We start from the raw sequence: 114925 nt of genomic DNA, 5'->3' as shown, positions 1-114925 counted from the left end.
CGTGGTGGGCTCGGTAGCATCAAGCACCGGCACGGAGTGCACGCCTGCCCTTCCATCGCCGGTCAAGCAGCCGGAGGTGCCCCCATGAGCGCAGAGGCCACCAACCCTGGTGCCCACAGCCGCAGACGCGGCCGGCCCAGGATCGACCTCCGCAGGCTGGGCCGCGCCGCGCTCCTCGGCCCGGCCGCCCGGGACCGGCTGCCCGACGCGATCGGGCATGTCGCCGATGCCCACCGCGCGCACCACCCCGACGCCGATCTCGCCATCCTGCACCGGGCGTACGTCCTGGCGGAGTCCTCCCACCGCGGACAGTTCCGCAAGAGCGGCGAGCCGTACATCACCCACCCGCTCGCCGTAACGCTGATCCTGGCCGAACTGGGCGCGGAGACCACGACGCTGACCGCCTCTCTCCTCCACGACACCGTCGAGGACACAGAAGTGACGCTCGATCAGGTACGCGCGGAGTTCGGCGCGGAGGTCTGCTATCTGGTCGACGGTGTCACCAAACTGGAGAAGGTCGACTACGGCGCCGCCGCCGAGCCCGAGACCTTCCGCAAAATGCTCGTCGCCACCGGCAACGACGTGCGAGTGATGTCGATCAAACTCGCCGACCGGCTGCACAACATGCGCACTCTCGGCGTGATGCGCCCCGAGAAGCAGGCCCGCATCGCGCGGGTCACCCGTGACGTGCTCATCCCCCTCGCCGAACGGCTCGGCGTACAGGCGCTCAAGACCGAGCTGGAGGACCTGGTCTTCGCGATCCTCCATCCCCAGGAGTACGAGCGCACCCGCGCCCTCATCGCGGACAACGCCACCGCGGGCGACGCGCTCGGCGCCACCGCGGAGGACTTCCGGGCGGTGCTGCGGGACGCCGACATCACGGCCGAAGTCCTCATCAGGCCACGGCACTTCGTATCCGTGCACCGCACCCGGCTCAAACGCGGCGAGATGCGCGGCACGGACTTCGGGCGGCTGCTGGTGCTGGTCGGCGAGGACGCCGACTGCTACGCCGTCCTGGGCGAGCTGCACACCTGTTTCACGCCCGTGATCTCCGAGTTCAAGGACTTCATCGCCACCCCCAAGTTCAACCTGTACCAGTCGCTGCACACCGCGGTCGCCGGCCCGGACGGCACGGTCACCGAAGTCCTCATTCGTACGCACCAGATGCACAAGGTCGCCGAGGCCGGAGTGATCGCCCTGGGCAACCCGTACGTACCGGTTGATGCGGATACCGCGGACACCGGGGATGCCGGGGATGCCGCGGAAATGGACGCGGCCGGCACAGGGGCGGAACCGGCCGACGGCGAGCGTGCCGACCCCACCCGGCCCGGCTGGCTCTCCCGCCTCCTCCAGTGGCAGGAGTCCACCCCTGACCCCGACGCCTTCTGGACCTCCCTGCGCGCGGATCTGGCGCAGGACCGCGAGATCACCGTCTTCCGCGCCGACGGCGGCATGCTCGGGCTGCCTGCGGGAGCGAGCTGCGTGGACGCCGCCTACGCGCAGTACGGAGAGCGGGCGCACGCCTGCATCGGCGCCCGCGTCAACGGCCGCCTGGCGACGCTGAGCACGGTGCTCAGGGACGGCGACACCGTGCACCTGCTGCGCGCCCATGACACGCAGGACGCCGCCTCCGGGCCCTCACCGGACTGGCTCGACCACGCCCGTACGCCCGCCGCGCGGATCGCGATCACCAGCTGGCTGAAGGCGCATCCGGAGGAGGCGAGGATCCCCGCGGCCACCCCCGGCAGGGCCGCCGCCCCCATCACCGCGGACCGGCCAGGAGCCGCGAACGCCGTCGCCGATCTGCCGGACGCGACCGTACGCCTCGCCGGGTGCTGTACGCCGGTGCCGCCCGACGCCGTCACCGGCTTCGAGGTACGGGGCCGGGCCGTCCGCGGCCGGGCCGTGACCGTCCACCGCGAGGCCTGCCCCGCAGTGGCCCGTATGAAGGCACTCGACCGCAAGCCCATCGCGGTGAGCTGGGGCGATGCCGCCGAGTGCCGGGTCACCCTGGTCGCCGAGTCCTTCGGCCGCCCGCGCCTGCTCGCCGATCTGACAGAGGCCATCGCCACCGAGGGCGCGGCGGTCGTCGCCGCCACCGTCGAGCCGCCCAGCGAACAGCGCGTACGCCACACCTACACGCTGCGCCTCCCGGACGCGGCCGGTCTTCCCGCGCTGATGCGGGCCATGCGCGATGTGCCGGGGGTGTACGACGTGAGCCGCGCCCAGCACCCGGCGCCCACCGCCTGAGCGCCTGAGCCGCATGAGCCCTTCGGGCCCTGACCCTTCGGGCCCTGACCCTTCGGGCCCTGAGCCGTTCGGTCCTTGATCCCTTTCGGACCCCAACCCCCGTTCGGGTGGACCCGACGCGCGCCGCCACTGTCCACACCGGCCGCGCTGATAGCGGTAGTCCATGCTGCACACTTCCCGGCTCACCTCCCGGCTCACGCCTCGGCGCGGCCTGCGTGCCGCCCTGCTGGCCGCCGCCTCGGCCACCCTCGTCGCCGCGGCCCTGCCCTCCGCGCCGCCCACGCCACTCGGCATCGGCGACCGCCTGTTTCCGCACCTCGGCAACCCCGGCTACGACGTCTTCGCGTACGACATCGCCTTTACCTACCCCGGCAGCAACACCAAGCCGCTGAACGCGCTCACGAAGATCGACGCCTGGACGACCCAGGACCTGGACCGGATCAACCTCGACTTCACCCACGGCGCCGTCCGCGGTGTCGAAGTGAACGGCAGGCCCGCCACGTTCGCGACCGCCGGCGAGGACCTGGTCGTCACCCCGCCGGACGAGATCGAGGAAGGATCGCCGCTGCGTATCGCCGTCAGGCACACCAGCGACCCGCGCGGGACGAACGACGACGGGGGCTGGGTGCGCACCTCCGACGGCCTGGCGATGGCGAACCAGGCCGACGCCGCGCACCGGGTCTTCCCGTGCAACGACCATCCCGCCGACAAGGCGTACTTCACCTTCCGGATCACCGCTCCCAGCGCGCTCACCGCGGTCGCCAACGGGGTGCGGCTGGCGAAGGCCACCAAAGGGGCCACCACCACCTGGGCGTACCGGAGCAGCCACCCCATGGCCACCGAGCTGGCTCAGGTGTCGATCGGCCGCTCGTCCGTCGTGGGCCGCGAGGGGCCGCACGGGCTGCCCGTACGCGATGTCGTGCCGACCGCGGACCGCCGGCTGCTGGAGCCCTGGCTGAAGAAGACGCCGGGACAGATCGAATGGATGGAGCGGCAGGTCGGCGGCTATCCCTTCGAGACGTACGGATTGCTGGTCGCCGACGCCACTACCGGTTACGAGCTGGAGACGCAGACGCTCTCGCTGTTCGAGCGCGCTCTGTTCACCCGGCAGTACCCCGCGTGGTACGTCGAATCGATCATGGTGCATGAGCTGGCCCACCAGTGGTTCGGCAACAGCGTCTCGCCCCGCGCCTGGTCCGATCTCTGGCTGAACGAGGGCCACGCCACCTGGTACGAGGCGACGTACGCCCACGAGAAGGGGGACCAGTCGCTGGAGGTGCGGATGCGCGAGGCGTACCAGCACTCCGACCAGTGGCGGGCGGCGGGCGGACCCCCGGCGGCGCCCAAGCCGCCGTCGCCGGGCCAGAAGATCAGCCTGTTCCGGCCGGTGGTGTACGACGGCAGCGCGCTCGTCCTGTACGCGCTGCGCCGTACGATCGGCCAGGACGCGTTCGGGCGGCTGGAGCGCGCCTGGGTGCGCGAGCACCGCGACGGGACGGCGACGACCGCCGATTTCACGGAGCTGGCTTCGCGCGTCGCAGGGCGTGACCTGTCGGCATTCTTCAAGGGGTGGCTGTACGGGCAGCGCACACCGCGGATGCCGGGACACCCGGACTGGCGCAGCACGACTCCGGCGGCCCGCGCAGGCCGCTGAAACTGGGATGACGGCCCCGGTAGGCCCGTGCGACCATCAACGGGTCGGCGACGCTGCCGGGGCCGGGTTCTCTTCGGGAATCATCCGGACCTGTTACGCGTTGTGACGGGTGTACCGGAGATTTCCGGCACCGGGTTTCACCGGGTTCTCCCGGGGTTATACCGATCTGGCAGTACGGAGTCTCATCGACTCCCCTGTGTCTCATTTCTCAGCTTTCTCAATCGACGTAAGGATCCAATGACCTCCTCTTCATCCCTTTCCCAGAACGAGCAGAGCTTCGACGAGCGGCCCGAGCAGCCCGAGCAGGGCGTCGATGAGCAGAGCTTCGCGGAGACGCGCGCCGAGAGCCTTCGGGCCGATGCCCTGAGGGAAGAGGACGTCGTCTGGAGCCAGGACACCGACGGAGAACGGGACGGCGATCAGTTCGACCGCTCCGACCGTGCCGCGCTGCGGCGCGTGGCGGGCCTCTCCACGGAACTCGAGGACGTCACCGAGGTCGAGTACCGGCAGCTGCGCCTGGAGCGCGTGGTGCTGGTCGGCGTATGGACCTCGGGGACCGCGCAGGACTCGGAGAATTCGCTCACGGAGCTGGCGGCACTGGCCGAGACGGCGGGCGCGCTGGTGCTCGACGGCGTCATTCAGCGCCGTGACAAGCCCGACCCGGCCACCTACATCGGCTCGGGCAAGGCGCTGGAGCTGCGTGACATCGTGCTCGAAACGGGCGCCGACACCGTCGTCTGCGACGGTGAGCTCAGCCCGGGCCAGCTGATTCAGCTCGAAGACGTCGTCAAGGTCAAGGTGGTCGACCGTACGGCCCTGATCCTCGACATCTTCGCCCAGCACGCCAAGTCCCGAGAGGGCAAGGCGCAGGTCGCGCTGGCTCAGATGCAGTACATGCTGCCGAGGCTGCGCGGCTGGGGCCAGTCGCTGTCCCGGCAGATGGGTGGCGGCGGCAGTGGCGGCATGGCCACCCGTGGCCCCGGTGAGACCAAGATCGAGACGGACCGGCGTCGGATCCGCGAGAAGATGGCGAAGATGCGCCGGGAGATCGCGGAGATGAAGACGGGCCGCGACATCAAGCGGCAGGAGCGCCGGCGCAACAAGGTGCCCTCGGTCGCGATCGCCGGTTACACCAACGCGGGCAAGTCCTCGCTGCTCAACCGCCTCACGGGCGCCGGTGTCCTGGTGGAGAACTCGCTGTTCGCCACCCTGGACCCGACCGTCCGCCGGGCCGAGACCCCGGGCGGCCGGCTCTACACCCTGGCCGACACCGTCGGGTTCGTACGGCACCTGCCGCACCACTTGGTCGAGGCGTTCCGCTCCACCATGGAGGAGGTCGGCGACTCCGACCTGATCCTGCATGTGGTGGACGGAGCGCATCCGGCGCCGGAGGAGCAGCTGGCCGCCGTGCGCGAGGTGATCCGCGATGTGGGCGCGATCGACGTGCCCGAGATCGTGGTGATTAACAAGGCGGATGCGGCCGATCCGCTCGTACTGCAGCGGCTGCTGCGTATCGAGCGGAACGCGATCGCGGTGTCGGCGCGGACCGGCCAGGGCCTTGATGAGCTGCTCGCGCTGATCGACGTCGAGCTGCCGCGGCCTGAGGTCGGGGTCGAGGTGCTCGTGCCGTACACGCAGGGCGGGCTGGTCTCGCGGGTGCACACCGAGGGCGAGATCCTCTCCGAGGAGCACACCACGGAGGGCACGCTGCTCAAGGCGCGAGTGCATGAGGAGCTGGCGGCTGCGCTGGCGCCGTACACACCGGCGACCGCTCACTGATCACTCCAGGCAGGACGGAAGGCCCGCTCTTCTCGACGAACTCGTCGAGAAGAGCGGGCCTTCCGCCGTCTCCGGCCCCAGGTGCTCCCGGGCGGCTATCAGCCCGCGAACTTGTCGCTCATCATGGTGTAGATCTGCTGGGCGCCCTCGCCCAGGCGCGGACCTGCCAGCCGGCCCGAAGTGATCGGGCCGATGGAGGTGTTGGAGACCAGTGCCGGCATGCCGTTCGGCTGGGTGGCGAGCCAGCCTCCGCCGGAGGAACCGCCGGTCATGGTGCAGCCGATGCGCCACATGGCCGGCGTGCCGGGAGAGATCGACAGACGGCCGGGACGGTCGACGCACTTGTGCATGATCGCGCCGTTGTACGGCGGTGCGGCCGGGTAGCCCCAGGCGCCCATCGAGCCGATGCTTTGCACATCGGGCACCCGTGCCGCCCGTCGGGCCGCCCTGGCTGATCCACTCACCGGAGGTCGAGACCCAGTCGGCCCCGTACGCGCCGTACGGCGCGATCTCCTGCGGCTACGCGTTCTCCAGCGCGGCGGGGGTTTTGCCCTTGTCGTTGTAGGCGGGGACGAAGGCGATAGTGCGGTACCAGCCGCCCGCCCGGCCGGTGTGGACGCAGTGGCCCGCGGTCCACACCAGGTTGGACCTGCCCGGGTTCTTCGGGTCCTTGACGACGGTGGCCGAGCAGACCATCGAGCCCTGGGGTGAGTCGAAGAAGACCTTTCCGACCGGGGCCGCGTTCTCGTGGTACGGCTTCTTTTCCTGCTGTGCCTGGACCGGACGCGGCTCCGGGTCGGTGACGCTCTGGCCGCCCGTGATGTCGCCGGACGCGAGCGTCTTCGTCGGCGCCTTCGCTGTCGTCATCCGCTCGGGCTTCCACAGCCCCTCGATCACCGGGTTGACGAAGTCCTTGGCCTCACGCAGCCACTTGTCCTTCTCCCAGTTCTTCCATAGGCGGTGGCCGTCAGCGCGAGGGCCGCGGCGGTGGAGGCAGCGGTCAGCAACGGACGTATGGATGGCATGGAAACAATTCCCCCTGAAGTGCCTTGGACAGCAGGGGCCCTCGCCTGCTCGGCGAAGGCCCCTGCACTTACTTACTTGCCTGTCTGTCTGGTTTGCCTGGCCCGTCTGGTTACCGGCGCTTACTGGCCCGCGAACTTCTTGCTGACCGCGTCGTAGATGCCCTTGGCCTCGTCACCCAGGCGCGGACCGGCCAGCCAGCCGGCCGTCACGGGACCGATGGAGGTGTTGGACACCAGGGCGGGCTTGCCGTCCTGCCCCTTGGCCACCCAGCCTCCGCCGGAGGAACCGCCGGTCATGGTGCAGCCGATGCGGTACATCGTCGGGTCGTTGGCGCTGAGCGAGAGCCGACCCGGCTTGTCGGCGCACTGGAAGAGCTTCTGGCCGTCGTACGGGGGCGCGGCCGGGTAACCCGTAGCCGCCATGGTGTCGATCTCCGGTACGGCCGGGGCGTCGAAGTCGACCGGCAACGCCGAACCGACCGTCTCCTCAAGCGACTTGCCCGTGCTGCCCTTCTCGGGGGTGACATGGATGACGGCGAAGTCGAAGGGAGCGCCCTGGCCGCCGGTCTCGGCCCCCTGGGAGATCCACTGGTCGGAGGTCTGGGCCCAGTCGCCCCACCACACTCCGTACGGAGCGATCTGCTCCTTGGGGGCCTTCTCCAGCTCGGCGGTGGACTTGGCGCTGTCGTTGTACGACGGCACGAAGGCGATATTGCGGTACCAGCCACCGCTCTTGCCGGCGTGCACGCAGTGACCGGCGGTCCACACCATGTTCGACTTACCGGGGTTGGTCGGGTCCTTGACGACGGTCGCGGAGCAGACCATCGACCCCTGCGGGCCGTCGAAGAAGACCTTGCCGGCCTCCGCGGCACTGGAGTGGTACGGGGCCTTCACGGCCTGCGCCTTGACCGGCTCGGGCGTCGGGTCGGTGACACCCTCGTCGCCCGAGATGTCGTTGTCGACGGGCTTCTCCGGCGGCTTCTCGGCTTCGCGCATCCGGTCCGGGTCCCAGAGGTCCTCGATGATCGGGTTGACGAAGTCCTTGGCCTCACGCAGCCACTTGTCCTTCTCCCAGTTCTTCCACTCGCCGTTCTTCCACTTGTCCAGGTCGATCCCGTGCTCCTTGAGCTGGTCCTTGAGATCGTCCGGGATGGTGATTTTGCCGTCGGCGCTCTCGCCGGCGGACGCGCTCGGCAGGCCGCCCGCGTTGTCCTCGCTCGGACCGCAGGCGGTGGCAGCCAGCGCGAGGACGGCGGCGATGGAAGCCGCTGCCAGCGTCGGGCGAATGGGTCGCATGTCGTGATCCCCCTGGGACTTCGGAAACTCTGAACTCTGAACCGAACTACTTGAAGCGAACTGCTGAACCGAACTACTCAACTGCTTCTGGGCACCTGAGCTGCCGGAGCCGCGCAATCATCGCTCATCCCGGCAGCGGTGGACCGGGCCGGGGTACGGCGGGCCCTCACTGTGCCGGTGCCGTTGGGGACGGCGCGCGGCAGGCCCACGGTTCCGCCACCGTAAGGATCTTCCGATATGCCCGTGATCCTCGGCCTCTGGCGTCGTTTGTACGTACGGGGGTTACGTACGGGGACGAGGTCAGCGGTCAGCGGTCAGCGCGGCGTTGGTGCGTACGACCGGCCGCCGCGACCGCCGCATCGATGTGCAACGCAACAGTTACAGCTGGAGGACGAACAGCCGTGGCCGTGACCGAACCCGCTCCGGCGGCCGAACCCGCTCCGGTGGTGCTGCCCCCCGCGCACGAGGGGATTCTGCGCCGTCAGTCACTCCGTGAATCAGCCGCCCGCACGTATGCGCGCTCGCTGCCCATCGTCCCCGTACGGGCCAGAGGGCTGACGATCGAGGGAGCGGACGGGCGGCGCTATCTCGACTGCCTTTCCGGGGCGGGCACCCTGGCGCTCGGGCACAACCACCCCGTGGTTCTGGAGGCGATCAGAAAGGTGATCGACTCGGAGGCGCCGCTGCAGGTCCTCGACCTCGCCACCCCGGTCAAGGACGCGTTCACCACCGAGCTGTTCGCCACGCTGCCACGGCAGTTCGCCGACAATGCCCGAGTCCAGTTCTGCGGGCCCGCGGGCACCGACGCGGTGGAAGCGGCCCTCAAACTCGTCCGCACGGCCACAGGTCGCAGCGGTCTCCTCGCCTTCACCGGCGCGTACCACGGGATGACGGCCGGCGCGCTGGCCGCCTCCGGCGGCGCCACCGACGTACGCGTGACCCGGCTGCCCTTCCCGCGGAACTACCGCTGCCCCTTCGGTATCGGCGGCGAACGTGGCGCCGAACTCGCCGCCCGCTGGACCGAGAGCCTGCTCGACGACCCCAAGGGCGGAGTGCCCACGCCTGCCGGGATGATCCTGGAACCGGTGCAGGGGGAGGGCGGAGTGATCCCCGCGCCCGACGCCTGGATGCGCCGCATGCGGGAGATCACCTCGGCCCGCTCCATCCCCCTCATCGCCGACGAGGTGCAGACAGGAGTCGGGCGAACCGGCGCCTTCTGGGGTGTCGAACACAGCGGGGTCGTGCCCGATGTGATGGTGCTCTCCAAAGCGATCGGCGGCTCCCTTCCCCTTGCTGTGATCGTCTACCGGTCCGAACTCGACGCCTGGCAGCCCGGCGCCCACGCCGGCACCTTCCGCGGCAACCAACTCGCCATGGCGGCGGGCGCTGCCACCCTCGCCTTCGTACGCGAGAACCGGCTCGCCGACCGCGCCGCGACGCTCGGCGCGCGCATGCTGGGCAGGCTCCAGGGGCTGGCCACGGCCCATCCCCGGATCGGAGACGTGCGCGGCAGGGGGCTCATGATCGGCGTCGAACTCGTCGACCCGGACGCCGCAGCCCCCGCCGCCTTGTTCCCGCCGCCCGCACCCGCCCTCGCCGCCGCCCTCCAGCGGGAGTGCCTCAGCCGCGGCCTCATCGTCGAACTCGGCGGACGCCACTCCGGTGTCGTACGACTGCTCCCTCCTCTCACTCTCACCGACGAACAGGCCGGGGCCGTCCTCGACCGCTTTGCCGACGCCCTGGCCGCCGTCGAACGCTCCACGCCGCCGCGCCCCAGCAGCGGGCAGCCGTACTGACCCCGGACACACCACAAGGAAGCCCCCTCGTGAATCCCACCCACGCACCCGGTGCGCCCGAGACCGACGGCCGTCCCACCGACCACCGAGAATCAGGAGGAAGGCGGTCCGGCCCCCTCACGGTCCAGACAACGACCGTGCCCGGCCAGCAGTCAGGCGGCCCCGGCGGACCCACCCTCCGCGAAAACGCCCCCAGCTCCACTCCGGGCCCGCCCGCCACAGCCCGATCCCGATCCCGATCCCGAGCGGCGGAGTTCCTAGACCATCCCGACCCGCACCGCGCTGCGGACGCTGCGACCGTCGAGAATCTCCTCCGCTGCTGGGTACGGGAGAACGACCTCGCCAAACCGGACGGACCCACCCTGCGCATCCCGCTGCACGCCAGCGGCACCGCACTGCTCGTCCCCGTCGGGTACTGGTCGGCCACCGGCTGGCACCGCTTCGGCCGGCCCACCCTGCAGGGAGCACCACGCGACGCGGCCGGCGCAGACGCCGTCACCGTCGCCGCGCTGCTCGGCCGGGAAGCGGGCCAGACGGAAGGAGCCGGCCTGGTCGGCCGCGTCGCCGACTCGGTACGGCGCACCGCCGACTTCATCACCGCCCGCCGCGACCACCCCGGCCCCGCGCCCGGCGCGGATCTCTTCCTCACCGCCGAACAGTCACTGCTGCTCGGCCACCCGTTGCACCCGACGCCCAAGAGCCGCGAGGAACTCTCCGACGCCGAAGCGCGTCGCTACTCACCAGAGCTCCACGGCTCCTTCCCGCTGCACTGGATGGCCGTCGACCGATCCGTCCTGGTCACCGAATCGGCCTGGACCACCGAACAGGGCCGCGCCGTGCCGGCCGAACAGCTCACCGCCCGCCTCTGCGGGGACCTCCAGCTCCCCGACCACACCGTCGCCTTGCCGCTCCATCCCTGGCAGGCCCGTGAACTGCAGCTCCGCCCCGCCGCTGCCGACCTCCTCCACGCCGGTCTGTTGCATGACCTGGGTCCCTACGGCGGCCCCTGGCACCCCACCTCCTCGATCCGCACTGTGCACCGTCCGGGTGCTCCGGTCATGCTCAAACTCTCTCTCGGCGTACGCATCACCAACTCCCGTCGTGAAAACCTCCGCAAGGAACTCCACCGCGGCGTCGAGGTCCACCGGCTGCTGCGCACCGGTCTCGCCAAGGAGTGGCATGCGGTCCACCCCGGGTTCGACATCGTCCGCGACCCCGCATGGATCGCCGTCGACACCGCCGACGGCGAACCCGTCCCCGGACTGGACGTCATGCTGCGCCACAATCCGTTCGCCCCCGGGGACGACGCCGTCTGCGTCGCGGGACTCACCGCGCCCCGCCCCTGGCCCGGCCGGACCGGGCTGCACTCGCGCCTCGCCGACATCGTGGAACGGCTGGCCGCGCGCACCGGCCGCCCCACCGGAACGGTCGCCGCCGAGTGGTTCCTGCGCTACCTCGCCCACGTCGTACGCCCGGTGCTCTGGCTGGACGCCACCGCCGGTATCGCGCTCGAGGCCCACCAGCAGAACACTCTGGTGATCCTCGACCCCGACGGCTGGCCCATCGGCGGCCGGTACCGCGACAACCAGGGCTACTACTTCCGCGAATCCCACCGAGCCGCACTCGAGCACCGCCTCCCCGGCATCGGCACCGTCAGTGACACCTTTGTCAGCGATGAGGTCACCGACGAGCGTTTCGCCTACTACCTCGGCATCAACAACGTCCTCGGGCTGATCGGAGCCTTCGGAGCGCAGCGCCTCGCTGACGAACGCCTGCTCATCGCCGCATTCCGGCAGTTCCTCACCGCGAACGAAGGCCTCGGCTCACCGCTGCCCACTCAGCTTCTCGACGCGCCCACTCTGCGGTCCAAGGCCAACCTGCTCACCTGTCTCCGCGGGCTCGACGAACTCGTCGGCCCCGTCGACACCCAGTCCGTCTACGTCACCATCACCAACCCCCTTCGTCCCTGAACAGCGAGAGGAGAGCGTCACTGTGCTTCCCACCGATGCGAGCACCGACGCCGGAGCCGGTCCCACACCCGAGCTCGGTGCGTGTGCCGAGGACACAGTGGACCCGCGGTCGGGATGCGCGGAGGACACACTGGACCTTCGGTTCACCGATGAGCTCCTCGCGCTCTTCCAGGAGGACGAGCCGGCACCCGGCCCGCGGCAGGCGGACGGCGCGCCCGGTGAGCTTCTGGACACCCCCGGAGACTGGGGGCCGGCCACCACCCATGTCGGGGTCGTGCGACTCGTCCCCGTACGCGTCGAACGCGATGTCCCGCTGATCAGCCGCTGGATGAACGACCCCGCCGTGGCCGCGTTCTGGCACCTGGAGGGACCGGAGCCCGTCACCGCTGCCCATCTTCGAGCCCAGCTCGACGGGGACGGACGCAGCGTCCCCTGTCTGGGTGTGGTCAGCGGCATTCCCATGAGCTACTTCGAGATCTACCGGGCCGACCTCGATCCCCTGGCGCGGCACTACCCGGCCCGTCCTCATGACACCGGTATCCATCTCCTCATCGGCAGCGTCGCCGACCGTGCCCGTGGTATCGGCTCCGCGCTCCTCAGGGCCGTCGCCGACCTCGTTCTCGACAATCGCCCCCGGTGCGCGCGTGTCATCGCGGAACCCAATCTGCGCAACAGTCCCTCCATCTCCGCTTTCCTCTCCGCCGGTTTTCGCTTCTCGGCCGAAGTCGACCTCCCCGACAAACGAGCCGCACTGATGGTCCGCGACCGCGCCCTCCGCGACCTGCTGTGAACGACCCGCTGCCTTACATACACCGCTCGACCCGCATCGGTTCCACTCCAGGAGTCCCCGTGCCGAAATTCCCCGCCGCCCACGACTCCGCACACCTGACCGTGGTTCCGTTCAGCCCGTTCACCCCTGTCAGGCCGAACCGGCGGGGCCGGGATCTGCTCGCGACGAACCGGCGCGTGATGGCGTTGTCAGTGGCGCACCGTAGGGTGGTCGGGCTATGACGAAGCCATCCCTCCCCGAGCTCCTGCACGCCGCCGTCACCGCCGTCGGCGGCGTGGAGCGCCAAGGCCAGGTCACCATGGCCGAGGCCGTTGCCGAAGCCGTCGACGACAATTCCCATCTCCTCGTCCAGGCCGGCACCGGCACCGGAAAGTCCCTCGGCTATCTGGTGCCGGCCCTGGCACACGGCGAGCGAGTCGTCGTGGCCACCGCCACCCTGGCTCTCCAGCGCCAGCTCGTGGAGCGTGACCTTCCGCGTACGGTCGAGGCGATGCACCCGCTGCTGCAGCGGCGCCCCGAATTCGCGATGCTCAAAGGGCGTTCCAACTACCTCTGTCTGCACCGTCTCCACGAAGGCGTTCCGCAGGAAGAGGAGGACGGGCTCTTCGACCAGTTCGAGGCCGCAGCGCCCACCAGCAAGCTGGGCCAGGACCTGCTGCGGATGCGTGACTGGGCGGACGAGACCGAGACCGGGGACCGTGACAACCTCACCCCCGGAGTCTCCGACCGGGCATGGGCGCAGGTTTCGGTCTCCTCGCGGGAGTGTCTCGGCGCGACGAAATGCGCGTACGGCGCCGAGTGCTTCGCCGAGGCGGCCCGTGAGCGGGCCAAGCTCGCCGATGTCATCGTCACCAACCACGCGCTGCTCGCGATCGACGCGATCGAGGGCGCTCCGGTGCTCCCTCAGCATGAGGTGCTGATTGTGGACGAGGCCCATGAGCTGGTCTCCCGAGTCACCGGCGTGGCCACCGGCGAGCTCACTCCCGGCCAGGTGAACCGTGCCGTGCGCCGCGCGGCCAAGCTGGTCAACGAAAAGGCCGCGGACGCTCTGCAGACCGCCGCCGAGACCTTCGAGCGGCTGATGGAGCTCGCGCTGCCCGGTCGACTTGAGGAAATCCCCGAAGATCTCGGGTATGCGCTGATGGCCCTGCGTGACGCGGCCCGCACGGTGATCCTTGCTCTCGGTTCCACCCGCGACAAGTCCGTCCAGGACGAGGACGCCGTACGCAAGCAGGCCCGCGCCTCCGTCGAGACCATTCACGACGTCGCCGAGCGCATCACCCAGGGCTCCGAGTACGACGTCGTCTGGTACGAGCGCCACGATCGCTTCGGCTCATCCCTGCGGGTTGCTCCGCTCTCCGTCTCCGGGCTGCTGCGCGAGAAGCTCTTCGCCGAACGGTCGGTGGTGCTGACCTCCGCCACCCTCAAGCTCGGCGGTGATTTCAACGGCGTCGGCGCCTCGCTGGGCCTCGCTCCCGAAGGCACCGAGGGCGAGGACGTCCCGCAGTGGAAGGGACTCGACGTCGGCTCCCCCTTCGACTATCCGAAGCAGGGCATTCTCTACGTCGCACGCCATCTGGCGACGCCCGGCCGCGAAGGTTCCCGCGGCGACATGATGGACGAGCTCGCTGATCTGGTGGAGGCGGCCGGCGGTCGTACGCTCGGTTTGTTCTCCTCCATGCGAGGAGCCCGGGCGGCGGCCGAGGAGCTGCGCAGCAGGCTCGACAAGCCGATCCTGCTACAGGGCGAGGACACCCTTGGCGAACTGATCAAGGCGTTCGCCGACGACGCGGAGACTTGTCTGTTCGGCACGCTCTCCCTCTGGCAGGGGGTCGATGTGCCCGGGGCCAGCTGTCAGCTGGTGGTGATGGACCGGATCCCGTTCCCGCGCCCCGACGATCCGCTGATGAGCGCCCGGCAGAAGGCCGTGGAGCAGGCCGGGGGCAATGGGTTCATGGCCGTCGCCGCGACGCATGCCGCACTGCTGATGGCTCAGGGCGCGGGGCGTCTCGTGCGGACGACGGGCGACCGTGGTGTCGTTGCCGTACTCGATCCGCGGCTGGCCAACGCCCGCTACGGCAGCTATCTGCGCGCCTCACTGCCCGACTTCTGGTACACCACGGACCGTAACCTGGTCCGTCGCTCCCTTGCCGCGATCGATGCCTCAGCCAAGGCCAAGGAGTCGTAGTTCGGGAGCCGCAGCTAGTGCGAGTTGGTAGTAACCGCAACCATCGATTGAGTAACCCCAACGGCGCCCAGTCACATCCGCGAAAGCGGCTGGGGGCACCTCCCAGCCCGCCAGGGCTAGGGGGGAGGTTTAGCCGCAAAAGACGAGCCCCGGGACCGGCGCAGTGGGTCCCGGGGCCCGGTCACAGCGGGCGGGTCGCTCACACCCGCCGCAGCACCGCCACCACCTTGCCGAGGATCGTCGCCTCGTCACCGGGGATGGGCTGATACGCGGCATTGTGCGGCAGCAGCCACACATGGCCGTTCTCCCGCTTGAACCGTTTGACCGTGGCCTCGCCGTCCAGCATCGCGGCCACAATGTCCCCGTTCTCCGCGACGGGCTGACGGCGTACCGTCACCCAGTCGCCGTCGCAGATCGCGGCTTCGATCATCGAGTCGCCGACGACCTTCAGCACGAACAGCTCGCCGTCCCCGACAAGCTGGCGGGGGAGCGGGAAGACGTCCTCGACGGATTCCTCGGCGAGGATCGGGCCACCGGCCGCGATCCGGCCGACGAGCGGGACATACGACGCGGCGGGCTTGCCGGTCGTGTCCGTCTGCTGGCTGCTGGGCTGGTCGGAGCCCCGCACCTCGTACGCCCTGGGCCGGTGCGGGTCCCGGCGCAGGAACCCCTTCCGCTCCAGCGCCATCAGCTGATGGGCGACGGAGGACGTACTGGACAGCCCTACTGCCTGACCGATCTCACGCATCGACGGTGGGTATCCCCGCCGCTGCACGGAGTCCCGGATCACCTCGATGACCCGCCGCTGCCGATCCGTGAGTCCGGAGCTGTCCGCCCGGATCCCTGGAGGTCGGCCGGGCAGTGAACGCGTGGGCTTGGGACCCTCGGGGGTCGTGGCTGCGTCATTCATGGCATGCACCGGCTCGAATCGGTTCTGGGAGCGGTCCTGGGCAGTGATGGTGGCACTGTCTGCGGTGGTGGTCACGTCGGCCCCTCTCGAATGGTCTCCCTAGCTGGACAACGGTAGTTCGTTTCGAAAGGTTGCGCCAAACACACGTTCGAGTGAAAAATTACAAATGACCTGGCGTGAGCGTCTGGCTGGGTGTATGTGCGAACGATCGGTTCGCGGGGCAGGGCGCGGCGGTGCGGGCCGCTCCACGCTAACCTTCCCCGCCGGGGACGGCTGCGGCAGGGTGATTCCAGTCTGGCAGCCGGCCGGCCGGAAGCCCTGGAGCCGCGCGACGGCGCTCCGTCCGCGTTCCCGGCCGCGTCCCTGTGGGCGTGCCCGTCGGTCAGCAGGGCTCCTGTCGGTACTTCCGTCGCGCGACACGCGCCGGGAGTCGATTGTGCGGCAAAACCCCAGATCTAGTGGTTGGATTGTGTCCGCAGCCCAGAGGTTGTGGTCCCCGTCCTTCAAGGCCGTGGTCATCGCCTATGCTTGGGGCTGCTTCGAACGGGGCTTCGGCCACCTGCTGAGGCTATTCAGTCGTGCTGTGAAGGAGGGTTGGGGAGCCATGCACTGTCCCTTCTGCAGGCATCCCGACAGTCGTGTGGTCGACAGCCGCACCACCGACGACGGAACCTCGATCCGTCGGCGTCGGCAGTGCCCCGACTGCTCCCGCCGGTTCACGACGGTGGAAACCGCCTCGCTGATGGTGATCAAGCGCAGCGGCGTGACCGAACCATTCAGTCGCACCAAGGTCATCTCCGGCGTGCGCAAGGCGTGCCAGGGGCGGCCGGTCACCGAGGACGCCCTCGCCAAGCTCGGCCAACGGGTCGAGGAAGCGGTGCGCGCCACCGGAAGCGCCGAGCTGACCACCCACGACGTGGGTCTGGCCATACTCGGCCCCCTGCAGGAACTCGATCTTGTCGCGTATCTGCGCTTCGCGTCCGTGTACCGGGCTTTTGACTCACTCGAAGACTTCGAGGCCGCCATCGCGGAACTCCGCGAACCACGGCCTCCCGCGGCGGGACGCGGGCCCGGCGAGACCCACGAGGTCCCCGAGCCCGCCACCGTCGCCACCCTTGCCACGGCCGACTGAGCGACATCGGCCGACCGGCTCGGGCCCGCGAAACGGCCCGTATGAGGGCCCCGGAACGGCCCGCGGGATTCCCCGCGGAACGGTCCGCGGAGCCTCCGCGCGGCAGAGCCCGCGGAAACGGCCGTCCGACCGGCTGCGGAGCGGCGAAAAGACCTGCTCACGGGCGCTGTGTATGGCGTCCGGGGCGTCAGAAACAACATGTGCCACGGGAAGATCTGGGCACTTCAGGGCGTTTTTGCCCATGTATTGGGAGGCGGCATGACAGAGACGGCGAGCGGCCCGGCACGAGGTTCCCGAGCCAAGGGTTCCAAGACGAGCAAGGGTCTGCGTATCGAGCGAATCCACACCACCCCCGGCGTGCATCCGTACGACGAGGTTGTCTGGGAGCGCCGGGACGTCGTCATGACCAATTGGCGCGACGGCTCGATCAATTTCGAGCAGCGTGGCGTCGAGTTCCCCGACTTCTGGTCGGTGAACGCGGTCAACATCGTCACCAGTAAGTACTTCCGCGGGGCCGTGAACACCCCGCAGCGCGAGACCGGTCTCAGGCAGCTCATCGACCGGATCGTGAAGACGTACCGGAAGGCCGGCGAGGACTACAACTACTTCGCCTCGCCCGCCGACGCCGAGATCTTCGAGCATGAGCTGGCGTACGCCCTCCTGCACCAGATCTTCAGCTTCAACTCTCCGGTGTGGTTCAACGTCGGCACGCCTCAGCCGCAGCAGGTCTCCGCCTGCTTCATCCTGGCCGTCGACGACTCCATGGAGTCGATCCTCGACTGGTACAAGGAAGAGGGCATGATCTTCAAGGGAGGCTCCGGCGCAGGCCTGAACCTCTCCCGGATCCGCTCCTCCAAGGAGCTGCTCTCCTCCGGTGGCAACGCCTCCGGTCCGGTCTCCTTCATGCGCGGCGCCGACGCGTCCGCAGGAACGATCAAGTCCGGTGGCGCCACGCGCCGCGCGGCCAAGATGGTCATCCTCGACGTCGACCACCCCGACATCGAGAACTTCATCGAGACCAAGGTGAAGGAAGAGGAGAAGATCCGCGCGCTGCGTGACGCGGGCTTCGACATGGACCTGGGCGGCGACGACATCACGTCCGTCCAGTACCAGAACGCCAACAACTCGGTCCGCGTGAACGACGAGTTCATGAAGGCCGTCGAGGCCGACGGCAAGTTCGGGCTGCGCGCCCGGATGACCGGTGAGGTCATCGAGGAGGTCGAAGCCAAGTCGCTCTTCCGCAAGATGGCCGAGGCGGCCTGGGCCTGTGCGGACCCGGGCATTCAGTACGACGACACGATCAACAACTGGCACACCTGCCCGGAGTCGGGCCGGATCAACGGCTCAAACCCGTGCAGTGAGTACATGCACTTGGACAACACCTCGTGCAACCTCGCCTCGCTGAACCTGATGAAGTTCCTCAAGGACGACAGCGAGGGCCACCAGTCCTTCGAGATCGAGCGCTTCGCCAAGGTCGTCGAGCTGGTCATCACCGCGATGGACATCTCCATCTGCTTCGCGGACTTCCCCACGCAGAAGATCGCCGAGAATACCCGCGCCTACCGTCAGCTGGGCATCGGCTACGCGAACCTCGGCGCCCTGCTGATGGCCACGGGCCACGCGTACGACAGCGACGGCGGTCGCGCGCTCGCCGGCGCCATCACCTCGCTGATGACGGCCACGTCGTACCGGCGCTCCGCCGAGCTCGCCGCGGTCGTCGGTCCGTACGACGGCTACGCCCGCAACGCCGAGCCGCACATGCGCGTCATGAAGCAGCACTCCGACGCCAACGGCAAGGCCGTCCGCATGGACGACCTGGACTCCCCGGTCTGGGCCGCCGCCACGGAGGCGTGGCAGGACGTGATCCGCGTCGGCGAGAAGAACGGCTTCCGCAACGCGCAGGCCTCTGTCATCGCGCCCACCGGCACCATCGGTCTGGCGATGTCCTGCGACACCACCGGCCTTGAGCCCGACCTCGCCCTGGTCAAGTTCAAGAAGCTGGTCGGCGGCGGCTCGATGCAGATCGTCAACGGCACCGTTCCGCAGGCCCTGCGCCGCCTGGGCTACCAGGAGGAGCAGATCGAGGCGATCGTCGCCCACATCGCCGACCACGGCAATGTGATCGACGCTCCCAGCCTCAAGCAGGAGCACTACGAGGTCTTCGACTGCGCGATGGGCGAGCGCTCCATCGGCGCGATGGGCCACGTCCGCATGATGGCGGCCATCCAGCCGTGGATCTCCGGCGCACTCTCCAAGACCGTCAACCTTCCCGAGACGGCCACCGTCGAGGATGTCGAAGAGGTCTACTTCCAGGCGTGGAAGATGGGCATCAAGGCGCTCGCGATCTACCGCGACAACTGCAAGGTCGGCCAGCCCCTCTCCGCCAAGACCAAGGACAAGGGGAAGGCCGAGACCGGCGCGGTCGCCGCGAAGGCCGAGGAGACGATCCGGACCGCGGTCGAGAAGGTTGTCGAGTACCGACCGGTCCGCAAGCGCCTCCCGAAGGGCCGTCCCGGCCTCACCACCTCCTTCACGGTGGGCGGCGCCGAGGGCTACATGACCGCCAACTCCTACCCGGACGACGGTCTCGGCGAGGTCTTCCTGAAGATGTCGAAGCAGGGTTCCACCCTCGCGGGCATGATGGACGCCTTCTCCATCGCCGTCTCGGTGGGTCTGCAGTACGGCGTCCCCCTGGAGACGTACGTCTCGAAGTTCACCAACATGCGCTTCGAGCCGGCGGGCATGACGGACGACCCCGATGTGCGGATGGCGCAGTCGATTGTCGACTACATCTTCCGCCGCCTGGCGCTGGACTTCCTCCCCTTCGAGACCCGCTCGGCGCTGGGCATCCACTCGGCCAATGAGCGTCAGCGTCACCTGGAGACCGGCTCGTACGAGTCCTCCGACGAGGAGATGGACGTCGAGGGGCTGGCCCAGTCCGCCCCGCGCCACCAGGAGCCTCTGAAGGCCGTCTCCGCCCCGCAGGCCGAGGTTCCGGCGCAGGCGCCGAAGCAGGTGCACACCTCGGCGGAGCTCGTCGAGATGCAGCTGGGCATCAGCGCGGACGCGCCGCTGTGCTTCTCCTGCGGTACGAAGATGCAGCGGGCCGGCTCCTGCTACATCTGCGAGGGCTGCGGCTCGACCAGCGGGTGCAGCTGATACCGGGCACCACCCGGGTGTGAACCTACTGTTCAAGGGCGGTGGCGCCGACTTCTCGGCGCCACCGCCTTCGGCGTCTGCTCCCGGCCCTGGGCGCGCGGCGGCGCGCGTTCACCCCGTCAGCGCTCGCCGACGGTCGAGGACAGGCCGAAAACATTACCCAGAGCGGTGATCGAGACCATGCTGATGCCGACGCTGAGAAGGGCGGTGAGCAGCGGCAGCCCGGCGGCGGCCAGCGAACCGAAGGTGATCAGCAGCACCACCGCGGCGATGACGACGCCGATCACCTCGCTCATCCGGGCCGCGGCCTCGGTCTCCAGCGCGGCCCCGCCGACTTCGACGGTCAGGCCCGCGTCCCGAGCTTGCTCGATGGCGCCCTCCAGCGCCTTCTTACTGGCATCGCTGACGTCGTCGTCCTTCACCTCGTAGGTGACGGTGGCGTACGCCGTCGTCGCGTCCTTGTTCACCCCCGATCCGTCGAAGGGATTCACGACGTCGGCGACCTGCGGCCCGTCGGCCACCTCGGTCACCAGCGTGTTGATGGCCGAGCGGTTCTCGGTCGCGGTGACCTTCTGGCCGTCCGGTGCGACGAAGACGATCCGGGCGCTCGACCCCTTCGGCCTCGGCACCCGGGAACTGCTCGTTGATGAGGTCGTAGGCCTTGGGACTCGATCCCAGGCATTGAGGACGAGTCGTCGGGAGGATCGGAGGCGTTGACGGCCCCGAACGTGACGACGGCCAGGACCGCCACCCACAGCAGCCCGACGTAACGGCGCCGCCGGAAGGCCCAACAGCCCCGTCGATACAAAAAGGTGGCCATGGAAAGAGGTCTCCGTATCTGCTCTCGGGGACCTCACCAGCCTTTCCGGACGGACCCCGTCCCGTCGTCCTCCATGGGTACGATGACTTCCCCCTCCGGGCCTGCCGTGCTCAGTAAGTACTGTCGCCCATTACCGCGATGAAGGACTGCGGATCGGCGTCGAATCCACGGACGGCCTGGCGGAATTCCCAGGCGCCGGACTCGCTCCGGGTGAACTCCGCGACCACCGCGGCGGTGGATCCGATCACCTCGGCGAAGTCGGTCCTGCCCAGTTCGGTGTGTCCCTCGAGAATCCGGACGTCGGTGTTGGCTATGTCGCCGAAGACCTTCCGTTCGTCCCGCTGCTGGATCACCACACCCACGACCACCCGCTTGTACGTGGCCGCCAGCCGGTCGAACTCCAGAGTCATGACCTCGTCGGCGCCGAAGCCCTGGCCGGTCTTACTGTCCCTGGTGAGGATGATCGTCCCGTCGGGCGAGCGACTGTCGAAGTGGACGACGTACGACGGCGCGCCGTGAGGGGCATCCGCCCGGTAGGTCGCCGCGACGATGTCGAGGTCATGGGCGGGCTCACCCAGGGGGCTGGGATCCCACCTGAGTGTCACCTCGGCCTTTTGGACCCCTTTGTTGAGACTGCTCACCATTTTCCCCTTCTCCGGTGACTGCGGTAGCCGCGGCAACTGCGATAACTGCGATAACTGCCGGGAGCTTTATGGCCGTTGACCATGCTGTCACGCTCGGCCACCCGCAGCCCCGCGTACACCCGGAAAGACGGGCGTCGGTGCGTGGGTTTGGTACCGGCACACTCCGGCGGAGAGTGACCAGGGCCACGTATCGCGCCGTACGATGGCGCGGTGCTGGTCAAGTGGATTCGCTGCACCGTCGTGGACCGTCGAGGGTTCGAGCGGGGGCAGCGGAAGTGGGCGGGGCTGCTGGGTGAGCCGGGATTCCGGGGCCAGGGCGGTGGGTGGAGCAAGGGGCGGCCCCAGGTCGCCCATGTCTTCACCTTCTGGGAGAGCCGTGCGTTCTACGACTCGTTCATGGCGCGCGCCCACGATCGCCTGGCGTCCGGGCAATCAGGGACGTACAAGGATATTCAGGCCAAGCTGTTCGACTACCGCTTTGATGTGAAGACGGGGTTCGAACCGCGGTTCACGGACGTCGACGTGGTGCGTGTCGCCCACTGCCGGGTGCATGAGGACCGGGTCGAGCACTACGCGCTGATGCAGGAGAAGGTGTGGAACCCGGCGATGGCGGGGTCGCCCGGGATGGTGCGTGGGCTGTTCGGAGAGGCGCCGGGGAGCGAGTTCCTGGTGATGTCGATGTGGCAGTCGGCGGCCGAGCACGGGAAGTACCGCACCGAGCGGGTCGAGCGGCTGCTGCTGCGCGCGCAGACCGAGGCGGATGTCGCGGCGCTGGCCGGTGACGTCGTACAGCTCGAACCGTCCTGGACGGTCTGATCGCGTCCTTCTCCAGCGGGCGGGCCGCCGGCCGGCGTGGCCAGGCGGCAGACCGGGCCAGGCGGCAGACCGGGGTGGCGGCCCGGGTCCTGCGGCGCTCGGGCCGCTGCTCCACCCCCCGGCTGCGCCGGATGGACTTGGCCCGCCCTCTCGGCCGCGTTCGGACCGATCTAGGGTTCATTGCATGGCACGACCGCGACGTATCGTCCTCGTCCGGCACGGTGAGTCGGAGGGAAACGCCGATGACTCGGTGTACGAACGCGAGCCCGACCATGCTCTGCGGCTGACCCGGACGGGATGGGCCCAGGCGGAGGAGACGGGGGTGCGGCTGCGTGAGCTGTTCGGGAACGAGCGCGTCAGCGTCTACGTCTCGCCCTACCGCCGCACCCATCAGACCTTCCGGGCGTTCGACCTCGACCCGCGGCTGGTGCGGGTCAGGGAGGAACCGCGGCTACGCGAGCAGGACTGGGGAAACTGGCAGGACAGGGAGGACGTACGGCTGCAGAGGGCGTACCGGGACGCTTACGGCCACTTCTTCTACCGCTTCGCGCAGGGTGAGTCGGGGGCGGATGTGTACGACCGGGTCGGGGCGTTTCTGGAGAGCCTGTACCGGAGCTTCGAAGCACCCGATCACCCGCCGAACGTACTCCTGGTCACGCATGGGCTGACCATGCGGCTGTTCTGTATGCGCTGGTTCCACTGGTCGGTCGCGGACTTCGAGTCGCTGTCCAATCCGGGCAACGGTGAGACCCGGATGCTGCAGCTGGGGGACGACGGGCGCTACGCGCTCGACCGGCCGTTCGGACGCTGGCGTACCCCCGAGTCGTACGGCGTCACCGGATAGAGTGGCAGGAAGATGACCGTTGATTCCTCTGACTCGTCTCGTGACCCGCGTTTTGAACGCGCCCTGGGCAGCCTTCGAGGGCTGTCCGTGGGAGACGCACTGGGCTCCCAGTTCTTCGTACCTTCGAACTATCCACTGCTGAAGCGGCGCCGGCTGCCGGAGGGTCCCTGGCAGTGGACCGACGACACCGAGATGGCCTGCTCGGTACTGGCCGTCCTCGCGGACCACCAGCGTGTCGACCAGGACGCGCTCGCCCGCTCCTTCGCCGTGCACCACGACTTCGACCGTGGCTACGGCCCCGCCGTCAACCGGATGCTCCGGCTGGTCAGGGAGGGCGGCGACTGGCGAGAACTCGCCGCCGCTCTCTTTCAGGGGCAGGGTTCGTGGGGCAATGGCTCCGCGATGCGTATCGCGCCGCTCGGCGCCTGGTACGCCGACGACCCGGAGCAGGCCACCCACCAGGCGGAAATCTCCTCGTACACCACGCATCAGCATCGCGAGGCAGTGGTCGGCGCCATGGCTGTGGCGGCTGCCGCCGCGTTCGCCGCGGATCCGGCCGGATCTCCGGCCCCCGCCGACCTGCTCGACGGCGTCATCGCGCTCGTACCGCGCAGCGCGGTGGGCGCCGGTCTGCGCCGGGCACGGGACATGCTCGACTACAAGGATGCCGGGACCGTCGCGGCCGTCCTCGGCAGCGGCCGGCGCACCAGCGCGCATGACACCGTGCCGTTCGCGCTGTGGTCGGCGGCGCGCTCGCTCGGCGACTTCGAGCGGGCCTTCTGGACGACGGCCCAGGTGGGTGGTGATGTGGACACGACGTGTGCCATCGCCTGCGGTGTGGTGGCGGCGGGCAGGGCGGGACAGCCGCCCGCCGACTGGCTGGGGCGGACTGAACCGCTCCCGGACTGGGTGCCCGGCCACCGGGTCCGCTGAGCTTGTGTGTACGGCAGTTGTTGATCCTCGCTGATCGTCGGCGCTGAGGCGGGAGGGGTACGGGCCGACCCCGCGCACGGCCCGTACCCCTGGATCCGCCGGTCTGTGCCGCCGGAGTGCCGAGCTGGCCGGACAGCCGGATAGTGAATGGCTGGGTCACCGGGTCACCGGGTCACCGGGTCGCCGGGTCGCCGGGGCGCCGCGCGTCTATGCCGCTGGGCCGTCCGGGCCCACCGATCCGCCGAGCGCCTCCAGGTCGCTCTTGCGTACCCGGATGACGAACACCGCGGCCAGCACGGCGAGTACCACCAGGCCCACCCCGGCCCAGAACGCCGTGGCGATGCCTTCGGCGAGCACCTGGTGTCCCCACGGAGGCGGCAGCTCGTGCGTCTTCTCGAAGACTGCCTTCTGCGCGGGCGTCGATTCCGCGAGGAACGACGGCATCAGGCGTTCGGCCTCGTCGCGGCCGGCGGTGCTGAAGACAGTCAGAAGAATCGACAGCCCCAGGGAACCACCCACCATCTGTGTCGCGTTGAGCAGACTGGAGGCCGCACCTGATTCGTGCTGTGCCACGCCCGAGACCGCCGTGAGCGTCGCCGTCACGAACACCAGACCCATGCCGAAACCGAAGAGCAGCATCGGACCCAGCACCGCGCCCACGTACGAGCTGTCCGGGTCGATCGCGGTCAGCCATGCCATACCGCTGCCGGTGAACAGGGCACCCGCGATCAGGAACGGCTTGGGGCCGAGCACCGGCAGCAGCTTCGAGGAGAGTCCGGCAGCCACCACGATCGTCACCGTGACCGGCAGGAATGCGAGGCCGGAGCTGATCGGGCTGTAGCCCAGTACGTTCTGCACGAACAGGACAATGAAGAAGAACATGCCGAACATCGCAGCAGCGAGGCTCATCATGATCGCGTACGTGCCCGAGCGGTTGCGGTCGGCGAACATCCGCAGCGGAGTGATGGGCTCCCGCGCCCGCCGCTCGGTCAGTACGAACGCCGTGAGCAGGACGACCGCAGCCGCGAACGCGCCGAGGGTGAGCGCGTCGCCCCAGCCGTCCTCGGAGGCCCGGATGAAGCCGTAGACCAGGGAGGCCATGCCCGCGGTCGAGGTGAGTGCGCCCGTGAAGTCGAACCGGCCGGAATGCCGCTCGGACTCATTGATGAACACCGGCGCCAGAAGGGCGATCAAGATGCCGATCGGCAGGTTCACATAGAACACCCAGCGCCAGTTCAGCCACTCGGTGAGCATGCCTCCGGCGAGCAGGCCGATGGCCGCGCCGCTGGCCGAGACCGCTGCGAAGATACCGAAGGCGCGGTTGCGTTCGGGCCCCTCACGGAAAGTCGTGGTGATGAGAGCGAGCGCCGTGGGCGAGGCGATGGCGCCGCCGATGCCCTGGAGCGCGCGGGCCGCGAGCATCTGCCAGGGTTCCTGGGCGACTCCGCACAGGAGCGAGGCGAACGTGAAGAGGAGTACACCGAAGACGAACACCCTTCGGCGGCCGAGGATGTCGCCCGCCCGGCCTCCGAGAAGCAACAGCCCGCCGAAGGTGAGGGTGTAGGCGTTGACCACCCAGGACAATTGCGCCGTGGTGAACTCGAGCGCGCCCTGGATGTGCGGGAGCGCGATATTCACAATCGTGGTGTCGAGGACCACCATGAGCTGCAGGGCGGCGATGACGGTGAGAGCGATCCCGGGGCGTCCCTGCCTGCGGGCCGCTCCCGGCGTGCTTGGAGTTTTTATTTGAGAGGTCGTCACTAGGGAACCCCCACAAGTGAATTAGTGAACGCAGCCGTTCACTGACTCGGCAACCGTAGAGAGTACCCGCCAGTGAACGCAAGCGTTCACTGATCCCCCTGTTCCCAATGGAGAGAAGACGATGGCCAATTCGCGCTGGACTGCCGCGGCAGAGACGCCCCCGGTCCTGCTGCGCCGTCGAGGGCCTGTGCTGGAACGCGCGATTCTCGATGCCGCTCTGGAGCAGTTGAGTACGGTCGGCTGGGGCGGGCTCACGATGGAAGGAATCGCCGCCCGGGCCCAGACCGGAAAGGCTGCCGTCTACCGGCGCTGGCCGTCGAAGGAGGACCTCGTCGTGGACGCCCTGCAGGCCGGGCTGCCGACGCTCGACGAGGCAACCGATCACGGCAGCATTCGCGAAGATCTCTTTCAGCTCTGCCGACGCGTGCGCGACGCCATGTTCTCCACGTCCGGCTTCGCGCTTCGCTCTGTGCTTTACGAGTGCGACACCTCCACCGCCGAGCGCTTCCATGGGGTGATTGTGCGGCGGGTGATCGAGCCGTCCACGCAGCTCTTCCGGGAGGTGGTGTGCCGTGGCATCGCGCGCGGCGACGTCCGCTCCAACGCCACTCATGAGCTGGTTTTCGATGTGATTCCCGGGCTGATGATGTACCGGTCAAAGATGTGCGGAAGCGAATGGCCGGACGAGGACATCGCCGAGATGATCGACCAGGTCATGGTGCCGCTGCTCTGTCCGCGTACCGGCTGAACGCGGTCCGCGGCCGCGGTCGGCCATGCTCCGGAGCCGCGGCCAGCCGTGCTCTGGAGCCGCGGCCAGCCGTGCTCTGGAGCCGCGGTCAGCCGTGCTCTGGAGCCGCGGTCAGCCGTGCTCTGGAGCCGCGGTCAGCCGCCGTCCGGAGCCGCTGAGGGAAACCCGGTGTCGCGGGCGGCGTCCGGCGGCGTAACCTGACTGACGCTATGGAGTATGAACCGCCCACCCACAGAGTCGAGCGCTCGATCCGAGCCACCACCGGCGCCAAAATCGTCGCTGGTGTCGACGAGGTCGGACGCGGGGCCTGGGCCGGTCCGGTCACGGTGTGTGCGGCGATCACCGGACTGCGCAGACCCCCTTTGGGGCTCACCGACTCCAAACTGATCAGCCCCAAGCGCCGTACGGAATTGGCCCCGGAACTCGAGCGATGGGTCACGTCCTACGCCCTGGGGCACGCCTCGCCGGAGGAGATCGACGACCTCGGGATGACCGCGGCGCTCCGGCTCGCGGCCGTACGTGCGCTGGAGGGCCTGCCAGTACGTCCGGACGCGATCATCCTCGATGGCAATTACGACTACCTGGGGCTGCCCTGGCAGGTCCGTACGGTCATCAAGGGCGACCAGTCCTGCGTCGCCGTCGCCGCCGCTTCGGTGATCGCCAAGGTGCGCCGGGACGCGATGATGGCCGAGCTGCACGGGGAGTTCGCCCCTTTCGACTTCGCCTCCAACGTCGGCTATCCCGCGCCCCTGCACAAGGCGGCGCTCGTGGAGTGGGGGCCCACCCCCTACCACCGGCTCTCATGGTCCTATCTCGACGCGCTGCCCCAGTGGCGGCACCTCAAGAAGGTCCGCGTCCCCCTGACGGCGGACCCCCTCGCCACGGAGGTGCAGGCCCTCTCCGCGGAGGCGGACGCACTGGAAAGCGGGGGCCAGCTCGGCTTCGACTTCTGAACCCGCTCCAGCAGCAGGGTCGCACTTATGTGCCCACCCGCCGATGCCTTTCGCATCGGCGTTTGATAGACATCCACTCATGCCTCTCATCCCCGAGGAGCCTCAGATTCACGAGAGCGCCCAGGGTCCCCGCGTCACTCCGGCCACAGGCCGCACCGCGCCGACCCCTCGTCCCGTACCCGGTCCGCGTTCCGCGGCCTCACCGCGGCCTGGACATCCGGGCTCCGGTCCCGCCAGGCCGGGGCCGCCGGCACCGCGTACGCCCACCTCTGCCGTGCAGCCGCAGGCCGCCCGGCCGACGACTCCTTCCCTTCCTCAGATCCAGCTGATACCCGCCCCGGCGGACGGCGCGCTCGACGCCGCCGACGAGGCGGTCGACCTGCTGCTCGACTCCGGCCGCGCACCGGGCGACGTCCTGGTGCTCACCACTGGTGAGCAGCACCCGTGGGCCCAGCACGAACTGTCCTTCGGCGATGCCGCCTACTGGGCACAGCACGACGCGGGCGACGACGTCTTCTACGCCGACGCCGCCGCTGTGGGACGTGCCTCGGCCCGGCCCGTGGTGGTCGTCGCGTTGAACGGCGGCGCTGACGATGCAGCCGTAAGCGTGCTTCCGGCGGCCAAGGCGAAGGCGACCGTGCTGATGATCGTGTGCGGCGAGCCCGAGCGGATCAACACCGTGCTCGCCACGGGCATCTGAGCCTTACCAGTCGTCCTCGGTCGTACGGCCGGTATGGGCCGACTGGGCCGTTGGCCGTAGGGCCTTGGCCGCTGGTCCGTCGTGATCCGGCTGCCCATCCTGTGGGCAGCCGGAGGGGCGGCACCTTCAGCGAGCCGCTGTGCGCCGAAGCGCCTCAGCCGCGCCGCCGGCGGTACGCAGCGGCAGCGGCTCGCCGTCCACCCGGGCGTCGGCCAGAAGGCCGGGCGACGACGTGGAGTTGGGCTGACGGCCCCCGCGGCCCTCGCCCAGCACCTGCCAGCCCCCGCGTGTCAGCGTGATGTACGCACCGCAGCGCAGCCCATGCAGAGTGCAGGCGTCCCGCAGCCCCCACATCCACGCCCCGTCCTCCTCCGTCCAGCGCTCGTCGCCCTCGCGGCAGTAGAGCAGCATGGCGGTACGCACGGGTGCCCGGCGACGCAGATCGTGCGGGATCACCCGGCGCAGATGAGCCAGCAGCACGTTGCGGAACTCCCAGCCGTCGACGGGAACAGCGCGCCGCGAGAACGAGGCGCTGGCGGCGAGTCGTTCTTCGTGGTCGAGCACGGCGACAACGGCAGTGCTTGGCGTCGGCGAGTGCAGGGCGTGCAGTCCACTGACCACCTCGCGCGGGTTGCGCAGCAGGGGTATCCCGGCTGCTGCCCATTCTGCGGGCTCAAGCATCCTGGCGAGGCGGCTGGCGGAGCCGGCAGACGTGGTGATCGAAGTGGCTGCGGACGGAGCGAATCCGAAGGTCACGGTCCTCCCTTCGCATACGCGCCCACAGTGCGGGCAGGGTCGGGTGGGGGCGCACCGCGGCACGGCCTTTTCGGACCGCGAACGAGCCGTGCGGGGAGCGTTCCAATTCTCGCCGCCGCGTGTCCCTGCGGCAACGAGCAATTCTGCGTCACCGACGGGAATCGGCGGGTATGACGTTCATATCCCTGCCCAGCTTCTCCCACAGTGACCCCCCGTGTCATGTCTGGACGGCAAGGACCAGCGGAAACACCCCCTTCGCACCCGCTCTGCGGAGCAGCCGCGCCGCCACGGCGAGGGTCCAGCCACTGTCCGAAAGATCATCGACCAGCAGCACGGGCCGCCTGCCGCGGCCAGTGCCGCGGCCAGTGCCTCGGCCAGCTGGGGCGGCACCGTGAACGCCTCGTGCAAGGCTCGCACGCGCTGGGCGCTGTTGGTCCGTGAGATCCGGGCCTCCGCCGCCTCGGGCACGTAGGCGACAGAACCGAGCAGCGGCGTCCGGCCGACTTCGGCGATCCGTATGCCGAGAGAACCGACCAGCTGAGGCCTGCTGCGCGACGCTATGGTCACCACGCCGACGACCGGCCGGGGCGGTGCGTCCGCCGTGCCGGAGGCCCAGCCGCCGGGCCCCTTGGCCCAGTCCGCGAGCACGGACACCACGGCCTTCACCACCTCCTCCGGCACGGGACCGTCCGGGGGCCTGCGGCGCGAGCATCGGCCGCAGCCGGTTGCCCCAGCCGATGTCGGAGAGCCGCCCCAGCGCCCGTCCCGCGAAGGACTGCTCCCCTTCGGGGATACGGCCCTTGAGGTTGACGCCCACCGCCGCCAGCCCGGTCGGCCACATCTTGCGGGGCTCCACCTCCACGCCCGGCCTGCCCAGCTCCCCGCGCGCGGCGTCCAGGGCCGCCGCGGAGACCTTGTCGCTGAAGCGGGCTCCTGAGCAGTTGTCTCAGCGCCCGCACGGCGCGGCTTCCGCGTCGTCCAGCTGCCGCCTCAGGAACTCCATCCGGCAACCGGTCGAGCCCACATCGTCGCGCATCGCCTGCTGCTCGCTCTCCCGCTGCCGCGCGACCCAGGCGTACCGCTCGGCGTCGTACGACCAGGGGCGGCCCGTGGAGATCCAGCCGCCCTTGACCCGGTGCACCGCGCCATCGACATCGAGGACCTTGAGCATGGTCTCCAGCCGGGTACGCCGCAGCTCGACCAGCGGCTCCAGCGCGGGCAGCGAGAGAGGCCTGCCCGCCTGCGCCAGTACATCGAGGGTGCGCCGCACCAACTCCTCGGGCGGAAAGGCGACCGAAGCGAAGTACTGCCAGATCGCCTCGTCCTCCCTGGCGGGCAGCAAGAGCACTTCCGCGTGCTCCACGCCATGGCCCGCACGGCCCACCTGTTGGTCATAGGCGATGGGGGAGGAGGGAGAGCACATGTGCACGACGAAGCCGAGATCGGGCTTGTCGAAGCCCATGCCCAGCGCGGAGGTGGCCACCAGTGCCTTGACGCGGTTGGCGAGCAGGTCCTCCTCGGCCTGCTGCCGGTCGGCGTTCTCTGTGCGGCCCGTGTACGAGGTGACCGTGTGCCCGCACTGCCGCAGATAGGCCGTGACCTCCTCGGCCGCGGCGACCGTGAGGGTGTAGATGATTCCGGAGCCGGGCAGCCCGCCGAGATGATCGGCGAGCCAGGCCGGCCGGTTCGCCGCATCGGGGAGCCGCAGCACGCTCAGGCTGAGGCTCTCCCGGTACAGCGGGCCGCGCAGGACGAGGGCGTCCGTGCCGGCTGCCTGTGCCGAGCTGGTCGGCGACGTCCGCGGTCACCCGGGCATTGGCCGTGGCGGTGGTGGCCAGTACCGGGAGCCCGGCCGGCAGCTCCGCCGGCATGGTGCGCAGCCGGCGGTAGTCGGGCCGGAAATCATGGCCCCAGTCGGAGATGCAGTGCGCCTCGTCCACCACCAGCAGACCGGTGGCGGCGGCCAGCTTCGGGAGCACCTGGTCACGGAAGTCCGGGTTGTTCAGTCGCTCGGGGCTACAGAACTGGGAAGGCATTCAAATTCCAGGTGAGATTGGAGCCCTGACCTGCGTAAACGCGCCGATGGAGGATGGTCGTGGCCGAGCGCTCTGCCCTGGACATCCTAGGCCGGTGGGTGGTCGGTTGACCGTTCGTGAGCGGGTAGTGACGGTGAGTGAGGTGGCTTATTGTCCTTGCCATCGGGTTGCATGGGGGCATGGACAACCTGGAGCTCCGCGCTGAAGCCGATGCCATCCTCGCTGAGCTCGTCGGTGCCCCTGGGAGTTCGGCGCGGCTGCGGGAGGATCAGTGGCAGGCGGTGGCGGCTCTGGTGGAGGAGCGCCGGCGTGCGCTGGTGGTGCAGCGCACCGGCTGGGGAAAGTCGGCCGTGTACTTCGTTGCCACCGCTCTGCTGCGTCAGCGCGGCTCCGGCCCCACAGTGATCATCTCGCCGCTGCTGGCACTGATGCGCAACCAGGTCGAGTCGGCGGCGCGGGCCGGTATTCAGGCGCGCACCATCAACTCGGCCAACCCGGAGGAGTGGGAAACGATCTACGGGGAGGTCGAGCGCGGCGAGACCGATGTTCTCCTCGTAAGTCCGGAACGTCTTAATTCTGTAGATTTTCGCGATCAGGTGCTGCCCAAGCTTGCGGCCACGACCGGTCTGCTGGTGGTCGACGAGGCGCACTGCATTTCCGACTGGGGCCATGACTTCCGCCCGGACTACCGTCGGTTGCGGGCGATGCTGGCTGAGCTGCCCGCGGGTGTGCCGGTGCTGGCCACCACCGCGACGGCCAACGCGCGGGTCACTGCGGATGTGGCCGAGCAGTTGGGTACCGGTGCCGGCGAAGCCCTGGTGCTGCGCGGTCCGCTGGACCGGGAGAGCCTGCGGCTGGGTGTGGTCCAGTTGCCGGACGCCGCCCACCGCCTGGCCTGGCTCGCCGAGCACCTGGACGAGCTGCAGGGCTCGGGGATCATCTACACGCTGACGGTGGCCGCGGCCGAGGAGGCCACCGCCTTCCTGCGGCAGCGCGGCTTCAAGGTGGCCTCCTACACCGGGAAAACGGAGAACGCCGACCGGTTGCAGGCCGAGGTCGACCTGCAGGAGAACCGGGTCAAGGCGCTGGTCGCGACTTCCGCGCTGGGCATGGGCTACGACAAGCCGGACCTGGGCTTCGTGATCCATCTCGGCTCGCCGTCCTCGCCGATCGCCTACTACCAGCAGGTGGGGCGTGCGGGCCGCGGTGTGGCCCACGCCGATGTGCTGCTGCTGCCGGGCAAGGAGGACGAGGCCATCTGGCGCTACTTCGCCGATACAGCCTTCCCGCCCGAGGCGCAGGTTCGGCAGACCCTCTCGGCTCTCGCCGATGCGGGACGGCCGCTGTCCGTGCCGGCTCTGGAGGCTGCGGTGGATCTTCGACGCAGCCGGCTGGAGTCGATGCTGAAGGTGCTGGATGTCGATGGCGCGGTCAAGCGAGTGAAGGGCGGCTGGACGGCCACGGGAGCCGAGTGGATGTACGACTCGGAGCGCTACGCCTGGGTGGCGCGGCAGCGTGCGTCCGAGCAGCAGGCCATGCGGGACTACGTGAGCACGTCCCGGTGCCGGATGGAGTTCCTGCGCCAGCAGCTGGACGACGAGGGGGCGACTCTGTGTGGTCGTTGCGACAACTGCGCGGGAGCCTGGGCCGATTCTTCCGTCTCGGCGGAGACGTTGACGGGGGCGGCGAAGGAACTGGACCGCCCGGGGATGGAAGTTGAGCCGCGCCGCATGTGGCCGACAGGGATGCCCGCACTGGGCATCAACCTCAAGGGGCGTATCCCGGCCGGTGAGCAGTGCTCCACCGGACGTGCCTTGGGGCGGCTCTCGGACATCGGCTGGGGCAACCGGCTACGCCCACTGCTGGCTGAGAACGCGTCCGATGGGGCGGTCCCCGACGACGTCCTGAAGGCCGCGGTGGCCGTCCTCGCCGACTGGGCGCGCTCTCCGGGCGGCTGGGCGTCTACTGCCCCGGATGCCTCTGCCCGGCCGGTGGGAGTCGTCGCTGTACCGTCTCTGGCCCGCCCGCAACTGGTCGGTTCCCTCGCCCAGGGAATCGCGACCATTGGCCGCCTCCCCTTCCTGGGCACCCTCACGTACACCGGGCCGAACGGCGCGCACGCCGTACGCCGCAGCAACTCCGCCCAACGCCTCAAGGCGCTCTCCGGCGCCTTCACCGTCTCTGAGGACCTGGCTGGCGCCTTGGCCGGCTCTCCCGGCCCCGTCCTGCTCGTGGACGACTACACCGACTCCGGCTGGACCCTCGCAGTCGCTGCCCGCCTGCTCCGCAAGGCAGGCAGCGAACAGGTTCTTCCGTTGGTCCTCGCTGCGGCAGGCTGAGCTTCCCCACTCTGTGAGTGGGACCAAACGCGTCGCCTCTGCCGTGGTGGGCACGCCCGCCTCCCCCGGCAGGACGCGAACCTGCGGCTAACGGAATGAAGGCGGCGGTACGGCGTTTCGCGTTCGCACTGCAGGTGATAGCTCGGTGAGCGGCGCATATTTCCTGATAGGGGCGGGTCTGCGCACGTAGCCTGCACCCATGGTGGAGGAATACGGGACGAGTCCGGTCGTTCGGGCCGTCCGCCGGCAGACGGCGCGGCAGTGGGTTGATCAGTTCCGGTTGTCTCGCTCAGGAAGCAGATGGTCGAACTGAAGGATGTAGTCCTGGTGATAGCCCAAGTGTTCACAGAGATTCGTGTAGCGGGCGTACTGATCTTCGGTGACAACGGCGTCGCCCGCACGGAGAGTCTGGAGGAACAATCGGAAGGCCAGGTCCGGGCTGACCGACATGGCGGCCCGCTCCAAGGCGTGCCCCGCACCCTCGCCAGTGCCGGAGGCGATCGGCGGGAATGTGTTGTTCAGCGTGACGCGGCATTCCCGGATCTCACGCAGGACCGCGGACTCCGCGTCCCCCCGGACCGGAGCCGGATGCGGCGAATAGGCAGGGTCCACGTCTCGCAGGCGGATCCTGCACTCTTGGGCGATCTCCCGCAGCCATTGACGCCCGTCACTGTCGAATTCGTCTCTGACGTACCAGCGCTCGGACGCCGCCAACCACAGGTCCGTGACGACACTGTTCGCCAGTGTGGAGTCCAACAGTCGCTGCACGTCGTCGAGGAGTAGGGCCGCCTGGATACCGGGGACGAGGCCGGCATCGGCATGGAGCAGCCGTTTCGTATTCTCCAGCCGGGTGCCCTCGTACTGCCAGTGGCCTCCTGCGAACAGAGCTGCGAGAGCCGGGAGCCCGAAGCGGCCGAGGGGGAGCGTGCGGTCGCCGGGATCGATCGGCGGCCATCGAACGTTCAGGCCCTCGTGGATCACGGAGGAGGGATAGGCGAGCCGGTCCGCGAGCTGCATCAGCCGTCCGTACTGCTCTGCCGAGACAAGTACGGAATACGCCTTCGCAGCACGCGTGAACATCCGCAGGCCGAGGTCGGCGTCGACACGCTCGACGACGTCGCGGAGTGCGGACACCATCTCGGGCGCCGGGACGGAGCTCCGCAGTCTTGGCATGAGGTGGTTGATCTCGTTCATGACGAGGCCGCGTAGTTCCTCCTCGCTCGTCCGAGGGCGAGCCTCTTCCAGGGCAGCCGCCTCGGCAGGGCTCGGTTCCTCCTCCCTCTGCGGGCAGACCTCCGAGACGCGATGCAGCCAGTCCCGCATGCCGTCGCCTTGCTCGGCTGGGTCGAAGCACCCTCGCGTGGCAGCCAGCCACAGGTGGCGCAGGGCGTCGTCAGGGAGGGAGGACCCGAGGAGCAACCGCACGTCCGTGCCGAGCCGATTGTCTTCCCGCTCGGCCGCCTGTTCCGCGGTGACAGCGAGGATCACCGGGGTGTCGATCCGGAGGCCCATGCGGGAGCACACCTTTCCGCTCAGTCCGCTGAGGCCGAAATCCTCCTCGTAGTCCATGTAGTAGACCTCGCGTGGTCCGGTCGTCACAGAGCCTCCTGGTGGTACGGGCGCCCCTCCAGTCGGAGGGGCGCCCGCGGTTCTCATCGATGTTGATCAGTGTGGTGCTGCTTCTAAAGCGGGTGGGCAGTGAAGACGACGAACTTGCTGGGTTTGTGGGATTTCCCGACGTACTTCAGGAGGATCCTCACCTTGTTGCTGGCCGCCTCGCCGGCTGCGGGACCGCCTACCTTGAAGGCCGTTCTGAGTGATCCCTCGCCCCTGAGTGTCCACTCGAGGGGAAGCGCGTCGGTCTTCGCGAAGAACACGTACTGCGGTTTAGCCTGCTTCTGGGTCTCCTTCTGCTTCCAGTCATCCAGGCTCTTCGCGTTGCCCGGCTGCTGGATCCACTGCTGGAAGGCCTCGTCCACAGCGCGAACGGCGGTCGCCTCGTCGGTCCACCTCGTTGCGACGCCGCCCTGCGCTTTTTGGGCCTTCTCCATCATCTGGGCGTCGGACTTGACGACGTGCTGATCGAGGGTGTGGGCCCGCCGATGCCCTCGTCGGCGACAATGTTCGTGCAGTTGTGGACGAGGACGTCCTGAGCACGGGCCCCTCGGGACTGACCAGCAGCACATCCACCTCGCCCGCGGCCACCTCGGCTTGGACTGTGTCCCATTCCTCCATGTTTGAGGAGTTGATGGTCCGGGCGTTGATTCCGGCCCGGGCCGTGGCCTCCACCTGGTTGCGCATGAGCGCGAGGAGAGGGCAGGGATCACGGTGGGCCGCTGCTCTGCGCGCGCAGCAGCGAGGTCGCCACGAAATACACCGCGGACTTACCCCAGCCGGTCCGCTGCACAACCAGAGCCCGGCGCTTGTCGGCGACAAGTGCCTCGATCGCGCCACTGGTCCCCACGAAGCCTGGCCGTGCCCGTGGGGTCGGAGACAAGGCGGGTGAGTACGGAGTCGGCCGAGGCCCTGAGCTCTGCGCGATCTGAGTGGTCTGCATGGTCTGCGTTGGTAATGCCCCTATGCAACCTGATCGCGCCGACAAAGCGCGAACGAGGCCGCCAGCCTGTGGATAAAGTTATCCACAGGGCTCGCGGTGTCGGGGCCGACACGAGACCGTCGTGCCATGAACAAGCACCACGAACCCACCGGCCCGGCCGATGAGCAGCAGATCACCCTGCGCAGCCCCGCCGAACTGGCCGACGCCCTCCCGTACATGGTCGGGGGCTTCCATCCCAGCGATTCCATCGTGCTGATCGCGCTGCACGGCAGCCGCGGACGCTTCGGCGGGCGGCTGCGGCTCGGCATTCCACGCTCGCCGGGCGAATGGTCCGCCGTGGCCGAGGAGCTCGCGGCGTGTCTGATCGAAGGCAGCGAGCGACGTGGATCCCGCCCCGACGGCATTGTCGTCTTTCTCTGCCAGGACCCGGCCGAGGGCGAGACGGGGAGGCGGGTGATGGAGCGGCTGCGCCCCCTCGCCCAACGGCTGCGCACAGCCTGCGGTGCCCTGGAGGTGCCCGTCTATGAGGCGCTCTGCATTTCCGGCGGCCGCTTCTGGTCCTATTGCTGCCCCGACGAGCGCTGCTGCCCGGCGGACGGAAACGCGCTGGCCCTGCCGGGCACCTCAGTAATGGCCGCTGCTGCCGCCTATGCCGGTATCCAAGTGCGCGGCTCCCTGCGCGAAATGGAGGCGCGGCTCGCACCGTGGGCCGCCGAGGCCCCGCTCGCGCCCGGCCTGGAAAAGGCGCTGGACACCGCGGGCGCCGCGCTGGTGCCCAGGATCCTGGAGCGAGCGGGACGTGAGCAGGTGGCCGAGGAGACCCTCGCGCTGGCCCGTCTGCTGATGCTGCGCATCGCGGAGGCGCCGCGGACCGGAAGCTGGTCCGAATCGGATGTCGCGGACGACCGGCTCCTCGCGCACGAGGAAGCCGCTGCCGTGATTCTGGGCCTGCAGGACCGGGAGACCCGGGACCGGGCCGCGGAATGGATGGAGGGACCGGACGCCGATCCCGCGCTGCGGCTCTGGCGGGCGCTGGCCCGCCGTTGCGTCGGCCCCTACTCCGAGCACGCCGCCGCGCCGCTCACCCTGGCCGGCTGGGTCGCCTGGTCCACCGGCGACGAACCCGGCGCGCGGGTCGCCCTCGGGCTCGCGCTGCGTGCCGACCCCGCGTATGTCTTCGCCCGGCTTCTGCACCAGGCATGCAACGAAGGCCTCGACCCGGAGACCCTGCGCAGCTGTCTGCGCGAGGAGCGTGGCTCACGGGCATCGACAGGAACCCGCGGCGGTGGCAGGCGGCGCCCGCCGCGTCCGCGCCCTCAGCGGGCCCGGCCCGCGACCGGCAGGAAGGACGCCCCTCCCGCAGGGAAGCACCCGGGCGGCGTGCCGGCCGGGAGCCGCCCCCGCGCGCGGGGGCGCGGCGGACAGCGTGGCACCAGGAGCGGGCGATGACGGCCGCGGGCGTGACCTGGTCGCCCGTGCCACCGTTCACCGTCGTGGCGGAGTCGTTCGACCCGTGCCGTCGTGTTCGCAGCGGCGGTCCGGAGTGCACGGAAGGCACAGCAGACCACCCATGGCCACCACCCCTCGTCCACCCCAAGCGCCTCAGCCGCGACAGCGATCCGGGCCCTGCCCCGCGCCACCGGGCATCGTCGCACGGCCCGGCGAACTGCCGCCGGTGCACAACACCCTCATCTGCGTCGCGCTGCCATCCCTGGCGATGTCCCCCTGGCACGGCCAGCTCACCGGCCAGGGACTGGAAGGCGTCTACCGGTCGGGCCGACGGCTGCTCTCCCGCTGCCAGTTGCGGGTGGCGGGCCGCGAACCGGCTGCGGTGCAGGGCGGGATGGTCGGCGCCGACCGCGCCCGATTCATCTCCGTGGTCCGCACACCCGCCGACGCCGGGCCCGACCCCGGGATCTGTGTGGAGCGGTCGCGTGATGCCCACGGCACGGACCGGATCACCCTGCGCAGCTCGGCCGGCAGATCCCTCAGGCTTCCGGTGGAGATCGCCCTGGGCACCGATCTCGCTGTTCTGGGCGCGGTCGCGGCCGGGTGTCCCGGCCCCGAACTGCCAGCGAGCGTCCACGACTCAGGTCTGCGGTGGTCGGCGGGTCCGGGCGTCAACGCCGCTGTCACCGTCGATCCGCCTCCGAAGGACGCTCTGGCCTCCGCAGGGCTGTTGCGCTGGGAGCTGGAGCTGCCGCCCGGCACCTCGCGCACCATCGAGCTGCGTGTCCGCGCCGCCCCTCCGGCCCCGCCGCCGCCGAGCAGCTCGGGCAGCCACTCCCTACCCGAGGCGCGGGTCGAGGGGGACGACCCCCGGCTGCAACCACTGCTCGCTACCAGCCTGGGCGACCTCAGGGCGCTGCTGCTGCGGGAGCCCGGCCACCCCACGGACCTGTCTCTCGCCGCCGGAGTGCCCTGGCGCTGCGGCCAGGCCCCTGCCGAGGCGCTGTGGGCCGCGCGGATGGCGCTCCCGCTCTCCACCCGCCTCGCCTCGGCCACCCTGCGAACGTTCGCGCGCGCCCAATTCATCGGACGGGGGCCGGACTTCGGGCGCATCCCCGGGCCGCTCCGGGACGCGGGTCCGCATCTGCCGCCGAGCTGCTCGGGCGTCGAAGCGACCCTCGCGTTCCCGGCGGTCCTCGCGGAGGCGTGGCGCTGGGGGATGCCCGAGCGGGAGCTGGCGGAGCTGCTCCCGGCGGCGGAGCGTTGCCTGCACTGGCTGCGGCGGGCCGTGGGCGACGGCGGGCTGCTGTGCGAGTCCGGTCCGTCCAGGGTCCAGCGCGCGGAGACCCAGGCCCACGCCCATCGAGCCGCGCTGCTCGGCGCCGGTCTCCTGAAGGCCTGCGGTCGCCCGGGAGCCGACCGCTGGCGCGAATGGGCGAACGCACTGAGAGACCGTTTCCGGGAGGCCTTCTGGATCGACGACCGGGCGGGCGGGCGTCCTGCGGCGGCGCTTACGCCCGACGGGAGGCGGGTGCCTTATCTGGGATCGGGTGCCGCGCATCTTCTCGACACCGGACTGATCGACGGCGGGCGGTTCGCCACTGGCCTGCTGGACAAGGTGCAGACCGAACAGCTGGCCAGGCTGCTCGGCAGCCCCGCACTGGACTCCGGCTGGGGGCTGCGCAGCCTCGGGGTCAAGGAGCCGGGACACAATCCGTTCGGCCATCGCGCCGGGGCCGTACGGGTGCACGAGACGGTTGTCGCGGTCGCGGGTCTGGCCGTCGCGGGATACGAGAAGGAGGCGGTGGCCCTGCTGCGTGGCGTGCTGGACGCCGCCGAGGCCTTCGCATACCGGCTGCCCGAGATGTATGCGGGGGAGCAGCGCACGGCGGACGGCGTGCCGGTGCCGCACCCCGCCGCGTGCCGCCCGGCAGCCGTGGCCGCAGCCGCCGGGATCCAGCTCCTGGCCACCCTCGCCGGCATCCGCCCCGATGCCCCCGCCCATACTGTCTCGCTGCATCCCTTGCGGTGCGCCCCGCTCGGCGCCGTACAGATCTCCGGCCTGTGTGTCGCCGGGGCGCCCTTCGCCGTACGGGTCAGCAGGCTCGGCCTGGGGATGGTCGAGCAGGCCGCCGACAGCCTCCAGTTGGGGGTGTGAGCCCAGTGGCGGCCCGGAGCGCGGGAGCGGGTGAAGAAACAGCCGCCGCAGCTGAGGAAGGGAGTGTTTATCGTCAGGCAGACGACTATGATCACGGCATGTCGCCCTACGACCCGTCGGCCTTTCCGCCTTTCGCTGTCACTGTCGACCTGGTCGTGCTCACCGTGCGCCGCCACGCGCTCTGCGCCCTGGTCGTACGGCGCGGAGAGCCGCCGTTCCAGGGCCGGTGGGCGCTGCCCGGTGGCTTCGTCCGGGGCGACGAGGATCTGGCGGCGGCGGCGGCGCGTGAACTCGCTGAGGAGACCGGGCTCTGCGCGCACGATCCGGCTTCCCCCGCGCCCGACAACGGCGCCCATCTTGAGCAGCTCGCCACCTACGGCGACCCCAAGCGGGACCCCCGGATGCGGGTCGTCAGCGTCGCCCACCTCGTGCTTGCGCCGGACCTGCCCGCCCCCCGCGCGGGCGGTGACGCGAACAGCGTGCGCTGGGCTCCTGTCGAGGATCTTCTGGGTCAGGAGAGCGGGTTCGGCCGCGAGGACGAGCAGAGCGCCGCGCTCGCCTTCGACCATGCGCGGATCCTGGCGGACGGGGTGGAACGAGCCCGGTCCAAGATCGAGTACTCCTCGCTGGCCACCGCCTTCTGCCCGCCGGAGTTCACGGTCGGCGAGCTCCGACGGGTGTACGAGGCCGTGTGGGGCGTCGCCCTCGATCCCCGGAACTTCCACCGCAAGGTGACCGGCACCCCGGGCTTCCTGGTCCCGGCGGGCGGGACCACCACGCGCCAGGGCGGGCGCCCGGCGCAGCTCTTCCGGGCAGGCGGCGCCACCGTGCTGAATCCGCCGATGCTGCGCCCGGAAGTCTGACCGAAGCCGGTCCGAAAGCCGCCCGGAAGCCCGCCGCGAAGCCCTGACCGGAAGCCCGCCGGAAGCCTGACGGGGGTCTGCTGGCGGCCTGAGAAGTCCCGAGGCGTTCGGAGGAAGCTGCGGAGGCCTGACACCCGGGACTTTGCTCGCTACACCAAAAGCCGGAAATGTCGCGTTATCTTGCTGCGGTAGCCACCCTGCCGCCGAGCGGTCTCACCCTCCGCGAGAGAAGCGATGCTCCAGGCCATCGGACTCACCAGCACCCGCCGCCGAGACCTCCCTCCCGCCGTCGACGATCTCACCTTCGAAGCCCGGTCCGGCCGCGTCACAGCCCTCCTCGGCGCGCCCGGCTCCGGCAAGACAACGGCACTGCGGCTGATGCTCGAACTCGAGTCCGGCCGAGGTGTCACATACTTCCGCGGCAACCACCTCCACCGCCTCGCCCACCCGGCCAGAGAAGTCGGGGTGCTCCTCGGTGATGTGCCGGGCCATCCCGCGCGGACGGCCCGGGGGCAGCTCCGTATGCTCTGCGCGGCTGCCGGAGTGCCCGCCTCCCGTGCCGACGACGTGCTGGAGGTCGTCGGCCTCGCGGGCCTCGGCGACCAGCGTCTTGGCACGCTCTCCCTCGGCATGGACCGCAGGCTCGGGCTCGCCTCCGCCCTCTTGGGCGACCCGCAAACCCTCATCCTCGACGAGCCCTTCCAGGGCCTCTCGCCCCGTGAGTACAGCTGGCTGTACGGACTGCTGCGCGCCCACGCGTCCTACGGCGGGACCGTCCTCTGCACCACCGGCGACCCCAGGGAAGCCGCCCGGGTCGCCGACAGGGTGGTCACCCTCGACGCGGGCCGCCTCGTCGCCGATCAGGACGCCGCCGTCTTCTCCCGTACGAGGCTCCGCCCCCGCGTCGTGGTCCGTACCCCGCACGCCGCACGCCTCGCCGCAGTCGTCACCCGCGAGGCGCGGGCGGCCAAGCGCTCGGTCGAGGCGGTCGCCGAAGGGGGCAGCCTGCTCTCCGTCTACGGCAGCGACTGCGCCGAGATCGGCGAAACCGCCTTCCGGCACGGCGTGCTCGTCCACCGGCTCACCGAAGAGGTCGGCGACGCCGCCCCGACCCAGACCCCGACGCCGACCGCAGACCCAGCACCCGCACCGGCGCGCGAGGCCGCCGCGCCCGAGGCCGCCGCACCCGTCCCCGCCGCCGCGCCGGCCGCCGCCACGAAACTGCCTGACCCGCCCGCGACGGAGCGCACCGCCCCGTTGCCCCCGCCCTCCCCGCCCCGGCCCGTACGCAGCCCCCTGAGGCCGCTGCGGTACGAACTCCGCCGCCTCCTCGGCGTCCGTACCGCCGCGCTCATCGCGAGTGCCGCGCTCGTCGCGTCCCTCGTCCTGTGCGTCCCGCTCGCCCGCGCCTCCACCACCCCGCTGCCGGAGCTGCTCGCCGCCTGGCCCGGCTTCCTGCCGCTGCCGCCCGCCGCCTTCGGAGCCGGCCTGATCGGGGCGCTCTCCTTCGGCGAGGAGTTCCGCTACCCCGCGCTCGCCGCCGCCCGCGGCACCGTCCCCCGCCGCCTCGGTCTCCTTCTCGCGAAGCTCGCGGTGACTGCCGCGGTCGCCGTGTTCCTCGCGCTCCTCGTCGTACTGGCCGACGCCGCGGCCCTCCACCTGGTGTACGGAAGCGATTTGACACCAGTTCTGAAGAACTGGCCCGCCTCGGCCATCAGTTGGGCAGGGCTCGCGGTCGGCTGCGCCTGGGCAGGGCTGCTCGCCGCCGGTGTCTTCCGGGTCACGGCCGCCGGGGTGGCCGCCGTGCTCGCCGTGCCGGTTCTCATCACCCCCCTCGTACAGAAGGCGCTCGTCGCTCCGTCGGTTCGTTCCGTCGCCGGATTCCCCGGCAGGCTGCGCGAGCTGGTCTGGGTACAGCTGCCCCAGTCGCCGGAGCAGGCCGACCGCTGGCTGATGACTGTGGTACGCCTTGTCGCTCAACCAGTCGGCGTTGCACTGACGTTGTCACTGTCGGCCCTGATCTGTGCATATCTGTTCACCGGCCTTCGCCGCAGGGCTCGTTGGTGAGCATGATCGATCGAGTCTCGGCGAACTGCTCGCAACTCCCTTGAGCGCGCCCGTTTCTTTCCGATTAGGCGTCAATTGCGAGGCGAGCACCGATCACCCTTTCGTGTGCTTTTCACCAAAGACCTCAAGGGTCATGGAAAGCACGCCGACACAGAATGCGTGAGTACCCTTGCGCACACCATGATGACCGTCGCCCGCCCCGCCGAGTCCGGCCTCGCCGGCCCGGGCGAACTCGACCGCTACCCCTACGTGGAGGCGCCAGGCGCCGACCGCGCAGGGCCTCCCTCCTGGGAGGGCGCCGACGCGGAGTTGGGCCGGGTCGGGCGCCGCGCCGCAGGCAGCCGGGGCCGCGGACTGCACGGCCAACTCGTCCAGCAGCTCGGCCAGATGATCGTCTCCGGGGATCTCGGCGCCGATCGCCCGCTCGTCCCCGAGGAGATCGGCCAGCGCTTCGAGGTCTCCCGCACCGTCGTCCGGGAATCCCTGCGGGTCCTCGAGGCCAAGGGCCTGGTGAGCGCCCGCCCCAATGTCGGCACCCGGGTCCGTCCAGTCAGCGACTGGAATCTGCTCGACCCCGACATCATCGAGTGGCGCGCGTTCGGTCCGCAGCGTGACGATCAGCGTCGGGAGCTGAGCGAGCTGCGGTGGACCATCGAACCGCTCGCCGCCCGCCTCGCCGCCGGGCACGGCCGCGAGGATATGCAGCAGCGTCTCGGCGACATGGTCGAGATCATGGGCCATGCCCTCACTCAGGGTGATGGGATCACCTTCTCGCGGGCCGACGCGGAGTTCCACTCCCTCCTCATCCAGCTCGCCGGTAACCGCATGCTCGAACACCTCTCCGGCATCGTCTCCGCCGCCCTCCAGGTCTCCGGCGGCCCGGTGGCCGGCTGTGACCGCCCTACCGAGGCTTCCCTCGCCCACCACGCGCGGATCGCCGACGCCCTCTCCACCGGCGATTCGCAGGCCGCCGAATCAGCCATGCGTCAACTGCTGACCGTCCATCCAGAGGTGGAGCGAGTCGTCCCCGCGCCGCGCGAGCACTGATCGTCGGGGCGCGGTCGGCGGTTCGCGATCAGCCTGATCAGTCTGATCGGGGCGATCAGTGCAATCAGCGCGATCGGGGAGTAGGCGCGATCGGCGAGTATGGAGGCGTACGCAAACTGGTGTCGCCGGATTCCACGGGGTCCGGCGGCACGATTGTGTAGCGAACGTCCCCCTCTGGGCGTTTCGTCGCGAATGGGGTGTGACTCGGGCCACGTGGATTGGGCGTAACACTCCTCGAAACCAGGCGATGACCTAAGAGGTGACAGCCGCAGAGGGAATACAGCAGCCATTCAAAGCGCTGTGCAGCTCCGAGGCTCAGCCCCGCGCCACCGGCGCATCCGCAGCCCGGTGGTCGTCGGCTCCGGTCCGATCATGGGCGGGGCCGGAAGCCGTTTTCCATCGTTCCGAGAGGTTGTTCGTGTCGGCCAGCACATCCCGTACGCTCCCGCCGGAGATCGCCGAATCCGAGTCTGTGATGGCGCTCATCGAGCGGGGAAAGGCTGATGGGCAGATCGCCGGCGATGACGTGCGTCGGGCCTTCGAGGCTGACCAAATTCCGCCAACCCAGTGGAAGAATGTTCTGCGCAGCCTCAACCAGATCCTCGAGGAAGAGGGTGTGACGCTGATGGTCAGTGCCGCGGAGTCGCCCAAGCGCTCCCGCAAGAGCGTCGCAGCGAAGAGCCCGGCAAAGCGCACCGCCACCAGGACCGTAGCGGCCAAGACCGCCACGGCGAAGACCGTCGCGGCCACCGCGACGTCGACGGCCGAGACCGTCGACGTCCAGGCCGACGAGGACCTGGCGAACGCGCCCGCAAAGAAGGTGGCCGCCAAGAAGCCGGCGGCCAAGAAGGCGGTGGCGAAGAAGACCGCCGCCAAGAAGACCGTGGCGAAGAAGACCGCGGGCAAGAAGGACGCCGACGAGGCCTCCGACGGCGAAGAGCTCGATGAGGCACAGTCCGGCGCCAAGGGCGAGGAGGAAGAGGGCGAGGGCGAGAACAAGGGCTTTGTCCTCTCCGACGACGACGAGGACGACGCGCCCGCGCAGCAGGTGGCCGTCGCCGGCGCCACCGCCGACCCGGTCAAGGACTACCTCAAGCAGATCGGCAAGGTCCCGCTTCTCAACGCCGAGCAGGAGGTCGAGCTCGCCAAGCGAATCGAGGCGGGCCTGTTCGCCGAGGACAAGCTGGCGAACTCCGACAAGCTCGCGCCGAAGCTCAAGCGCGAGCTGGAGATCATCGCCGAGGACGGCCGCCGCGCCAAGAACCACCTGCTGGAGGCCAACCTCCGACTGGTCGTCTCGCTGGCCAAGCGCTACACCGGCCGCGGCATGCTGTTCCTGGACCTGATCCAGGAGGGCAACCTCGGTCTGATCCGCGCGGTCGAGAAGTTCGACTACACCAAGGGCTACAAGTTCTCCACGTACGCGACGTGGTGGATCCGGCAGGCGATCACCCGCGCGATGGCCGACCAGGCCCGCACCATCCGTATCCCGGTGCACATGGTCGAGGTCATCAACAAGCTCGCGCGCGTTCAGCGCCAGATGCTCCAGGACCTGGGCCGCGAGCCCACCCCGGAGGAGCTGGCGAAGGAGCTCGACATGACCCCTGAGAAGGTCATCGAGGTCCAGAAGTACGGTCGCGAGCCGATTTCGCTGCACACCCCCCTCGGCGAGGACGGCGACAGCGAGTTCGGTGACCTCATCGAGGACTCCGAGGCGGTCGTACCGGCCGACGCGGTGAGCTTCACGCTCCTCCAGGAGCAGCTCCACTCGGTGCTCGACACCTTGTCCGAGCGTGAGGCGGGCGTGGTCTCCATGCGCTTCGGTCTCACGGACGGCCAGCCGAAGACCCTGGACGAGATCGGCAAGGTCTACGGCGTGACGCGTGAGCGCATCCGTCAGATCGAGTCCAAGACCATGTCGAAGCTGCGTCACCCGTCGCGCTCGCAGGTACTGCGCGACTACCTCGACTAGGTCGTACACCTCAGTCGTACGTCCAGCACGTCTGGGCCGTACCTGTGGTGCGTCTTGATCGTACGTGTGGGTTACGTGTGGGTTGTACGTCGGCCGAGGGCCCGGATCCCGTCAGGGACCGGGCCCTCGGCCGTGTGCGGGGGTGCGGACGGCGGCGCGGTGGCTGACTCTGAGTGGACGGAGTTCACGCAGAGTCAGGAGGCCCCATGCGTCGTCCTATCGCCCGAGCCCTGACCGGGGCGCTCGCCCTGATCACAGCGGCGGCCGTGGCACCGCTCGGTTCGCCCGTTCCCGCGGCCGCCGAGGGCGTGGTCGTCGGCGGCTATCCGGTCCGGATCACCGACAGTCCATGGGTGGTGGCGCTGTCCAGCCGTGACCGGTTCGGCGGAACGCGCGCGGGTCAGTTCTGCGGTGGCGCGCTCGTGGCGCCGAAAAAGGTCATGACCGCGGCGCACTGCCTGAGCCGGACCGTACTGGGAATGGACGTCACCGAGCTGCGCGACCTGAGCATCGTTACGGGCCGCTCGCAGCTGACCGGCACAGGAGGCCGGGAGATCGCGGTGAGCGCTGTATCGATCATGCCGCAGTACGACCCGGAGGCGAACAGCGCGGACCTGGCGGTGCTGACGCTGACGGAGGCGCTGCCGGCCTCCCAGGCGATCAGGGTGGCGGAGGGCGGCGACCAGGCGTACGAACCGGGCACGGGCGCCACCGTCTACGGCTGGGGCGATACGACGGGGGGCGGCGGCTACGCGACCTCGCTGCGCGCCGCACGCGTGAGCGTGCTGCCGGACGACTCCTGTGGGCAGGCCTATCCCGGGGGCTTGAGCGGGAGGTATCTGGCGTCCACGATGCTCTGCGCCGGGGACCCGCGTGGCGGGCACGATGCCTGCCAGGGGGACAGCGGAGGGCCGCTGGTGGCCCGTGGGCGGCTCATCGGGCTGGTGTCCTGGGGGAGCGGCTGCGGTCGGTCCGACAGCCCCGGGGTGTACACGCGCGTAGCGGCGGTGGCGCAGCCGGAGAAGCCGCAAAATCCGGAGAAGCCGCGGAAACCGTAGAAGCCGAAAGAGCGGCAGGAGTCGTAAAAACGGCCGCCGCGGCGAGCGTCTTGGCGGCGGTCGGCGTCGCGGTCACATTATGAGAGCGGGCGGCTGCTCCTGGTATTCAGGAGCAGCCGCCCGCCTACCGGTTCTGGACCGGCCCTTGGCTCGTCGTGGATGCGAGGTGTCAGTGTTCCTCTTCACCAACGCCGGCCGGTACGGCCGTGAGTCGGTCGGTCTCATCCTGTATTTCCGCGGCGATCTTCTTGAGTTCCGGCTCGAACTTGCGCCCATGGTGGGCACAGAAGAGCAGTTCACCGCCGCTGCTCAAGACGACGCGCAGATAAGCCTGTGCGCCGCAGCGGTCGCAGCGGTCAGCGGCCGTCAGGGGGCTCGCGGGGGTCAGAACAGTAGTCACGTCGCCTCTTCTCTAGCTCGACGAGCTGTCGTACCAGGGTCAACATCCAACCAGGCCGAAAACGTTCCCGCTCGTGGCTTCTCCTCGAAAATTTCTTCCCGAGGTGGCTGTCTATTGCCGGTTGGCGGCGAATGAACCGTATTGCTGTGCTCTACGGGTTTCGCGTGGTTTGTCTCGTTTGGCCCTCCCGGCTGGCTTGCCGGTTGTTCATGAGGACGTGCCCGGAGCCTAAATGGTTCATGCCTCGAAGGGAACGTGATGTGCGCTTCACTCCATTGAGGGATCGAACATGCATACGATGCTGGACTAGCATGAGAAATCACGAGGGTGGCGTTACATCGGCTCTACCAGGCCTCGGTACCCTCTGACCGGCGACCGATGCCGGGTCCTTACCCACTGGGGCCACATTTCAAATTCAGCGAGGAGCGAACCGCGTGACCGCCGAAACGTCCGTGCCGTCCACAGCGCTGCTGACTGCAGATCGTGACGGTTCCAACTACACCGCGCGGCACCTGCTCGTACTCGAGGGGCTTGAGGCGGTTCGCAAGCGCCCAGGCATGTACATCGGGTCCACCGACAGCCGCGGCCTGATGCACTGCCTCTGGGAGATCATCGACAACTCTGTCGACGAAGCCCTCGGGGAGCACTGCGACCACATCGAGGTGACCCTCCACGAAGACGGATCCGTGGAGGTCAAGGACAACGGCCGGGGCATCCCCGTCGACGTCGAGCCCAAGACGGGCCTCTCCGGCATCGAGGTCGTGATGACCAAGCTGCACGCCGGCGGAAAGTTCGGCGGCGGTTCGTACGCGGCTTCGGGCGGTCTGCACGGCGTGGGCGCCTCTGTGGTCAACGCCCTTTCCGCCCGTCTCGACGTCGAGGTGGACCGCGGCGGCTCGACGCACATGATCAGCTTCCGGCGCGGTGTCCCCGGTATCTTCACCGAGGCGGGCCCGGACGCGCCCTTCGACCCGGGGAGCGGGCTGCGCAAGGGCAAGCGCGTGCCCAGGACCCGCACCGGCACCCGCGTACGGTACTGGGCGGACCGCCAGATCTTCCTCAAGGACGCCAAGCTCTCCCTGGAGCACCTCCACCAGCGTGCCCGCCAGACCGCTTTCCTGGTGCCCGGCCTGACCATCGTCGTCCGCGACGAGCGTGGTCTGGAGGGCGAGGCCGGTGGCAACAGCGAAGAGGTCTTCCGCTTCGACGGCGGCATCAGCGAGTTCTGCGAGTATCTGGCTCAGGACAAAGCCGTCTGCGACGTGCAGCGGCTGACCGGCCAGGGCACCTTCAAGGAGACCGTCCCGGTCCTGGACGACCGCGGCCATATGACCCTCACCGAGGTCACCCGCGAGCTCGGCGTCGACATCGCCCTGCGCTGGGGCACGGGGTACGACACCAACGTCAAATCCTTCGTCAACATCATCGCCACCCCCAAGGGCGGCACGCATGTGAGCGGCTTCGACCGCTCCCTCACCAAGACGATGAACGAGGTGCTGCGCTCCGCCAAGCTGCTGCGCGTCGCCGAGGACGACATCGTCAAGGACGACGCCCTGGAGGGCCTCACCGCGGTCGTCACGGTCCGTCTCGCCGAGCCGCAGTTCGAGGGCCAGACCAAGGAGGTGCTCGGCACCTCCGCGGCGAGCAGGATCGTCGCCAATGTCGTCGCCAAGGAGCTCAAGGCCTTCCTGACCTCCACCAGACGGGACGACAAGGCACAGGCCCGCGCGGTGCTGGAGAAGGCCGTCGCTGCCGCCCGTACGCGGATCGCGGCCCGTCAGCACAAGGACGCCCAGCGCCGTAAGACCGCGCTGGAGACCTCCTCGCTGCCGGCCAAGCTCGCCGACTGCCGCAGCGACGACGTGGAGCGCAGCGAGCTGTTCATCGTCGAGGGGGACTCCGCGCTCGGCACCGCCAAGCTCGCGCGCAACAGTGAGTTCCAGGCGCTCCTGCCCATCCGCGGCAAGATCCTCAACGTCCAGAAGTCCTCGGTCTCGGACATGCTCAAGAACGCCGAGTGCGGTGCGATCATCCAGGTCATAGGGGCTGGATCGGGCCGGACCTTCGATATCGACGCCGCCCGCTACGGCAAGATCGTCCTGCTGGTCGACGCCGACGTCGACGGCGCCCACATCCGCTGTCTGCTGCTGACGCTCTTCCAGCGTTATATGCGGCCGATGGTGGAGTCGGGCCGCGTCTTCGCCGCCGTGCCGCCGCTGCATCGCATCGAGCTGATCCAGCCGAAGAAGGGCCAGGACAAGTACGTGTACACGTACTCCGACAGCGAGCTGCGGCAGAAGCTGCTGGAGTACCAGCGCAAGGGGGTCCGTTTCAAGGACTCCATCCAGCGCTACAAGGGCCTCGGCGAGATGGACGCCGACCAGCTCGCGGAGACCACCATGGATCCGCGCCACCGCACCCTGCGCCGGATCAACATCGGCGACCTGGACTCCTCCGAGCAGGTCTTCGATCTGCTGATGGGCAATGAGGTCGCGCCCCGCAAGGAGTTCATCACCAGCTCGGCCGCGACGCTGGACCGGTCGCGGATCGACGCCTGACACGGCTCGGCCCCATCCAGGGGTGGAGCTCAGGCTCCACCCCTGACCCGATTCCGGGTCCTACGGCCGCTCCGTAGCATCGAGCGCGACGGAGGAGGACGTGACGTGCTCAGCAGCCAGTGGACAGCGTGGAACGCGTGGCCCGCGCGGGAAACGCTGTCCCGCATCGGAGTGCCGCGCGTCCGTACCGCCCTCGACATCGCCGTCCTGGCCGCCGTGTCGGGATGGGCGCTCTACAGCGCGTACACATCGGGCTCTTTCGACGGCCGACTGGCCGTGCTCCCACCGCTGGGCCTGGTCTGCTGCGTAGGGGCCATCGTCCGCTACCACCGGACGACCCGGGACAACCGTCTGCTGCCCTCGCTCGCCCTGCTCGCGGTCGTCGCCGCGGTCGGCGGTGGCTCGTACGCAGCGGGGGCGCTGGTGCCATCGGCGGTGCTGTGGATCTCTGCCGCCATCATGGCGCTGGAACGGCTTCCGCTGGCCCCGGCCCTGGGCATCGGCGCAGTGCTGGTCAGCCTGTTCGCCCGGATCGAAGGCGGCGGTGTGGCGGGATCCGTGATCGCGCTGGTCGCCGTGCTGCTCGCCGGCTACGCCCTGCGCCTCGATGCCCAGGCCCGGGGCGCAGGATTCCGGCTGCTCGCGCAGGAACGGGCCGCCCGGGAGGCGGAGGCCACGTCCGCCGCCCTCGCCGAACGGGCCCGTATCGCCCGCGAGATCCACGACGTCCTCGCACACAGCCTCTCCGCGCAGCTCGTACACCTGGAAGCGGCCCGAATACAGATTGAGCGGGGACCGGAAGGGCCCTTCCAGGAGCAGGTCCTGGAGCGGGTAGTGGCGGCGCGCGTCATGGCCCGCGAGGGCCTCGCCGAGACCCGGCAGGCGCTCTCCGCGCTGCGCGGAGAGATGGTGCCTGTCGAGGACTATCTGCGGGAGCTCGCCATATCCGACGGAGCGGAGACCGAGGTGAGGGGCGAGCGGCGGCAGCTGACAGCCGAGGCCTCGCAGGCGGTACGACGGGTGGCTCAGGAGGCCCTGACGAACGTCCGCAAGCACGCGCCCGGGGCCAAGGTGCGGATGATGCTTACGTACGGGGAGGGCGAAGTGGTCCTGGAGGTACGCGACTCGGGCACCACGGCGAAGACCGGTGAGCTCGGGGCCTCGGGCGCCGGGTACGGTCTGCTGGGAATGCGCGAGCGGGCGGAACTGCTCGGCGGCACCCTGGAGGCGGGACCGGAAGGGGAGGGCTTCGTGGTGCGGCTGCGGGTACCGGCATGACCGAGCGGGTGGCCAGAGTGATCGTCGCCGACGATCAGGCGGTGGTGCGCGAAGGCATAGTGATGCTCCTGGGTCTGCTGCCCGGCATCGAAGTCGTCGGCTCGGCGAAGGACGGCGACGAGGCGATCGCTCTCGTCGCCGAACTCGCGCCCGATGTCGTCCTGATGGATCTGCGGATGCCGCGCTGCGACGGGGTGGAGGCGACCCGCCGTATCCGCCTCGAACACCCCGGCACCCAGATCGTCGTGCTCACCACGTACGCCGACGACGACTCGCTCTTCCCCGCGCTGCGGGCCGGGGCGCGGGGCTATCTCACCAAGGACGCCGGCGGCGACGAGATCGTACGGGCCATCCAGGACGTCGTCGCCGGCCGGGGCGGGCTTTCACCAGTCGTACAGCGCAGGCTGCTGGAGCAGGTCACCGCTCCGTCCGAGCTGTCCGGGCCGAGGCTGCCGGACGGCCTGACGGCGCGTGAGGGCGAGGTGCTGACCTTGATCGCGGAGGGGCTCACCAACGCGGACATCGCACGCAGGCTGCACATATCCACGGCCACGGTGAAGACGCACATCAACAACCTCTTCACCAAGGCTGGTCTGCACGACCGCGCCCAGGCGGTGCGGTACGCCTACCGGGAAGGGCTTGCGCAGCCACCCGGGAGGAGCCGCGCTTGATATGGCGTCCCTTGATGGACCGAAGACGGCCCTCCATCGCCCGACGTGCTCCGTACGTCACCGCTACTGGCTGTTGCCTTGGTCCCGAAGGTGTTCCCCGAGGCCGGAGAAGCCCCAGAGGTAGCGGTGTTCAGGGCGGCCCGTCTCGCCGTACTTCAGGCTGAGCCGCACCCGGCTCATCCGTTCCAGCAGCTTCAGATAGCGCTGCGCGGTCTGCCGGCTCACCCCCGCCCGTTCCGCGATCTCCTGAGTGGAGAGCGGCCCCTCGGCGGTCAGCAGCACCTGCCGTACGAGTTCGGCGGTGGTCGGCGAATGCCCCTTGGGCAGGTCCGGGACGACCGACCCGGCCGACAGTGCGCCGAAGATACGGTCCACCTCCGCCTGCTCCGCCTCGCCGCCGCCCTCCAGCGTGCGGCGCAGCGTGGCGTACGCCTCCAGCTTGGCGCGCAGACCGGCGAAGTTGAAGGGCTTCACCAGGTACTGGAGCGCGCCATGGCGCATCGCCGCCTGGACGGTGGCCACATCACGCGCCGCCGTCACCATGATCACATCGGTCTGGCGGCCGAGGCGGCGCAGTTCCCGTACGACCGCGAGCCCGTTCCCGTCCGGCAGATAGTGGTCGAGGAGGATCAGGTCCACCGGGCTGTCGTCGATCCGGGCCAGCGCCTCGGCGGCCGAGTGGGCCGTCGCGGAGACCCGGAAGCCAGGCACCTTGGACACATAGGCCGCGTTGATCTTCGCCACGCGGACATCGTCGTCCACCACCAGGACATCGATCAGGTCCCCGGCCGTGCCTTCCCCGGTCATCGTGCTGTCTCCACGGCCGTGGAGCGCCCAGGTTCGGTGAGCCCAGGTTCGGTGAGCCCCGGTTCGGTCAGCCCCGGTTCGGTCAGCGCCTCCGGGAGTACGACGGTGAACTCGGCCCCGCCGCCCGCCGCCTCGCGCACCCGCGCCGTGCCGCCCTGCCGCTCCGCCAGCCTGCGCACCAGCGCAAGACCGAGGCCGCGCTTGCCGTGTACCGGCAGCTCCTTGGTGGACCACCCCTCGGTGAAGATGAGCTCTCGCTGTTCGGGCGCGACTCCTGGACCGCTGTCCGTGATCCGCAGCACGGCCGTACGGCCCTCGGCGCGCAGCTCGACCTCGATCCCGGGATCCTGTGAGCCGGTGGCGGCGTCCAGCGCGTTGTCCACGAGATTGCCGACGACCGTCACCAGACCTCGCGGGTCCACCAGCCGGTCGGGCAGCAGCGTGCCGGGCGCGATACGCAGCGACACACCGCGCTCCGCCGCCACCGTCGCCTTGCCCACCAGCAGCGCGGCCAGCAGCGGATCGTGGATCTTCTCGGTCACCTGCTCCGCCGTCGCCCGGTGCACCCCGACCACCTCGGTCACGAACTCCACCGCCTCCTCGTGCATCTCCAGCTCAAGCAGCCCGAGCAGGGTGTGCAGGCGGTTGGCGTGCTCATGGTCCTGTGCGCGCAGGGCGTCGATCAGGCCGCGGGTGGAGTCCAGCTCGCGGCCGAGCTGCTCCAGCTCGGTACGGTCGCGCAGCGTGGCGACCGCGCCCCCGTCGTCGGTCGGCATCCGGTTGGTGATCAGTACACGGTTTCCCCGTACCGTCAGCAGATCCTCGCCGGTGACCCGCCCCGCCAGCACGTCGGCCGTACGGCCGTTGCCCAGCGCCACATCCAGCGCCTGCCCCATCGCATCGGGGCCGAGGCCGAGCAGGCGCTGCGCCTCATCGTTCATCAGCCGGATCCGGCCCGACGCGTCGAGGGCCACCACGCCCTCCCGGATACCGTGCAGCATCGCCTCGCGCTCCGCCAACAGCGCGGAGATATCGGAGAAGGCCAGGTCATGGGTCTGCCGCTGAAGCCTGCGGGAGATCAGATACGCGGCCAGCGCCCCTACGGCCAAGGCCCCGCCCGCGTACGCGAGGAGCCCGGGGATGGCCGCGAGGAGCCGGGCGCGCACGCTGTCGTACTCGATGCCGACCGACACCGCGCCGACGATGTGGCCGTCCTCGTCGCGCAGCGGCACCTTTCCCCGCGCGGAGCGGCCGAGCGTGCCGCTGTCGATCTCCATCACGTCCTTGCCCGCGAGCGCGTCCGACGGGTCGGTGGAGACGACCCGTCCGATCTGGTCGGGAGAGGTGTGGGACCAGCGCACCCCGCCCTTGTCCATGATCACGACGTACTCGGCGCCCGTGGCCTCCCTGATCCGCTCGGCCGTCGCCTGCACAGGGCCGGCGGCCGTCGGCCGTGAGCCGAGCAGCTCATCGGCGACGTCCGGCGACGCGGTGGTCTCGGCGATGGCGAGCGCCCGGCGCATCGCCTGGTCGTCCAGCTGGGCGGAGAGGGGCGCGAGGAAGAGGCCGGTGGCCAGCACGGTGACACCGGTGGCGATGGCCAGCTGCATCAGCAGGACCTGCGAGAAGACCCGCTGCGGCCAGCCGAACCGCCGGCGTCGGGCAGGGGCTGTGGGTCCGGGGCTCATGCCTAGGAACGGTAGATGGCCGAGCCCGCTTTCCGAAACCGCCCCCATCCTGGCCTCCCAGTCCTGCCCCTATCCTGAGGGCCGCCGCAGCAGCCGCCCGCGGCCGAGAACCTTCGGAGGTACCCCCTTGAGCAGGCCGCAGATCCCCGTCCTCGTCCTCGCGGGCTTTCTGGGATCCGGTAAGACCACCCTGCTCAACCACCTGCTCCGGCGCAACGGCGGCAACCGGGTCGGCGTGATCGTCAATGACTTCGGCTCCATTGAGATCGACGCCATGACCGTCGCCGGGCAGGTGGGCTCCACCGTCTCCCTCGGCAACGGGTGTCTGTGCTGCGCCGTCGACGCGAGCGAGCTGGACGAGTATCTGGAGACGCTCACCCGGCCCGCCGCCCGCATCGACGTCATCGTGATCGAGGCGAGTGGCCTCGCCGAGCCGCAGGAGCTCGTACGGATGCTGCTCGCGGGCGACAATCCGCGCATTGTGTACGGGGGGCTGGTCGAGGTGGTTGACGCGGCCGAGTTCGACGCCACCCGGCAGCGGCATCCCGAGCTCGACCGGCATCTCGCGATCGCCGACCTGGTCGTCCTGAACAAGACGGACCGGGTGGAGCGCGACGCCCTGGAGCGGCTGCTGGACACGCTCGGCGGGCTCAGCGGCGGTACGCCTGTGATCACCGCGCGGTACGGGCAGGTCGACCCTGAGCTGCTCTTCGACCCCGCCGCGCGGCCTGCGCGGGAGGAGAAGGTACGCCAGCTGTCCTTCGAGGACCTCTACGCGGACGAAGCGGACGAACGCGAACGCGATCAGGATCAGGATCAGGATCACGAGCACGCGGACCATCTGCACGCCACGTACGAGAGTGTCGCCGTCTCGGCGGACGCGCCCATGCACCCGCGCCGGCTCATGGACTTCCTCGACACCCGGCCCGAAGGGCTCTACCGGATCAAAGGCTTCGTCGACTTCGGCGCCGCCGACCCGGACAACCGGTACGCCGTCCATGCCGTGGGCCGGTTCCTGCGCTTCTACCCGTCGCCGTGGGCACGCGGCCAGGACCGCCGTACGCAACTGGTGCTGATCGGCTCACGGATCGACGCGGCGGCACTCCGGAAAGAGCTGGAGGCCTGTGCGCAGACGGGTCCGCAGGACGCCCCGGACGAGCGGAGCATGTGGGGCGTCCTGCGCTTTGTGCCGTCGGCAGGATCGGAGACAGACGTCCCCGACACCGACCGGATCGACCAGCCGTCGGGCTAGCCCGTCGGGCCTGCAAGCACCGCGACCGGCGAGGTCAGCGGCGTACCCGACCCGTCGCGGCGCGGGTCCATCTCCGGCAGCTCGGCCGGTGTGCCGTTCTTCTGGGCCGCCCGCGCGGGCGCCGGGCCCGCCCAGGCCAGGATCAGCACGTCCTCGCCCTTGAGGAAGCGCTGACAGCGCACTCCACCCGTGGCACGCCCCTTGCGCGGATACTGGTCGAAGGGCGTGAGCTTCGCCGTCAGCAGCGAATCGTCCAGCGTGCCGTGCGCGCCCGCGATCGTGAAGACCACCGCGTCCGCGGCCGGGTCCACCGCCGTGAACGAGATCACCTCGGCGCCCTCCGTCAGCTTGATGCCCGCCATACCGCCCGCCGCCCGGCCCTGCGGCCGTACCTGCGAGGCCTGGTAGCGCAGCAACTGCGCGTCCGAGGTGATGAAGACCAGGTCCTCCTCGCCCGTACGCAGCTCGGCCGCGCCGACGATCGTGTCGCCCTCCTTGAGGGTGATGACCTCCAGCTCCTCCTTGTTCGCCGGATACTCGGGCGTGACCCGCTTCACGACACCCTGCCGGGTGCCGATCGCGAGGCCCGGCGAGGACTCGTCCAGCGTGGTGAGACACACAACCGTCTCGTCCCCCTCCAGCGCCAGGAACTCGGAGACCGGCGCCCCGCCCGAGAGGCTGGGCGCGGACGCCGTGTCCGGCAGCCGCGGCAGATCGATCACCGCGAGCCGCAGCAGCCGCCCGGCCGAGGTCACCGCCCCCACGTCGCCCCGCTGCGTCGCCGGGACCGCGGAAACGATCAGATCGTGCTTGGCGCGCCCTGCCTCGTCCACCAGGGGCTCGCCATTGGCCGTACGGGCCAGCAGCCCGGTCGAGGACAGCAGCACCCGGCACGGGTCGTCCGCGACCTCCAGCGCCGCCGCAGCGACCGGCGTGCCCGCCGACTCCAGCAGCACCGTGCGCCGCGGGGTGGAGAACTTCTTGGCCACCGCCGCCAGTTCGCCGGAGACCAGCTTGCGCAGCTCTGAGTCCGAGTCCAGGATCCCGGTCAGCTCGTCGATCTCACCGGTGAGCCGCAGGCGCTCGTTCTCCAGCTCGATCTTGTCGAACTTGGTCAGCCGGCGCAGCGGCGTGTCCAGGATGTACTGGGTCTGGATTTCGCTGAGCGAGAAGTGCTCGATCAGCCGCTGCTTCGCCTGCGCGGAATTCTCACTCGACCGGATGAGGCGGATGACCTCGTCGATGTCGAGCAGCGCGACGAGCAGGCCCTCGACCAGGTGCAGCCGGTCGCGCCGCTTGGTCCGGCGGAACTCGCTGCGCCGCCGTACGACGTCGAAGCGGTGGTCGAGATAGACCTCCAGCAGCTCCTTGAGGCCCAGGGTGAGCGGCTGGCCGTCCACCAGCGCCACATTGTTGATGCCGAAGGTCTCCTCCATCGGCGTCAGCTTGTAGAGCTGCTCCAGCACGGCTTCGGGGATGAAGCCGTTCTTCACCTCGATGACCAGGCGCAGACCGTGCGAACGGTCGGTGAGGTCCTTGACGTCCGAGATGCCCTGGAGCTTCTTCGCGCCGACCAGGTCCTTGATCTTCGCGATCACCTTCTCCGGACCGACCGTGAAGGGCAGTTCGGTGATCACCAGGCCCTTGCGGCGCGCCGTGACGTCCTCCACCGAGACCGTCGCGCGGATCTTGAAGGTGCCGCGGCCGGCCGCGTACGCGTCCTTGATGCCCGTCAGGCCCACGATCCGGCCGCCGGTCGGCAGGTCCGGTCCGGGGACGAAGCGCATCAGCGCCTCCAGATCCGCCCCAGGGTGCCTGATCAGATGGCGCGCGGCGGCGATCACCTCGCCCAGATTGTGCGGCGGCATGTTCGTAGCCATGCCGACGGCGATCCCGGACGCGCCGTTGACCAGCAGGTTCGGGTAGGCGGCGGGGAGCACGATCGGCTCCTGCTCCTGCCCGTCGTAGTTCGACTGGAAGTTGACGGTGTCCTCGTCGATGGACTCCGTCATCAGGGTGGTGGCATCGGCCATCCGGCATTCGGTGTACCGCATGGCGGCGGGCGGGTCGTCATTGCCGAGGGAACCGAAGTTCCCATGGCCGTCGACCAGGGGCAGGCGCATGGAGAACGGCTGCGCCATCCGCACCAGCGCGTCATAGATCGACGCGTCTCCGTGCGGGTGCAATTTACCCATGACCTCGCCGACGACGCGGGCGCACTTCACATAGCCCCGGTCGGGGCGCAGGCCCATTTCGTTCATCTGGTAGACGATGCGGCGGTGTACCGGCTTCATGCCGTCGCGGGCGTCGGGCAGGGCCCTGGAGTAGATCACCGAGTACGCGTACTCAAGGAAGGAGCCCTGCATCTCGTCGACGACGTCGATGTCGAGGATCTTCTCCTCGTAGTCGTCCGGCGGCGGTGTCTTCGTGCTGCGGCGGGCCATCGCTGCTGCGGCTCCTTCTCGCTCTTGCGGGGCAGGACTCACGTTCTGATGCGGACCATTGTGGACCTCGCCACTGACAACTCCGACCTCGACCCGTGATTCGGCCGTTCGCCGGGCCCGGAACTTCGGCCGGGAACTTCGCCAGGCGTCAGTGCGCTTGCATACAGTGGCAGGACTTCTCCATATCGCGATCGAAGGGACGTACATGCCCATGGGTCACACGGCCACAGCGCAGGCCGGTTCCGGCGGCCTGACAGCGACAGAGCACCGGCTGGCCAACGGCCTGCGCGTGGTGCTCTCCGAGGACCACCTGACCCCGGTCGCCGCGGTCTGCCTCTGGTACGACGTCGGCTCACGCCACGAGGTCAAGGGCCGTACCGGCCTCGCCCACCTCTTTGAGCACCTGATGTTCCAGGGCTCGGGCCAGGTGAAGGGGAACGGCCACTTCGAGCTGGTGCAGGGGGCCGGCGGCTCGCTGAACGGCACCACCAGCTTCGAGCGCACGAACTACTTCGAGACCATGCCCACCCATCAGCTGGAGCTGGCGCTCTGGCTGGAGGCCGACCGCATGGGCTCGCTGCTCGCCGCCCTGGACGACGAGTCGATGGAGAACCAGCGCGACGTCGTCAAGAACGAGCGCCGCCAGCGGTACGACAACGTCCCGTACGGCACGGCGTTCGAAAAGCTGACCGCTCTCGCCTACCCCGAGGGCCACCCGTACCACCACACGCCGATCGGCTCGATGACCGACCTGGACGCGGCCACCCTCGAGGACGCCCGCGCCTTCTTCCGTACGTACTACGCGCCGAACAACGCCGTGCTGTCGGTCGTCGGCGACATCGACCCGGAGCGGACGCTCGCCTGGATCGAGAGGTACTTCGGCTCCATCCCGTCCCACGACGGCAAGCAGCCGCCGCGCGACGGCTCGCTCCCGGAGAACATCGGCCGGCAGCTGCGCGAGGAGCTCGTCGAGGAGGTCCCGGCGCGCGCGCTGATGGCCGCCTACCGGCTGCCGCACGACGGCACACGCGAGTGCGACGCCGCGGACCTGGCGCTCACCGTCCTCGGCGGCGGCGAGTCCTCACGGCTGCACAACCGCCTGGTGCGCCGCGACCAGACGGCCGTCGCGGCCGGGTTCGGTCTACTGCGGCTGGCCGGCGCGCCCTCGATGGGCTGGCTGGACGTGAAGACGTCCGGCGGCGTCGAGGTGCCGCAGATCGAGGCCGCGGTGGACGAGGAGCTGGCGCGATTCGCCGCCGAGGGCCCCACACCCGAGGAGATGGAGCGGGCACACGCCCAGCTGGAGCGCGAGTGGCTGGACCGGCTTGGCACGGTCGCGGGCCGCGCCGACGAACTGTGCCGGTACGCCGTGCTGTTCGGCGACCCGCAGCTGGCGCTCACCGCGGTGGACCGGGTACTGGACGTCACCGCGGAAGAGGTACGGGCGGTGGCCGGGGCCCGGCTGCGCCCGGAGAACAGGGCGGTGCTGGTCTACGAGCCGCTCCCCGCGCAGGCCGAGGCCGACGGTGACGCCGGTGACGAAAGCGCCGAGAACCACCAGAACGACGAGCTCGAAGGGGCGGACCAGTGAGCGACGCTGCCATGTCATTGACGACCATGACGTTCCACCCGCAGCCGACGGCCGGCCTCCCCCGCCCCTGGGCGTTCCCGGCACCCGACCGCGGCACGCTGCACAACGGCCTGACCGTGCTGCGCTGCCACCGCCCCGGCCAGCAGGTGGTGGCCGTCGAGATCTCCCTCGCCGCGCCGCTGGAGGCCGAGCCGAAGGGCCTCGACGGCGTCGCCACGATCATGGCGCGCGCCCTGTCGGAGGGCACCGACAAGCACAGCGCGGAGGAGTTCGCCGCCGAGCTGGAGCGCTGCGGCGCCACCCTGGACGCGCACGCCGACCATCCCGGTGTCCGTGTCTCCCTGGAGGTCCCGGTCTCCCGGCTGCCCAAGGCGCTGGGCCTGCTCGCCGAGGCGCTGCGCGCCCCCGCCTTCGCCGACAGCGAGATCGAGCGGCTCGTACGCAACCGGCTGGACGAGATCCCGCACGAGACGGCCAATCCGGCCCGCCGCGCCGCCAAGGAGCTCTCCAAGCAGCTCTTCCCGGCCTCGCTGCGCATGTCGCGCCCCCGCCAGGGCACCGAGGAGACCGTGGCCCGGATCGACGCCGGAGGCGTACGTGCCTTCTACGAGGCGCATGTCCGGCCCGCCACCGCCACCGCGGTGATCGTCGGCGACCTCACCGGTGTCGATGTGGACGCCGTGCTCGCCGAGACCCTCGGCACCTGGACCGGCGACAGTGCCGAGCCCCGCCCCGTACCGCCGATCACCGCGGACGACACCGGCCGGGTGGTGATCGTGGACCGCCCCGGCGCCGTCCAGACGCAGCTGCTGATCGGCCGCATCGGCCCGGACCGGCACGACCGCGTCTGGCCCGCCCAGGTCCTCGGCGCGTACTGCCTGGGGGGCACCCTGACCTCCCGGCTCGACCGGGTGCTGCGTGAGGAGAAGGGCTACACCTACGGCGTACGGGCCTTCGGCCAGGTGCTGCGCTCGGCACCGGACGGGTCGGGCGCCTCGATGCTCGCCATCAGCGGCTCGGTGGACACCCCGAACACCGGCCCGGCGCTGGACGACCTCTGGAAGGTGCTGCGCACGCTGGCGGCCGAGGGGCTGACCGACGCCGAGCGCGATGTCGCCGTACAGAACCTGGTGGGCGTGGCCCCGCTGAAGTACGAGACCGCGGCGTCCGTCGCGGGCACGCTGGCCGACCAGGTCGAGCAGTATCTTCCGGACGACTACCAGGCGCAGTTGTACGTACGGCTGGCGGAGACCGGCACCGTGGAGGCGACGGCCGCCGCCGTCAGCGGCTTCCCGGTGGACCGGCTGGTCACGGTCCTCGTCGGCGACGCCGCGAAGATCGAGGAGCCGGTCAGGGCGCTCGGAATCGGTGAAGTGACTGTTGTCACAGGCTGATTGAGCCGAGCCGGCAAAGAGCGCGAAGCAGGCAACGAGCGTGCGAAGCAGGCAACGAGCGTGCGAAGCAGGCAAGGAGAACCCCGGTGGCGCACCAGCCACCGGGGTTCTCCTTATGTCCCTTTTCTTGGGGAGGTTGCCCGTCTGTCCTGTGGCATGCGCTACAAAATCGACTCTCTGCTTGGTGATTGAAAGTTGATCCGCCTAGCGTCAGTCCGGCTGTTCGCCAGTATCCCGCCGCAGCCCGCGGCATCGAACAGCCATCGCCGAGTCCCCGTCAGGCGCGAGCCTGGGGAGCCGGGGACCCACATCGTGTCCCTGGGGTGAATCGGGCGCCTTCGCACCAGTGCGGAGGGGCTCGTAGGAGACCTTCCTGCTCCGAACCCGTCAGCTAACCCGGTAGGCGAGAAGGAAGGAAAGGACCAGCCACTTCATGGCGTTCACCCGTGCCCCCGGGAAGCACCGTGCCGCGAGCCGCCTGACGCGCAGGCGCGCGAGCATGGCAGGCGCCGCGGCCTTCGCCACCACCGGCGTGATCGGAACCCTCGCTTCTCCGGCGCTCGCCGCCGACACCGGCGCCTCCGGCGTCGCGAACACCGGCCTGACCCAGTTGGCGGCCGCCGACTCCCTGGCCGACACCCTCGCCGACCAGGCCGCGGCCCAGGAGCAGGAGGCCGAAGAGGCAGTCGCCAAGGCGAAGGCCCAGGCGAAGGCCGAGGCCGAGGCGAAGCGCAGGGCCGAGGCCCGTGCGCAGGAGATCCGCGAGGAGCGCGAAGACAAGGAGCGCGCCGCCCGCGCCGCCGAGCGTGAGCGGCTGAACGCCTTCCAGCTGCCCGTCGCCGGTTCGTACGTCTCCACCGGCTACCAGACCGGCGGCTCGCAGTGGTCCTCCGGCAGCCACTCCGGCGTCGACTTCCACGCCGCTTCCGGCACATCGGTCGTGGCCGTCGGCTCCGGCACGGTCGTCGAGGCCGGGTGGGGCGGCGCGTACGGCAACAACATCGTGATCAAGATGAACGACGGCTCGTACACCCAGTACGGCCACCTCTCGTCCATCGGCGTCTCGGTCGGCCAGCGGGTCATGCCGGGGCAGCAGATAGGCCTCTCCGGCTCGACCGGCAACTCCAGCGGGCCGCATCTCCACTTCGAGGCCCGCACCACCGCCGAGTACGGCTCCGACATCAACCCGGTCGCGTACCTGCGCGCGCACGGCGTCAGCGTCTGAGCTCCGTACCTCCCTGAGCTCCGTACCTCTCTGAGCTCTTACTCCGTACTGCCCCGAAGGTCCCGGCACGCCGCCGGGGCCTTCGGCGTTTGCCGCCCCGGGGACGCGGCGCCGGCGGGGCTCTGGCCAAAAGCTATCCATGGATTCCTGGTTGTCATCGGAAAATCGTGTCCATTGCAATAGAGTCACCCAACAGGCGTCAATCGGCTGCGTTTCGCGCGGATTAAAGCGGAGGTTCGGTCATGCGCATTCCCGCGCACTCGGTATGCACGGCGATCCGCGACGACATCGTCTCCGGTGTATTCGTCCGCGGCAGCCGGCTCACCGAAGAGCAGCTGGCGCGCCGCTACGGCGTCTCCCGGGTCCCGGTGCGTGAGGCGCTGCGCACCCTGGAGTCGGAGGGCTTCGTCATCACCCGCCGCCACGCCGGCGCGTGCGTCGCCGAGCCCAGCGAGCAGGAGGCCGCCGACCTGCTGGAGATCCGGATGCTGCTGGAGCCGATGGGAGCGGCGCGCGCCGCCCAGCGGCGTACCGAAGCGCATCTCAAAGTCCTGCGTGGCCTGGTCAGACTGGGTCAGGAACGGGCCCGCCGCGGCCAGGGCGAGGACCTGCGCTCACTGGGCAGCTGGTTCCACGAGACGCTCGCCCAGGCGTCGGGATCCCCCGGGCTCATCGCGCTGCTCACCCAGCTGCGCCACAAGATCGCCTGGATGTACGCCATCGAGCAGCCCGCCAAGCCGGTCGAGTCCTGGGCCGAGCACGGCGCGATCGTGGACGCGGTGGCACGCGGCGACGTGGAGCGGGCGCGGTCGCTGACGGCGCTGCACAGCGAGCGGGCCGCTGCCGCGCACCGGCTGCGCGGCCTCGAACGGGTGAGGACTTCGCAACATGCCGTAAACACGGCGAGCGTCCGTAATTAACAGTCGCGCTGTATACAAGAAAGCCCAAAGAATTAAACCGCGGTGTCCCGAATTCGGGACACCGCGGGACACCGCGGCTTTGTCGTGGGAAGAAGGACTAATTCCCCTCTTCGGCTCTGAGCAGTCTCAGACGGTTTCGGGAAGCTCGTCGAGCCCCTCGGCGACCAGCTTGGCCAGACGGTCCAGGGCCATGTCGGCGCCTTCCGCATCGGAAGCCAGGACGATCTCCTCGCCGCCCTGCGCGCCCAGGCCGAGCACGGCCAGCATGGAGGCGGCGTTGACCGGCTTGCCGTCGGTCTTGGCGATTGTCATGGGGACGCCGGCGGCCGTGGCGGCGCGGACGAAGATGGAAGCGGGGCGGGCGTGGAGGCCCTCGGCCCAGCCGACGTTGACGCGGCGCTCAGCCATGGTGTTGCCCTTCAGGTCCTCGGCAGTTGTCTAGACCAGTCTGCCATGCGGTGCGACGCGCCGACGCTGGCCCTCTGCGCGCCCGGTGCGCACAGACTTGCGTACCGACCCTATGCGACCCTGTGCCCGGCCTGTTCCGGGCTCTCCGTCCCGGGCTGTTCCGGTGCTGCTCCGGTGCTGCTCCCGGCTGCTCAGGGCTCCTCTGGGGCGAGTCGTAGGCTTTCCAGCATGCAGACCTCGTCGGAGCACGCATACCCGGACCACTGGGAAGCGGATGTGGTGCTGCGTGACGGTGGCACCGCTCGCATCAGGCCCATCACCCCCGATGACGCGGAACGCCTGGTCAGCTTCTATGAGCAGGTCTCCGCGGAGTCGAAGTACTACCGCTTCTTCGCGCCCTACCCCCGGCTCTCCGACAAGGACGTGCACCGCTTCACGCACCACGACTACGTGGACCGGGTGGGCCTCGCGGTCACGGTGGGCGGCGAGTTCATCGCCACCGTCCGCTACGACCGGATCAACGCGGACGGCATGCCCGCGAGCGCGCCTGCCGACGAGGCCGAGGTCGCCTTCCTCGTCCAGGACGCCCATCAGGGCCGCGGTGTCGCCTCCGCGCTGCTGGAACACATCGCCGCGGTCGCGCGCGAGCGGGGCATCCGGCGCTTCGCCGCGGAGGTGCTGCCTGCCAACACCAAAATGATCAAGGTGTTCAGGGACGCCGGGTACACCCAGCGGCGCTCCTTCGAGGACGGCTCGGTCCATCTGACCCTCGATCTCGAACCGACCGAGGAGTCCCTCGCCGTCCAGCGCGGCCGTGAGCAGCGCGCCGAGGCACGCTCCGTGCAGCGGCTGCTCGCGCCGGGGTCGGTCGCCGTCGTCGGCACCGGGCGCGCGCCCGGCGGCGTCGGCCGCACCGTCCTGCGCAACCTGCTGCGCGCCGGGTTCACGGGCCGTACGTACGCCGTGAACCGCGCCTTCCCGGCGGGGCCGTACGAGGTGGACGGCGTCCCCGGCTTCCGCAGCGTCGGCGACATCGGCGAGGCCGTCGACCTCGCCGTCATCGCCGTGCCTGCCGAGCGGGTGCCGGAGGCGGTCGCCGACTGCGGCGCCCATGGCGTCCAGGGCCTGATCGTCGTCACCGCGGGGTACGCCGAGAGCGGCGCGGCGGGGCGGGAGCGCCAGCGCGAACTGGTGCGGCAGGCCCGTTCGTACGGGATGCGGGTCATCGGCCCGAACTCGTTCGGCGTCATCAGCACGTCCGGGGCCGTCCGCCTCAACGCCTCGCTGGCGCCCGAGGCCCCGGCGCCCGGCCGCATCGGGCTGTTCACGCAGTCCGGCGCGATCGGCATCGCCCTGCTCGCCGGCCTGCACCGGCGCGGCGCGGGCCTGTCCTCCTTCATCTCGTCCGGCAACCGCGCGGACGTGTCCGGGAACGACTTTCTCCAGTACTGGTACGAGGACCCGGACACCGATGTGGTGCTGCTGTACCTCGAATCGATCGGCAATCCCCGTAAATTCACCCGGCTCGTCCGGCGTACGGCTGCGGTGAAGCCGGTCGTCGTCGTCAAGGGCGCCCGCCACAGCGGCAGCGCCCCGCCCGGCCACGCGGTGCCGGTGACCCGGCTCCCGGACGCGACGGTAGGCGCGCTGCTGCGCCAGGCGGGCGTGATCCGCGTCGACACCGTCACCGAACTCGTCGACGCGGGCCTGCTGCTCGCCGGGCAGCCGCTGCCGGCGGGGCCGCGGGTCGCGATCGTCGGCAACTCGGAGTCGCTCGGGCTGCTGACGTACGACGCGTGCCTCACGGAGGGGCTGCGGCCCCTGCCGCCGCGCGACCTCACGACGATGGCCACGCCGGCGGACTTCCGCGCCGCGGTCGCCGAGGCGCTGGTGGACGACGGGTGCGACGCGGTGGTGGTGACAGCGATTCCGTGGGTCGGGGAGAACGGCGTCACGGAATCGGGCGACGGCGAGGTCCTGGCGACGGCGCTGCGGGAGGCGGCGAGGACGGCTCCGGCCAAACCGGTGGCGGTGGTGCATGTGGAGATGGGCGGCTTGGCGGAGGCACTGGGGGAGGCGTCTCACACGGTGTCCTCGGCCTCGTCGGCGTCCGCAGGGGTGGCGCCTTCGGGTGCGGGTGCGGGCCAGGCTCCGGACCATTCGGGCCCGGGCCGCGAGGCGAGCGAGGGCAGTCCACCGGGGGCGACGCCCGCGATGACGGCGCCTGCGGAGCCGGGCCTGGGCGCTGCCTCGGCCCCGGGCACGGCCCCGGGGGCGACCCCGGGCACGGCCTCAGCAGCGGTGTCCGCTGCGGGCTCTACGGGCCCGGGCCCGGCATCCGACGGAGCGGCGGGTGCGGAGCCGGACCGGGGTCCCCGGACTTCAGGCCCGGGCACGGCCTCAGCAGCTGCGTCCGCTGCGGGCTCTACGGGCCAGGGCGAGGTCCCGGCATCTGCGGCGGCCCCCGGCGGGGCACCGGCCCCAAGGCTCCAGGCCTCACCCCCCGGCCCGACAGCGGCGTCCGATCCGGGAGCTACCGGCCCCGGCCCGGCCGCTCCCCGCGCGGCAGCGCCCGGCCACGGCCACAGCCAGGGCCACGGCCACGGCCGCAGCCCAGGCCATGGTCCCGGCCCCGCAGCAGACCGCGGCAGGCCCACCCCCGATTGGCGCCGGTCAGGCGGGGGCTCCGCCGACCGTTACCCCGCGCCCGCGCCCGCCCTCACCCCGTACACCTCCCGTATCCCCGCCTACCCCGCCGCCGAGCGTGCCGTCCGCGCCCTCTCCGAAGCCGTGAAGTACGCCCAGTGGCGCCGCCAGGCCGCCGACCCCGGCAAGGTCCCGCAGTACGAGAACATCGACGAGGCCGGCGCCGCCGCCCAGATCGAGCAGCTCCTCGGCGCGGACACCGACCCCCGTGGCATCACCCTCGCCCCCGACGCCACCGGCGAGCTGCTCGGCCGGTACGGCATCCCCGTCCGCCCCGCCCTCCCCGCGCCCGGCCCCGACGCCGCCGTCGCAGCCGCCGTCCGCCTCGGCTACCCCGTCGCCCTCAAGACCACCGCCCCGCACCTCCGCCACCGCGCCGACCTCGGCGGCGTACGGCTCGACCTCTCCAACGAAGCGCAACTGCGACAGGCCTACGCCGAATTGACCGACGCCTTCGGCAAGCCCGCCGAGCTGCAACCCGTCGTCCAGGCCATGGCCCCACGCGGCGTCGACACCGTCATACGCGCCGCCATCGACCCCGCCGTCGGCGCCGTCCTCTCCTTCGGTCTTGCCGGGGCCCCCTCCGAGCTGCTCGGCGACACCGCCCACCGGCTGATCCCCGCCACCGACCGGGACGCCGCCGAACTCATCCGGTCCATCCGCACCGCCCCGCTCCTCTTCGGCTGGCGCGGCTCCGCCCCCGTCGACACCCCCGCCCTCGAAGAACTGCTGCTCCGGGTGTCACGACTGGTGGACGACCACCCCGAAATGATCGGAATCAGTCTCGAACCGGTCGTCGTCGCTCAGCATGGCCTCTCCGTGCTCGGCGCGTCCGTACGGCTCGCCCCGCCCCCCGCCCGCGCCGACCTCGGCCCCCGGCGACTCCCCAGCTACTGAGCACTCACCGCCCCCGGGGGCCCGTAGGATGGACCGCATGGCGAAGACCGGTACCACGACCCAGGGGCTGCGCTCGGCGATCGAGCGCAGCGGCTACTACCCGGCCCTCGTGGCCGAGGCGGTGGAGGCCGCCGTCGGAGGCGAGCCGATCGCGGCGTACCTGGTGCACCAGGAGACGACCTTCGACGCGAACGAAGTGCGCCGCCATGTCACCGTCCTCGTCCTGACGGCCAACCGCTTCATCGTCAGCCACACCGACGAGCAGGCCGCCGACTCCAGCTCCCCGACGCCGTACGCCACCACCTCCACCGAGTCGGTCAAGGTCGGGCGGATCTCCTCCGTCGTGGTCAGCCGCGTCGTGGCCAACCCCGAGTCGTACGCCCCCGGCACCCTGCCCCGCGAGGTCGTCCTCACCATCGGCTGGGGCGCCGTCTCCCGGATCGACCTGGAGCCCGCCGCCTGTGGCGACCCCAACTGCGAAGCGGACCACGGCTACACCGGCAGCTCCACCGCCGACGATCTGAGCCTGCGCGTCAGTGAGGCGGGCGACGGCCCCGACGCGGTCAGCCAGACCCTCACCTTCGCCCAGGCGCTCTCCGAAGCCACGGCAGCCACCGCCTGATGGCCCAGCCCGCAGCCCAGCCCCAGGCATGGCCGGACGACCCTGTCCCCCTCGCCCTCGACACCGCGCCCGTCCCCCAGTACGGCACCGGATCGCTCGCCGATCTGCTGCCGACGCTCGCCGCGGGCCAGGGCGTGCCGGGCCTCACCCGCGCCATCCCCGAGCTCACCCCCGCCGACCGGAACTGCGTCTTCCTGATCGACGGTCTCGGCTGGGAGCAGCTCAAGGCCCACCCGGACGAGGCCCCGTACCTCACCTCCCTTCTCGCCACCTCGCGCGGTTCCACGGGACGGCCCCTCACCGCCGGCTTCCCCTCCACCACCGCCACCTCGCTGGCCTCCATCGGCACCGGCATGCCGCCCGGCGCGCACGGCCTGCCCGGCTACACCGTGCGCAATCCGGAGTCCGGCGAGCTGATGAACCAGCTGCGCTGGAAGCCCTGGACCTCCCCGCGCGTCTGGCAGCCGTACCCCACCGTCTTCCAGCTCGCAGACGCCGCGGGCGTACACACCGCGCAGGTGTCCTCACCCGGCTTCGAGCACACCCCGCTCACCAAGGTCGCGCTCAGCGGAGGCACCTTCCACGGCCGCCTCACCGGCGAGGAGCGCATGGACCTGGCCGCCGACCAGCTGGCCGCCGGAGACCGCTCGCTCATCTATACGTACTACAGCGAGGTCGACGGCAAGGGTCACCGCTTCGGGGTGAACTCCGACGCCTGGCGCGGCCAGCTGATGTACGTCGACCGGCTGGTGCAGCGCCTCGCCGAGCAGCTGCCGCCCCGTGCCGCCCTGTACGTCACCGCGGACCACGGCATGATCGACATTCCCTTCGACGAGGAGTCGCGCATCGACTTCGACGAGGACTGGGAGCTGCGCGCCGGAGTCGCCCTGCTGGGCGGCGAGGGCCGGGCCCGTCATGTCTACGCCGTGCCGGGCGCCGCCTCCGATGTGCTCGCCGTCTGGCGCGAGGTGCTGGGGGAGCGGTTCTGGGTGGCGAGCCGGGACGAGGCGATCGCGGCCGGCTGGTTCGGCGCGGAGGTGGAGGAGCGGGTGTACGGGCGGATCGGCGATGTGGTCGCGGCGGCCCACGACGACGTCGTGATCACCGCGTCCGTCAGGGAGCCGCACGAGTCGGCGATGGTCGGGATGCACGGCTCCATGACCCCCGTCGAGCAGCTGGTCCCGCTTCTCGAAGTACGTTCGTAACCCCCGTCGCATCGCATACCTGAAAGGCCGTCACTTCCTCATGCCCGAGTTGGTATTTTTCTCCGGCACCATGGATTGCGGGAAGAGTACTTTGGCGCTCCAGATCGGACACAACCGGTCGGCCCGCGGGCTCCAAGGCGTGATCTTCACCCGTGACGACCGGGCGGGGGAGGGCAAGCTGTCCTCCCGGCTCGGCCTGGTCACGGAGGCGGTCGAGGCCACCGAGGGCATGGACCTGTACGCGTACCTCGTGGACCAGCTGTCGAAGGGCGGCAAGGCGGACTACGTGATCGTGGACGAGGCGCAGTTCCTCGCCCCGGATCAGATCGACCAGCTGGCGCGGACCGTGGACGACCTGGGCCTGGACGTGTTCGCCTTCGGCATCACCACCGACTTCCGTACCAAGCTTTTCCCCGGCTCCCAGCGACTCATCGAACTGGCCGACCGGGTCGAGCAGCTCCAGGTCGAGGCCCTGTGCTGGTGCGGCGCCCGAGCCACTCACAACGCCCGCACGATAGGCGGCGAGATGGTCGTCGAGGGCGCCCAGGTCGTCGTCGGCGACGTGCACCGCCCGGCGGAGGAGATCGGCTACGAGGTCCTCTGCCGCCGCCACCACTGGCGCCGCATGACCTCGGCCTCGGCCCACGCCGGCGCCCTCTCCCCGGACGTCCTCCCGGTCAACCACGCCTGACCGTGCTCCTCGGCGCCCGGCCGGCAGCGGTTATCCGGGGGCGCCGACCTCAACCGAGCGGGGTGGCTGCTTGGCCGCTCCAACCCGCCTGGTTGTAGCAGCTGCCTGTGACGCACCCCCCTCGCTCTGTTCCACGAGCTCTCCGTTACGCCGTACCGCAGGGCCGGTTGGGCCCGCCAGCCGTTGCCGGTCTGAGAAGCGGGTAGGCCGGATTTCGGAGTACATGCCTGCCCAATGGCCCTTATACGGCAGTCAGTTTCCTCGGGTGACTGACTCGGCGTCGAGTAGGCACGAGGTAGCCAGGTCCGGACCGCCGGTAGCACTGGGGGAACCAGCCGAGGCGACGATTCCATCACCGTCCGGAGGCACGCTAGCAACGTGCCTGCCAGCCTCACGCTCCCCATGTACCAGGGGGCTGTCGCCGAGCTCCTCCGTGTCGTCGTACGCCTGGTCGGCTAGCACGCACAGCTCCGTGTACAGGACGTCGGCGGTACGAGATCATCAGCGTGTGGGCTCCTCATTGGCTGCGCAGAGCTCCACAGCGGCCATCACCTGGTCATAGGCCTGGACCTCCGGACGTCTTGCGGTACTGCTCAGCACGATGGTCTTGGCCTCGGCCAGCGAGTGCGGCCCGGCCCCCAGCAGCTCCCGGGTGACGAGGATGGCATCCAGAACCCACACTCGCCGCTGGCAGAGGAAGTGTTGTACGGCGTCCATGCCTTCAGCCGTGGCGAGCAGAGGGCGGCACTCCTCGGTGAGCTCGCGTATGTGGTTCCAGCGTTCCGGGGCGATCCCTTGTGGCTTCATGTCAATGAAACCAGACGACGAGGCGGACGTTCTCCGGGCCGTGGAGTTTGCCGAGTGTGCGCATCACGGTCCAGACCGAACCCCAGTGGGTTTGGTCCCCCGCGACCGACTGTCGGCTGTGTTTACCGGAGTGGTCCGTCTCCTGCCAGTCGGCGGAGGTCAGTTCTGCCCAGGTGATCCATGTGGTGCTGTGGACGTCAGGGGGTCCGCCGTACGCGGCGAAGTCGGTGCGCAGTCGGTCGGACGCGTCTTCCGGCAAGCCGAGGCCCTCAGTCAGGGGACGGAAACCGAAGGTGTTGCGTACCCCGAAGAGGCAGGCGAGGGCGTCGTAGGCGTTGCCGGTGTTGAGGAGGAAGAGATCGATGCCGACCTGCCACACGGAGTCTTCGTCGTCCGGGCCCCAGAGGCGGGCGCCCGGCCTGCACTCGATCATTCCGCTCACGTCTGTGGACATGCCGGGATTCTGCCTGGAGGAAGCGCGCCCCGTCGCCTCTGTTTCACAGCCGCCTTTCCCACCACGGCAGATGGACTGGGGCGAAGGGGTTGTTCAGGGTGCCGGTGAGCACGCGTGCGTCGTGTGGTGCGACGAGGGCCTGAAGTTCTCGGCGGGATCGTTTGCACAGAGCTCGGAGTGCGTGCTCTATCAGGGTCCGGGGGTGGCAGTCGCCCTGCCGCCAGTCGTGCGGGTTGCCGTAGTACGGGTCGGAGAGATGGGCGGGTGGCCGGCGTGCGGGACGGCTCCAGCCTTGGGCGGCGTGAGCGACCTCGCCCTGGGGCATTGGCGAGCACATCAGGCTCAAGACCGGGTGGGCATCGGACAGGAGCGTCCGGGACGCGGTGGACGCATTGAACAACGACCCCAAGCTCCGCGCGGATCTACCGGCCAAGGCTGAGTCGGCCAAGGAGCATATGGACGACCACAACTGGGGAAATACGGAAAACCGATCCCCTGAGATGAAAGCACTCATCGACAAACTGGAGAACTGGCCGTGACCGCAATCGAATTCCTCGTCTCGTTCATCACGTCGGGGCGACTGCACGGTCTGGGAATCGGCTCAACCCTCGGCGAGGTCGACGAAGCGATCCACTGTGATTTCATCGACGATGTCAGCAGGTCCGGCCTCTCGCTGCGCCGGGACTATGGATTCTTTGAGTTTTCCTTCAATCCCGGCCCGGAGTGGGTGATGTCCAGTGTCTCGATCAAACTGCACAGGCTGGCCTCGGACTATGATACGGCTAAGGAGTGGCGCGAGAACATGCATGTCGAGTTCCCGCAGCACCTTGCCTGGGATGAACTGCGGGGTGCGCTCGAACTCGTCCCCGGGTCCCCGTCCTTGAAAGTTAAGGATCAAGGGGGTTTCCTTGAATATCGCGCAGCCACGACGAATGTATCCATCATCGTGAACGACGATGGTGGAGAACATGGACCGTCCCGGCAGGGAGATGTGTGGAGTATCAGCCTGTGGGCCCCCGCTCGGCCACAGTGATTCGGTAGCCTCGTATTCCTCCGGCGTGCCCGGGAGTCGTCGGGGTCGAGCCGGTTGGAGATCTCTCTGCTGACGGGCCTTCACCGGTGGTCGAGTGGCTCACAAACAAGGTGCTCGTCCGGCTGGGCCGCCAGGAGGCCTCGATGATTAGCGCGAATGTGGCGGAGCCCGTCTATCTCGTCCAGGGCGTGTACTCGAACAAGCTGGGCGGGCTGAGTGTCGTCAAGTGGATGGGTGTGACCCGTAAGGGGCGGTCGACGACGACATGGTCTCGCTGCTGCGCTGCTGCGCCGCTGCAGAGTCGGCCCCCACCGTTGATCGTCTTTTCGTAGCGTTGGACGAGGTGGCCCTTGCGGTCCTCGTAGGCCCGTCGCCGACGTTCCTCGAAGGCATCAACGTCCTGCACGAGCTGGGCCCGAACCTCATCGAGCAGGTCGCACAGCTTGTCCACCCACTCTGCGGTGTCGATCCCCCTCTACTGCCGGACCTCAGATGGGAGCACACGCAACCCGCACCCGACTGGGGGTCGCGTGATCACCGAGGAAGAAGTCCCCGGCGGTCGACCATGTTTGCCCGCTGGTCTGCTTGGCGTGCCGGAAGAAAGCCGACAGCGCGATCGAGTGGGCGTGGCGTCGGTCGATCCGTTCGTTGCCGAGGGGGACATAGGGTGCCCGCACATCTCCGGCGATCATCGAGGCAGGGTCTTGGTAGCGCGACAGGTCGTGTGAGCGCCGCTGCGCATAGGTGAAGACCAGCGCCGCCGAGTCCGTGCGCCTTCCGGCGCGGCCAGCGCGTTGCACGTAGTTGGCGGTGGTCGGGGGCATGTTCCGCAGTAGGACGGATTACCGCTGGTTCCTGATGGCCCGCGGCACGAGCATCCCTGTAGCCGTGCGTACCGTGCGGCGTCTCTCATGAGGAGTTGGACGACAGTCCAGCAAAAGGACCCTCGCGCTTCGGATCGAGCACAACCGGTCCGCGCGCGACCTTCAGAGCATGATCTTCACGCGCGACGACAGCGCGGGCGCTGCGACTACGTCATCGCCGACGAGGCGCAGTTCCTCGCGCCCGAGCAGGTCGACCAGCTCGCCAGTGTTGTGGACGACCTGAAGCTGGACGTTTTCGCCTTCGGCATCACCACCGACTTCCGCTCCAGGCTCTTCCCCGGCTCGCGGCGGCTGGTCGAACTCGCCGACCGTGTTGAGGTGCTGCAGGTCGAGGCGTTGTGCTGGTGCGGGGCGCGGGCCACACACAATGCCCGTACGGTCGGCGGGATGTGCTGCTGGTTGAGGCCGCCGAGGCTGCCGCCGGTGATGGCGGCGGTGATGGCGGCGGTGCCGGGATCAGCGGTCGGCCGACCGTACGATCGTGAAAACCGCGCCCTCCGGGTCCGCGACGGTCGCCAGCCGGCCCCGCGCGCGCTCCCTGGGGGGTCGCACCACCTGTCCGCCGAGCTCCACCACCCGCCGCGTGGTCTCGTCGGTGTCCTCGACCTCGAAGAACGTCATCCAGTACGAGCCGCGGTCGGGCGACAGGTCCTGTCCGACGCCGTGCAGGCCGGCCACCGGGCGGCCGTCCAGACGCAGCGTCACCTGGTCGAGTCCGGCGTCGGAGACCTCGGCGTCATAGCCGAAGACCGCCTGGTAGAACTTGCTGACCGCCGAGGTCCGCGAGGTCAGCAGCGCGTTCCAGGTGGGGGTGCCGTGGGTGCCGTACTTGGCGGTGCCCTGGTACGCGCGGGGCTGCCAGACGCCGAAGATCGCGCCGCCCGGGTCGGAGCCGATGATCAGCCGGCCCGCGTCTCCCGCGTCGAGGGGGCCGACACCCACCGTGCCGCAGGCGCTCCGGATCGCTTCGGCGGTCGCGTCCGCGTTCTCGGTCGCCATGTACGTCGTCCAGGCGACCGGCAGCCGCCGGCCGATCGGCCGGCGGCCGATGCCCGCGACTTCCTTGCCATCGATCAGCGCCCGGACGTATGGACCCAGCGAGTCCGGGCCGGGGGCGAACTCCCAGCCGAACAACGCTCCGTAGAACTTCTTGCTCGCGTCAACGCCATGCACCAGCAAGCTCACCCAGCAGGGTGCGCCAGGTGTGGGCCGAGTCGCCTCGGTCATCGTCACTCTCTCCTCGGACCATCGGGGTGGCCGTGCGGGGGCCGGCCATGTGGGGCCGGCCGTGTGGGGGGACCGGATGCGCGCCGCCGTGCGGGACTGCGCTGCGCCCCGTGGTGATGCTTGCACCAGACCGCGCGGAGAGCGCCAGGGCCGCGCCGGATTTGGCGTGTTCCTGTTGGAGGGAGCCCTTTTTGTCCTGGCACATCCGATTCGGCGGCGTTACGTGTCTGCCGGTGACTGCGCGAGGATGGTCCGCATGAACCTCCTCATCTCCGCCGCGGAGCTCGCGGACGAGCTGGCTGAATCCCGCCCTCCGGTACTCCTGGACGTCCGCTGGCAGCTCACTTTGTCGACCGGGCCGAACGGGCGGCCCGATTACGAGGCCGGGCACATTCCCGGCGCGGTCTTCGTCGACCTGGACGCGGAACTGGCGGCTCCGCCCGGCCCGGGCGGCCGGCACCCGCTCCCGGACCCGGCGGTCTTCGGCGCGGCGATGCGCCGCGCCGGGGTGTCGGCCGACGCGCCGGTGGTCGTGTACGACGGCGGCCAGGGCTGGGCGGCGGCGCGCGCGTGGTGGCTGCTGCGCTGGACGGGCCACCCGGACGTACGGGTCCTGGACGGCGGCCTCGCGGCGTGGACGGGGCCGCTGGAGACGGAGATTCCCGCCCCGGCGGTGGGCACGTTCGCACCCGAGCCGGGCGCGCTCCCGCTGCTGGACGCGGAGGCGGCGGCCGAACTGGGCCGCACGGGCCTGCTCCTCGACGCGCGCGCGGCGGAGCGCTACCGCGGCGAGGTCGAGCCGATCGACCCGGTGGCGGGCCACATCCCGGGCGCGGTCTCGGCCCCGACCACGGAGAACGTCACCGAGGACGGCCGTTTCCTGCCCACGGAGACGCTGGCCGCCCGCTTCAAGTCTCTGGGCGCGGGGCAGGGGGCGCCGGTCGGCGTCTACTGCGGCTCGGGCGTCTCGGCTGCGCACGAGGCGCTGGCCCTGGCGATCGCTGGCTTCGAACCGGCGCTGTACGCGGGCTCGTGGTCGGAGTGGTGCGCCACGCCGGAACGGCCGGTGGCGACGGGTCCGGGTCCGGGGCAGGCAGAGGCAGAGGCGGAGGCGCGGTAGCGGAGCGCGCCCGGCGGCCAGAAGGATCGCAGGGGCCGCACCGCCCCGACTGCCCGGTCCGGTTCTCGGTTGCGACGCGCGGAGGCACCGTACGCGGCGGCCCGGTCCTGCCCTGCGGCCCGAAGCGCCGCCCCGCCCCGGTGGCGGCGTACCCGAGCGTCGGGTGGTCAACGGGCCTGGTGTGCGGCTTGGTCCGCGGTTGCGGGCGTCGGCCCGGAGGAGCGCCGGGGTTCCCGAAGCGCGAGGGCGTCCTCGCCCCCGATAGCCCACGCTCGCCCGGAACGTGCCGGGTGAGTGAGCGAGGCCGAGGCGCAGCCCCGCCCCCGGTAGCGGCCCCGCCCGAGCGGGCCGTGGTCAACGGCGACTGAGCCGGGGCGCGCCGGGCCGAACGGCCAGGGCCGCCCCTGCTCCTCCGCCCCGCGCGCGGAGGGCTCGTACGCAAACCGCGTACGAGCCCTCCACCACCCCTGTCTGCGGCGCCAGTTACTCCTGCTTCTTGCGGCGCGTCCCGAAGACGATCTCGTCCCAGCTCGGCACCGCCGCGCGGCGGCCCGGGCGGACGCCGTCCGCCTCCGCCTGGCGGTCCGTCGTACCCGTCAGGCGGTCGCGGTGGCCCGCCACCGAACGCGGCATCAGCACGTCCGCGTACGCCGAACCGGCCCCCGCCGATGCCGCCGGCGCCACCGGCTCCTCCGATTCGGGGTCCGGCGCCGCGTCCGGGGACGCAGGCTCCGGGGGCGCGGGGCGTTCCGGTACGACCATGTCGCCGCGGAAGCTCGGCACCGCCTCCAGCAGGCTCGTCAGCGAGTCCCGTTCGCCGCCGTTCTCCTCCGGCTCGGCCGAAGGCGAAGGCGCCGGCACGCCCGGGCGTTCCAACTGGCGCTCCAGGGCCCGGTCCAGCGGACGGTCCCGTGGCAGCCGTGCGATGCGCGGGACGAACGGGAAGCTCGGCTCCTGCGTTGCCGCGATCGTGTCGTCGGTCTCGCCGATCAGCGCCCGCGCCTCGTCGTCGACGGCCTGGACGAGCCGCCGCGGCGGGTCGTACGTCCAGCTCGCCGAGTGCGGCTCGCCCGCCACCCGGTAGACCAGCAGCACTTCCCACGTACCGTCGTCCCGCCGCCACGAGTCCCACTGCACGGCGTCCTTCTCGGCGCCGCGCAGCGTCAGCCGCTCGTTCACCGCCTCGCCGAGCTGCGGCCCGGTGTTCTCACCGGGGCGCCGTACGGGAGTCTTACGGGCCCGCTCCGCCATGAAGGCGCGCTCCGCGAGCACGGGGCCCTCGAAGCGGCGCACCCGGTCGACCGGGATTCCGGCGAGCTGGGCGACCTCTTCGGCCGAGGCTCCGGCGCGTATACGTGCCTGGATGTCGCGGGGGCGGAGATGGTTCTCCACCTCGATCTGGCCGAGCCGGGCACGGTCGTTCCGTACGGCAGCGCGCAGCCGTTCATCGATCGGAAGCGTGTACTCCGTGCTGTCAGCAGCCTTGAGCACCAGTCGTGTGCCGTCGTTGGAGACGGCCACGACACGCAGTTCGGGCATGGGGACCTCCCGGGTGGTGCCTGCCGACGTCACGTGCGTCGCTGCTTCCGCTAGTCGAGTGTGGCCTGCCCGGGTGCAGCCTGCCACAACCTTGCCGTCTTGCCCGGCGTGTCGGGCACAGGCCCTGGATCGCCGTTATGGCACGGTTACCTGTTTGCGGCGTTGAGAGACTAGCGGTCACTCTCCGCATCCGGTACCCGTGCGGTGCCGCGGCTCCGCCGGATCGAGCGCCACTTTCGGCCCCCACCTGGGGTCCAGCCCCAAAAAGGAGGTTGGGCCCAGGGCTCGCCACAGTACTCCATTCGGGCCACGGGGGTGGGCGGCCGCGCCGCCGAACTTCCTCGGCGGCGCGGGACTTGATGCCGCGGCGTGGAGTTGACGGTGACTTGATTCACAGAACCTCCCCAAAGGGAACGTTTCGCTTTGCTCGCCCGCCACTCCAACTGCCCTTCAGTCGCCCAGTACCCGGCGCAGATAGTCGTTCCCGAACAGCCGGTCCGGGTCCAACCTGTCCCGCAGCGCCGTGAATTCACCGAACCGCGGATACGCCCCGGCGAGGTACTCGGCGTCACGCGTGTGCAGTTTGCCCCAGTGCGGCCGGCCGCCGTGTGCGGTCATGATCCGCTCCACGGCGGTGAAGTACGACCGGTGCGGCGTCCCCCGGTAGAGATGCGCGGCGATGTACGCGGTCTCCCGGCCCGACGCCGTGGAGAGCGCGATGTCGTCCGCCGGAGCCGTCCGCACCTCCACCGGGAAGCTCACCCGCAGCGGCGAGCGCTCGATCATCGCCCTGAGCTCGCGCAGCGCCCCCACCGCGGCCTCCCGCGGCAGCGCGTACTCCATCTCAACGAACCGCACCCGACGCGGAGAAGTGAAGACTTTGTAGGGAATATCGGTGTACGTACGGGCAGACAGCGCACGGCTGGAGATTCTGGCGATCGCCGGGATGGTCGCGGGCACGGCCCGGCCCAGTGAATTGACCACCTGAAAGAGGCCGTTGGAGAGGAACTCGTCATCGATCCACGCGCTGACCTGTCCGGGTGGGGCGGCGGGACCGGCGCTGCGGTTGTTGCGCTTGGTGTTGCAGTTGCCGGTGTGCGGGAACCAGTAGAACTCGAAGTGCTCGTTCTCCGCGAAGAGGGCGTCGAACTCGTCCGTGACCCGGTCGAAGGCCATCGGCTCCTCCCGCGCCGTCAGCAGGAAAATGGGCTCCACGGCGAAGGTGACCGCGGTGACCACGCCCAGCGCGCCGAGCCCGATCCGGGCCGCGGCGAAGACGTCGGGATTCTGCTGCGCGGAGCAGCGCAGCAGCGAGCCGTCCGCCGTGACCAGCTCGAGCGCCGTGATCTGCGTGGCAAGCGAGGCTGATTCACGGCCGGTGCCATGGGTGCCGGTGGAGGTCGCGCCTGCGACCGTCTGTTCCATGATGTCGCCCATGTTCGTGAGCGACAGGCCCTCGCGGGCGAGTGCGACGTTCAGCCGCTTGAGCGGGGTGCCCGCCTCGACGGTCACCGTCATCGCCGTACGGTCGAGCTCCCGGATTCCGGTCAGCAGTCCGGGCCGGATCAGCACCCCGTCGGTGGCGGCGGCAGCGGTGAAGGAGTGGCCCGTGCCGACGGCCTTTACCTTCAGACCGTCCTGGGCCGCCCGGCGCACGGCCTCGGCGACCTCTTCGGGCGAGGCGGGCGAAACCTCCCGTAGCGGACGGGCCGTTACATTCCCGGCCCAGTTACGCCACGCGTCCGTTGTCGCCGGCATTCCTGAGGCCCGCCGTGTCAGTCGTGCGAGCTGTGTGAGCCCTGTCCGCCGTGCCCGCTGCGACTGCCGTGTCCGCTGCGTCTTGGGTGTGTCCGTCATCGGTCCCGCGCCCTCCCCGAGTCGGCACCGGCTTGGCCAGCCGGCGGTACCCCAGGAACGCCACCACCGCCGCGACCGCCCCCGCCACGGCGGGCACCACGTACCCCGCGTCCGCACCGGCCACGTCGACCACCCAGCCCGCGGCCGAGGAGCCGAGCGCCACCCCGACCGCGAGCCCCGTGGTGACCCACGTCATGCCCTCGGTCAGCTTCGCGCGTGGTACGTGCGCTTCGATGAGGGCCATGGTCGTCACCATCGTGGGTGCGATGGCCAGGCCCGCGACAAAGAGCGCCACGGCCAGGACAGCGAGGTTCCCGGCCAGTTGGAGGGGGATCATACTCACGGCCATCGCACAGACGCCCACCAGCCACCTCCGCGACGCCGAGCCCTTGAGGTGCAGCAGTCCGAAGACCGCTCCGGCGAGGCAGGAGCCGAGCGCGTACACCGCGAGGACCAGGCTCGCCGCGGCCTTGTTGCCCTGCTCCTCCGCGAAGGCCACGGTGACGACGTCGACCGCGCCGAAGATCGTGCCGGTGGCGACGAAGGTGACCACCAGGACCTGGAGTCCGGGGGAGCGGAGCGCGGAGCCGCGGGTGTGGTGCTCGCGCGGCTGCGGCACGGGCTCGGTGGCGCGCTGCGCGATGAGCCAGAAGACACCGGCCATCAGGAACCCGGCGGCGAGCAGCGGACCCGCCTGGGGGAACCACGCGGTGGACAGGCCGATGGAGATGATCGGCCCGAAGATGAAGCACAGCTCGTCGACGACCGACTCCCAGGCGTACGCGGTGTGCAGCTCGCGCGGCGACCCCTGGTAGATCGCGGTCCAGCGGGCCCGGATCATCGCACCGACGCTCGGCGCGCAGCCGGTCGCCGCCGCGAAGGCGAACAGCGTCCACTCCGGGGCCTCTTGCTGGGCGCAGATCAGCAACCCGCCGACGGCGGCCACCGAGACCAGGGTGGCCGGGGGCACTATGCGCGTCTGTCCGTGCCGGTCCACGAGCCGGGATATCTGCGGGCCGAGCGCCGCGGCGGCCATCGCGTGGGTCGCGGCGAGCGCGCCCGCGAGCCCGTAACGCCCCGTGAGCTCGGAGATCATGGTCACAATCCCGATGGCCAGCATGGACAGCGGCATCCGCCCGATGAAGCCCGCGGCGGAGAACGCCTTGCTGCCTGGGGCGGCGAAGATGGCGCGGTAGGGACTGGGCAAGGCTGCTCCGGTAAGGCGTATCTGAGGTGTTCAGAGATTACGTCCACGGAGCTGCCCGGCGCACCGGAGTTTCCCGCTGTCGTAGCTGTCAGAAGACAGTGGCAGGATCGTTCCCATGCCCGATCAGCATGACGCAGCCCCTTACGACGCCCTCCTGCTGCTCTCCTTCGGCGGACCCGAGGGCCCGGACGATGTCGTCCCGTTCCTCCGGAACGTGACGCGCGGCCGTGGCATCCCCGAGGAACGGCTCAAGGAGGTCGGCCGGCATTATTTCCAGTTCGGCGGGGTCAGCCCCATCAACGGCCAGAACCGCGCCCTGCTGGACGCCCTCCGCAAGGACTTCGCCGAGCACGGCCTGGATCTGCCGGTCCACTGGGGCAACCGGAACTGGGCCCCGTACCTCACCGACACACTGCGCGAGATGGTGCGGGACGGCCACCGGCGTATCGCCGTCATGGTCACCAGCGCGTACGCCTCCTACTCGGGCTGCCGCCAGTACCGCGAGAACCTGGCCGCGGCGCTGGCCACGCTGGAGGCCGAAGGCCTTGAACTGCCGCGTGTGGACAAGCTGCGCCACTACTTCAACCACCCCGGCTTCGTACGCCCCATGGTCGAAGGCGTCCTGAAGTCGCTCGCGGACCTGCCCGAGAAGGTACGGGCCGGGGCGCGGCTGGCCTTCACCACGCACTCCATCCCGGTGTCCGCGGCCGACACCTCGGGCCCGCCGCAGGAGCACGGCGAGGGCGGCGCGTACGTACGGCAGCACCTGGCCGTGGCCCGGCTGGTCGCCGACGCCGTACGCGAGGAGACGGGCGTCGAGCACGCCTGGGACCTCGTCTACCAGTCCCGCAGCGGCGCCCCGCACATTCCCTGGCTGGAGCCGGACATCTGCGACCACCTGGAGGAGCTGCGCGCCGCGCGGGTTCCCGCGGTGGTGATGGTCCCCATCGGTTTCGTCTCGGACCACATGGAGGTCCTGTACGACCTCGACACCGAGGCCACCGCCAAGGCCGCCGAACTGGAGCTGCCCGTGCGCCGGTCGGCGACGGTGGGCGCCGATCCGCGGTTCGCCGCGGCGGTACGGGACCTGGTCCTGGAGCGCGCGGCGGCCGAGCGCGGCCTGCCCGCCGAGCGCTGCGCGCTGGGCGGCCTCGGCCCGTCCCACGACCTCTGCCCCGTGGGCTGCTGTCCGGGCCGGGCGCCGCTTCCGGCGGCCGCGGGCGCGGACAGTCCGTACGGGCACGTCCCGACAGCTCCCACGCTTAAGGAAGACCTGTGACCGACCCCCTGCTGTCCGAACTCCTCGACCTCGCCCTGGAGGCCGCCCGCCGTGCCGGGGTGCTGCTGCGCGACAGCCGCCCCGCCGATCTCGGCGTCGCATCGACCAAGTCCAGCCCCATCGACGTCGTCACCGAGATGGACATCGCGGCGGAGAAGCTGATCACCGGGTTCCTGTCCGAGCACCGCCCCGACGACGGGATCCTCGGCGAGGAAGGCGCGGCCACCACGGGCACCAGCGGTGTCCGCTGGATCATCGACCCGCTCGACGGCACCGTGAACTATCTCTACGACCTGCCGACCTGGGGGGTCTCCATCGCCGCCGAGCGGGACGGCGAGACGGTCGTCGGGGTGGTGACGGCCCCGATGCGCCGCGAGACCTTCCGCGCGGTGCTCGGCGGCGGGGCCTACGGGAACGACAAGCCCCTCAGGTGCCGCCCCGCGCCCCCGCTGGACCAGGCGCTGGTCTCCACCGGCTTCAACTACGTCACGACCGTGCGCAGCCACCAGGCGGACGTGGCCCAGCGGCTGATCCCGCGCCTGCGTGACATCCGCCGCAGCGGCTCGGCGGCCGTGGACCTGTGCGATGTCGCGGCGGGCCGCCTGGACGGCTTCTACGAGCGCGGGCTCAGCCCCTGGGACTTCGAGGCGGGCGCCCTGATTGCCCGCGAGGCGGGGGCGCTGACCGGCGGACGCCCCGGCGACCCGGCCTCGGGTGAGCTGACGATCGCGGCGAGTCCCGGCGTATTCGCGCCGCTCCAGTCGCTCCTGGAGGAGTTCGGCGCCTGGCACGACTGACCTGACCTGACCTGACCTGACCTGACCTGACCTGACCGGCATCCGGCACGACAGGGCCCCGGCGCCGTCCCGCGGCGTCGGGGCCCTGTCGTCAGCACGTTCTGCGGAGATGCGCTGTACGGCTCTATGGGGTCGTGGGGTCTTTACGGCTCATGTGCGGCTCGTGTGCGGCTCTGTGCGGTCCGGCGCGCTAGGCGGCGCTGAGTTGCACGCCGTGCTCCGCCGCCAGACGGTGCAGGTCGTCCAGCTCGGCCTGCTCGACATCCGCGAGAAAGTCGTCGCCCGTCTCGCGAGCCAGGGTGAGATCGGTTTCGGCGGCCTTTATACGCTGCAGCAGTCCTGCCGTGAATGCGTCCATTGCGCCCCCTCGTCGTGGGTCGGTGGCACGGGGGTGTGCCTGGGGATATACCCCTGCCGAAGGCAGGGAACGGGGTGATCAACCCTGGAACAGGTCGTGTGAATGCCACATACAGGGCTTGATCTCGGGTGTGCAGTCGTCCTCCCCCGGCGTTCCCTCACAGAAACCTCAACCGGGTGGTGAATCCGGCGAATTCCTGCCGGGGTGGTCGGCGGGATCCGCCTTACAGCCGGTTTACGCGCGTAAAGGGCAGGATGGAGGCGCACAACCCACTGCTCACACCTGCCCCGATCATGAGTGACGGGCCCAGCGGAAGGACAGCGACGTGCGCGTACTCGTCGTCGAGGACGAGCAACTGCTCGCCGATGCGGTGGCCACCGGTCTGCGCCGGGAGGCCATGGCCGTCGATGTCGTGTACGACGGCGCCGCCGCCCTGGAGCGCATCGGCGTCAACGACTACGACGTGGTCGTGCTGGACCGGGACCTCCCCCTGGTCCACGGCGACGACGTCTGCCGCAAGATCGTCGAACTGGGCATGGCCACCCGGGTACTGATGCTGACCGCGTCCGGCGATGTCAGCGACCGCGTCGAAGGGCTGGAGATCGGCGCGGACGACTACCTCCCCAAGCCGTTCGCCTTCAGCGAGCTGACCGCCCGCGTCCGGGCGCTCGGCCGCCGTACGACCGTGCCGCTGCCGCCCGTCCTGGAGCGCGCCGGGATCAAGCTCGACCCCAACCGCCGCGAGGTCTTCCGCGACGGCAGGGAGATCCAGCTCGCGCCCAAGGAGTTCGCGGTCCTGGAGGTGCTGATGCGCAGCGAGGGCGCCGTCGTCTCGGCCGAGCAGCTGCTGGAGAAGGCCTGGGACGAGAACACCGACCCGTTCACCAATGTCGTACGCGTCACGGTCATGACGCTGCGCCGCAAGCTCGGCGAGCCGCCCGTGATCGTCACCGTGCCCGGCTCCGGCTACCGGATCTGATCCGATGCCCACTGCCCAGGTGCCACGCGTGGTGCCGCCGAAACCGACCTGGGATCCGCGCGACCCGGTCCGCCCGCTGCTGCGCCCGACCATCCGGATACGGCTCACGCTGCTGTACGGCGGGATGTTCCTGATCGCCGGGATCCTGCTGCTGTCGATCATCTATCTGCTCACCGCGCAGGCGCTGAACGTCAGGACCCTGCCCTTCGAGATCGTGTCCGGCGAGGTGAACCCGACCGTCGCGTGGTGCCGGCTGCCCGAGGGACAGGTGACCGCGCCCCCGGTCAACGCGGCCATGGCGGACTGCGTGCGCCACCAGCACGAGATGGCGCTGGACGATCTGCTGCGCCGCTCGCTCTTCGCGCTGCTCGGCCTGAGCATCATCGCTTTCGCCTCCGGCTACGCCATGGCGGGACGGGTCCTCTCGCCGCTCGGCAGGATCACCCGTACGGCCCGCCAGGTGGCCGGCTCCGACCTCGCCCGCCGGATCGAGCTCGACGGTCCGGACGACGAGCTCAAGGAACTCTCGGACACCTTCGACGAGATGCTGGACCGCCTGGAGCGGGCGTTCACCGCGCAGCAGCGCTTCGTGGCGAACGCCTCGCACGAGCTGCGTACGCCGCTGGCCATCAACCGCACGCTGCTGGAGGTCCACCTGTCCGACCCGGGGGCCCCTGTGGAGCTCCAGCAGCTCGGCAGGACCCTCCTGGCCACCAACGAGCGCAGCGAGCAGCTGGTCGAGGGCCTGCTGCTGCTCGCCCGCAGCGACAACCAGATTGTCGAGCGCAAACCGGTGGACGTGGCCGAGGTCGCCGAGCGGGCCGTCGACCAGACCCGTGCCGAGGCCGAGGACAAGGGCGTGGAGATCCGCGGGGAGCGCGCGCCCGCCGTCATCCAGGGCAATGGCGTCCTGCTGGAGCGGATCGCCCTGAACCTGGTGCAGAACGCCGTGCGCTACAACGTTCCGGAAGGCGGGTGGGTGGAGGTCAACACCGAGCTGCGGCACGGCGAGGCGGTCCTGACCGTCTCGAACACCGGGCCCGTGGTTCCCGCGTACGAGATCGACAACATCTTCGAGCCGTTCCGGCGGCTGCGGCAGGAGCGGACGGGCAGCGACAAGGGCGTCGGCCTGGGCCTCTCGATCGCGCGTTCGGTCGCCCGGGCCCACGGAGGCCGTATCATCGCGGAGCCCCGCGAGGGCGGCGGGCTGATCATGCGCGTCACCCTCCCGGTCTGAGGGGCGGGCGGACTGACCTTTATCGCCGGATTTGCGGAGATGGGGGTTGTTCGCCGTACGCTGAATCTCCGGGACCCGTGCCTGGTGCATTCATGTGGGATCGATCACACGGGCGAATTTCATGCCATCTACTCTCCGTGATCAAGACTCTTGGTGAAAGCCGGTAAAAGTCCGGGTTTCCGGGGGTCGAGATCACGGGAAGTACACGGGGTGGCGCTCGTGAAGTGCGACATTCGGACCGTGTACGGTCCCCTTCGCCAGCCAACCGGATCACTCTCGAGGGATCCGGTTGGGTGTCGATTGAGTAACAGACCTTGATGTGAGGCAAAATCTCCGCCTCAGGTCGGGCACAAGTCCGGCCTCTCACGCGTTACGTGCGCTGAGACACCGCAGACACCCAGAGGGGGAGAGGCACCATGGCAACGGACTACGACACCCCACGCAAGACCGATGACGATGTCGATTCGGACAGCCTTGAGGAATTGAAGGCCCGCCGGAACGACAAGACGACGTCGGCCGTCGATGTAGACGAGTTTGAGCAGGCTGAAGGCCTGGAGCTGCCCGGAGCGGACCTTTCCAATGAGGAACTGTCCGTTCGCGTGCTGCCCCGTCAGGCCGATGAGTTCACCTGCATGAGCTGCTTCCTCGTGCACCACCGCAGCCAGCTGGCGCGAGAGAAGAACGGTCAGCCGATCTGCCGCGACTGCGACTGAGGTCCGGTCGGCCGTGGCAGGCGAAACACCGTTCAGGAAGCGGCGCTTTCGGCGTCTGAAGCCATCGGAGGCGCATCAGGGCGGTACGGGACCGGCGCAGGACGCCACGGCGTCTGCCGGACACTCGGCCGCCCTGCTGCCCCACGGCGCGGGAGGCAACGACGAGCGGGGCGTAGCGGCCTCGCTCGAAGGACTTGAAGGACTTGAAGGAACGGCGCGGGCGGGGTCCCCGACAAGGGCCCCACGCCTGGCCGCCGTCCGGCAGGGCGTGGGCCGGGGCGTCAGGAGGAGCCGTGAGTCCGCCCGGGCAGGGATCGCGCATCTCGCCGACCGGATCATCGAGAACGCGCCACGCATCCCCGTGCGCGATCTCGCGACGCTGCGCAAGCAGTTCCCCGGCCTCGCTCCCGAGCAGCTTGCCGACAAGCTGGTCGCGGGCGCGGCGAACGGGACCTCCACGGTGGGCGCGGGCGTCGGCGCGGCGGCGATGCTGCCCGTACCGCCGGCGATGCCGGCCGAGCTGGCCACGGAGATCGTCTCCGTCGCCGCGATCGAGCTGAAGCTCATCGCCGAACTCCACGAGGTCTACGGGATGCGACCGCCCGGCACGCTCAAGGAGCGCTCCGCCGCGTATCTCACCTCCTGGACGGAGGAGCGCGGGATCGACGTGACCAAGCCGTCGACGGTCAACACCGCGTTCGGCGGCCACCTCAAGCGTCAGCTGCGGCAGCAGATCATGAAGCGCATGGTCCGCAATCTGCCGAACCTGATGCCGTTCATGGTCGGTGCCGCCGTCGGCGCCGTGATGAACCGCCGGGACACCCGAAAGCTCGCGGACCACGTCCGCGCCGACCTGCGCAAGCGGCAGGTGCCCTGGGACGCGCTGCCCGCGCTGCCGCCGCTGGAGCAGCCGAAGGACGCTCTGGACCCGGGAGAGATGGGCCACACCCGCCGAGAACTGGGGCGCTGAAACCCGTCCGTCTCAGCCCACGTCAGTCCGCGCCCACGTCAGTCCGCGCGCACCGCCGTGAGAGCGGCGGCCAGCGCCTTCGGCCTGCGGGTCGACACATAGACGTACGGCGTGGGGTCGGCCGGGTCCGTGATCTCGATCCGCAGCGCTGTCGGCACATAGCTGCGCAGCAGCATGAACGCCCGCGGATCGGCCTTGTGCAGGCGCCAGGCCCGCGCCTCCTCCGCGTCCAGCACCTCGGGCTCGCCCAGCGCCGACAGCGGGATCCGGGCGTCGCCCGCGACCAGCGAGTCCGCCACCACGCGGATGCGGACCGAGCCGTACGAACTCACCACGACCGACGCCAGCACCATCGCCCCGATCAGGCCGCCGAGCATCGGCAGCGTGCCGAGCGGCAGCAGCATGAGCCCGCCCGAGACACCCACCAGAGCGGCGATGAGCCACCAGGAGCGGGGCGCGGTAAGACGTTCTTCGTAGCGAGAGGCGGAAGGCTGCATGAAGCCAAGCTTGGCACGGTGCGGCCCGCGGGTACCCGCGCGGGTAAGGTCTGCGGCTGTGAGTACTGCGAAAACCCCGGGGGTGGCCCCCGGACTCTCGTCCAGGGCCCCGGCGATGACCCCTCCGGCCGACGCCGCTCCGCCGGTGCGGCACCGTGAGGCCCCCGCCCCCGGTGAGCTCCTCGGCGCGCACTACGAGCACTGCTTCGGCTGCGGCGAGGCCCAGCCGCACGGCTTGCACCTTCAGACGCGGGCCGGTGAGGGCGTACGCGTCACCGCGGAGTTCACCGTCAAGCCCGCCCACCAGGGCGCGCCGGGTCTCGCGCACGGCGGGGTGCTCGCCTCCGCCCTGGACGAGACGCTCGGCTCCCTGAACTGGCTGCTGCGGACCATCGCGGTCACCGGCCGGCTGGAGACCGACTTCATCAGGCCCGTGCCGGTGGACACCGTGCTGCACCTGGAGGCGGAGGTGACCGCGGTCGCCGGACGCAAGATCTTCTCCACCGCCGTCGGCCGGATCGGCGGCCCTGACGGCCCCGTGGCCGTCCGTGCCGAGGCCCTCTTCATCGAGGTCAAGGTCGACCACTTCATTGACAACGGCCGCCCGGAGGAGATCCGGGCAGCGATGGCCGACCCCGACCAGATCCGGCGCGCCCGCGCCTTCGAGGTGAATCCCTGATGCGTGACGCCGTCGACGTCCTGATCCGCCGCGTGGACCCGGAAGTACCGCTTCCGGCATATGCCCACCCGGGCGACGCGGGAGCAGACCTGGTGACCTGTGAGGCCGCCGTACTCGCCCCTGGCGAACGGGCCGTACTGCCCACGGGAGTGTCGATCGCCCTCCCCGACGGGTACGCCGCCTTCGTGCACCCGCGGTCCGGTCTCGCAGCCCGCTGCGGTGTGGCCCTCGTGAATGCCCCGGGGACGGTTGATGCCGGGTACCGTGGGGAGATCAAGGTGATCGTGGTCAATCTCGACCCGCGTGAGAGCGTGCGGTTCGAGAGGTTCGACCGGATCGCCCAATTGGTGATTCAGCAGGTTGAGAAAGTGCGCTTCCACGAGGTGGCGGAGCTCCCCGGCTCGGCGCGGGCCGAGGGGGGCTTCGGATCCACTGGCGGTCATGGAGCCGTGAACGGCTCATCGGGTGGGAATCGATACGCTTCGGTCGTATCCGACCGGGAAGGACAGTGACGTGTTCGGACGTCGCAAGAAGAGTGGTTCCGCCGAGGACGCGGCGGACGCAACGGGCGAGGCCGAGCAGGTCGTCGACGAGCGCGAAACGGACGAGGCCGACGACGCGGGCACGAAGGGTGAGCCCCGCCGGGTGAACCTTCCGCCGGCGCCCCGGCCCGACGGCCCCTGGGACGTCTCCGAGGTGTCCAAGCCCGACGAGGGCCGGGTCGATCTGGGCGGCCTGTTCGTGCCCGGCGTCGAAGGCATGGAGCTGCGCGTCGAGGTCGCAGGAGACGCGATCGTCGCCGCCACCGTCGTGGTGCGCGACAGCGCCGTACAGCTGCAGGCATTCGCCGCGCCCAAGAAGGAAGGCATCTGGGGCGAGGTCCGCGAGGAGATCGCCACGGGGATCACCCAGCAGGGCGGTGTCATCGACGAGGTCGAGGGCCCCTTGGGCTGGGAGCTGCGGGCGCAGGTGCCCGTACAGCTGCCGGACGGCAAGAGCGGGGTGCAGCTGGTGCGCTTCATCGGCGTCGACGGGCCGCGGTGGTTCCTGCGCGGAGTGATCTCCGGGCAGGGCGCGGTGCAGCCCGAGGCCGCGGGTCTGCTGGAGCAGATCTTCCGGGACACCGTCGTCGTACGGGGTGAGGGGCCGATGGCGCCTCGCGACCCGATCGTGCTCAAGCTGCCGGAGGACGCGCAGATGGTGCCCGAGGGTGTGCAGCAGGAGGAGCAGGAAGGCTCCCGCTTCTCCGGAGGCATGGGGCAGCTCCAGCGCGGACCCGAGATCACCGAGGTCCGCTGACCGGATTTCACTCGGTCAAGCTCAGTCAGGTTCAGTCAGGTTCAGTCAGGCCGGTGGCCCGAATCCCTTCGAGGGGTTCGGGCCACCGGCCTTTTCGGGGGACTGCCCTGTGCTGTGACATACCGGCCACCCTGCCCGCTGCCCTCGTCCTGACTGTGCGTCAGCTCGCCGTCGGCGCGACGGGCTTGGTGACGCACGATCCCCTGAGCGTTGCCCGGTTCGTGTGCGGTGCACATACTGAGGCCGGACCGATTCCGTACGGGGGACTGAGGACTTCTGACATGACCGACAGCACCGGCGCGCAGAGCGGCACGGCCATCGCCGAGAACACCACAGGGCCCATGGTGCGCGTCGAGAACCTGCACCGTTCGTACGGCACCGGGGCCGCCGCCGTACACGCGCTGCGCGGCGTCTCCTTCGAGATCCCGCGCGGAGAGCTGGTCGCGCTCAAGGGCCGTTCCGGCTCCGGGAAAACCACGCTCCTCAATCTGGTCGGCGGACTCGACTCCCCGGACCAGGGCCGTATCACCGTCGGTTCCACCGATCTCGCCGACCTCAGCGAGCGAGGGCTGCTGGAACTGCGCCGTGACCGGATCGGGTTCATCTTCCAGTCCTTCGGTCTCATCCCGATCCTCACGGCCGCCGAGAACGTCGGCGTGCCGATGCGGCTGCGCAAGACCGACCCGCGTGAGCGCGAGGAACGCGTCGAGCTGCTGCTCGCCCTGGTCGGCCTCGCCGACCAGGCGGCGCAGCGCCCCGGCGAGCTCTCCGGCGGCCAGCAGCAGCGCGTCGCCATCGCCCGCGCGCTCGCCAACCGGCCCGTGCTGCTGATCGCCGACGAGCCCACCGGGCAGCTCGACGCGGAGACCGGGCTCGCGGTCATGGAGCTGCTGCGCGCGGTGGTGCGGGGCGAGGGGGTCACGGCGCTGGTCGCCACGCACGACGCTCAGCTGCTGGGCCTGGCCGACCGCGTACTGGAGCTCAGCGACGGCGAGATCACGGAGCACTGAGCGGAGCACTGAGCGGAGCACTGAGCGTCAGAATCACGTCAAGGCTCCGCCGGGGCCGCTTCCGCGTCCGTTGTGCCCGTATCGCCGGTCGTACAGTCAATGCAGCGTACGGAGCTGTTTCCGTACGCTGTCGGCGCTGAAAGACAATGAGGCCATGGGACGCGGAACGCGCGGAAGACTCCGCATCTATCTCGGCGCGGCACCGGGCGTCGGCAAGACATACGCGATGCTCGCCGAGGCGCACCGGCGCGTGGAGCGCGGTACCGACTGCGTGGTGGCCTTCGTGGAGCACCACGGACGCGCCCGCACCGAAGTGATGCTGCACGGCCTGGAGGAGATCGAGCGCCGCGAGATCGAATACCGGGGCGCGGTCTTTACCGAGATGGACATCGACGCCGTCCTCGACCGCCGCCCCGCCGTCGCCCTCGTCGACGAACTGGCGCACACCAATGTGCCCGGCTCGCGCAGCACCAAGCGCTGGCAGGACGTCGAGGAGCTGCTCGCGGCCGGTATCGACGTCATATCCACGGTCAACATCCAGCATCTCGAATCGCTCGGCGACGTCGTGGAGTCGATCACGGGCGTACGTCAGCAGGAGACCGTCCCCGACGAGGTCGTCCGCCGGGCGGACCAGCTGGAACTGGTCGACATGTCGCCCCAGGCGCTGCGCCGCCGGATGGCTCACGGCAATGTCTACGCGCCGGACAAGGTCGACGCGGCCCTGGCCAATTACTTCCGTCCCGGGAATCTCACCGCGCTGCGCGAGCTGGCCCTGCTCTGGGTCGCCGACCGGGTCGACGAATACCTCCAGCAGTACCGCGGCGAGCACGACATCCGCTCCACCTGGCAGGCCCGCGAGCGCATCGTCGTCGGCCTCACCGGCGGACCCGAGGGCCGCACCCTCATCCGGCGCGCGGCGCGCATGGCGGCCAAGGGCTCCGGCAGCGAGATCCTCGCCGTCTACATCGCCCGCAGCGACGGACTGACCGCCGCGTCGCCCAAGGAACTGACCGTCCAGCGGACCCTGGTCGAGGACCTCGGCGGCACCTTCCACCACGTCATCGGCGACGACATCCCCTTCTCGCTGCTGGAGTTCGCGCGCGGCGTCAACGCCACGCAGATAGTGCTCGGCTCCAGCCGCCGCAAGGCCTGGCAGTACATCTTCGGCCCCGGCGTCGGCGCGACCGTCGCCCGCGATTCGGGGCCGGACCTCGACGTACACATCGTCACGCACGACGAGGCGGGCAAGGGCCGCGGGCTGCCCGTCGCCCGCGGCGCACGGCTCGGCCGCTCCCGGATCATCGCCGGGTGGCTGGTCGGCGTGGTCGCACCCGCGCTGCTGACGCTGCTGTTGACCTCGGTGGACGACACCCTCGGGCTCGCCAACGACGTACTGCTCTTCCTCTTCCTGGCGGTGATGGCGGCGCTGCTCGGCGGACTGCTGCCCGCGCTCGCCGCCGCGGCTGTGGGCTCGCTGCTGCTGAACTACTACTTCACCTCGCCGACGCACACGCTGACCGTCTCGGACCCGAAGAACATCCTCGCCATACTGATCTTCTTCGCGGTGGCCGTCGCGATGGCGTCCGTGGTGGACCTGGCCGCGCGCCGGACGCATCAGGCCGCCCGGCTGCGCGCCGAGTCCGAGATTCTCTCCTTCCTCGCGGGCAGTGTGCTGCGGGGAGAGACGACACTGAACGCCCTGCTGGAGCGGGTCCGCGAGACCTTCGCCATGGAGTCCGTGGCGCTGCTGGAGCGGGAGGACGACATCGCCCCCTGGACCTGCGCGGGCAGCGTCGGCCCCCGTCCCGTCGTACGGCCCGAGCGGGCGGACGTGGACATGCCGGTCGGCGACCATATGGCGCTGGCGCTCTCCGGCCGCGTACTGCCCGCCGAGGACCGCCGGGTGCTCGCCGCCTTCGCCGCCCAGGCCGCGGTCGTACTGGACCGGCAGCGGCTGGTCGGACAGGCCGAGGACGCCCGCCGCCTCGCCGAGGGCAATCGCATCCGTACGGCGCTGCTCGCCGCCGTCAGTCACGATCTGCGCACCCCGCTCTCCGCCATCAAGGCCGCCGTGTCCTCGCTCAGGTCCGACGACGTGGCCTGGTCCGAGGAGGATCAGGCCGAGCTGCTGGAGGCCATCGAGGACGGCGCCGACCGGCTGGACCACCTCGTGGGCAACCTCCTCGACATGTCCCGGCTCCAGACGGGCACCGTCACCCCGCTGATCCGGGTGACCGACCTCGATGAGGTGGTCCCCATGGCGCTCGTCGGCGTGGACGCGCAGAGCGTGGAGCTGGACATCCCCGAGACGCTGCCCATGGTCACCGTCGACCGGGGACTGCTGGAGCGGGCGGTGGCCAACATCGTGGAGAACGCCGTCAAGTACAGTCCCGCCGCGACACCCGTGACGGTGGCCGCGAGCGCGCTCGGCGACCGGGTCGAGGTACGGGTCGCCGACCGCGGCCCCGGCGTCCCGGATGAGGCGAAGGACCGGATCTTCGAGCCGTTCCAGCGCTACGGTGACGCTCCGCGCGGCGCGGGCGTCGGCCTCGGCCTCGCGGTCGCCCGGGGCTTCGTGGAGGCCATGGGCGGCACGCTCACCGCCGAGGACACCCCCGGCGGCGGCATGACCATGGTCCTCACCCTCAGGGCGGCGCCCGGAGCCGCTCCCGTCGCTTCCGGCCTGCCCGCCCAGGTCACCTCATGACCGCAACGACAGAAAGGCAGGCCCCCATGACCCGGGTGCTGGTGGTGGACGACGAGCCGCAGATCGTACGAGCCCTCGTGATCAATCTGAAGGCGCGCAAGTACGAGGTGGACTCGGCCGGCGACGGCGCCACCGCGCTCCAGCTGGCCGCCGCCCGCCACCCCGACGTCGTCGTACTCGACCTCGGCCTGCCCGACATGGACGGCGTAGAGGTGATCAGGGGCCTGCGCGGCTGGACCCGCGTCCCGATCCTGGTGCTCTCCGCCCGCCACACCTCCGACGAGAAGGTCGAGGCGCTGGACGCGGGCGCCGACGACTACGTCACCAAGCCCTTCGGCATGGACGAGCTGCTGGCGCGGCTGCGCGCGGCGGTCCGCCGCGCCGAACCGGTCGGCGGCGACAGTGACGCCGATGTGGTGCTCGTCGAGACGGAGGGCTTCACCGTCGATCTGGCGGCGAAGAAGGTGCACCGGGACGGGCGCGATGTGCGGCTGACCCCGACCGAGTGGCATCTGCTGGAGGTGCTCGTACGCAACACGGGCCGGCTGGTCAGCCAGAAGCAGCTGCTCCAGGAGGTCTGGGGCCCCTCCTACGGCACGGAGACGAACTATCTGCGGGTGTACATGGCGCAGCTGCGCCGCAAACTGGAGGCCGATCCCTCCCACCCCAGGCACTTCGTCACCGAACCGGGCATGGGTTACCGCTTCGAGCGCTGATCCGCCGGCCCCGGCGGCCGGTAGGCTTTCTGTATGAGCGCCGAACCCCGTTCCGAGAAGGCCGAGAAGGGCGAGAAGGCGGCGAAGCCCGCCGGCCGCTTCCGGCGCATGCTCGACCGGCTGTCCTCCTCCCAGGAGGACCTTGAGTCCGAGGAACTGCGGGAGGACGCGCAGGCATCAGGATGCATCCGCATCGCCGAATGCGGTGACCGCCAGATCGTGCGGGTGACTGGTACCTTGCGCACGGTGACCCTGAGGCCGCGGGCCGGTGTGCCCGCGCTGGAGGCGGAGCTGTTCGACGGCACGGCGCCACTGGACGTCGTCTGGCTCGGCCGCCGCTCCATCGTGGGCATAGAGCCGGGCCGAAGACTCATCGCCTCCGGCCGGATCTCCATGAGCCACGGCCGCCGGGTGCTGTTCAACCCCAAATACGAACTCCGACCGCTCGGACAGGAGTAGCCGGTGACGTCTGCCGACAAGCCGACCACCACGACCCCCGACACCACAACCGACAGTGACCAGCAGCAGCGGGACAGCGAGGCCAGGGCCGTCACGGAAGCCGCGCTGTTCGAAGCGTTCGGTGGCGTGCGCGGCATGGTGGAGACGGTCCTGCCGGGGCTGCTCTTCGTCACCATTTTCACGATCAACAAGGACCTGCACCTCTCGGCCATCGCGGCCCTGGGGCTTTCGCTGCTGCTCGTCGCGGTCCGGCTGATCCGCAAGGACACCGTCAAGCACGCCTTCAGCGGCGTCTTCGGCGTGGCCTTCGGCGTCGTCTTCGCGATGATGACCGGCAACGCCAAGGACTTCTATCTGCCGGGGATGCTCTACACCCTCGGCCTGGCGGTCGCGTACATCGGGACGACCATCGCGGGCGTCCCGCTGATCGGGCTGATCCTCGGCCCGGTCTTCAAGGAGAACCTCTCCTGGCGGACCCGTAACCCCGGCAGGAAGAAGGCGTACGCCAAGGCCAGCTGGGCGTGGGGCCTGATCCTGCTCGCCAAGTGCGCGATTCTCTTCCCGCTGTACTGGTGGGCCGACACCGAGCAGCTGGGCTGGGTGCTGGTGACGCTGAAGATCCCGCCGTTCCTGCTCGCCGTGTATCTGACCTGGGTCTTCCTGGCGAAGGCGCCCGCGCCGATCGATGTCTTCGCCGAGATGGAGGCGGAGGAGCGCGCAGAGAAGGCCGAGAAGGAGCGCGAGGCCACGGCGGAGCGGTTCGCGGAGGCGATGGATCCCCTGGTGAACGAGGCGGTGCAGCGCATCGCTGACGCTCCCGCCAAGCACCGTAAACCGTAGCGCTCACATACACGGAAGGGGCTCGGGACCATCAGGTCCCGAGCCCCTTCCGTCGTCTATCCGCTGTCTGTCCGCCTGTCTGCGCTAGCGCGGCGCTTCCTCCTCGCGGCGCACCGACAACAGGTCCTCCAGCTGCTCCTCGCGCGCCTGCGCCGCCACGAACAGCAGCTCGTCGCCCGCCTCCAAGGTCTCCTCGGCGCCCGGCGTCAGCACCCGCGAGCCGCGGATGATCGTGACCAGCGCGGTGTCCTCGGGCCACGCCACATCGCTGATCTGGGTCCCGGCCAGCGCCGACTCCGGCGGCAGCGTGAGCTCGACCAGGTTGGCGTCGCCGTGGCTGAAGCGCAGCAGCCGTACGAGATCGCCGACGCTCACCGCCTCCTCGACCAGCGCCGACATCAGACGCGGCGTGGAGACCGCGACATCGACGCCCCAGGACTCGTTGAACAGCCACTCGTTCTTGGGGTTGTTGACGCGGGAAACCACCCTCGGCACCCCGTACTCCGTCTTCGCCAGCAACGAGACCACCAGATTGACCTTGTCGTCACCGGTCGCCGCGATCACGACATTGCACCGCTGCAACGCCGCCTCGTCCAGCGAGGTGATCTCGCAGGCGTCGGCAAGCAGCCACTCCGCCTGGGGCACCCGCTCCACCGAGATGGCGGTCGGCGCCTTGTCGATGAGGAGCACCTCGTGCCCGTTCTCCAGCAGCTCGCCCGCGATGGAACGACCCACCGCACCGGCCCCCGCAATAGCGACCCGCATCAGTGACCGCCCTCCTCGGGGCCTTCGGTGAAGGCCGCCTCGACCTTTTCGACCTCGTCCGTACGCATCATGACGTGCACGAGATCGCCTTCCTGCAACACCGTCTGCGAGGTCGGCAGCATCGCCTCTCCCAGCCGGGTGAGGAAGGCGACGCGCACGCCGGTCTCGTCCTGCAAGCGGCTGACCTTGTGACCGACCCAGCTTGCCGACGCGTGCACCTCGGCAAGCTGCACCCCACCGCTGGGATCGCGCCACAGCGGCTCCGCGCCCGACGGCAGCAGCCTGCGCAGCATCTGGTCCGCGGTCCAGCGGACCGTGGCGACGGTCGGGATGCCCAGGCGCTGGTAGACCTCGGCGCGCCGGGGGTCGTAGATACGGGCCGCGACGTTCTCGATGCCGAACATCTCGCGCGCCACCCTGGCGGCGATGATGTTGGAGTTGTCGCCGCTGCTGACCGCGGCGAAGGCGCCGGCGTCCTCGATCCCCGCCTCACGCATGGTGTCCTGGTCGAAACCGACTCCGGTGACGCGACGGCCGCCGAACCCGGAGCCCAGGCGGCGGAACGCCGTGGGGTCCCGGTCGATGACGGCGACCGTGTGCCCGCGCTGCTCCAGGGTCTGCGCGAGAGCGGCTCCCACTCGCCCGCATCCCATGATGACGATGTGCACGTCCCCTTACCCCGCACTCCTGGTTTCCCGGTTGACCTGCGACAACACGCTGCTCACAATTTCCTTCTCGGCTCGCTGGGCAACGAAGGGCAACAGCTCGTGGCGCTGCCCGGTCACGAGCTTATGCGGGAAGGCGGGTGTTGACCTCATCCGCGTCGGAGCGGGGAATTTTCCTTCGGAAACCCCTTTGGAAACCCTCTCGGAAACCCCCTCGGAAACCCTTCGGAAAACAGTCCGCGGACAGCGAAAGGGGTGGTGGGTGGGCGGGTCCCAGCGGATGCGTTTACGATCCTCAGCGTGCCCAAACTGACCGACGTGCCCAAACGGATCCTGATCGGCCGGGCGCTCCGCAGCGACCGACTGGGAGAAACACTCCTTCCCAAGCGCATCGCGCTGCCCGTCTTCGCCTCGGACCCGCTGTCCTCGGTGGCGTACGCGCCGGGCGAAGTCCTTCTGGTGCTCTCCATCGCGGGCGCGTCGGCCTACCACTTCTCCCCGTGGATCGCGGTCGCGGTCGTGGTCCTGATGTTCACGGTGGTCGCCTCCTACCGGCAGAACGTCCACGCCTACCCGAGCGGCGGCGGCGACTACGAGGTCGCCAACACCAACCTCGGACCGAAGGCCGGACTCACCGTCGCGAGTGCCCTGCTGGTCGACTACGTCCTCACCGTGGCCGTGTCGATCTCCTCCGGCGTGGAGAACCTCGGCTCCGCGGTCCCCTTCGTGGTCGAGCACAAGGTTCTCTGCGCCGTCGGCATCATCTTCCTGCTGACCCTGATGAATCTGCGCGGCGTGCGGGAGTCGGGCAAACTCTTCGCCATCCCGACGTACGTCTTCGTCGCTGCCGTCTTCATCATGATCGCCTGGGGCGCCTACAAGGGTGTGGTGCTCGGCGACGACATGAAGGCCCCGACCGCCGACTTCGAGATCAAGGCCGAGCACGAGGGGCTGGCCGGTTTCGCCCTGATCTTCCTGCTGCTGCGGTCCTTCTCCTCCGGCTGCGCCGCGCTCACCGGCGTCGAGGCGATCAGCAACGGCGTCCCCGCCTTCCGCAAGCCGAAGAGCAAGAACGCCGCGACCACCCTGGCGCTGATGGGCGGCCTCGCCGTCACCATGTTCTGCGGCATTATCGGCCTGGCCATGGCCACCAACGTGAAGATGGCCGAGGAACCCGCCCACGACCTGCTGCGCAATGGCGCGCCGGTCGGCGAGGAGTACGTCCAGAACCCGGTGATCTCGCAGGTCGCCGCCGCGGTCTTCGGCGACGGGACGTTCTTCTTCATCGTGCTCGCCGCGGCCACCGCGCTGGTCCTGTTCCTCGCCGCCAACACGGCGTACAACGGCTTCCCGCTGCTCGGCTCGATCCTCGCGCAGGACCGCTACCTCCCGCGCCAGCTGCACACCCGCGGCGACCGGCTCGCCTTCTCCAACGGCATCGTGCTGCTGGCGGGCGCGGCGATGCTGCTCGTCTGGGTCTACGACGCCGACTCGACCAAGCTGATCCAGCTCTACATCGTCGGCGTCTTCGTCTCCTTCACTCTCAGCCAGACCGGCATGGTGCGGCACTGGAACCGGCATCTGAAGACGGAGAAGGACCCGGCCGCGCGCCGCCGCATGATGCGTTCGCGGGCGATCAACACCTTCGGCGCCTTCTTCACCGGGCTGGTGCTGGTCGTCGTACTGGCCACCAAGTTCACGCACGGCGCCTGGGTGGCGCTGCTGGGCATGGTGATCTTCTACGGGACGATGACGGCGATCCGTAAGCACTACGACCGGGTGGCGGAGGAGATCGCCGCCCCGGAAGGTCCGACGGACGACACCGTGCGCCCCTCGCGTGTGCACGCGATCGTGCTGGTCTCCAGGATCCACCGGCCGACCCTGCGCGCCCTGGCGTACGCCAAGCTGATGCGCGTGGACAAGCTCGAAGCGGTCAGCATCAGCGTTGACCCGGCGGAGACGAAGGCGCTGCGGGACGAGTGGGAGCGGCGCAACATCAATGTGCCGCTGAAGATCCTGGACTCCCCGTACCGCGAGATCACCCGGCCGATCATCGAATACGTCAGGGGGCTGCGCCGGGAGAGCCCGCGGGACGTGGTCAGCGTCGTCATCCCCGAGTATGTGGTGGGTCACTGGTACGAGCATCTGCTGCACAACCAGAGCGCGCTGCGCCTCAAGGGGCGGCTGCTGTTCACGCCGGGTGTGATGGTGACCTCGGTGCCGTATCAGCTGGCGTCCTCGGAGGTCGCCAAGCAGCGGGCGAAGAAGCGCCAGGAGTGGAACGCGCCGGGTTCGGTGCGCCGCGGGCCCGTGGACCAGCGCCCCAAGGAGCCCAAGGAGCAGCCCACCCCCAAGGGCTGAGACGCTCGTGGTGAACGGCCGGTCGACACCCACGTACAGTGGATGGGTTGTCGTCCGGCCGTTTTTCCTTCTTTCTTCTGGAGTTACCCCGCCATGCAGAACGCACCTGAGTCTTCGCTGGTCGGGGAAGAGTACGAGGTCGAGGTAGGACCCGTCGCACACGGCGGCCACTGCATCGCCCGCACTGCCGAGGGGCGGGTGCTGTTCGTACGGCACACGCTGCCCGGCGAGAAGATCGTCGCCCGCGTCACGGACGGTGACCAGGACTCCCGCTTCCTGCGCGCGGACGCCGTACGCGTCCTTGAGCCGTCCAAGGACCGCGTCGAGGCCCCGTGCCCGTACTCCGGCCCCGGGAACTGCGGCGGCTGCGACTGGCAGCACGCCAAGCCGGGCGCGCAGCGGCGGCTCAAGGGCGAGGTGATCACCGAACAGCTGAAGCGGCTGGCGGGCCTCACACCCGAGGAGGCCGGCTGGGACGGCACGGTCGTGCCGGCGGAGGGCGACAAGGTGCCCGCGGGCCAGGTGCCCGCGTGGCGTACGCGTGTGCAGTACGCGATCGACACGGAGGGCCGGGCGGGGCTGCGCAAGCACCGCTCGCACGACGTACAGCCGATCGACCACTGCATGATCGCGGCGCCGGGCGTCAGCGAGCTGGGCATCGAGCACCGGGACTGGTCGCAGCTGGCGTCGGTCGAGGCGATCGCGGCGACCGGCTCCAGCGACCGGCAGGTAGTCCTCACCCCGCTGGCGGGCGGGAGGCTGCCGCTGGTGGAGCTGGACAAGCCGGTCTCGGTGCTGCGCGTGGACGAGAAGGACGGCGGGGTGCACCGGGTGCACGGCCGGGCGTTCGTACGGGAGCGGGCGGACGGCCGGACGTACCGCGTCGGCATGGGCGGCTTCTGGCAGATCCACCCGCAGGGCCCGGACACGCTGATCAAGGCCGTGATGCAGGGCCTGATGCCGCGCAAGGGGGAGTCGGCGCTGGACCTGTACTGCGGTGTGGGCCTGTTCGCGGGCGCGATCGCGGAGCGGGTGGGCGAGAGCGGCGCGGTGCTGGGCATCGAGTCGACGAAGCGCGCGGCGGAGGACGCCAGGCACAACCTGGAGGACATGCCGCAGGTACGCATCGAACACGGCAAGGTGGACCAGGTCCTGCCGCGCACCGGGATCACGGAGACGGACCTGATCGTCCTGGACCCGCCGCGGGCGGGGGCGGGCAAGCAGACGGTGGCGCGCCTGGTGGGGCTGGGGGCGCGGCGTATCGCGTATGTGGCGTGCGACCCGGCGGCGCTGGCGCGGGACCTGGCGTACTTCCGCGAGGGCGGGTACAAGCCGCGGACGCTGCGGGCGTTCGACCTCTTTCCGATGACGCACCATGTGGAGTGCGTTGCCATCCTTGAGCCTGCTGAAAAGGGCGCCTGACCTGCGGTTTCTTCCGGGGATCCGTCGTTCGACCTGTTTCGGCTCATCCAACGGGTGAAGCGCGGGGCGATGGCCGGATCGACCGCCAAGAATGGTCTGACCTGCGGTTTCGGACATGCGTGTCGATCGCTTCGGTAGCGGTACCGGGCACTTCTCGGGTTGTTGACGCACGAATGACGCAGGTTCTGAAGCTTCATCACATTGGCTCGGTCGCGTACACGGTCGCGACCAGGCCGGTTGTTTCCGGAGCCGAGCTGAAAGCGGCTGGCTTTGAGGCCAGCGGCTGATACTCAGGCAATTCCAAGGGCGGGAGCGGCAGGTCGTGCAGCCGTCGCAGCAGCCCGCCGAGGTGCCCTGCGGGTGGTGCGCCGTGGTCCGGCTGCGGGTAGTGAACCCAGAATGTCACCGCGAATCAACCGCAGAGGACGGGCTGGGGCACATCGAAGGGTTCCGTCGCTGGAAACCGATGTGATGAGAGCCGGCCAGTCAGGCTCACGGCCGTATCGAGGCGCTGCTTCTGGGACGCGGAGCTGACGCGGACCACGATGCCCTCCCTCGGCAGCAGGAACACGGACGTGGCGTGCTGGTGGAGTTGGGTCAGGGGCTGGTCCGGCAGGCCGGATATCCGGCAGGCTTGGCGGGCTGCGGTCTCTTCGGACGCCGTTGTCGTCATTGCAGTTGGACCTTCGTTGTCGCGTCGATGGCCTGGTAGCTGCGTATGGCGTCTGCCAACTCGCGCGCCGTACGGTTTCCTGCGAGGCGGGGATGTTGAAGGAGGCGATCCACGCGTTTCACAGCGCTGCCGATCTGTTGAATGCGCAGGTTCGGGGGCATCTGGAGGATCTGTTGGAGTTGCTCGCCGGCACCTTCCACGTCTCCGGCAGCAAGGCGGGCAGTGGTGATGTCCAATCTTGCCAGGGCCTCGTCGTCGTAGGAGCGGTCTTCTTGGGCTCCGCTCGCGTAGAGCGCGATGGCCGCTGCACGCGGCGACGCCGGATGACAAGGGTGTTGCCGAGACGTATCGGACGCATTCTTCGGGTGCCGTCCACCCGGCGCCACGGAGGGAATGAAGTTGCCGCGACGGCCTTGACTCGGGCCGCCCTGCGGGCGTAAATCTTTCTCAGGTTTCCTGACATCCAGGCAGGGTGGACCGCGCTCGACACACGCCTCGGCCCCTCATATTCGACCCCTGACGCGCTCTTGGCTTCAGGGGCATGACAGGACGAGCAACCGTTCCAGAGACTGAGCGGGAGTGAGTCCTCCAGAACTCATGCTCAGCTACGAGCAGCTCGATGCCCTGGCTCACTCGGTGGGCCGGTATCGGCGCTCATCCCGCTGTTGGGTTACACCGGCATTTGAGGGGGTGGAGCCGAGCGCGGCGGAGGGGCTGGTGCGGCCTGTTGCCACGGATCACGAGCTCAACGGCCGGCGGCAGCCGTGCCGGGCTCTCGGTCAGGACTGCCGGATCGCGGCGACGTCGAATTCCAGCGTCACCTTCTCGCTGACCAGGCCCCCGCCCCAACTGACGCCCCAGTCCTTGCGGTTGATGGTTGCCTTGCCCGCGAAGCCGCCCCGAAAGGTGCCCCGTGGATCGTTCTCGGCGCCGGTCAGTTCGAAGTCGTCCTCACCGGTGCGGGTGCCGGGCTCGACGGTGCCGCCCTGGCGGGACGGGCTTCCGGTGACAGTGCTGGCGCCGGACTACCAGCGGATTCTCAGCGGCTGACCGACATCAACACCTTCGTCCTGCAGGGCACCACGATGCAGCCGGTCGACACCTGGACGCTCGACCAGTTTTACCCTGCCACAGGAGATGTCTCCAAGCCGACGTTGTAGCTTGCGTCAACGTCAATACAGCACACCGGCAAGGCCGGCCCGCTCGCGGATGTGACGTTGCCGAAGACTACCTTCGGCGGAACGCGGATGCCGAACCGGGACGACACCACAGCCGGCAGCGGCTCGGCCTCGAAGACCACCGCCTACGAGTACGACCATGGCCACAACTGGCGGCGCGACGTGGGCGAGTTCAGCCTCGACAAGCACCGCACCTGGAGTGTCTTCCGCGGCTACGGAACGGTCCGTACCCTGACCGGTGCCAGCAACCGCACCAAGACCGAAACGAGCTACTTCCGACGCGCTGGTCGCGAAGTCGGCGTAAGCCATGATCTCGGTCAGCTCGGCAAGGCCGGGCGGCACGGTGGTCGTCATTCGTGATCCTCCCCTTCATGGCGGTGATGGGAAGATGGATCCGGACTTCCCTCAGGCGGTAAGGACTTCCAGCGCGGCGGCGTGCACACCCGGCGCGGCGGCGAGGTAGCTCTCGCCGGCCAGTTCCCACGGTTTGCCCTCGATGTCGGTCACGACGCCTCCGGCCTCCTGGACCAGCAGCACACCTGCCGCGTGGGACCGGACGTTGTCGAACTGCCAGTGCAAGTCCATCCGGCCCGCGGCGACCTGGGCGAGCTGGTGGGTCACAGGTACGGAGACCCGCACATAAAGGGCGGAGTTCGTCATCGCGGCGAAGGCGGAGCCCATCCGCTTCGCGAGCTCGGGGTCGTGACCCGGCTTGGCCTGGCCGGTCCCGGCCAGTGCGCCGTCCAACGACGTCTTGACCGAAACCCGCAGCCGTACACCGTCGAGGAACGCCCCGCCGCCCTCGGTCGCGGTGAACATTTCGTCGAGGACCGGGAAGTAGACCACCGCCAGCACCGGGCGGCCGTCACGGACGAGGCTCACGCCGATGTTCCAGTCGGGCATGCCGTGCACGGCGTTGACGTTGCCACCGACCGGGTCGATGAGCCACCACTCGCCCGTGGCCAGCGGTCCCGATCCATGTTCGTCGTTGAGCCAGCCCGCGCTCGGCAGGGCCTCGGTCAACGCTGGGCGCAACGTGTCGACAACGGCCGCGTCATTGGCCTGGAGGTTCGCGAGCAGTTCGGGGAGTCCGGGCTGACGGGACTCGGCGGAATAGCGCGTCATCATCCGGGTGCCGGCGTGGCGGACGGCGGCGACGGTGGCGGCAAGCAGTTCCTGGCTCATGGGATGCTCCCGGAGTTGATCGAAGTGGATCTGTGTCTTGTGAGGATTTACTGTTATGCAATTGGACTTGAATCTGCTGACCGTGCTGGACGCCCTGCTCGAAGAGGGCAGCGTGATGGGCGCAGCCGAGCGGCTGCACCTGTCCTCGCCCGCGGTCAGCCGCACCCTCGGCCGACTTCGCGCCGTCACCGGGGACGACATCCTGGTGCGCACCGGCCACTCGATGGCTCCCACCCCGTACGCGGTGTCGGTGCGGGAGGACGTGCACCGGCTGGTCAGGCAAGCGCACGAAGTGCTCTCGCCGATCCGTGAGCTGGACCTGGCCGAGATGGATCGCACCTTTACGATCCAGTGTCACGACGCCGTGGCCGCGTCACTAATACCGGTACTGGTCGAAAGGATCCAGCAGCGGGCTTCCGGGGTGCAGTTGCGGGTGCTGGCGGAGAACCCCGTCGACACCGACGACCTGCGACACGGCCGCGTCGATCTGGAACTCGGTGGCGGTAGGCCTAGTCTGCCCGAGTTCCGGTCCGAGCCGCTCGGCGACGATCGGCTCGTCGTGGCGATGCGTGCGGACCACCCTTGTGCCGCCGGACTCGACCTGGCCTCCTACGCGGCGCAGCCGCATGTGGTGATCTCCCGGCGTGGCCGCCTCACCGCGCCGATCGACGACGTGCTGGCCGCCGAAGGCCTGCGGCGCCGGGTGGTCGCGGCGGTGGCGACGGTGTCCACCGCCCTGCAGATCGCCGCCCGTGGCGACGCGCTGGTCACCTGCACGGCGATCCTCGGCCGCCCGCTCATCGAGGCGTTCGGGCTCCTCGCCCGGCCGCTGCCGATCGAGTCCCCGGCGGCGACGATCAACTGCAACTGGCACCAGCGCTACGATTCCGACCCCGCCCACGCCTGGCTCCGCGAGCAGGTCCGGGCGTCGATCGAGGAGATCACCGCCTGCTGACTACTCCGCCTACTCCGCCAATGGCAGGGCCACGGCACCGGGAAAGCCAGGCGCCTCGGCTTCGTCGAGCATCGCCGCGGCGACGGTTTCCCGGCTGACCTTCGCACCGAGGTCGAAGGGAGGCGCGGCCTCCAGGCCGACCGTGCGCCGACGGGGGCTTTCCGGCCCGTCAGCGAGCATTCCGGCGTGGAAGACGGTGCCCCCCGCCGCGAGAACGGTGTTGTCGGCTTCGACCTTGTCCGCGAGCCGGTCGCCCAGCACCTTGGCGAGCACGCCCGCGCCCTGCCCCGCCACTTCGGCTGACTTGCCCGTGCCGTAGGCACCGAGCCAGATGACGCGCCGTGGGCCGGCGGCGACGACGGCCCGGGCGCCGGTCAGGAGTATCCCGGCCCGGTCCGTGCCGAGCGCGGAAAGGACCACGGAATCCCCGTCCACGACGGCGGCGATACCGGCCGCGTCGTTCACGTCGCCCGCCACTTTGCGCAGGTTCGGGGAGTCGGGCAGGGCGATCCGCTCGGGATCACGCGCGATGGCGGTCACGGTGTGACCACGTCGCAGCGCCTGTCGGGTGAGGGCGATTCCGGTCTGGCCGGAGGCCGCGAGGACGGTGAGGTTCATGCCGAGAACGTTAGGGAGCTCCCCACTTAACATCAAGTGCAAATATCTGACTTGATAAGTTACCCAGACGCAATCACTTCAGAAGGAAGGGCGGAGCACGCGACCCCCGTTACCGTTTTCGTGGCCCTGCAAAGGGGCTTCTCCAATGTGCTCCACCGCCGCGTTGCGGACGTCGTCACGCCGAGCGTCGGCGTGCCACAGGTAGTGGTTCAGCAGCCGCTGTATCCCCTGAGGGCCATCGTCCCCGGCGGCCTCAGCCAACGTCCAGCCGTTCTCGCGTTCCGCCTCGCCGAGCAGTCACCGCAGGTCACGTCTGCGCGGCTCCGTCGACAGCGGTGGTCATGATGTGGCGGATACGTTCGCGTAGCAATTGATGTGTGCGGTCGTGGTGGTTACGTGGGTGCCACGCCATGCCGATTGTCAGGGGCGGCAGCACCAGGGGGATCGGGAACGTGCGCAGCCCGAGTGTGTTCAGCATCGGCCGTCCGAGTCCGGCCGGGGCAACGCTGACGACGTCGGTTTCGCGGGCCAGGAACAGCGCGGTCGCGACGCTGGGGACCACGGCCACCACGCGTCGGCTCAGGCCCAGTTCGGCGAGCTGTTCGTCGATCGGGCCGTGGGCTCGGCCGCGTCGCGACACGACGATGTGGTCGGTGGCGGCGAACCCCCGCGGTGTGACGGTTTTCGTCCTCGTGAGTGGGTGATCCGGCCGCACAACGCCGATCAGTGTCTCCGTGAGAAGTGTTTCCGAGCGGATCTCGGGGTCGCCGGGACGCACGATCCCGATCTCCAGATCCACCAGTCCTTCGCGCAGGGCCGGGGTGTCCTCGAGATTCTCCGGCCGCAACCGCAGTGAGATGCCGGGCGCCTGGACCCGTAGATCGTCGAGGAGGGACGGGATGAGGGCCGTGGACAGCATGTCGTTGACCTGCAGGTCGAACGTGCGCACAGCGGTTCGGGGATCGGCGGCGTTCGACGGTGCGAACAGTGCTCGCGCCCGGGTGGCGACCGCGTGCACCTCACCACGCAGTTCCAGGGCCCGGGGTGTGGGTACGAGGCCGCGTCCGGCACGCACGAGGAGCGGGTCGTCGAAGGCGCGGCGCAATCGGGCCAGGGCGCGGCTCATCGCCGGTGGCGAGGTGTGCAGGCGTGCCGCGGCCTTCGTCACGCTGTTCTCGGCGAGCAGCGCGTCCAACGCCTCGATGAGGTTCAGATCGACGTAGTCCATCCATCGGATTATCACTTGAGAAAGGACTACGTACCAAGGTTGCACTGGTGTGAATCGGCTGCGTTTCCTAACGTCGAACTCACTTGACGACATGAAGGAGGTCGCAGTGGACATCCGCATCTGCCCACCTCGCGACAGCAGGCACCGTGACGCCGGTGGCCGCGGTGGCCGCGGTGGCCGCGGTGCCGGCGCGACCAGGGACGGGCTGTGATGCGCCTGGTCGTGATCGGGTGCCGGGATCGTGGGCCTGACAACCGGGCTCGCGCTGCGCCATGCAGGGATCGAGGTGGTGATCTGTCACCGACCACTGCACGATGCGTGGCCTCTGGCGGCTCAGGCTCCGAGATGCACGTGGTGGGAGCGTTCACGGTGGCCGATGACGAGGACGCCTTCGTCTGGATCCGGCGCTTCGAGGACGCCGCCGACCGGGAACGCGTCCTGGCCGCCGTCCACGGGCGTTCCCGGTGCGCAACCGTCGTCGACACTCTTTCCGCGCTGTCGGGCGGGACGGCGTCCACGGTCCGGCTGGAACCTGCCCCGCGGTCCGGGCTTCGCTGACCCCGCCCGTGGACCGGGGTTGCGGTACACGACCTGGATCGATCGACGACGCGAAGGGGAGGCTTCGAATGGTTCAACACGAACTGCCGGCGACACGGGACACCGTGGTGAACGTCTTCGGCCGGGACACCCCACCGGTTCTCACCGTGGACGCCGGCGACTCGGTGGTGGTCGGCTCGCTGGACGCCGCGGGATACCTGGAGCCGATGCGAACACCCGGTGACCCGAGACCGAGGATGTTCGAGGGCCGGACCGGCCACTGTCTCCCGGGCCCCAATCGCGGTTCGGGGCGCGGAGCCGGGCATGGTCCTCGAGGTGCGCTTCGGGTCCGTCGGGGCCGGCACCTGGGGGTGGACGCTCGCCGGGGTGAAGGACGGCCCGCTGACGCGCCGACGGACCCGCGTCATGGCTGTTGTGGGACATCGGCGACGGGACGGCCACCAACGACCGCGGCCAGACCGTGGACCTCGCCGCCTTTCCTGGGTGTGGTCGGTGTCCCTCCGGTGGAACCGGGCCCGCATTCCACCATCCCGCCGCGAGCGGGGAGCGAGGGGAACATCGACTGCCGTGAACTGGTGGCGGGTTCGACGCTGTACCTGCCGGTGACCGTGCCCGGTGCGATGCTCCGCCTGGGAGACGGCCACGAGGCGCAGGGGAACGGTGAGGTCGCGGGCACAGCGATCGAGTGATGTTGCCGATCGGCTCCCGCTGTTCTTTGAACTGGCGGAAATGTGAGCAGCGGCGGTAAGAATGCATTTCCGGACCAGCTCGGCTCGCACCTGGCGCGGCTGTTTACGCTGCTGAACTCGACGTTTATCCGGCGTCAGGACGCCCCCTTGCAATCCGTATGAAAGCGAGTAGAGAGCAAATTGAATGACAGCTCATAATCATCCCATGAACAGCATCGATGCAATCTCTGAGGCCCGTCCGCGCCGGATTTCCTTTGCGGAGGTGCGCGCCCGGATCGGAGAGCCCGAGGACATGATCAAAGGCAAGATACACGACCGTCTCGACCGGCATTGCCGCCGTTTCGTCGCCCATTCTCCTTTCCTGGCGATGGCAACATCGGACGCCACGGGACTCCCCGACAGCTCACCACGCGGCGACTACCCGGGATTCGTCAAGGTACTCGACGAGCGCACGCTCGCCATTCCCGACCGGCCGGGCAACAACCTGGCCGACTCTTTTCGCAATCTCGCCGAGAACGACGGGATCGGGCTGATGTTCGTCATCCCCGGAGTACGAGAAGTACTGCGTGTAAACGGTCGTGCCTATCCCACCGACGAACCGGACGTGCTCGCCCGGATGCGCACCGAAGGAAAGGAAGCCGAGCTGGCGATCGTCGTGGAATTGACGGAGGTCTTCTTCCACTGCGGCCGCGCGCTGATCCGCTCCCGGCTGTGGGATCCGGCGAGCCAGGCCCTGGCCGAGGAACTGCCGTCGATGGGTGAGATCGCCATCGACCAGATGGGGCTCGACGCAGATCCGACGGTGCTGGAAGAGATGCTCGAAGACGACTACCGGCACCTGTACTGAAGGCGGTATGGCCATGCAACGAACAATCCTTGAGAAGGCGGAGCCGGTCGCCGAGGGCGCCGTCTCGCTCCTCCTGCGCGGCGCCGACGGCCCGCTGGCCCCCTGGGAACCGGGCGCGCACATCGATCTGGCACTGCCCAACTGGCTGACCCGGCAGTACTCGCTGTGCGGGAACCCGGCCGACGGCGACACGTACCGTGTCGCCGTCCGTCACGACCGGCTCAGCCGGGGCGGCTCGGAGTACATCCACCTGTTCCTCAACGAGGGCCGCACGCTCGACGTCTCGGTGCCACGCAACAACTTTCCGCTGCTGCCCGCACCCGAGTACCTGTTCCTCGCCGGCGGCATCGGCATCACTCCCATCGTGCCGATGCTGACGGCGGCGGTCGAAGCGGGCGCCTCGGCGACGTTGGTGTACGTGGGCAGGTCCCTGGCCACCATGCCGTTCGCCGACGACCTGCGGGCTGTGCACGGCAGCCGGGTGCGCATCCACGCCACCGAGCAGCACGGCAGGCCCGACTTCGCCGCGGAGGCGGCAGTGCTGGGTCCTCAGGCACTCGTGTACTGCTGCGGCCCCACGTCGATGCTCGACGCGGCCGAGGCGGCGTTCCCCGCGCAGCAGTTGCACATCGAGCATTTCCGGCCGGTGGCCAAGGATTTCGCGCCCAACAAGCCCTTCGATGTGCGCTGCGCCCGGTCGGGACGGACCGTTCGGGTCAGTGCGGAGGATTCCATGTTGGACGCGTTGAACCACGCGGGATTCCGCATACCGTCTGGATGCCGCGAAGGGGTCTGCGGCAGTTGCGAGATCGCCCTCGTTGACGGAGAGCCGGAGCACCGCGACGACATCGGCGCCCCGCCCGGTCATATGTACTGCTGCGTCTCACGGGCGCTGTCGTCCGACCTCACCGTCGACCTCTGACCCGATCCGTACCACCCCTCATGTGCCGAACGCCGTGATCGCCGACCATCCCGGGAGGGATGCCCCATGACAATCCATCTGCATCTGACGACGAAGGCCTGTGGCTTATGATCGGCTGGCTCGAGCTGGCCGAATCGGTCATCACCTCACCGTGGTTGTACGCGGTGCTCATCTCGGTGTCCTTCCTCGACTCCTTCCTCCCGCTGATCCCGAGCGAACCCGTCGTGATCGTCGCAGGCGTCTACGCCGCCACCGGACAGACCGACATCGTGCTCGTCATCGCCGCCACGACGCTCGGCGCCCTTCTCGGCGATCTCGTTCCCTACGTGGTCGGACGATTGTTGGGTGTACGCATACTCAAGCGCCTGCCACCCGGCTCCAAACGCCGGACGGCACACGACTGGTTCGCCCGCGAACTCGACGCTCGCGGCGGCTTCATCCTGGTGACCACACGGTTCATCCCGGTGGGGCGCTACCTGGCCACCTTGTCCACCGGGCTCGTCGGCTACCCCTTGGGCAAATACATACTGTTCGTCGCGTTCGCCACCGCCACTTGGAGCGCCTACACCGCGCTCACCGGCTATTTCGGCGGCGTCGTGTTCCAGGAGAACACGCTGCTGGCCATCGCCGTCGGTGTGGGGCTGGCGTTCGTGGTGACCGGTGTCCTCGAAGGCGTACGTCACCTCCGCCGCCGCAGGACTGCCGTCGCAGCGGACACAGCCATCGACTGACCCCTCCGCCCGCTACCGTCCGGTCCCGCTCGCCGAAACATGGGACTCGAGCGCCTCCGCATGGACCGCCAAGCGCCGCGAGGCCTAGTTACTGCAACGACACTCCGTGACTTGGCGCGCTCGGGTGCGTTCATGGGGTGCGCGTGGAAAGTGGGGGAAGGAACCGGCCGGCCGGCGAGCTCCCGGGAACACGCGCGGTAGGGTCTACCAGGTGGTTTGCCCGCCGGGACGGGCGCGGGGCGCGATGGAGGCCAGAGAGTGACAGCAGCTGGGGTAGGCGATCTGTGGGGCGTGCGCTATCGGAGCCGGCCTCTATCTGCCGTCCCTGTCCACGTCTTGTAGGCGTCTGAGAACCGGGGCTTCCCGGCGCCTGGTGCGCTCGTCTCGATGCGTGACGCACGTTTGACGCATCGGCCCTGACCGCTACTCCCAGGATGGCTAAGGGATGGTCTCTGACCTGCGGTTCAGTTCAGATACTGTCCCCTTGATCTCTTTCCGATGACGCACCACGTGGAGTGCGTGGCGATCCTTGAGCCCCCTGGCAAAGGCCGTCTGACCTGCGGTTTTGTGGCCCGATTGGTTCGCTCGACCTGTTTTGCTCCGTGAAACAGTCGAGCGAACAGCCTCACCGTCCCAAGTCGCTGACCTGCGGTTTCAGAAGGCGGCGATTACCACCCGGGCACTGGTGTTGAGGTTGTTTGTACTCCTTGACGCTCGGGTGACGCTCGGTTGGGGAGTGGGACCCAGAGGCACGATTCTGCTGGCAGGTGCGATAACCAGGAGATCGAGCGATGGCTACCGAGAAGACCGACCCGGCAGACGGTGAGTGCGTCGGGGGCTGCCCGATCGTTTACGTCGGCTGTGAAGTTCCCCCCGCGAGCTGGACAGCGGGTGTTTACGCTGCCGGGGCGAGGTCCTGCCTGAGGATGATCCTTAGGAGTTCAAGAAGGACGCCGTCGCGCTCTACCGCGCCGCGGTCGGCAAGCGGACGTACGCGGCGGTGGCCGCGGATCTCGGCATCACCGCGGAGTCGCTGCGGACGTGGGTCAGCAAGGACGAGTCACAGGCCGTGCCCGGACGCCGTGACGCGGGCGGGGCGAGGCGGAGGAGCTGGCCCACGACCGACGCCTACGGCCGTTACGCCTTCACGGTCACCGGCACCAAGGACGTGACGGAGAAGGACACGGCCGCCTTCCGGGCCGGCGACGACCTCGGCGAGTTCGCCTTCCGGCAGATCCGCCGCAGCGGCGAGGCCCAGGCGTCGGCCGCGGCCGCGCGGTAGGGCCCCGCCGGGGCGCCGGGCGGGCAGTCACGGTCACAGCCGCGTGGCGCTGCGCAGCGTCTTGGCGTAGTAGCCGTTGCCGTCCAGTCGGGAGACCCCGCCGACGTCGCCGATGGTCGGGCCGTTGACCTCCTCGCGGCTGGAGACGAAGATCAGGTGGCCCTCGGTGTCGTGGCCGAGCACTATGCCGACGTGGTCGAGCCGGTCCTTGGTGCGGGCGTCCAGCTTGAAGAAGACGAGGTCGCCGGGCTGGAGCTGGTCGATGGCGGACGGCCGGTGGTCGGCCGACACCCCGGTCAGCGGGAGCACGTCGACGCCCTTGTCGGAGCGGGCCATGCCGTTGGCGGTGCGCGGCAGTCCGTCGCCGGAGGTGTCCGAGGACATCAGCGGGTAGCGGGTGCGGTAGCCGAGCACCATCCGTATAAATCCCGAGCAGTCCAGGGACTTGGCGCGCAGGGGCTCGGGGGTGCCGGTCTGGCCATTCCGGAAGGGGTAGGGCAGGCCGAGGTAGTCGTAGAAGTCGGACTGCTCCAGGCGCAGGTCGCCGCCCTCTGCGCCGGTGGCATTCAGCGGTCCGAAGTTGGCGTCACCGGCGTAGGCGATGCCCTGCTCGTCCTTCTTCTGCGGAGCGCCGGCCACGTACTGGAAGGCGATGGCGAAGAGGTCGTCCTCCTTGCTGTCCTCGTACTCGGCGTGCCAGTCGGTGAACCACTTCTCCTTCTCGGCGCCCTTCTTCCAGGACTCAGGCATCAGACGCACCCAGTCCGTGGTGGAGACCTTGGAGGAGGTCGAGGCCGGTTCGGCGAAGGTGCGGGCCGGGCCGGTGAGTGTGGCCAGGCGCGCCCCGTCGGTGAACACTGCCTTGATCTGGCCGTCGGAGCCGCGCAGTACCGAGCGCGCGGGGTTCTCCAGCCGGGACCACGTGGCCTTGCCCTTGTCGTCGGAGGCGGAGCCGGAGCCCTCGCCGCCGTCCAGGACGCCGACGTTGCGGACCTCCGTCACCCCGGGCGCCTCCTGCTTGCGCAGTTCCAGGGTGAGGTAGCCGGAGGTCGCGATGAGCGCCAGCACCACCAGACCCGAGAGGACGGGCCGTGACTTCTTCTTCCCTGCCATCGGTTACTCCTCGGTTGTTCTGGGGCGGCTTGTCAGACAGCGGGCATGATGCCGAGCAGCAGCCCGGCGGCGACGACGATGTAGGCCATGAGCGAGACCGTGCCGGTGGCCAGCAGGGTGGGGCCCTTGGGCTGGCGCACCATCTGGTAGGCGATCAGGCCGGGCACGATGAAGCCGAGGGTCTGGTTGCCGTAGAGCAGCGGGAACTCCAGCGAGAGCAGGATCATCACCGTGCTTTGGAGCAGCACGCCGAGCAGCACCACCGAGGCGAACAGCCGCTTGCCGTAGAGGATCACCAGCCGCTGCATGATCTTGGTGCCGCCGTAGGTGAGTGCGGTGACGCCCACCACCATGGCCGCGCGCTGGACGTCCTCGATCAGCGTCAGGGCGAGCCAGCCCGGAGTGATCATGCCGCCGGGCGAGAGGTTGGTGGTGAGGTAGCACAGCAACGAGAAGAACAACCCTATGGCGATACCCAGGGCGGCCATCTCGGGGGTCAGTGCGGCGGTGGTCAACGGGGTCTCCGGGCGTCGTCGTGCGGCTCGTCGTAGGGCGGCCAGGTCTGCTGGGCGGATTCGTACGGCTGCTGCCGCGGCGCGTCGGCGTACTGCTCGAAGGGCTCGTACCGCTCCTGCTGTGCGTACTGTTCGTGGGGCTCGTGCTGCTGCCGGTAAGGCCGTGAAGTCCGGGCCGGGATGCGGACCACTGGGATCTCCTGGGTCTGCGAAGCCTGGTAGCGCTCCTCGTACGCCGGGGGGTACGAGGCGAACGGGTCCAGGCGGGGCGCCTGCGCCGGGGTCGCAGCGGCGGCGGGGCTCGGTGTCTCCTCGTCCGCGTCGCTCTCGTCGGCGGGGAGTTCGGCGAGGTACTCCAGCAGCTCCTCGCCCTGGCCGTGGATATTGCCGATGGCCACCAGGCAGGAGCCGTCGGACATGCGGCCGAGCAGGGCCGGCATGAACTCCTCGGCGGACCGCTTCTCGCCGCCCAGGTCGACCGCCCGGTCCCGCCACTCGGCGGGGATGGCGTCGATGGCGCTCTTGGCGGGGTGCCCGATGACGAAGACGTGGTCGGGCTGGAGGTCGGGGATGATCTCGCCCATCTGCCCGTTGCGCTCCACGCGGTCGGGGCGGCAGTTGATCACCACGTTCAGGGGGCGGCGGATGGCACCGAGGTCGAGGAGCTGGTTGATGTTCATCAGCGTCGACTCGGGGTCGTTGGCCGCGAAGACGTTGGCGAAGGCGAGCCGGTTGCCGTCGGGGGCCACATAGCGCTCCACGGAGAGCACGCCCGGGTCCGGCGGGGCGTCGTACATGCCCTGGAGGGCGACCTCGCGCTCCACGCCGAGCAGTTCGGCGACGACCAGGGCGATCGCCACGTTCTCCTTGAAGGTGAACCAGCTGAAGCCGCGCAGCTCACCGTCGCTGACGGTCTCCGGGTCGGCGTATACCAACTGGCAGTTCCGGGCGTCCGCCTCCTCCTGGAGGATGTGGAAGCGCTCCTTCTCGGCGGTGACGCAGATGCCGTCGTGGGGCATCGAGCGGCACAGCGAGCGGGCCACGTCGTCGAGGGTGGGGCCCATCTCGGCGAGGTGGTCCTCGCGGACATTGCACAGCACGCCGATGGTGGAGCGGATCAGTTTGCTCTGGTTGACCTCCTGGAGGGCCGGCATCACGGCCATGCACTCGATGACGAGCGCGTCGGGCCGGTAGGTGGCGGCCCGGCGGACGATGCCGATCTGCTCCACCACGTTGGCGATGCCGAACTTGCGGTAGACCGGCTCCTCTGTGGCGTCGGGGTGGATGAAGCGGGCCGCCGTCCCGGTCGTCTTGGCGACGGTGATCAGGTCACCGCCCCGCAGCGCGCCCGCGCAGAGCCGGGTGATGGAGGACTTGCCGCGGATGCCGTTGACGAGCACCCGCGAGGGGATGGTGTGCAGCGCGGCGTAGTGCCGACGCTGCTCCACGATGCCCGCGACGAGCAGGAACAGACTGCCGATCAATAGGACGAAGTAGAGGTAGAGCACGCTTGGTCACCTTCCTCCGGCGCAGGGCCGGGGCTCGGCGGCCGGAGCGCCTGGGTCTGCCGGCGGGCCTGCAACTGCTGGCGGATCAGTTCGAGGCTCCGGACGACGGCGCCGACCTCGTCCTGGTAGCGGGGGTAGTGCACGGTCTTGAGGTCGCCGTCGGCGAGCTTCTCGGCGCCGGCCGCGAGGGCCCGCAGGGGCCGTACGACGACGAGGTGGATCCAGCCCAAGCAGACCACGATCAGGGCGAGGCCGAGCAGACTGGCGAGCACACTGCGGTCCTCGCGCTCGTAGGCGGTGATCTCGAACTGGCTGGCGTTCTGCCAGCTCACGACGGTCCAGCCGAGGTCGGAGGCGACGCCGCCGCCGGTGAACGGCGCGGCGGCGGCCACGGTGACGGCGCCACCGTCCCGGATGAGCAGGCCGTTCTCCACGGGCCCGGCGCCCACCTGCACATTGGCGGCGCGCACCAGGTTGGGCAGCGCGTCGTTCGGCAGCTCCTCGAAGGCGAGGAAACCGTCGCTGGCGGCGAGAGTCCGCGCGTCGGCGTTCACGATCCGGACCTCGCCGAGGCCGGGCCGCTTCAGCAGCGAGTTGAGGAACTCCACCCGCACCTCGCCGACGAGGGTCATGCCCTCGTGCTCCGGCACGGGCGCCCCGGCCTGGACGACGGGCTTCGTCTCGCCCTTGCCGGAGACGCGGACCAGTGACCGGTCCTTCTTCGCGCTCCACGTGTGGGGGTCGTCGCCGGCCCGGGCGACGATGTCGCCGGCCTCACCGACGACGTACAGCGCCTGGTAGCGGGTGTGCTCCCGCAGGGCGTGCTTCAGCAGGGTCTCGGTGGCGGCGGGGTCGTCGGTGTCGATCAGGCGTGAGGTGGAGACGAGGTCGGCCTGGGCCTCGTTCAGCGCCCGGCGGGCCCGGTCGGCGACCAGGTCGGTGCGGTCGCGCTGGTCGCCGACCATGACGGCGGGGATGCTGACGGTCCCGTCCGTGCGGTTGAGCAGGAGCCCGACGGGGACGCACCACAGCAGCAGGAGTACCGCCGTCAGCGCCAGCGGCCCGCGCGCACCGCCCCGGAACCTGCCGGCCGGGCGGGTATCGGTGGCACCGTCCGGGGCGCTCACGCCGCCGAGCTGGCCGCGGGTGCGCTCCAGTGCGGAGCCGATGCGGGCGGCCTCGCCCCAGCGGGGCACCGTGACAGGGCGGATCAGGTCGCCGCGGGCGAGCCGGCGGGATTCCAGGAACAGTCCGAGCAGCGGACGCTGCACGGTCATCCACAGCACGGCGACCGCGAGCAGTCCGAGCAGGACCAGGGCGCCCGCCGCGAGCAGGCCGAAGAGCTGCCGGCTGTCCTCGGTGACGGTCTGCTGCTGGACCACGGGGAGCATGGCGACGACCGTGAGGCCGAGGCCGGCGGCGACGCTCTCCCCGTCCTCCGGGTCGGAGGCGGCGAGGGAGGCGTACCCCGCGGTGGCGATGCGGCCGTTGTAGTCCTCGCCCAGCAGGGTTCCGCTGACGCCGGGGTAGCCGCGGGAACCGGGCTCCCGGGCGCTGACGGGGTTCTGCTCGGTCTCCTCGGCGGCCCGGTCGGACAGCCGGGACATCTGCTTCTGCAGGAAGGTGAGTTCTTCGCGCTCCGCGTCCGAGTTGAGTGCCTCGGACTGCTCGAAGCCGGCGGTGGCGAGGAGCTCGCCACCCCGCGCGACGACGGCCATGCTGCGGAACGGGCCCATGTTGATGGAGGGCACGGAGAGGCTGTTGGAGGCGATCAGCAGTTGCTGCGCCCCCTCCTTCCCGTCCAGCACGGCCATC

Annotated in this window: 92 protein-coding genes, 8 pseudogenes and 1 riboswitch (1 of these 101 cut by a window edge); of the genes and pseudogenes, 63 read left to right on the top strand and 37 right to left on the bottom strand. The window is 69.7% G+C overall.

Translation table 11 applies throughout. From position 1 onward, the window contains the following. Positions 1 to 84 precede the first annotated feature (84 nt). The 3 genes from ACIHCQ_RS13475 (at position 85) to hflX (ending at position 5683) form a co-directional block, all read left to right on the top strand. Positions 85 to 2250 carry a RelA/SpoT family protein gene (locus ACIHCQ_RS13475; protein WP_399661340.1) on the top strand — a complete coding sequence of 722 codons (2166 nt, stop codon included), beginning with the start codon at positions 85 to 87 and terminating at the stop codon, positions 2248 to 2250. 163 nt (positions 2251 to 2413) lie between these two features. After that, positions 2414 to 3904 carry a M1 family metallopeptidase gene (locus ACIHCQ_RS13470; protein WP_399661338.1) on the top strand — a complete coding sequence of 497 codons (1491 nt, stop codon included), beginning with the start codon at positions 2414 to 2416 and terminating at the stop codon, positions 3902 to 3904. 237 nt (positions 3905 to 4141) lie between these two features. Then, a complete protein-coding gene (gene hflX / locus ACIHCQ_RS13465) occupies positions 4142 to 5683 on the top strand; it encodes a GTPase HflX (RefSeq protein ID WP_399661336.1) in 1542 nt (513 codons plus the stop codon). Between the two features lie 98 nt (positions 5684 to 5781). Here the strand turns inward: hflX and ACIHCQ_RS13460 are convergent. Together ACIHCQ_RS13460 and ACIHCQ_RS13455 are read right to left on the bottom strand one after the other, a co-directional pair. After that, positions 5782 to 6637: pseudogene (locus ACIHCQ_RS13460) on the bottom strand (trypsin-like serine peptidase); the annotation flags it as partial. 191 nt (positions 6638 to 6828) lie between these two features. Further along, entirely contained in the window at positions 6829 to 8004 is a 1176-nt protein-coding gene (locus tag ACIHCQ_RS13455; RefSeq protein WP_399661334.1) for a trypsin-like serine peptidase, read from the bottom strand. A 401-nt stretch (positions 8005 to 8405) separates the two neighbouring features. Here ACIHCQ_RS13455 and ACIHCQ_RS13450 point away from each other — a divergent pair, with 401 nt between their 5' ends. From ACIHCQ_RS13450 to ACIHCQ_RS13435, 4 genes are all read left to right on the top strand, one after another. Then, positions 8406 to 9800: a diaminobutyrate--2-oxoglutarate transaminase family protein gene (locus tag ACIHCQ_RS13450; RefSeq protein WP_399661332.1), complete on the top strand. Its 1395-nt coding sequence runs from the start codon at positions 8406 to 8408 to the stop codon at positions 9798 to 9800. A gap of 29 nt (positions 9801 to 9829) precedes the next feature. Next, complete coding sequence (locus tag ACIHCQ_RS13445; RefSeq protein ID WP_399661330.1) at positions 9830 to 11770, top strand: IucA/IucC family protein; 1941 nt, start codon at positions 9830 to 9832, stop codon at positions 11768 to 11770. A 22-nt stretch (positions 11771 to 11792) separates the two neighbouring features. Then, positions 11793 to 12560 carry a GNAT family N-acetyltransferase gene (locus tag ACIHCQ_RS13440; protein ID WP_399661328.1) on the top strand — a complete coding sequence of 256 codons (768 nt, stop codon included), beginning with the start codon at positions 11793 to 11795 and terminating at the stop codon, positions 12558 to 12560. A gap of 217 nt (positions 12561 to 12777) precedes the next feature. Further along, positions 12778 to 14748: an ATP-dependent DNA helicase gene (locus ACIHCQ_RS13435; protein ID WP_399661326.1), complete on the top strand. Its 1971-nt coding sequence runs from the start codon at positions 12778 to 12780 to the stop codon at positions 14746 to 14748. A 199-nt stretch (positions 14749 to 14947) separates the two neighbouring features. Here ACIHCQ_RS13435 and lexA read toward each other — a convergent pair whose 3' ends face one another. Further along, positions 14948 to 15733, bottom strand: coding sequence for a transcriptional repressor LexA (lexA, locus tag ACIHCQ_RS13430; RefSeq protein WP_399661324.1), 786 nt, complete (start codon positions 15731 to 15733; stop codon positions 14948 to 14950). 529 nt (positions 15734 to 16262) lie between these two features. Between lexA and nrdR the strand changes: the two genes are divergently transcribed. Next, entirely contained in the window at positions 16263 to 16790 is a 528-nt protein-coding gene (gene nrdR, locus ACIHCQ_RS13425; RefSeq protein ID WP_399661322.1) for a transcriptional regulator NrdR, read from the top strand. A gap of 258 nt (positions 16791 to 17048) precedes the next feature. Then, positions 17049 to 19949 (top strand): vitamin B12-dependent ribonucleotide reductase, encoded by a 2901-nt coding sequence (locus ACIHCQ_RS13420; RefSeq protein ID WP_399661320.1) that lies wholly within the window; start codon positions 17049 to 17051, stop codon positions 19947 to 19949. Between the two features lie 128 nt (positions 19950 to 20077). Here ACIHCQ_RS13420 and ACIHCQ_RS13415 read toward each other — a convergent pair. Together ACIHCQ_RS13415 and ACIHCQ_RS13410 are read right to left on the bottom strand one after the other, a co-directional pair. Continuing rightward, positions 20078 to 20769, bottom strand: a pseudogene (locus ACIHCQ_RS13415) (MMPL family transporter); the annotation flags it as partial. A gap of 110 nt (positions 20770 to 20879) precedes the next feature. Further along, the gene (locus ACIHCQ_RS13410) at positions 20880 to 21410 is read right to left on the bottom strand and encodes a TerD family protein (RefSeq protein WP_399661463.1); all 531 of its coding nucleotides are present in this window, start codon (positions 21408 to 21410) and stop codon (positions 20880 to 20882) included. Positions 21411 to 21623: 213 nt separating this feature from the next. On the opposite strand from ACIHCQ_RS13410, the gene ACIHCQ_RS13405 reads away from it, so the two are divergent. The 3 genes from ACIHCQ_RS13405 (at position 21624) to ACIHCQ_RS13395 (ending at position 24006) form a co-directional block, all read left to right on the top strand. Next, entirely contained in the window at positions 21624 to 22229 is a 606-nt protein-coding gene (locus tag ACIHCQ_RS13405; protein ID WP_399661318.1) for a YdbC family protein, read from the top strand. Between the two features lie 184 nt (positions 22230 to 22413). Beyond that, positions 22414 to 23073, top strand: coding sequence for a histidine phosphatase family protein (locus ACIHCQ_RS13400; RefSeq protein ID WP_399661316.1), 660 nt, complete (start codon positions 22414 to 22416; stop codon positions 23071 to 23073). Between the two features lie 12 nt (positions 23074 to 23085). Further along, positions 23086 to 24006 carry an ADP-ribosylglycohydrolase family protein gene (locus ACIHCQ_RS13395; protein WP_399661314.1) on the top strand — a complete coding sequence of 307 codons (921 nt, stop codon included), beginning with the start codon at positions 23086 to 23088 and terminating at the stop codon, positions 24004 to 24006. 207 nt (positions 24007 to 24213) lie between these two features. Here the strand turns inward: ACIHCQ_RS13395 and ACIHCQ_RS13390 are convergent, their stop codons facing one another. After that, positions 24214 to 25767 carry an MFS transporter gene (locus ACIHCQ_RS13390; protein WP_399661312.1) on the bottom strand — a complete coding sequence of 518 codons (1554 nt, stop codon included), beginning with the start codon at positions 25765 to 25767 and terminating at the stop codon, positions 24214 to 24216. A 121-nt stretch (positions 25768 to 25888) separates the two neighbouring features. Here ACIHCQ_RS13390 and ACIHCQ_RS13385 point away from each other — a divergent pair, with 121 nt between their 5' ends. The 3 genes from ACIHCQ_RS13385 (at position 25889) to ACIHCQ_RS13375 (ending at position 28168) form a co-directional block, all read left to right on the top strand. Then, positions 25889 to 26515, top strand: a complete 627-nt coding sequence (locus ACIHCQ_RS13385; RefSeq protein ID WP_399661311.1) for a TetR/AcrR family transcriptional regulator — start codon at positions 25889 to 25891, stop codon at positions 26513 to 26515. 209 nt (positions 26516 to 26724) lie between these two features. Then, the gene (locus ACIHCQ_RS13380) at positions 26725 to 27468 is read left to right on the top strand and encodes a ribonuclease HII (protein ID WP_399661309.1); all 744 of its coding nucleotides are present in this window, start codon (positions 26725 to 26727) and stop codon (positions 27466 to 27468) included. A gap of 79 nt (positions 27469 to 27547) precedes the next feature. Next, complete coding sequence (locus tag ACIHCQ_RS13375; protein WP_399661307.1) at positions 27548 to 28168, top strand: hypothetical protein; 621 nt, start codon at positions 27548 to 27550, stop codon at positions 28166 to 28168. Between the two features lie 126 nt (positions 28169 to 28294). Here the strand turns inward: ACIHCQ_RS13375 and ACIHCQ_RS13370 are convergent, their stop codons facing one another. Next, a complete protein-coding gene (locus ACIHCQ_RS13370) occupies positions 28295 to 28924 on the bottom strand; it encodes a hypothetical protein (protein WP_399661305.1) in 630 nt (209 codons plus the stop codon). Positions 28925 to 29141: 217 nt separating this feature from the next. Next, positions 29142 to 30942, bottom strand: a pseudogene (locus ACIHCQ_RS13365) (helicase-related protein); the annotation flags it as partial. A 197-nt stretch (positions 30943 to 31139) separates the two neighbouring features. Here ACIHCQ_RS13365 and ACIHCQ_RS13360 point away from each other — a divergent pair. Continuing rightward, positions 31140 to 33299 (top strand): RecQ family ATP-dependent DNA helicase, encoded by a 2160-nt coding sequence (locus ACIHCQ_RS13360; RefSeq protein WP_399661303.1) that lies wholly within the window; start codon positions 31140 to 31142, stop codon positions 33297 to 33299. A 270-nt stretch (positions 33300 to 33569) separates the two neighbouring features. On the opposite strand, the gene ACIHCQ_RS13355 is transcribed toward ACIHCQ_RS13360, so the two are convergent. From ACIHCQ_RS13355 to ACIHCQ_RS13345, 3 genes and pseudogenes are all read right to left on the bottom strand, one after another. Further along, on the bottom strand, positions 33570 to 34898 hold the full coding sequence (locus tag ACIHCQ_RS13355; protein WP_399661301.1) for a hypothetical protein: 1329 nt from the start codon (positions 34896 to 34898) through the stop codon (positions 33570 to 33572). Between the two features lie 83 nt (positions 34899 to 34981). After that, complete coding sequence (locus tag ACIHCQ_RS13350) at positions 34982 to 35485, bottom strand: RNase A-like domain-containing protein (protein ID WP_399661299.1); 504 nt, start codon at positions 35483 to 35485, stop codon at positions 34982 to 34984. Next, a pseudogene (locus ACIHCQ_RS13345) lies at positions 35463 to 35872 on the bottom strand (recombinase RecQ); the annotation flags it as partial. The pseudogene ACIHCQ_RS13345 and the gene ACIHCQ_RS13350, both read right to left, overlap by 23 nt. Positions 35873 to 35982: 110 nt before the next feature. Here ACIHCQ_RS13345 and ACIHCQ_RS13340 point away from each other — a divergent pair. From ACIHCQ_RS13340 to ACIHCQ_RS13310, 7 genes are all read left to right on the top strand, one after another. Next, positions 35983 to 37305: a DUF4192 domain-containing protein gene (locus tag ACIHCQ_RS13340; protein WP_399661297.1), complete on the top strand. Its 1323-nt coding sequence runs from the start codon at positions 35983 to 35985 to the stop codon at positions 37303 to 37305. A 217-nt stretch (positions 37306 to 37522) separates the two neighbouring features. Next, positions 37523 to 39463, top strand: coding sequence for a glycogen debranching N-terminal domain-containing protein (locus ACIHCQ_RS13335; RefSeq protein WP_399661461.1), 1941 nt, complete (start codon positions 37523 to 37525; stop codon positions 39461 to 39463). A 98-nt stretch (positions 39464 to 39561) separates the two neighbouring features. Beyond that, positions 39562 to 40326: an NUDIX hydrolase gene (locus ACIHCQ_RS13330; protein ID WP_399661295.1), complete on the top strand. Its 765-nt coding sequence runs from the start codon at positions 39562 to 39564 to the stop codon at positions 40324 to 40326. A 234-nt stretch (positions 40327 to 40560) separates the two neighbouring features. Beyond that, positions 40561 to 42393: an ATP-binding cassette domain-containing protein gene (locus ACIHCQ_RS13325; protein ID WP_399661294.1), complete on the top strand. Its 1833-nt coding sequence runs from the start codon at positions 40561 to 40563 to the stop codon at positions 42391 to 42393. A gap of 159 nt (positions 42394 to 42552) precedes the next feature. Further along, positions 42553 to 43440: a FadR/GntR family transcriptional regulator gene (locus tag ACIHCQ_RS13320; protein ID WP_399661292.1), complete on the top strand. Its 888-nt coding sequence runs from the start codon at positions 42553 to 42555 to the stop codon at positions 43438 to 43440. Between the two features lie 418 nt (positions 43441 to 43858). Next, a complete protein-coding gene (locus ACIHCQ_RS13315; RefSeq protein WP_399661290.1) occupies positions 43859 to 45412 on the top strand; it encodes an RNA polymerase sigma factor in 1554 nt (517 codons plus the stop codon). A 206-nt stretch (positions 45413 to 45618) separates the two neighbouring features. Further along, a complete protein-coding gene (locus ACIHCQ_RS13310) occupies positions 45619 to 46470 on the top strand; it encodes a S1 family peptidase (protein ID WP_399661289.1) in 852 nt (283 codons plus the stop codon). 169 nt (positions 46471 to 46639) lie between these two features. Here the strand turns inward: ACIHCQ_RS13310 and ACIHCQ_RS13305 are convergent, their stop codons facing one another. Continuing rightward, entirely contained in the window at positions 46640 to 46870 is a 231-nt protein-coding gene (locus ACIHCQ_RS13305) for a hypothetical protein (protein WP_399661287.1), read from the bottom strand. Between the two features lie 434 nt (positions 46871 to 47304). Between ACIHCQ_RS13305 and ACIHCQ_RS13300 the strand changes: the two genes are divergently transcribed. From ACIHCQ_RS13300 to ACIHCQ_RS13290, 3 genes are all read left to right on the top strand, one after another. Next, positions 47305 to 49428, top strand: a complete 2124-nt coding sequence (locus ACIHCQ_RS13300; RefSeq protein WP_399661285.1) for a type IIA DNA topoisomerase subunit B — start codon at positions 47305 to 47307, stop codon at positions 49426 to 49428. Between the two features lie 105 nt (positions 49429 to 49533). Beyond that, positions 49534 to 50706 (top strand): sensor histidine kinase, encoded by a 1173-nt coding sequence (locus tag ACIHCQ_RS13295; RefSeq protein ID WP_399661283.1) that lies wholly within the window; start codon positions 49534 to 49536, stop codon positions 50704 to 50706. Continuing rightward, complete coding sequence (locus ACIHCQ_RS13290; RefSeq protein WP_399661281.1) at positions 50703 to 51377, top strand: response regulator; 675 nt, start codon at positions 50703 to 50705, stop codon at positions 51375 to 51377. Before ACIHCQ_RS13295 ends, ACIHCQ_RS13290 begins: the two co-directional genes overlap by 4 nt. Positions 51378 to 51440: 63 nt before the next feature. On the opposite strand, the gene ACIHCQ_RS13285 is transcribed toward ACIHCQ_RS13290, so the two are convergent. Both ACIHCQ_RS13285 and ACIHCQ_RS13280 read right to left on the bottom strand, forming a co-directional pair. Then, positions 51441 to 52157: a response regulator gene (locus tag ACIHCQ_RS13285; RefSeq protein WP_399661459.1), complete on the bottom strand. Its 717-nt coding sequence runs from the start codon at positions 52155 to 52157 to the stop codon at positions 51441 to 51443. 23 nt (positions 52158 to 52180) lie between these two features. Further along, positions 52181 to 53872: an ATP-binding protein gene (locus ACIHCQ_RS13280; protein ID WP_399661279.1), complete on the bottom strand. Its 1692-nt coding sequence runs from the start codon at positions 53870 to 53872 to the stop codon at positions 52181 to 52183. A gap of 127 nt (positions 53873 to 53999) precedes the next feature. On the opposite strand from ACIHCQ_RS13280, the gene ACIHCQ_RS13275 reads away from it, so the two are divergent. Then, positions 54000 to 55124, top strand: a complete 1125-nt coding sequence (locus ACIHCQ_RS13275) for a CobW family GTP-binding protein (RefSeq protein ID WP_399661277.1) — start codon at positions 54000 to 54002, stop codon at positions 55122 to 55124. Here ACIHCQ_RS13275 and ACIHCQ_RS13270 read toward each other — a convergent pair. Next, positions 55121 to 57568: a DNA topoisomerase (ATP-hydrolyzing) subunit A gene (locus ACIHCQ_RS13270; protein ID WP_399661276.1), complete on the bottom strand. Its 2448-nt coding sequence runs from the start codon at positions 57566 to 57568 to the stop codon at positions 55121 to 55123. The two genes, ACIHCQ_RS13275 and ACIHCQ_RS13270, sit on opposite strands and share 4 nt — an antisense overlap. 205 nt (positions 57569 to 57773) lie before the next feature. On the opposite strand from ACIHCQ_RS13270, the gene ACIHCQ_RS13265 reads away from it, so the two are divergent. The 4 genes from ACIHCQ_RS13265 (at position 57774) to ACIHCQ_RS13250 (ending at position 62698) form a co-directional block, all read left to right on the top strand. Further along, a complete protein-coding gene (locus tag ACIHCQ_RS13265) occupies positions 57774 to 59159 on the top strand; it encodes a M16 family metallopeptidase (RefSeq protein WP_399661274.1) in 1386 nt (461 codons plus the stop codon). Then, complete coding sequence (locus ACIHCQ_RS13260) at positions 59156 to 60553, top strand: M16 family metallopeptidase (RefSeq protein WP_399661272.1); 1398 nt, start codon at positions 59156 to 59158, stop codon at positions 60551 to 60553. Before ACIHCQ_RS13265 ends, ACIHCQ_RS13260 begins: the two co-directional genes overlap by 4 nt. 254 nt (positions 60554 to 60807) lie before the next feature. Beyond that, a riboswitch (cyclic di-AMP (ydaO/yuaA leader) is annotated at positions 60808 to 60974 on the top strand. Positions 60975 to 60986: 12 nt separating this feature from the next. Continuing rightward, complete coding sequence (locus ACIHCQ_RS13255) at positions 60987 to 61778, top strand: M23 family metallopeptidase (RefSeq protein ID WP_399661270.1); 792 nt, start codon at positions 60987 to 60989, stop codon at positions 61776 to 61778. Between the two features lie 242 nt (positions 61779 to 62020). Then, on the top strand, positions 62021 to 62698 hold the full coding sequence (locus tag ACIHCQ_RS13250; protein ID WP_399661268.1) for a GntR family transcriptional regulator: 678 nt from the start codon (positions 62021 to 62023) through the stop codon (positions 62696 to 62698). A gap of 126 nt (positions 62699 to 62824) precedes the next feature. Here the strand turns inward: ACIHCQ_RS13250 and ACIHCQ_RS13245 are convergent, their stop codons facing one another. Further along, positions 62825 to 63106, bottom strand: a complete 282-nt coding sequence (locus ACIHCQ_RS13245; protein ID WP_399661266.1) for an HPr family phosphocarrier protein — start codon at positions 63104 to 63106, stop codon at positions 62825 to 62827. A 228-nt stretch (positions 63107 to 63334) separates the two neighbouring features. Between ACIHCQ_RS13245 and ACIHCQ_RS13240 the strand changes: the two genes are divergently transcribed. Genes ACIHCQ_RS13240 through ACIHCQ_RS13225 form a run of 4 tightly spaced genes read left to right on the top strand, consistent with a single transcriptional unit; the run spans position 63335 to position 69227 of the window. Next, on the top strand, positions 63335 to 66709 hold the full coding sequence (locus tag ACIHCQ_RS13240; protein ID WP_399661264.1) for a GNAT family N-acetyltransferase: 3375 nt from the start codon (positions 63335 to 63337) through the stop codon (positions 66707 to 66709). A gap of 37 nt (positions 66710 to 66746) precedes the next feature. Next, the gene (locus tag ACIHCQ_RS13235) at positions 66747 to 67331 is read left to right on the top strand and encodes a DUF5998 family protein (RefSeq protein ID WP_399661262.1); all 585 of its coding nucleotides are present in this window, start codon (positions 66747 to 66749) and stop codon (positions 67329 to 67331) included. Further along, the gene (locus tag ACIHCQ_RS13230) at positions 67331 to 68536 is read left to right on the top strand and encodes an alkaline phosphatase family protein (RefSeq protein ID WP_399661260.1); all 1206 of its coding nucleotides are present in this window, start codon (positions 67331 to 67333) and stop codon (positions 68534 to 68536) included. The genes ACIHCQ_RS13235 and ACIHCQ_RS13230 overlap by 1 nt, the downstream gene beginning before the upstream one ends. Positions 68537 to 68576: 40 nt before the next feature. Further along, positions 68577 to 69227 (top strand): thymidine kinase, encoded by a 651-nt coding sequence (locus ACIHCQ_RS13225; RefSeq protein WP_399661258.1) that lies wholly within the window; start codon positions 68577 to 68579, stop codon positions 69225 to 69227. Between the two features lie 501 nt (positions 69228 to 69728). Here ACIHCQ_RS13225 and ACIHCQ_RS13220 read toward each other — a convergent pair. Both ACIHCQ_RS13220 and ACIHCQ_RS13215 read right to left on the bottom strand, forming a co-directional pair. Continuing rightward, positions 69729 to 70034 carry a hypothetical protein gene (locus ACIHCQ_RS13220; protein ID WP_399661256.1) on the bottom strand — a complete coding sequence of 102 codons (306 nt, stop codon included), beginning with the start codon at positions 70032 to 70034 and terminating at the stop codon, positions 69729 to 69731. Position 70035: 1 nt separating this feature from the next. Then, positions 70036 to 70488, bottom strand: coding sequence for a hypothetical protein (locus ACIHCQ_RS13215; protein WP_399661254.1), 453 nt, complete (start codon positions 70486 to 70488; stop codon positions 70036 to 70038). Between the two features lie 383 nt (positions 70489 to 70871). On the opposite strand from ACIHCQ_RS13215, the gene ACIHCQ_RS13210 reads away from it, so the two are divergent. Beyond that, entirely contained in the window at positions 70872 to 71027 is a 156-nt protein-coding gene (locus ACIHCQ_RS13210) for a hypothetical protein (RefSeq protein WP_399661252.1), read from the top strand. Then, complete coding sequence (locus ACIHCQ_RS13205; protein WP_399661250.1) at positions 71024 to 71521, top strand: hypothetical protein; 498 nt, start codon at positions 71024 to 71026, stop codon at positions 71519 to 71521. The genes ACIHCQ_RS13210 and ACIHCQ_RS13205 overlap by 4 nt, the downstream gene beginning before the upstream one ends. Positions 71522 to 72009: 488 nt before the next feature. On the opposite strand, the gene ACIHCQ_RS13200 is transcribed toward ACIHCQ_RS13205, so the two are convergent. After that, positions 72010 to 72345, bottom strand: coding sequence for a hypothetical protein (locus tag ACIHCQ_RS13200; protein WP_399661248.1), 336 nt, complete (start codon positions 72343 to 72345; stop codon positions 72010 to 72012). A gap of 112 nt (positions 72346 to 72457) precedes the next feature. Here ACIHCQ_RS13200 and ACIHCQ_RS13195 point away from each other — a divergent pair. Beyond that, a pseudogene (locus tag ACIHCQ_RS13195) lies at positions 72458 to 72833 on the top strand (thymidine kinase); the annotation flags it as partial. Positions 72834 to 72861: 28 nt separating this feature from the next. On the opposite strand, the gene ACIHCQ_RS13190 reads toward ACIHCQ_RS13195, so the two are convergent. Further along, positions 72862 to 73632, bottom strand: a complete 771-nt coding sequence (locus tag ACIHCQ_RS13190) for a VOC family protein (RefSeq protein WP_399661246.1) — start codon at positions 73630 to 73632, stop codon at positions 72862 to 72864. Positions 73633 to 73888: 256 nt separating this feature from the next. Here ACIHCQ_RS13190 and ACIHCQ_RS13185 point away from each other — a divergent pair, with 256 nt between their 5' ends. Beyond that, positions 73889 to 74752 (top strand): sulfurtransferase, encoded by an 864-nt coding sequence (locus ACIHCQ_RS13185; protein ID WP_399661244.1) that lies wholly within the window; start codon positions 73889 to 73891, stop codon positions 74750 to 74752. 483 nt (positions 74753 to 75235) lie between these two features. Here ACIHCQ_RS13185 and sepH read toward each other — a convergent pair whose 3' ends face one another. From sepH to ACIHCQ_RS13170, 3 genes are all read right to left on the bottom strand, one after another. After that, positions 75236 to 76324 (bottom strand): septation protein SepH, encoded by a 1089-nt coding sequence (gene sepH, locus ACIHCQ_RS13180; RefSeq protein WP_399661242.1) that lies wholly within the window; start codon positions 76322 to 76324, stop codon positions 75236 to 75238. Between the two features lie 417 nt (positions 76325 to 76741). Further along, on the bottom strand, positions 76742 to 78049 hold the full coding sequence (locus ACIHCQ_RS13175) for a D-arabinono-1,4-lactone oxidase (RefSeq protein WP_399661241.1): 1308 nt from the start codon (positions 78047 to 78049) through the stop codon (positions 76742 to 76744). Continuing rightward, on the bottom strand, positions 78021 to 79355 hold the full coding sequence (locus ACIHCQ_RS13170) for an MFS transporter (protein ID WP_399661239.1): 1335 nt from the start codon (positions 79353 to 79355) through the stop codon (positions 78021 to 78023). The genes ACIHCQ_RS13175 and ACIHCQ_RS13170 overlap by 29 nt, the downstream gene beginning before the upstream one ends. Positions 79356 to 79470: 115 nt before the next feature. Here ACIHCQ_RS13170 and ACIHCQ_RS13165 point away from each other — a divergent pair, with 115 nt between their 5' ends. Continuing rightward, a complete protein-coding gene (locus tag ACIHCQ_RS13165) occupies positions 79471 to 80634 on the top strand; it encodes a ferrochelatase (protein WP_399661237.1) in 1164 nt (387 codons plus the stop codon). Continuing rightward, positions 80631 to 81431 (top strand): inositol monophosphatase family protein, encoded by an 801-nt coding sequence (locus tag ACIHCQ_RS13160; RefSeq protein WP_399661235.1) that lies wholly within the window; start codon positions 80631 to 80633, stop codon positions 81429 to 81431. Before ACIHCQ_RS13165 ends, ACIHCQ_RS13160 begins: the two co-directional genes overlap by 4 nt. 190 nt (positions 81432 to 81621) lie before the next feature. Here ACIHCQ_RS13160 and ACIHCQ_RS13155 read toward each other — a convergent pair whose 3' ends face one another. Continuing rightward, the gene (locus ACIHCQ_RS13155; RefSeq protein WP_399661233.1) at positions 81622 to 81789 is read right to left on the bottom strand and encodes a hypothetical protein; all 168 of its coding nucleotides are present in this window, start codon (positions 81787 to 81789) and stop codon (positions 81622 to 81624) included. Between the two features lie 325 nt (positions 81790 to 82114). Here ACIHCQ_RS13155 and ACIHCQ_RS13150 point away from each other — a divergent pair, with 325 nt between their 5' ends. The 4 genes from ACIHCQ_RS13150 to ACIHCQ_RS13135 all read left to right on the top strand — a co-directional run bounded on the left by ACIHCQ_RS13150 (position 82115) and on the right by ACIHCQ_RS13135 (position 85688). Next, positions 82115 to 82768, top strand: a complete 654-nt coding sequence (locus tag ACIHCQ_RS13150) for a response regulator transcription factor (protein WP_399661231.1) — start codon at positions 82115 to 82117, stop codon at positions 82766 to 82768. Between the two features lie 4 nt (positions 82769 to 82772). Next, entirely contained in the window at positions 82773 to 84005 is a 1233-nt protein-coding gene (locus ACIHCQ_RS13145; protein ID WP_399661229.1) for a sensor histidine kinase, read from the top strand. Between the two features lie 416 nt (positions 84006 to 84421). Next, on the top strand, positions 84422 to 84718 hold the full coding sequence (locus ACIHCQ_RS13140; RefSeq protein WP_108153055.1) for a DUF4193 domain-containing protein: 297 nt from the start codon (positions 84422 to 84424) through the stop codon (positions 84716 to 84718). A 13-nt stretch (positions 84719 to 84731) separates the two neighbouring features. Next, entirely contained in the window at positions 84732 to 85688 is a 957-nt protein-coding gene (locus ACIHCQ_RS13135; RefSeq protein ID WP_399661227.1) for a hypothetical protein, read from the top strand. A gap of 38 nt (positions 85689 to 85726) precedes the next feature. Here the strand turns inward: ACIHCQ_RS13135 and ACIHCQ_RS13130 are convergent, their stop codons facing one another. Next, entirely contained in the window at positions 85727 to 86185 is a 459-nt protein-coding gene (locus tag ACIHCQ_RS13130; RefSeq protein ID WP_399661225.1) for a DUF3093 domain-containing protein, read from the bottom strand. A 115-nt stretch (positions 86186 to 86300) separates the two neighbouring features. Here ACIHCQ_RS13130 and ACIHCQ_RS13125 point away from each other — a divergent pair, with 115 nt between their 5' ends. The 8 genes from ACIHCQ_RS13125 (at position 86301) to ACIHCQ_RS13090 (ending at position 93895) form a co-directional block, all read left to right on the top strand. Then, entirely contained in the window at positions 86301 to 86864 is a 564-nt protein-coding gene (locus ACIHCQ_RS13125) for a PaaI family thioesterase (RefSeq protein WP_399661458.1), read from the top strand. Then, on the top strand, positions 86864 to 87376 hold the full coding sequence (gene dut, locus ACIHCQ_RS13120; protein WP_399661223.1) for a dUTP diphosphatase: 513 nt from the start codon (positions 86864 to 86866) through the stop codon (positions 87374 to 87376). Before ACIHCQ_RS13125 ends, dut begins: the two co-directional genes overlap by 1 nt. Before the next feature lies 1 nt (position 87377). Further along, positions 87378 to 88163 carry a DUF3710 domain-containing protein gene (locus tag ACIHCQ_RS13115; protein ID WP_399661221.1) on the top strand — a complete coding sequence of 262 codons (786 nt, stop codon included), beginning with the start codon at positions 87378 to 87380 and terminating at the stop codon, positions 88161 to 88163. A gap of 281 nt (positions 88164 to 88444) precedes the next feature. Further along, positions 88445 to 89173, top strand: coding sequence for an ABC transporter ATP-binding protein (locus ACIHCQ_RS13110; protein WP_399661219.1), 729 nt, complete (start codon positions 88445 to 88447; stop codon positions 89171 to 89173). Positions 89174 to 89327: 154 nt separating this feature from the next. Beyond that, on the top strand, positions 89328 to 91880 hold the full coding sequence (locus ACIHCQ_RS13105) for an ATP-binding protein (RefSeq protein ID WP_399661217.1): 2553 nt from the start codon (positions 89328 to 89330) through the stop codon (positions 91878 to 91880). 26 nt (positions 91881 to 91906) lie between these two features. Beyond that, on the top strand, positions 91907 to 92596 hold the full coding sequence (locus tag ACIHCQ_RS13100; RefSeq protein ID WP_399661457.1) for a response regulator: 690 nt from the start codon (positions 91907 to 91909) through the stop codon (positions 92594 to 92596). Between the two features lie 33 nt (positions 92597 to 92629). After that, positions 92630 to 93055, top strand: a complete 426-nt coding sequence (locus ACIHCQ_RS13095; RefSeq protein WP_399661215.1) for an OB-fold nucleic acid binding domain-containing protein — start codon at positions 92630 to 92632, stop codon at positions 93053 to 93055. 3 nt (positions 93056 to 93058) lie between these two features. Continuing rightward, positions 93059 to 93895, top strand: coding sequence for a DUF3159 domain-containing protein (locus ACIHCQ_RS13090; RefSeq protein WP_399661213.1), 837 nt, complete (start codon positions 93059 to 93061; stop codon positions 93893 to 93895). 84 nt (positions 93896 to 93979) lie between these two features. Here the strand turns inward: ACIHCQ_RS13090 and ACIHCQ_RS13085 are convergent, their stop codons facing one another. Together ACIHCQ_RS13085 and ACIHCQ_RS13080 are read right to left on the bottom strand one after the other, a co-directional pair. Continuing rightward, positions 93980 to 94660, bottom strand: a complete 681-nt coding sequence (locus ACIHCQ_RS13085) for a potassium channel family protein (RefSeq protein ID WP_399661211.1) — start codon at positions 94658 to 94660, stop codon at positions 93980 to 93982. Then, the gene (locus ACIHCQ_RS13080; protein WP_399661209.1) at positions 94660 to 95328 is read right to left on the bottom strand and encodes a potassium channel family protein; all 669 of its coding nucleotides are present in this window, start codon (positions 95326 to 95328) and stop codon (positions 94660 to 94662) included. Before ACIHCQ_RS13080 ends, ACIHCQ_RS13085 begins: the two co-directional genes overlap by 1 nt. Positions 95329 to 95625: 297 nt before the next feature. Here ACIHCQ_RS13080 and ACIHCQ_RS13075 point away from each other — a divergent pair, with 297 nt between their 5' ends. After that, positions 95626 to 97686 carry an APC family permease gene (locus ACIHCQ_RS13075; RefSeq protein WP_399661207.1) on the top strand — a complete coding sequence of 687 codons (2061 nt, stop codon included), beginning with the start codon at positions 95626 to 95628 and terminating at the stop codon, positions 97684 to 97686. Positions 97687 to 97779: 93 nt separating this feature from the next. Continuing rightward, positions 97780 to 99108: a class I SAM-dependent RNA methyltransferase gene (locus ACIHCQ_RS13070; protein ID WP_399661205.1), complete on the top strand. Its 1329-nt coding sequence runs from the start codon at positions 97780 to 97782 to the stop codon at positions 99106 to 99108. Between the two features lie 669 nt (positions 99109 to 99777). Here the strand turns inward: ACIHCQ_RS13070 and ACIHCQ_RS13065 are convergent. After that, positions 99778 to 100017 carry a hypothetical protein gene (locus ACIHCQ_RS13065; protein ID WP_399661202.1) on the bottom strand — a complete coding sequence of 80 codons (240 nt, stop codon included), beginning with the start codon at positions 100015 to 100017 and terminating at the stop codon, positions 99778 to 99780. A gap of 543 nt (positions 100018 to 100560) precedes the next feature. After that, entirely contained in the window at positions 100561 to 100719 is a 159-nt protein-coding gene (locus ACIHCQ_RS13060) for a YceI family protein (RefSeq protein ID WP_399661455.1), read from the bottom strand. Between the two features lie 279 nt (positions 100720 to 100998). Here ACIHCQ_RS13060 and ACIHCQ_RS13055 point away from each other — a divergent pair, with 279 nt between their 5' ends. Continuing rightward, a complete protein-coding gene (locus tag ACIHCQ_RS13055) occupies positions 100999 to 101319 on the top strand; it encodes a hypothetical protein (protein WP_399661200.1) in 321 nt (106 codons plus the stop codon). A 45-nt stretch (positions 101320 to 101364) separates the two neighbouring features. Here the strand turns inward: ACIHCQ_RS13055 and ACIHCQ_RS13050 are convergent, their stop codons facing one another. Beyond that, a complete protein-coding gene (locus ACIHCQ_RS13050) occupies positions 101365 to 102144 on the bottom strand; it encodes an inositol monophosphatase family protein (protein ID WP_399661198.1) in 780 nt (259 codons plus the stop codon). Between the two features lie 55 nt (positions 102145 to 102199). Here ACIHCQ_RS13050 and ACIHCQ_RS13045 point away from each other — a divergent pair, with 55 nt between their 5' ends. Next, positions 102200 to 103099, top strand: a complete 900-nt coding sequence (locus ACIHCQ_RS13045) for a LysR family transcriptional regulator (protein WP_399661196.1) — start codon at positions 102200 to 102202, stop codon at positions 103097 to 103099. A 9-nt stretch (positions 103100 to 103108) separates the two neighbouring features. Here the strand turns inward: ACIHCQ_RS13045 and ACIHCQ_RS13040 are convergent, their stop codons facing one another. The 3 genes and pseudogenes from ACIHCQ_RS13040 to ACIHCQ_RS13030 all read right to left on the bottom strand — a co-directional run bounded on the left by ACIHCQ_RS13040 (position 103109) and on the right by ACIHCQ_RS13030 (position 104945). Next, a complete protein-coding gene (locus ACIHCQ_RS13040; protein WP_399661194.1) occupies positions 103109 to 103717 on the bottom strand; it encodes an NAD(P)-dependent oxidoreductase in 609 nt (202 codons plus the stop codon). A 135-nt stretch (positions 103718 to 103852) separates the two neighbouring features. Further along, positions 103853 to 104014 (bottom strand): annotated as a pseudogene (locus tag ACIHCQ_RS13035) (IS701 family transposase); the annotation flags it as partial. 10 nt (positions 104015 to 104024) lie between these two features. Then, positions 104025 to 104945, bottom strand: coding sequence for a LysR family transcriptional regulator (locus ACIHCQ_RS13030; RefSeq protein WP_399661192.1), 921 nt, complete (start codon positions 104943 to 104945; stop codon positions 104025 to 104027). 345 nt (positions 104946 to 105290) lie between these two features. On the opposite strand from ACIHCQ_RS13030, the gene ACIHCQ_RS13025 reads away from it, so the two are divergent. The 6 genes and pseudogenes from ACIHCQ_RS13025 to ACIHCQ_RS13000 form a co-directional block, all read left to right on the top strand. Beyond that, positions 105291 to 105503 carry a hypothetical protein gene (locus ACIHCQ_RS13025; RefSeq protein WP_399661477.1) on the top strand — a complete coding sequence of 71 codons (213 nt, stop codon included), beginning with the start codon at positions 105291 to 105293 and terminating at the stop codon, positions 105501 to 105503. Between the two features lie 503 nt (positions 105504 to 106006). After that, positions 106007 to 106192, top strand: a complete 186-nt coding sequence (locus ACIHCQ_RS13020) for an acetamidase/formamidase family protein (protein ID WP_399661190.1) — start codon at positions 106007 to 106009, stop codon at positions 106190 to 106192. A 205-nt stretch (positions 106193 to 106397) separates the two neighbouring features. Next, positions 106398 to 107039, top strand: coding sequence for an MSMEG_1061 family FMN-dependent PPOX-type flavoprotein (locus tag ACIHCQ_RS13015; protein ID WP_399661188.1), 642 nt, complete (start codon positions 106398 to 106400; stop codon positions 107037 to 107039). A 13-nt stretch (positions 107040 to 107052) separates the two neighbouring features. Next, complete coding sequence (locus ACIHCQ_RS13010; protein WP_399661186.1) at positions 107053 to 107961, top strand: PDR/VanB family oxidoreductase; 909 nt, start codon at positions 107053 to 107055, stop codon at positions 107959 to 107961. Positions 107962 to 108068: 107 nt separating this feature from the next. Continuing rightward, positions 108069 to 108692 (top strand): DedA family protein, encoded by a 624-nt coding sequence (locus ACIHCQ_RS13005; protein WP_399661184.1) that lies wholly within the window; start codon positions 108069 to 108071, stop codon positions 108690 to 108692. A gap of 937 nt (positions 108693 to 109629) precedes the next feature. Further along, a pseudogene (locus tag ACIHCQ_RS13000) lies at positions 109630 to 109974 on the top strand (transposase); the annotation flags it as partial. Positions 109975 to 110007: 33 nt separating this feature from the next. Here the strand turns inward: ACIHCQ_RS13000 and ACIHCQ_RS12995 are convergent. The 4 genes and pseudogenes from ACIHCQ_RS12995 to ACIHCQ_RS12980 form a co-directional block, all read right to left on the bottom strand. Beyond that, positions 110008 to 111087, bottom strand: a complete 1080-nt coding sequence (locus tag ACIHCQ_RS12995; protein ID WP_399661182.1) for a C40 family peptidase — start codon at positions 111085 to 111087, stop codon at positions 110008 to 110010. A 32-nt stretch (positions 111088 to 111119) separates the two neighbouring features. After that, on the bottom strand, positions 111120 to 111602 hold the full coding sequence (locus tag ACIHCQ_RS12990) for a poly-gamma-glutamate biosynthesis protein PgsC/CapC (protein ID WP_399661181.1): 483 nt from the start codon (positions 111600 to 111602) through the stop codon (positions 111120 to 111122). After that, on the bottom strand, positions 111599 to 113110 hold the full coding sequence (gene pgsB, locus ACIHCQ_RS12985; RefSeq protein WP_399661179.1) for a poly-gamma-glutamate synthase PgsB: 1512 nt from the start codon (positions 113108 to 113110) through the stop codon (positions 111599 to 111601). Before pgsB ends, ACIHCQ_RS12990 begins: the two co-directional genes overlap by 4 nt. A gap of 6 nt (positions 113111 to 113116) precedes the next feature. Continuing rightward, positions 113117 to 114925 (bottom strand): annotated as a pseudogene (locus tag ACIHCQ_RS12980) (HAMP domain-containing protein); it runs 446 nt beyond the window's last position.

Origin of the sequence: Streptomyces sp. NPDC052236 (assembly GCF_044548015.1) — a bacterium.
In the GTDB taxonomy this organism is placed as follows: Bacteria; Actinomycetota; Actinomycetes; order Streptomycetales; family Streptomycetaceae; genus Streptomyces.
The sequence above is the reverse complement of the archived record's forward strand: the minus strand, read 5'-3'. Positions and strand labels throughout refer to the sequence as shown.

Coding starts and splice junctions, on each gene's coding strand:
- ACIHCQ_RS13475 (WP_399661340.1), top strand. CDS start 85: ATGAGCGCAGAGGCCACCAACCCTGGTGCCCACAGCCGCAGACGCGGC.
- ACIHCQ_RS13470 (WP_399661338.1), top strand. CDS start 2,414: ATGCTGCACACTTCCCGGCTCACCTCCCGGCTCACGCCTCGGCGCGGC.
- hflX (WP_399661336.1), top strand. CDS start 4,142: ATGACCTCCTCTTCATCCCTTTCCCAGAACGAGCAGAGCTTCGACGAG.
- ACIHCQ_RS13455 (WP_399661334.1), bottom strand. CDS start 8,004: ATGCGACCCATTCGCCCGACGCTGGCAGCGGCTTCCATCGCCGCCGTC.
- ACIHCQ_RS13435 (WP_399661326.1), top strand. CDS start 12,778: ATGACGAAGCCATCCCTCCCCGAGCTCCTGCACGCCGCCGTCACCGCC.
- nrdR (WP_399661322.1), top strand. CDS start 16,263: ATGCACTGTCCCTTCTGCAGGCATCCCGACAGTCGTGTGGTCGACAGC.
- ACIHCQ_RS13420 (WP_399661320.1), top strand. CDS start 17,049: ATGACAGAGACGGCGAGCGGCCCGGCACGAGGTTCCCGAGCCAAGGGT.
- ACIHCQ_RS13400 (WP_399661316.1), top strand. CDS start 22,414: ATGGCACGACCGCGACGTATCGTCCTCGTCCGGCACGGTGAGTCGGAG.
- ACIHCQ_RS13395 (WP_399661314.1), top strand. CDS start 23,086: ATGACCGTTGATTCCTCTGACTCGTCTCGTGACCCGCGTTTTGAACGC.
- ACIHCQ_RS13385 (WP_399661311.1), top strand. CDS start 25,889: ATGGCCAATTCGCGCTGGACTGCCGCGGCAGAGACGCCCCCGGTCCTG.
- ACIHCQ_RS13380 (WP_399661309.1), top strand. CDS start 26,725: ATGGAGTATGAACCGCCCACCCACAGAGTCGAGCGCTCGATCCGAGCC.
- ACIHCQ_RS13375 (WP_399661307.1), top strand. CDS start 27,548: ATGCCTCTCATCCCCGAGGAGCCTCAGATTCACGAGAGCGCCCAGGGT.
- ACIHCQ_RS13360 (WP_399661303.1), top strand. CDS start 31,140: ATGGACAACCTGGAGCTCCGCGCTGAAGCCGATGCCATCCTCGCTGAG.
- ACIHCQ_RS13350 (WP_399661299.1), bottom strand. CDS start 35,485: ATGTGCTGCTGGTCAGTCCCGAGGGGCCCGTGCTCAGGACGTCCTCGT.
- ACIHCQ_RS13340 (WP_399661297.1), top strand. CDS start 35,983: ATGAACAAGCACCACGAACCCACCGGCCCGGCCGATGAGCAGCAGATC.
- ACIHCQ_RS13330 (WP_399661295.1), top strand. CDS start 39,562: ATGTCGCCCTACGACCCGTCGGCCTTTCCGCCTTTCGCTGTCACTGTC.
- ACIHCQ_RS13325 (WP_399661294.1), top strand. CDS start 40,561: ATGCTCCAGGCCATCGGACTCACCAGCACCCGCCGCCGAGACCTCCCT.
- ACIHCQ_RS13310 (WP_399661289.1), top strand. CDS start 45,619: ATGCGTCGTCCTATCGCCCGAGCCCTGACCGGGGCGCTCGCCCTGATC.
- ACIHCQ_RS13290 (WP_399661281.1), top strand. CDS start 50,703: ATGACCGAGCGGGTGGCCAGAGTGATCGTCGCCGACGATCAGGCGGTG.
- ACIHCQ_RS13280 (WP_399661279.1), bottom strand. CDS start 53,872: ATGAGCCCCGGACCCACAGCCCCTGCCCGACGCCGGCGGTTCGGCTGG.
- ACIHCQ_RS13270 (WP_399661276.1), bottom strand. CDS start 57,568: ATGGCCCGCCGCAGCACGAAGACACCGCCGCCGGACGACTACGAGGAG.
- ACIHCQ_RS13265 (WP_399661274.1), top strand. CDS start 57,774: ATGCCCATGGGTCACACGGCCACAGCGCAGGCCGGTTCCGGCGGCCTG.
- ACIHCQ_RS13255 (WP_399661270.1), top strand. CDS start 60,987: ATGGCGTTCACCCGTGCCCCCGGGAAGCACCGTGCCGCGAGCCGCCTG.
- ACIHCQ_RS13250 (WP_399661268.1), top strand. CDS start 62,021: ATGCGCATTCCCGCGCACTCGGTATGCACGGCGATCCGCGACGACATC.
- ACIHCQ_RS13245 (WP_399661266.1), bottom strand. CDS start 63,106: ATGGCTGAGCGCCGCGTCAACGTCGGCTGGGCCGAGGGCCTCCACGCC.
- ACIHCQ_RS13240 (WP_399661264.1), top strand. CDS start 63,335: ATGCAGACCTCGTCGGAGCACGCATACCCGGACCACTGGGAAGCGGAT.
- ACIHCQ_RS13235 (WP_399661262.1), top strand. CDS start 66,747: ATGGCGAAGACCGGTACCACGACCCAGGGGCTGCGCTCGGCGATCGAG.
- ACIHCQ_RS13230 (WP_399661260.1), top strand. CDS start 67,331: ATGGCCCAGCCCGCAGCCCAGCCCCAGGCATGGCCGGACGACCCTGTC.
- ACIHCQ_RS13225 (WP_399661258.1), top strand. CDS start 68,577: ATGCCCGAGTTGGTATTTTTCTCCGGCACCATGGATTGCGGGAAGAGT.
- ACIHCQ_RS13220 (WP_399661256.1), bottom strand. CDS start 70,034: ATGAAGCCACAAGGGATCGCCCCGGAACGCTGGAACCACATACGCGAG.
- ACIHCQ_RS13215 (WP_399661254.1), bottom strand. CDS start 70,488: ATGTCCACAGACGTGAGCGGAATGATCGAGTGCAGGCCGGGCGCCCGC.
- ACIHCQ_RS13200 (WP_399661248.1), bottom strand. CDS start 72,345: ATGCCCCCGACCACCGCCAACTACGTGCAACGCGCTGGCCGCGCCGGA.
- ACIHCQ_RS13190 (WP_399661246.1), bottom strand. CDS start 73,632: ATGACCGAGGCGACTCGGCCCACACCTGGCGCACCCTGCTGGGTGAGC.
- ACIHCQ_RS13185 (WP_399661244.1), top strand. CDS start 73,889: ATGAACCTCCTCATCTCCGCCGCGGAGCTCGCGGACGAGCTGGCTGAA.
- ACIHCQ_RS13175 (WP_399661241.1), bottom strand. CDS start 78,049: ATGCCGGCGACAACGGACGCGTGGCGTAACTGGGCCGGGAATGTAACG.
- ACIHCQ_RS13165 (WP_399661237.1), top strand. CDS start 79,471: ATGCCCGATCAGCATGACGCAGCCCCTTACGACGCCCTCCTGCTGCTC.
- ACIHCQ_RS13155 (WP_399661233.1), bottom strand. CDS start 81,789: ATGGACGCATTCACGGCAGGACTGCTGCAGCGTATAAAGGCCGCCGAA.
- ACIHCQ_RS13145 (WP_399661229.1), top strand. CDS start 82,773: ATGCCCACTGCCCAGGTGCCACGCGTGGTGCCGCCGAAACCGACCTGG.
- ACIHCQ_RS13140 (WP_108153055.1), top strand. CDS start 84,422: ATGGCAACGGACTACGACACCCCACGCAAGACCGATGACGATGTCGAT.
- ACIHCQ_RS13130 (WP_399661225.1), bottom strand. CDS start 86,185: ATGCAGCCTTCCGCCTCTCGCTACGAAGAACGTCTTACCGCGCCCCGC.
- ACIHCQ_RS13125 (WP_399661458.1), top strand. CDS start 86,301: ATGACCCCTCCGGCCGACGCCGCTCCGCCGGTGCGGCACCGTGAGGCC.
- dut (WP_399661223.1), top strand. CDS start 86,864: ATGCGTGACGCCGTCGACGTCCTGATCCGCCGCGTGGACCCGGAAGTA.
- ACIHCQ_RS13110 (WP_399661219.1), top strand. CDS start 88,445: ATGACCGACAGCACCGGCGCGCAGAGCGGCACGGCCATCGCCGAGAAC.
- ACIHCQ_RS13105 (WP_399661217.1), top strand. CDS start 89,328: ATGGGACGCGGAACGCGCGGAAGACTCCGCATCTATCTCGGCGCGGCA.
- ACIHCQ_RS13100 (WP_399661457.1), top strand. CDS start 91,907: ATGACCCGGGTGCTGGTGGTGGACGACGAGCCGCAGATCGTACGAGCC.
- ACIHCQ_RS13095 (WP_399661215.1), top strand. CDS start 92,630: ATGAGCGCCGAACCCCGTTCCGAGAAGGCCGAGAAGGGCGAGAAGGCG.
- ACIHCQ_RS13085 (WP_399661211.1), bottom strand. CDS start 94,660: ATGCGGGTCGCTATTGCGGGGGCCGGTGCGGTGGGTCGTTCCATCGCG.
- ACIHCQ_RS13070 (WP_399661205.1), top strand. CDS start 97,780: ATGCAGAACGCACCTGAGTCTTCGCTGGTCGGGGAAGAGTACGAGGTC.
- ACIHCQ_RS13050 (WP_399661198.1), bottom strand. CDS start 102,144: ATGAGCCAGGAACTGCTTGCCGCCACCGTCGCCGCCGTCCGCCACGCC.
- ACIHCQ_RS13045 (WP_399661196.1), top strand. CDS start 102,200: ATGCAATTGGACTTGAATCTGCTGACCGTGCTGGACGCCCTGCTCGAA.
- ACIHCQ_RS13040 (WP_399661194.1), bottom strand. CDS start 103,717: ATGAACCTCACCGTCCTCGCGGCCTCCGGCCAGACCGGAATCGCCCTC.
- ACIHCQ_RS13030 (WP_399661192.1), bottom strand. CDS start 104,945: ATGGACTACGTCGATCTGAACCTCATCGAGGCGTTGGACGCGCTGCTC.
- ACIHCQ_RS13025 (WP_399661477.1), top strand. CDS start 105,291: ATGCACGTGGTGGGAGCGTTCACGGTGGCCGATGACGAGGACGCCTTC.
- ACIHCQ_RS13015 (WP_399661188.1), top strand. CDS start 106,398: ATGAACAGCATCGATGCAATCTCTGAGGCCCGTCCGCGCCGGATTTCC.
- ACIHCQ_RS13010 (WP_399661186.1), top strand. CDS start 107,053: ATGCAACGAACAATCCTTGAGAAGGCGGAGCCGGTCGCCGAGGGCGCC.
- ACIHCQ_RS13005 (WP_399661184.1), top strand. CDS start 108,069: ATGATCGGCTGGCTCGAGCTGGCCGAATCGGTCATCACCTCACCGTGG.
- ACIHCQ_RS12995 (WP_399661182.1), bottom strand. CDS start 111,087: ATGGCAGGGAAGAAGAAGTCACGGCCCGTCCTCTCGGGTCTGGTGGTG.